Source organism: Acrocarpospora catenulata (assembly GCF_018476525.1).
GTDB lineage: Bacteria > Actinomycetota > Actinomycetes > Streptosporangiales > Streptosporangiaceae > Acrocarpospora > Acrocarpospora catenulata.
In genome coordinates, this window is the sequence record NZ_JAHCST010000015.1 from 1 (window position 1) to 107,619 (window position 107,619).

The following is a 107,619-nucleotide window of genomic DNA, read 5'->3' on the forward strand; positions in this document are numbered from 1 at the left end:
AAACAATGCTTGAAGAAATGCTCCTGGCCAACATTCACATGAATGTCAACCAAAGGAATCCGTCAAAAATGACGGGGTTGTGCATCATGCACTGGCTTTTAGCACACTGTTGAGTTCTCAAGAAACGCACACGTACTTCCAGCAGTCGAATCGGAGGATTCTCAACCGGAGGTGTCGGTTACGCTCTGTCACCATCCTGGCAGCTTTCTGATCTTTGTCAAATCACTCCGAAGCGGAGTCCTTGACACCAACCCGATTGCCTTGCCCGGATTCGGACTAGCCCCATCTGGGGCAACCCCTCTAACTTACCCGACTTCCGACCGCTATGCAACACAGCGTCCGAAAGGCCTTGTTTGTAGGGAGTTGTCGGCTCTGACCACTGGCCGCACCGACTGGACAAGACTAACAGCCGCACCGAGCTCTCACGCCCACAACCGCGCACCTCCTGATCAAAAACGGGTAGAACCGGGATCGTGAACGGGTTAGGAGTGCCACGCGCGTTGACCGTCCTGCTGGCCGCGGCAGGGGCGGTGGTCACGCTCGCCGGCATCCAGGCGGTGAACTCGATCCTCGGGCCCGCCATGCTGGCGCTGGTGCTGGTGATCGCGGTGTCGCCGCTGCGCTCCTGGCTGACCCGGCGGAACGCGCCACACTGGACCACCGTCGCGGCGCCGCTGGCCGTGGTGCTGCTGGTGCTGCTGGGCATGATGGCGATCCTGTCCCTGGCGGCGGCCCAGCTGGCGCTGCTGGCGCCCAACTACTCCGGCCAGTTCCAGCGCCTGCTGACCGAGGTGGAGCAGTGGCTGGCCAGCCTCGGGGTGACCGGGGAGCAGATCAACAAGTCGATCCAGTCCTTCGACCCGACCCAGTTCATCGGCGTGGCGCAGGGCCTGCTGGCCGGGGTGCTGGGCGCGCTGTCCAGCCTCTTCCTCATCGTGGTGCTGGTGCTGGCGATGAGCCTGGACGCGCCGGTCTACGCCAAGATCATCGACGCCGCCCGGACCCACCGCCCGGCGATGTACAAGGCGCTCACCACGTTCACCTCCCGGACCCGCCGCTACCTCATCGTCTCGACGGTCTTCGGACTGATCTGCTCGGTGCTGGACGTCATCGCGCTCTACATCCTGGACGTGCCGCTCCCCCTGCTCTGGGGCATCCTCGCGCTGATCACGAACTACATCCCCAACGTGGGATTCGTGCTGGGGCTGCTCCCGCCCGCCCTGCTCGGCCTGCTCAGCGGGGGATTCCGGACGATGCTCCTGGTCATCCTGGCGTACGTCGTGATCAACGTGGTGATCCAGTCGTTCATCCAGCCGAAGTTCCTGGGGGACGCGGTCGGGCTGTCCACCACGGCCACGTTCCTGTCACTGATCATCTGGGCGTTCGTGCTCGGGCCGCTGGGCGCGCTGCTGGCCATCCCGCTCAGCCTGCTGGCCCGGGCGCTGCTGATCGACAGCGACCCTAACGCTTCGATGGCGGCGGCCCTGATTTCCGGCGAGCCGCCTGCCCCGGAGCCGACGGAGACGTAGGGTCGTGGCCATGACCACGCGGCGCTGGGACATCGACGAGCGGCAGACCGGGATCTGCGACGGCTCCGCCATGGACCCGCAGGTCCACAGCCTGTTGGAGGCGATGAAGCGGGACGGCTGGGTGACCGAGGAGCCACACGTCCACCTGCTCCCGCACCTGCGCACCGCCTGCGGCGAGGACTGGACACTGACCGGCGAGCGCCTCCTGGAGGACGGCGTCTACGAGGTCACCCTCACCGCGCACCCCGGCGACCAGAGCGGCACCCAGGGCATCGAGCTGCACCGCGCTGCGATCCGCCTGCTCTCCGCCATCGCCGAGCCCGCCTTCTTCGTACGGCAGAGCGAGCCCGGCGTGTTCGACTGCGTGACCGGCGTGCTGGACGGCGACCCGCCCGGCTTCCGCAGCCACGGTCACCTGGTCAGGCTGATTTTGAACTGACCGGGCTGGCCTCAGCGGGTGCCGGCAGCGCCGGGGCCGCCTCCCTGCGGCTCCACGGGATGGCCGCGATCAGCAGCGGGAAGAGGATCACCGAGCTCATCGCCCACGGCGAGTGCAGTTCGCCCCAGGCCTGCCCGCGGAACTGGGTGAGGATGAGGTAGCCGGTGGCCGCCCAGGCCGAGCAGCCGATGATCACCGGCCAGGCCCACCGGGTCGGCCGGGCCACCAGGAACGGCATGAACCAGAGCAGGTACTGCGCGCCCAGCCGGGGGGTCACGATCATGAAGCCGAGCAGGATGGCGATGGTGACGTCGATCGGGTCGGCCTTGCGCCACCAGTAGAGGCAGAACGCGGCCACGGCGTAGATCAGGTACTGGCCGAGCTTCAGCTTCCAGGTGCTCAGGTCCCAGTTGCCGCCGCTGCTGATCGCGGTCCAGCCCCAGTCGCCGGTGATCGGCCGTACGTCGCTGGGCCGGAGGCTGATCGTCTTGAGCACCTCGGTGAGCTGGTCCCAGCGCACCCAGCCGCCCAGCGGCATGGTGAGCAGGAAGGCCACCGGCGGTACGGCCACCGCGACCATGGCCACGATCCGGGAACGCAGGCCGGGCAGGAACATCAGCATCCCGGGGATGAGGATGGCCGGCCAGCTCTTGGCACAGAGCGCAAGCCCCATGAGCAGGCCCGCGTAGACGGCCCGCCGGGTCGCCGTGACGTCCTCGGGACCGGGCGAGACGAAGCTGCGCCACATGCGGGCGGGCCGGTCCAGCAGGGGTTCGCCTCTGCTCCACTCCCCCGGGCCTCTGGCCACCACGTACGCCGCGACCGCGAAGACCAGCGAGACCGGTTCGACCTGCCCGTGCAGCGAGGCGACCAGGAGGGCCAGCGGGTTGCAGGCGTACTGGAAGGCGCGCAGCCCGGCGTCCCTCCCGCCGGCCAGGCGGCCCACCAGGGGGATGAGGATCAGGTCCGCGACCACGGTGACCAGCCGCCCGGCGATCTCCCAGGGGATGCCGGCCCAGAGCAGCAGGCCGTACACGTACGGGATGGTGGGCAGGAAGTGCCAGCCGCTGTTGACCGGGTTGCCGCCGTTGAGGATGGCCTCGCCGGCCGGGCGGAAGCTGTTGACGTAGTCGATCGGCTGCCAGTGGCTGGCCGCGGCGAAGGCCATGATCAGCACGCGGACGGCCAGGCCGACGCCGAGCGAGACGGCGAGCGAGGGTTGCCACCCCCGGCGCTGGGCGAGGACGGCCAGTACGACACCGGTGACGAGAACGAGGCCCGTGGGGATTGCGTAGTCCATGACGCCGACCAGCCTGCCCGAAGGAGAGGCCGATCAGCCACTCGGCCGACAAAATCAAGGAATGTACGGCTCGCGCCCGTCGTCCCGGCGCGGACGCGAGCCGTACAGCTCAGGACCGGCTAGAAGCCGGCGGTGATGCGGGTGAAGTCCCAGTTGTTCTGGGAGATGCCGGAGCAGTTGGAGACCACGCCGCCACCCGGGCAGGGCCGGTCACGGTTGACCGACCAGTACGCGAAGCGGGTCAGGCCCTTGGACTTGGCCCAGTCCCTGATCGCGGTCCAGGCCGCGGTGGTGGTCAGCTCCTGCTGGTCGGACAGGCCGTTCATGCCGGAGATGCCCATGTGCGCGTACGCCTGGGCGTCGGTCCAGCCCCAGGCGGCCTTGAGCGCGTTCTTCAGGCCCTCGGAGGCGTTGATGGTGTCCTGCTGGATGTTGCCGCTGCCGAAGTCGAACGGCATGATCGTGTAGTTGTCGATCGGCACGTTGAGCGCCTTGGACTGGTTGATCAGGCGGATACCGTGCGAGTTCGGGCCTGTGGTGGTGGTGCCGAAGGTGACCACGACCTTGACGTTCGGGTTGTTCTGCTTGACGATCTTGAGGCCGTTCAGGATGCGGTCCTGCACGGTGTAGTTCTCGAACTCGTCGAAGTTCTCGATGTCAAAGTCCACCACGGCGGGCCCGACGGCGTTGATGACCTGCTGCACCGCGCCCGCGAAGGCGGCCGGGGTCGAGCAGTTCGGGCCGAGCTTGTTGCCCTGCCAGCCGCCGAAGGAGATCTGTACGCTGCCGCCCGCGTTCTTGATGGCCGTGATGGCCGCCGCGTCCGCGCCGCCGGTGAGCGGCCGGTTGCCGTCCCAGGCCGGGTTGCAGCCACCGCTGGACAGGATGAACGCCATGGTGAAGGACTTGACGCCGGTGGCGGCCATCACGGTGGCGGGCGCGGGCGGGTCGCCCCAGCCCATGTACAGGTACGGCGCGCCGGGCATCTTGCCGCCGGTGGGCGGGCAGCCGGTGGTGGAGCCGGTCACCGAGCCGCTGGACGCCGACTCACCGTTGTTGTTGTACGCCCGGACGGTGTAGGTGTGCGTGGTGCACGTGCCGAGGCTGCCCACGGTGGCCGAGGTGCCGGTCACGGTGGCCCGTACGGTGCTGCCCTCGTAGACGCGGTAGCCGGTCACGGTGCCGGTGGAGGCGCCCCAGGAGAGCGAGATCGAGGTGTTGGTGGTCCCGGTCACCGAGGGGGTGCCCGGTGTGCCGGGGGTCCCGGGCGGGGTGCCGCCGGCGCAGGAGGCGCCGTTGAGCGTGCAGTTGCTGACGACCGCGCCGGCCCCGCCGGGGCTGCCGTTGAAGCCGAAGCTCGCGGTGGCGCCCGGGTTGATGGTGCCGTTCCAGCCGACGTTGGTGAAGGTGAAGCGCTGACCGCTACGGGTCATCGCGGCGTCCCAGAAGGAGCCGATGTTGGAGCCCGCGGGCAGGTCGAAGGCGACCGACCAGCCGTTGATGGCGGTGGTGCCGCCGTTGGTGATGACGAACTTGCCCTCCCAGCCGGTGCCCCAGTCCTGGACCTTGGTGAAGACGGCCGTGTTGGGGGCCGCGAGAGCGGGGGTGGCGACGGCGATGCCGCCGGTGAGAGCGAGTGCGAGGGTGGCGAGGGTGGCCCACGCCCGCCGTCCGGTGCCTAACCGTAATTTCATGATTTGTCCCATCAGAGCGCGTTGAGATACGGGCGGTGACTGCGGGAGAACTCGAAAGCGTGGTACTTGTCCCAGTTGATCGACCAGGTCATCAGGCCACGGAGGCCCGAGTAGACCCCGCGCGGCCGGTAGGTTCCGCAGCCGGTCCCCTTGGCCAGGCAGGTGAAGGCCTTCTGGACCTCGGCCACGGTGGTGAAGCCGTTGCCCGCGTACGGCGCGGCGGGCAGCCCGATGGCCACCTGGTCCGGCCGGAGCGCGGGGAAGACGTCGGCCGTGTTTCCCCGGACCGGGAAGCCGGCCAGCAACATGTCGGTCATCGCGACGTGGAAGTCGTGACCGCCCATGGTGTGGTACTGGTTGTCCAGGCCCATGATCGGCCCGGAGTTGTAGTCCTGGACGTGCAGCAGGGTCAGGTCGTTGCGCAGGGCGTGGATGACCGGCAGGTAGGACCCGGAGCGGGGATCGGCCCCTCCGGTGCCCGGGCCGTAGAACTGGTAGCCCAGCTGGACGAAGAACGTCTCCGGCGCCATGGTGAGCACGAAGCGGGAGCCGTACCTGGCCTTGAGGGAGCGGATGGCGGCGATCAGGTTGACCACCACGGGGGTGGTCGGGCTGCGGAAGTTCGTGTCGCCCTGGTTGAGGTAGAGCGAGTGGCCCTCGAAGTCGATGTCGAGGCCGTCCAGGCCGTACTTGTCGATGATCGCGCCGACGGACTGCACGAACTTGTCGCGGGCGGCGGTGGTGGTCAGCTGGACCTGGCCGTTCTGGCCGCCGATGGAGATGAGCACCTTCTTGCCGGCCGCCTGTTTCGCTCGGATGCCGGCGATGAACTGGGCCTCGGTCTCCACGTTGGGGCACTCGGCCACCGGGCACTGGCTGAACCGGATGTCGCCGGAGGTGACCGAGGTGGGCTCGCCGAAGGCGAGGTTGATGAAGTCCCACTCGTTCGGCACGTCCGCCATCCGGATGTATCCGGACCCGTTGGCGAACGAGGCGTGCAGGTAGCCGACCATCAGCCGGTTGCCCGCCGGCGGGGGCGGCGACGGGCTGGGCGAAGGTGACGGCGAGGGTGAAGGTGAGGGGGACGGCGACGGGGAGGGGGAGGGCGGGGGTGTGCCGGGGCCGTCGAAGACGATGTCGTCGGCGTAGTAGGTGCCCTGGCCGTACCAGCCGTTGACGTAGACGGTCACGCTGGTCTGCCCGGCGGCGGTGGTGAAGGACCGGGTCAGCTGGGTCCAGGCAGCCCCGGGCGCGGCCCAGGTCTCGCTGAACCCGACGGCGCCGAGGAACACGTAGTTGCCCCGGACCCAGGCCGACAATGTGTACGCGGTGTTCGGTTGCACGGTGATGGTCTGCTGGCAGCGGGCGAAGTCGTTGCCCGCCGGGGTGGCCGACAGGGCGCGGGTGCCGCCGTGCACGGGACTGGTGACGGTGGTCGCGCCGGCCGCGCAGGTCCAGCCGGTCAGCCCGGACTCGAAGCCCGGGTTGGCCGCGATGTTGGCGGCCTGGGCGGGCTGGGCGACCAGCACCGCCCCGGCCAGGACCAGCGCCGCCGCGACCGCCAGGCGGATACGGATGCGTTTCATCGGGAATTCCTTACGGCAGCGTGTTCAGGTGCGGCTTGACGGTCCGGGAGAAGTTCCAGTTGTTGCTGGCGTCCCAGTTGATCGACCAGGTCATGGCGCCCCGGATGGCCGGGTACGCCCGCGGCGGCACGAAGCTGCCGCAGTTGGTGCGGGTGGCCAGGCAGGTGAGGGCCTGGTTGACCAGCGAGGGGGAGACCACGCCGCCGCCGGCCGCGCCGGGCCCCGCGGGCAGGCCGAGCGCCACCTGGTCGGGCCGCAGGCCGTTCTCCAGCTGGATGCAGGCCAGCGCGGTCATGAAGTTGACGGTGCCCTGCGAGTACGCGAAGGACTGGTCGCAGCCGAGCATGGAGCCGGAGTTGTAGAACTGGGTGTGGACGACGGTGAGGATGTCCTTGATGGCCAGGGCGAGCTTGAAGTACTCCATCCCGGTGGACTGCATGTCGATGGTCTGCGGCGCCATGGTGATGATCAGGTTGGCGCCGGCCTTGGTCCGCAGCTGGCGCAGGGCCTCGCCCATCCACTGCGCGTTGAGGCCGTTCTCCAGGTCGATGTCCACGCCGTCGAAGCCGTAGCTCTGCATGATCGCGTAGACCGAGTTGGCGAACTGGGTGGCCGCGGCGGCGCTGGCCACCTGGACCCGTCCCGCCTCGCCGCCGACCGAGAGGATGACCTTCTTGCCGCGCGAGTGCAGGGTCTGCACGTCGGCCCGGAACTGGGCGTCGGTGTAGCCGCCGAGCGCGCTGGACAGGCCGGGGTCGAGGGCGAAGGTGACCTGGCCGGGGGTGCTGGTGGCCTCGCCGAAGGCGATGGCGATCAGGTCGTACTCGTTGGGCACCGCCGACAGCCGCAGTTCGACGGCCGGGTTGACGAAGTTGTGCCAGTAGCCGGTGAGGAAGTGCTTGGGCAGCGGGCCGATCGGGCAGCCGCTGGTGGAGCCGCTCACCGGGTCGCTGGCGGGCGATTCGCCGACCGAGTTGTAGGCCCGCACGGTGTAGGTGTGCGCGGTGCAGACGCCCAGGCCGCTGTGGGTGGCCGAGGTGCCGGTGACGGTGGCGCGCAGGGTGGTGCCCTCGTAGACGCGGTAACCGGTCACGGTGCCGCTGGAGGCGCCCCAGGAGAGCGAGATCGAGGTGTTGGTGACGCCGGTCACCGTGGGGGTGCCGGGTTTGCCGGGCACGCTGGGGCCGCTCGGGCTGGGTGACGGGGACGGGGACGGGCTTCCGCCGCCGCCGCAGGAGGCGCCGTTGAGGCGGCAGTTGCTGATCACCGCGCCGGCGCCACCGGGGCTGCCGTTGAAGCCGAAGCCGACGGTGCCGCCCGGGTTGATGGTGCCGTTCCAGCCGACGTTGGTGAAGGTGAAGTGCTGGCCGCTGCGGGTCATCGTGGCGTCCCAGAAGGAGCCGATGTTGGACCCGGCGGGCAGGTCGAACTCGACGCGCCAGCCGTTGATGGGGGTGCTGCCGTCGTTCAGGACGACGAACTTGCCCTCCCAGCCGGTGCCCCAGTCCTGGACCTTGGTGAAGGTGGCCGTGGCGGCGCGGGCGGGGGCGGCGGTGAGAAGGACGGCGGCGACGGCGACCATGAGCGCGACGAGCGCTGATGGCAACCGCCAGGCAAACCTGCTCTGCATGTCACAACCTCTGCGGAGATCGGATGGGGAAGGCCATGCGGATCCGTACGGCCGTTGGACGGGGGCCGTACTTGGGGGGCGCGTCTGGTGACGGGACGCAGAGGGAGGGGATGAAGTTGGCTGTTCTTTTAGGAAAGTTTCCTAAAAGTTAGGCCGATGCTAGCTCCGGGTCAAGGGCGCGAGCAAGACCTAATTCAGCTGGTGTTTCAGGCGGATGAACCCCTGTGACCAGGCATGGCGAAAGCTGACGAGGACCGCCCGGCCAGACTCGGCGGTCCTTGTCAAGATCAGTCGATGCCGTTGGCGATCTTGTATTCGCGCCAGCGTTCCAGAAGCTTGGGCATCTCGGCGTCGACGAACATGTAGTAGTCCCGCATGGCGGCCATCCGCCGCCCGCTGACGCTCTCCGCGCCGAGCGCCTTGGCCGAGTCGTCGGCCAGGTCCGCGAGCATCTTGAACAGGGTGGTCTTCAGCACGGTGACCTCGTACCAGGCGTCGGAGGGCAGCCGGTAGGCGTCGCGGCGGGTGCCTGGCACGTGCTCCCTGGCGAGCATGTGGAGCTGGATGAGGTAGCGCACGGCGCCGGAGACGGCGGCAGGGCTGACACCCAGCCGCTCCCCGATGTCGGCTGAGGTCAGGACGTCCTCGTCGGCGGTCATGACGGTCATCAGCACCCGGGCCGCCATCCGCGGGAATCCCCAGTCGGAGAGCATCATGGCTATACGCTCCGCCGACTGGCGGCTCGCCTCGTGATCTCGCATACCCCTCCCACTTCTTGACGGAAACCATACGGGATCCATACGTCCGTACAGCTTTCACAAAATTGTGAAACCAGTGTAGCTTCTGAAACTATGGAAAACGCCATCATGGTGTCCGGCCTCCACAAGAGTTTCGGCAGGACACACGCGCTGAACGGACTGGACCTGACGGTCGGGACCGGGGAGGTGCACGGTTTTCTGGGCCCTAACGGGGCAGGCAAGTCCACCACCATCCGGGTGCTGCTCGGGCTCCTGAAGGCCGACGCCGGGACCGCCCGGCTGCTGGGCGGCGACCCGTGGGCCGACGCCACCACGCTGCACCGCCGCCTGGCGTACGTGCCGGGGGATGTCACGCTCTGGCCGAGCCTGTCCGGCGGCGAGGTCATCGACCTGCTCGGGCGGTTGCGCGGCGGGCTGAACAAGGCGCGCCGCGCCGACCTGCTGGAGCGCTTCGACCTGGACCCGCGGAAGAAGGGCCGCACCTACTCCAAGGGCAACCGGCAGAAGGTCGGCCTGATCGCCGCGCTCGCCTCCGACGTGGAACTGCTCATCCTGGACGAGCCCACCTCGGGCCTGGATCCGCTGATGGAAGAGGTCTTCCGGGACTGCATCCGCGAGGAGAAGCGCAACGGGCGCACCGTGCTGCTGAGCAGCCACATCCTGGCCGAGGTGGAGCAGCTCTGCGACCGGGTGAGCATCATCAGGAACGGGCAGACCGTGGAGACCGGGACGCTGGAGAGCATGCGCCACCTCACCCGGACCTCGATCACGGCCGACCTGGCCACCCCGATCCAGGACCTGCCCGGCGCGCACGGCCTGCGGGTGGAGGGCACCCGGGTGCACTTCGAGGTGGAGCCCGACCTCCTGGACGAGGTGCTCAAGCACCTCACACACGCCGGAGTGCGGGGGCTGGTCAGCCAGCCGCCCACCCTGGAGGAGCTCTTCCGGCGCCACTACCAGGCGGCGTCATGACCGGCACCTGGCCGCTCATCCGGCTCATCCTCCGCCGCGACCGGGTGCTGCTCCCCCTCTGGGTGCTCATCCTCTGCTCCCTGCCGGCCACCTACGCCGCCAGCTTCGAGGGCCTGCTGCCGGACGCGGCCTCCCGGCACCAGTACCTGGTCACCACCGCCGACACGCCCTCCATGGTCTCGCTGCTCGGCCCGGTCTTCGGCGACTCGATCGGCGCCCTCACCGCCCAGCGGGTGGGCATCCTGTACGCCATCGTCGCGCTGATCAGCCTGCTCACCGTGATCCGGCACACCAGGACCGAGGAGGACGCCGGGCGGCGGGAGCTCATCGCCGCCACCGTGGTCGGCCGGTACGCGGCGCTGTCGGCCGCACTGATCGTGACGGTGGCCGCCAACCTGCTGCTGGCGCTGCTGATCGCGGCCACCCTGGCGGGCCGGGGGGCCGGCGGCGCGCTGCTGATCGGGCTGTCCTTCGGGACGGCGGGCATCACGTTCGCCGGGGTCGGCGCGCTGGCCGCGCAGCTCACCGAGGGCGCGGGCGCGGCCAGAGGGCTGGCCATCACCGTGCTGGGCGCCGCCTACCTGGTCCGGGCCGCCGCAGACACCTCCGGGTCCTGGTTCGCCTGGGTGTCGCCGCTGGCCTGGGGACCGCAGACCCGGCCGTTCGCCGAGGAGCGGTGGTGGCCGCTGCTGCTGCCGCTGGCGCTGCTGGCGGTGACCGCCGCCGTGGCGTACCGGATCTCGGTCGGCCGGGACGTCGGCGCCGGGGTGATTCCCGCGCGGCTCGGCCCGGCGGAGGGCAACGGGCTGGCCAGCCCGCTGGCCCTGGCCTGGCGGCTGCAGCGGGGGCTGCTGATCGGCTGGACCGTCGGGCTCGGGGTGGCGGGGCTGGCCCTGGGCGGCACGGTCTCGGCCGTGGACGAGGCGCTCAAGGACAACCCTCAGATGGCCGAGCTCATGGCCCGGCTGGGCGGCACCGCCTCGCTCTCCGACGCGTTCGCCGCCGGGTTGTTCGCCATCATGGCGATCTTCGTCGCCGCGTACGGCATCCAGGCCGCGCTGCGCATGCGCGCTGAGGAGACCGGGCTGCGGGCCGAACCGGTGCTGGCCACCGCCGTCGGACGGCTGCGCTGGGCGGCCGGGCACGTGCTGTTCGCGGTGGCCGGGCCCGCGCTCGCGCTGGTGGTCCTCGGGGTCGCCCTGGGCATCAGCTACGGCGGCGCGCTGAACGACGTCGGCGGCCAGATGCCCCGGATGATGGGGGCCGCCCTGGTCCAGCTCCCCGCGGCGGCGGTCCTGACCGGCCTGGCGGTGGCCCTGTTCGGGCTGCTCCCCCGCCTGTCCGCGGCGGCCTGGGGCGCCCTGGCGGTCTGCCTCCTGCTCGGTCAGGTCGGCGCGATCCTCCAGCTCAACCAGGCCATCCTGGACATCTCCCCGTTCACCCACACGCCGCACCTGCCGGGCGGCGACCTGTCCCCCACCCCCGTCCTGGCCCTGACGGCCGTCGCCGCCGCCCTGATCGCCGCCGGTCTGTACGGCTTCCGCCGCCGCGACATCGGCTAGACCGGCGACCCCGCCTCGGAGGCGACATGCGCCACCGAACGCGGCTGCTCCTGCACGTTGGCGAAGTCGAGATACCGGAGCGCGGCACTCTCCCAGCCCACGCGCAGGAGCTCCCGGTCGGCGGGCACGAAGGCGGTCAGCAGGAACCGCCGCCCGGCGGCCTCGCCGAGCGCGTCCAGCTGGGCGCGGAACTCGGCCAGCAGCGCGGTCAGGTTCTTCGGGTCGTCCTTGCTGACGTGGTTGCCGGCGTGTCCCGGGCCGCCCGGCCACTCCCAGTCCACGTCGATGCCGTCGAACACCCCGCCGCCGACCCCGATGCCGCCGCGCGTGCCGAACAGGGGCAGGTCGCCGCGGAGGTACATGTCCACGCAGGACTTCACGAACCGCTCCCGGCCGGCCTCGGTGCGGGCCACGTCGGAGAAGTACTTGGAGTACGTCCAGCCGCCGATCGAGATCAGCACCTTCAGGCCCGGGTACTTGGCCTTCAGCTTCCGCAGCTGGTTGAAGTTCCCGGCCAGCGGCGCGTCCGCCAGGTCGGCGACCCCGTCCACCGACTCCGCGGCCGAGAAGGCGCGCTGGTAGTCCGCCCAGGCGTCACCCGCGCCGTCGCCCTGCCGGGGGTCGGCCGGATCGGCGCCGGGCGGCATGGTCACCCCGTTCAGGCAGGTCAGCTCCTCGGGGTGGATGTTGGCGTAGCCGTAGTTGAGGTAGGTCAGCCGGGCGGCGGTGCCGTCCAGGTCCAGACCCTTGATCGTGTAGGTGCCCCCGAAGAGGCCCCGCTGCCGCACGTGCGCGATGAGCGGCCCGCGCGGCCGCGGGGTGGCGGTCACGGTGACCGTCACCGCCGGGGTGGGCGTACGCCCGAGGGTGACCCGTTTGCTCGTGGTGGCGCGTTCGACCGCCTGGGCGTACGGAGGGGTGTACCAGGTGAGAAAGAGGGCGGCGACGACCATCGCCAGGACCAGGACGGCGAAAGCGCCTCGCGTGGTGGCTCCCATGAGGGGCTCCGGAAAGGCTGAGGCGTCGAAACAAGATGACGCAGGTGGGACGGGAGTGGTTGAAGTGAGTTGGCGGGAGCGTAGTGGCCGCGTCACACCGCGAACAAGTGCCTGCACGTTAAAGGCGGGTTATCGCTGACTAATGCGGCAGCGGGGCACGTTCCACACCAAAATGTGATCTGCGTCACGATTGATTGTTTCAGGCCGAAGGGCCCGCAGGGCGTGAGCGGCGGCACACGGCGCGAACCGTGTGCCGCCGGGGCGTTACTCGACGGTGAATCCGCTGAACAGCAGGAGTGCCAGGCCCAGGGCCAGGGCGAGGTTGACCACTGTCGCCGCGCCGAAGACGGCGATGGGGCGCCAGCCGGCGGCGCGGATTCCGGCGGGGCGGAACTCCAGGCCGATGCTGACGAAGGCCAGGATGAGGAACCAGACGCGCAGGTCGTTGGCGACGCCGATGGTGGCCTTGCCATCGGCGGCGGCGACCGTGGTGAGGTACCAGGTGGCCGCGATCGAGGCGATGATGAAGCCGAGCACGAACTTGGGGAAACGACGCCACAGCTCGGACAGGCCCGGAGCGGCGGCGTCAGGACGCCGCTCGATGCGGAAGGCGAACCACGCGGTCAGGGCGATGACCACGATGCCGATCAGGGCGTTCTGGGTGACCTTGACGATGGTGGCCACGGCGAGCGCGTCGTCGCCGACGATGGCGCCCGCCGCCGTGACGGCGGCGGTGGTGTCGATGTTGCCGCCGATCCAGGCCCCGGCGACCTCCGGTGAGAGGCCGAACAGGGAGGCCAGCCAGGGCAGGATGAAGATGGACGGCAGGGCGAACACGATCACCAGGCTGGCCGCGTAGGCGAGTTGCTCCCGCTTGGCCTGTACGGCTCCCGCCGCCGCGATGGCCGCGCTGACCCCGCAGATCGACACGGCGGCCGACAGCAGCGCCCGCAGCTTGTCGTCCAGGCCGAGCCTGCCGCTCAGCCACCAGGTGAACAGGAACACCGACAGGATCAGCACGGTGCCCTGGATGATGGCAGGGCCCGCGGCGGTCACGATGACCTTGAGGTTGATGGACGCGCCCAGCAGAACCAGGCCGGTCTTGATGAAGAACTCGGTGCGGAAGCCGCCGGCAAGCCGGTCGCGTACGCCGATCGCGGTGAGGATGGCGTTGCCGACCAGGCCGAGGATGATCGCGTAGACCGGGTACTCGATGGCCGAGGCGAGGTCCCCTTCAAACCATTCGGGGACGTTCTTCTCCAGGAACCGGGTGGCGGCGCCGAGCACCAGCACGACCAGGACGCCACCGGCGGTCCAGGCCCAGCCGTCACGGGGAGCGGTGGTCTCCGCGGGCCGGCTCGCGAGGTTGTCCGTGCTCATCACGGCACCAGCCCGGTCGGGATGACGCCGGTCAGCACGAGGACGAGCAGCAGCAGCCCGACGGCGGTGGCCGCCCAGTCCTCGTTGAACGCGGTCCGGGACTCCTGGCTGGTGGGGGGTTCGGGATCACTCATGGGGAGGTCTCCTTGACTGGGGGAGATTTCATAGTAATCCCATAGGGATTATCGGTAAATAACCCAGCAGCGGAGGCGGCAGATGACGGGATATCGTGACCCTCGCAGCGAATCAGGAGAGTGCACCATGTTCTACGGCATCACCGACATCTGGACCTACGTCATCGGTGCGTTCCTGATCGTGCTGCTCCCCGGGCCCAACTCGCTCTATGTGCTCTCCACCGCCGCCCAGCGGGGCGTGCGCCAGGGTTACCGCGCGGCGGCCGGGGTCTTCGTGGGCGACAGCGTGCTGATGGTGGCCACCGCCGCCGGGGTGGCCTCGCTGCTCAAGTCCAACCCGCTGCTCTTCGCCATCGTCAAGTACGCGGGGGCCGGATACCTGGCCTGGATCGGCATCGCCATGGTCCGGGGCGCCTGGCGGGCCTGGCGCACCCGCAGGGAGAACGCGGCGGAGGCCGGGGAAGCCGCGCTGGAGACCGCCGGCAGGCCGTTCCAGAAGGCGCTGACCATCAGCCTGCTCAACCCCAAGGCGATCCTCTTCTTCGTCTCCTTCTTCATCCAGTTCGTGAACCCGGCGTACGGCGCGCCGGCCATCTCCTTCCTCATCCTGGGCGCGATCCTGCAGGTCTTCAGCGTGCTCTACCTGTCGGCGCTCATCTTCAGCGGCACCTTCCTGGCCGGCCAGTTCCAGCGCCGCCGCGCGCTGTCCGCGGGCCTGACCACCGGAGTCGGTGCGCTTTTTGTCGGATTTGGTGCGAAACTCGCCACGGCGAGCCTGGGCTGACGTTTCACGGGGTAAGAACCCTGTAACTCCAGGCTTGTCCCCTAGGGGAAAGGCTCGGATCCCCCTAAGGGTCGGGTACGGTTACTCGTCAGCCACGCACTGCCCACGCGTTTCGGCATACCTCCTCGGGCAGGCGACTGAAGCCTTAGCGTCGGTTCGCCGCCGCGCCGAAGGAGCTCCATGACGCACTCTCCTATTGCCCTGCCACGGCTTACTGCCATGATCAGGCAAGCAGTGCCCAAGCTGCTCGAAGGTGTTGTCGCCCCACTCGCCGTCTTCTACACGGCACTCACCCTGCTCGGTTTCACCGGCGCCCTGATCGCCACCCTGACCTGGGCCTACGTCGGAGTGGGCTGGCGGCTGTTCCGGCGCCAGCGGGTGCCGGGCACCATGCTGCTGGCCGCCATCGCCATCACCCTGCGGACCGTCATCGGGTTCTGGACCGGCAGTCCGGTGGCGTACTTCATCCAGCCCGAGCTCGGCACCATCCTGCTGAGCATGGTCTTCCTGGCCTCGGTGGGGTTGCGCGCCCCGCTGGTGCAACGGCTGACCCTGGATTACATCCACCTGCCCGCCGTGGTGCTCCGGCACCGGCGGATGCGTCAGTTCTTCGCCCGGATCACGCTGCTCTGGGCGTTCGTGCTGCTGGCTAACTCAACGGTCAGCATCTGGTTGCTGTTGCATCAGTCGATCAATTCGTACCTGCTGGTTCGCACCGCGGTGGTGGCGGTCATCACCGGCGTGGCCTTCGGCGCCTCGATTTGGGCGTTCCGCCGGGTGCTGAACCGCCTGCACGCCGAGGCCCCAGCGAAGTAAAGGTCGCATTTGGCGTAATTCATGTCAGTTTGTCCGCTTTGTTTAGCGGCAATGTTCACGGCATGAGTCCTAAGTCGAAGAAGAACCCGCGCCAGACCGGCACGCCGGAGAACCAGCCTCAGCCGCAGCGCCGGCAGGAGGAAATGCCCGGCCACCCGAACAGCAAACCCGCCTCCCGCGAGCCCGGCTCGCGCGACTCGATGCCACACCGGCGGCAGGGGAGCTGATCGGCCCTACTTTGGGTAACGCGGGCACGGCGCCGGGGTAACCGGCGCCACGGATCCACTCCGGATCCGCCCAGGCAGGGAGCCCGCCGGCCTCGGGTTGCCCGTCATCGCGCGAGACGTGGCAACCCGGCGCTAACCATCCGGGCCTGGGCATATGTCGTACGATCTGGCCATGGACTCCCCCGGCACCGCACTCGTCACCGGCGCCTCCCGCGGCCTCGGCGCGCACATCGCCGAGCGGCTGGCCGCGGACGGCTGGCACGTGGCGCTCAACTACGCGCACGACACGGCCGGGGCCACCGCGGTGGCCGAACGCATCCGGGCCCGCGGGGGCGCGGTCACCGTCCACCGGTTCGACGTCACCGACGAGACGGCGGTGCGCGCGGCGCTGGCCGAGATCGGGCCGGTCGCAGTGGTGGTGAACAACGCCACCGGGCCGCAGCCGCTGATCGAGGTGGACCAGCTGACCTGGGAGGACCACCTCCACCATCTGCGCTTCTTCGTCAAGGCGCCGTTGCTGATCCTTCAGGCCGTGCTGCCCGCCATGAAGGCGGCCGGACGCGGGCGCGTCATCAACGTGGGCAGCGAGGTGACCGACCTCGGCAATCCCGATATGTCGCATTACGTTGCGGCGAAGGCGGCGATGCATGGGCTGACCCGGAGCTGGGCCCGAGCCCTCGGCCCGTACGGGATCACCGTCAACACCGTGGAACCGGGCTGGATCCCGGTCGAGCGCCACGCCGCCAACACCGAGGCGGACTACGCCGCCTACCTGGGGGGCGTCGCGCTCGACCACATGGGCACCCCGGCCGACATCGCCGACGTGATCGCCTTCCTCGCCTCCGACGGCAGCCGGTACGTCACCGGCCAGCGTCTTGCCGTCAACGGCGGCAAGACGATGACCTGATGACGTCGAGTCTCCTCAGAGACAGGTGATGGCGGACGGCCCCGGCGTGGACGACCCGCCGGCCTGGAACCCGAAGGTCGCCGTCGCCCCGGCGGCCAGGTTGGTCTGCCAGGACGGACCCCTGATCGTCCAGGTGCTCCCGCTCGTCGTGATCACCGCGTTCCAGGCGCTGGTGAGCGTGACCCCGGCCGGCGCCGTCCACCGCACGCCCCAGTTGTTCCACGCCGTGGTGCCCGTGTTCCGCACGGTCACATTCGCGTTGAACGCCCCCTGCCAGGAACTGGCGACCTCATAGGTCACCGAACACCGCGCCACCGCACTGGGCGACGGGCTGGGCGAAGGAGACGGAGACGGTGAAGGCGAGGGAGACGGAGACGGCGAGGGAGACGGAGACGGCGAGGGAGACGGAGACGGCGAGGGAGACGGCGACGGGGAAGGCCCGTTCGTCGTGTAGGTGACCGGCGTGTAGGCCGGCCCGCAGTTGGACCCGCAGGACGTGGGCAGGCTGAAGCTGTAGACCCGCCCGTTGTTGATCAGTTGGTCGGACGCGTCCCGCACCCGGATCTGGAACTGCGATCCCCCGGTCGTCGTCCCGCCGATGACGTACGACTGCCCCATGTCGCCGTTCATCTGCGCGGTCTGCCAGCTCCCGTTGGCGAAGTACTCCACCCCGTGGATCCCGTTGGCCAGGTGCGACACCGCGATGGCCGGCCACCAGACCTGCGCCCCCTGCAGGAACCCGATCCTGATGTCCCCGCTGTAGCTGGGCGCGGGCACGAACTTCCAGGTCAGCCGCCGGTTGTTCCAGTGGGCGGGCTCCATGTCCCCCACCGGCGCCCCGTTCTTGACGAACTGGTTCAGCGACGCCTTGGCCAGATCCAGATGGTACGGATCATCCCGGCACCACCCGTTGGGGTCCCCGCAGCTGTCGGCCACGATCATGGTGAGCGTGGCCCCGTTGTAGGCGTCGGTCACCCACGACCCGTTCCGGCAGAACGCCTGCCCGGGTGCCCCGTCGTTGATCCCGGTGCAGTAGTCGGACACGGTCACCTGCACGTACCGCCCGCAGTTGAGCCCGTTGTTCCACATGCCGGCCTTGGCGAGGTTGGCCCCGGTCAGCGGTCGCGGGTAGAAGTTGTAGTCGCCGGGCGTGTTGTACACGTTCAACGCCACGAAGTGCGGCGAGTCCAGCTGCCCCTGCGGCAGCCCGCACCCACCGTACGGCGAGCCGAGCGCGTCGAACCAGGTCCCGTTGCCGGTGACGGGATTGACGGGATCCGGCAGCGCGTGCACCGGTTGTTGCCAGAGCAGAACCGCCAGGCAGAACACCACCAGGGCACCCAGCCGATTCCATTTACGACGGAGCATGTCCCCTCCCGGGAAGCCGTAACCGGCCCCACCGTTCTCCCGGCCGCCCCACCGGTCAAGGCCGCACCCCCCGCACCCGGCCCTGACCTGCCAGGATTCCCCGTTCGACCTGCACGTTTCAGAGCGGCCCCGAGAGGCCTACTCGGGGAATCCAGCTCGATCTCAGGGTGATCCCCGATGGCTCACGGGGTTGCGGAACGGAAGGCTTCGAGTAGCCGCCAAGCCGGGGCGAGGCAGCGGAAATCTCCCGTTTCCTGGCCGGATGCCCGAATGAGGGCTTCCGGCCATCACGCCATGGCTTCATGCGGATGAGAGGGGAGTCGCATGACTGTGCTGGCGGCGGCCGTGGCGCTGGTGGGATCGATGTTCTTCGCGCTCGGCGCGGCGTTTCAGCAGTTCGAGGCGGCCACCGGTAACGAGTCCAGCCTGCGGGTGCTGCTACGCCGCCCGCGCTGGCTGCTCGGCGGGGCCGCCATCACCGTCGGCGCCGGTCTGCACATCTTCGCGCTGAGCCTGGGCCCGCTCACCGTGGTGCAACCGATGGGCGTGGCCAGCCTGCTCTTCGCGCTGCCGATCGCCGCCGCGCTGCACGGCCGCCGCCCGGCCAGGGGCGAGCTGGCCGCCGCCTGCGCGGTGAGCGCCGGATTGATCGCCCTGGTGCTGATGGTCCCCAAGGCCACCGAGCCGCCCCACCTGAGCGGCCCCGCCGGAGCCTTCCTCCTGGCCTCGGCCGCGCTGGCCGCGCTGCTCTGCTGGGGTCTGGCCGCCCGCGCCGCCCCCGCGGCCAGGACCGCGCTGCTGGCGGTCGGCGCCGGGGTGATGTACGGCGCCACCGCCACCCTGGTCCGGGTCCTGGTGGAGGGCGCCCGCTGGGACCTCTGGCTGATCGCCGCGATCCCGCTGCCCGCCCTGGTGGCGCTGATGCTGCTCCAGCGGGCGTACGCGGTGGGGCACTTCGGGGTGGCGTTCGCGGCCCTCCAGGTGAGCGACCCGCTGACCGCGGTCACCTTCGGCGCCCTGCTCCTCGACGAACCCCTGCCGTCCAACGGCCTGGCCGCGCTCGCCGCCGCCACGCTGGCCGGGGCCGGCACGGTCGCCCTGGCCCGCACCACTCCCCTGAAATCCCCCTGATCGGAGCCCGATATGACCATGCCCGCCCCGCAGGCCGAAGCGCTCGCCGTACGGCCGAGGCGGATCCTCATCGCCACCGACACCTACCCGCCCGACGTGAACGGCGCCGCGTACTTCACCTACCGGCTGGCCACGGGACTGGCGGCGCGCGGTGCTGAGGTACACGTGGTCTGCGCCTCCGACGACGGCCCGCCGCGCACCGAGACGGTGGACGGGGTGCGGCTGCACCGGCTGCGCTCGGCCCGGCTGATGGTGCACCCGACCATGCGGGTGACCGTCCCGGCCGGGCTGACCCGCACGGTCTCCCGGCTGATCGAGCGCATCGGGCCGGACGTGGTGCACACCCAGGGCCACTTCGTGGTGGGCCGGGCGGCGGTGGCGGCGGCCAGGGACCGGGTGCCGGTGGTGGCCACCAACCACTTCATGCCGGACAACCTCTTCCAGTTCGCGCACATCCCCGGACGGCTGCGCACCGGGGTGGGGAACCTGGCCTGGCGGGACTTCAGCCGGGTGTTCGCCCGCGCCGACCACATCACCACCCCCACCCCGATCGCCGCCGGGCTGCTCACCGAGAAGGGGTTCCGCCGCAAGGTGGAGGCGGTCTCCTGCGGCATCGACCTGCGCCGCTTCCAGCCGCAGCCCCGGCAGTGGGCCCGGCGGCGGTTCGGCGTGCCGGACCGCCCGACCATCCTGTTCGTCGGCCGGCTGGACGAGGAGAAGCGCCTGGAGGAGCTGGTCCGCGCACTGCCGCTGGTGGTCAACGAGGTGGACGCGCAGGTGGTGCTGGTCGGCGCGGGCAACCGCCGGGAGGCGCTGGAGCGGCTGGCCGCGCGCATCGGGGTGGGCGAGCGGGTGCGCTTCCTCGGCTTCGTGCCGGACGCGGACCTGCCGCAGGTCTACTCGACCGCCGACGTGTTCGCCATGCCCGGGGTGGCCGAGTTGCAGAGCATCGCCACGCTGGAGGCGATGGCCAGCGGGCTCCCGGTGGTCGCGGCGGACGCGATGGCGCTGCCGCACCTGATCGACGGCAACGGCTTCCTGTACCAGCCGGGGGACGTGCACGAGCTGGCCCGGCATCTGGTGACCGTGCTGGCCTCGGAGGAACTGCGGGCCCGGCTGGGGCGGGCCAGCCTGGCGCTGGCCGCACAGCACGACCACGAACGTTCGCTGGCCCGGTTCGAGGAGATCTACACGGAGGTGGCACGCGTATGAGGCGACTGGCGATGGTGGGGCCCGGCCTGGCGCTGGCCGTGATGGGAGTGCTCCACCTGGCCTTCCCCGGGGTGGTGGACCCGCTGAGCGGGCTGCTCAGCGACTACGCGCTGGGGGACCGCACGGGGGCGCTGTTCCTGCTGGGCATGCTGGCGCTGGCCGCCGGGTCCTGCGCCGCCGCGTACACGCTGGCCCAGTGGGACCCGATCAGGTCGGCGGCGGCCCGGGTGCTGCTGCTGGTGGCCTCGGCGGGTCTGGTGCTGTCGGCCCTGTTCCCGACCGACCCCGCCCCGGACGTGAGCTCGCTGTCCGGCGAGATCCACCGCTGGTCCACCGCGCTGGTCTTCACCGCCATCCCCGGCGCCGGCTGGATCCTGGCCAGGCAGTCCCGCCGCCCGCTCCCCCTGGTCCGGGCGCTCAGCCTGGCCAGCGTCATGATCCTGGCGTCGTTCCTGCTCAGCCACCCCGGCTCGCCGGTGGCCGAGCTGCTCGGCGGACCGGCGTTCTACGGGCTGCTGGAACGGGCGCTGGTGGTGGCGGAGATCGCGCTGCTGATTGTGATGGGCGGGACGAACGCCCTGGAACGCCCGACAACAAGTAAAGAACTACCGGATCAGGCCCATTTCGCGAGAAGTGTTGGTTAATGTCCTATCCATGTCCGCTGGACTCAACGACCCCCGCATCCAGACCGTAACGGGCGCCCTGCCCGCCGCTGTGATCGACGGGCAGATCCTGCCACACGAGCACCTGCGCACCGACACCCGCTGGGGGATCGGCGTGGACTCCGACCCCGGGCGCTGGCTGGACGAGGAGAGCTACGTCACCGCCGAGCTGAAGAGGCAGGGCCGGGAGCACGAGCTCACCCTGGTGGTGGACCACACCGGCCTGGGCGCGGCCAGGGACGCCGCGGCGCTGGCCCGCGTGTCGGCCGGCAGCCGGGTGGCCGTGGTGGCCGCCACCGGCTACGCCGCCGAGCCCTTCGCCGGGGACCTGATCCGCCGGTTCGGGGTGGACGACCTCACCGGCGACCTGCTCCACGAGATCGGCGCCGGTCTGGACGGGACCAGCTCCCGCCCCGGCCTGATCGTGGCCGCCGCCTGGCAGGAGACCCCCACCACCGCCGAGGAGCGGGCCACCGTGGCGGCGGCCCGCGCCGCGATCCGCACCGGGCTGCCGCTGGCCGCCCACGGCCCCGGCGGGCTGAGCCTGCTGGAGACGCTGCTGACCAGCGGGGTGCCCGCGGCCAGGGTGAGCGTGCGGACCGGCGACCAGCTGGTACAGCGCAAGATCGCCGAATCCGGCTGCTACGTGAGCGTCACCGCCGCCGACGACGTGCTCGCCCTGCTGGAGGCCGGGCACGCCGCCCGCACGCTGCTGAGCAGCGGGGTCGGCCGCCAGCGCGAGCTGGCCGGGTACGGCGGCGACGGCTACGCCCGGCTGTTCCACCGGGTGCTGCCCGCGCTCACCCGGGCGGGCGTGGATCCGGCCACGCTCCGGCTGATCACCCGGGAGAACCCGCTGCGCTGGCTCGCGGTGCCAGGTACGCGCTGAGGAAGTCCACGGTCGCGTCCACCGCCTGGGTGAGGTACGGCTCGGTGTCGTACAGGTCGATGTGCAGCTTGGCGTCCAGCCAGACCAGGCGTTTCGGCTCGTCCAGACGGGCGTGCACGGCGTGCGCGCCCTCGGGGGAACAGTAGGCGTCCACCACCCCGTGCACCAGCAGCGCCGGTTTCGGGGAGAGGAAGTCGGCGCCCATCAGGTTGTCCATGGTGATGAGCTCGCGCACCGACGCGGTGGTCACCTCGTTGACCCAGGTCGGGGTGGCGCCGCGTTCGGTGCCGTAGTAGGCGAAGGGCTCGTCGCCGGACATCGCGCCGCCCTCGCCCACGGCGGGCTGGTAGTCGACCGTGCCGGTCAGGTCCTGGCGGGCCAGCACCTCGCCGAAGTCGGCCAGCGCGCCCGCGTAGCCGTCCGCGCCGAAGCCCTCGCGCATCGTGTACGGGGAGTTGTAGGCGCCCGCGATGCCCACGAAGACCTTCACCCGGGGGTCGAAGGCGGCGAACTTCAGCGCGTACCCGCCGCCCAGGCAGATGCCCACCGCGCCGATGCGCTCGGCGTCCACCTCGGGGCGGGTGCGCAGGAAGCCCACGGCGGCCCGCAGGTCGTCCAGTTTGCCCTGCGGGTCCTCGTGCCGGCGCGGCTCCCCGCCCGACTCGCCGAAGTTGCGGTGGTCGAAGGCCAGGGTGAGGTAGCCGTGGGCGGTCAGGCGTTCCGCGTACAGGCCGGTGACCTGCTCTTTCACGCCGGTGAATGGGCCGGTGAAGACCAGGGCGGGGTGCGGGCCCGGACCGTCCGGGACCCGCAGCTCGCCGACCAAGGGGATCGTGCCCGCGTTGAACTCGACTCTCATGCCCCCCAGTGTCTCTGCATTAGAAATCCACGTCTGCGCCCTAGGAGTCGAATCCGAGCCCGACGCGGTCCAGGGTGCGCAACCACAGGTTCCGCCGCCCGCCGTTGGCGTCGGCCCGGGCCAGCGACCAGCGGGTGAGCTGGATGACCCCGGACCTGACGGGTTCCGGCGGGAACGGCACCGGCTTCTCCCGGACCATGCGGAGCCGGGTGCGCTCGGTGACCCGGCCGTCCAGCAGGTCCAGCATCACGTTGGCGCCGAACCTGGTGGCGGCCACCCCGAGCCCGGTGTAGCCCACCGCGTACGCCAGGCGGGAGCCGTACCCGGTGCCGAAGAAGGCGGAGAAGCGGCTGCAGGTGTCGATGACGCCGCCCCACTTGTGGGAGAAGCGCACCTCCTCCAGCTGGGGGAAGGTCTCGTAGAAGTGCTCGGCCAGGGTGTGGAAGGTGGTGTCGCGCTGGTCGTAGTGCACGCGCACCCGCCCGCCGTTGTAGTAGACGGCGTCGTAGCCGCCCCACAGGATGCTGTTGTCGTCGGTCAGCCGGTAGTAGTGGAACTGGTTGGCCGAGTCGCCGATGCCCTGCCGGTTCCGCCAGCCGATGGAGTCCAGCTGGGCGGGGGTGAGCGGCTCGGTCATCAGGGCGTAGTCGTAGACGGGGGCCAGGTAGTGGCGCAGCCGCCGCAGCAGCGGGGAGAACGCGCCGGTGCCCAGGGCCACCCTGGCGGCGCGGACCGTGCCGTAGCGGGCGGTCAGCCGCAAAGCCGGGCCGTCCCTGGTGATCTGGCGGATCGGGGAGTGCTCGTAGATGCGCACCCCGAGGGACAGGCAGGCCTGGCGCAGCCCCCAGGCCAGCCGGGCCGGGTCGATCATGGCGCAGTCGCCGCGCTCCCAGACTCCGGCGATGTAGGTGGGCGAGTGGACCTCGGCCTGGACCTGGTCGCGGTCCAGGTACTGGATGTCGGCGCCCAGCTCGCGGCCGATGGTGTGCGCCTCGCGCATGCCGTCCAGCTGCCACTCCTCGGTGGCCACGTTCAGCTCGCCGGTGCGCTCGAAGGAGCAGTCGATGCCGTAGCGCTCGATGGTCTGCTCGATCTCGTTGAAGTTCTCCACGCCCAGCCGGTGCAGCTCGGCGATCTCGTACGGCCAGCGTTCCAGGCCGTTGCCGAGCCCGTGGGTCAGGCTGGCGTGGCAGAACCCGCCGTTGCGCCCGCTGGCCGCCCAGCCCACGCGCTGCCCTTCCAGCAGCACCACGTCCCGGCCGGGGTCGCGCTCCTTGGCCAGCAGGGCCGTCCAGAGTCCGGAGAAGCCGCCGCCCACGATGGCGAGATCGGCCTGGGTATGGCCGAAGATCCGCGGCAGCGGCTCCGGCTCGAAAGGATCCTCATGCAGCCAGTACGGCTTACGCTCCGCATCCGCGAGCGCCTTCAGCGGATCCATACATTTTCACTTCCCTTACGAAGATATCGAGATTTGTACGGGGTCCCCCCGGGTTTGTGCCGATCTCACCTCTCTCAAGAATCCGGAAAACCCCCCTCCCGAACCCGGGAGGGGGGCTGACAGCGAGCTATCTGGCCCGTCGCCTGGCTGACACCGAATTGGCGATCGCGACCAGCGCGCCCAGCGCGAAGATCAGCGTCCCCATCACGTTCACCTGCGCGGGAATGCCCACCTTGACCGACCCGATGATCCAGAGCGGGAAGGTCTGGGTGGAGCCGTTGACGAAACTGGTCACCACGTAGTCGTCGATGGACAGCGCGAAGGCCAGCATCGCGCCCGCCGCCACGCCCGGCATGATCGACGGCAGGGTGACCAGCCGGAAGGTGTCCCAGGTGCTCGCCCCGAGGTCGCGGGCGGCCTCCTCCAGCGACGGATCCAGCACCACCACCCGGGCCCGCACCGTCACCACCACGAAGGCCAGCGAGAAGAGCGTGTGCGCCACGATGATCGTCAGATGCCCGCGCGGCGCGTTGGCCGACACGAACAGGGACAGCAGCGAGGCGCCCATCACCAGCTCGGGGGTGGAGATGGCGGCGAAGATCAGGAAGTTGGTGAACCCCTTGCCCCGGAACCGGTAGCGGCCCACGGCCAGGCCGAGCAGCGTGCCCAGCACGGTGGCCAGAATCGTGCTGGCCACCGCGATCACGATCGAGTTGATCAGGGCCTCGGTGAGCCCGTCGATCTCGAACAGCTGCTGGTACCACTTGAGGGTGAACCCCTGCCAGGACGTGTTCGACTTGCTCTTCTTGTCGTTGAAGCCGAACATGATCATCACGGCGATGGGCGAGGCCAGCCAGAGGATGATCAGCCAGGTGTAGAGGTAGAGCAGGCGGTCGCCGAACCGGGTCCTCATCGCGCCGCCGCCTCCATGACGTTCTCCGTGCCCAGCGCCCGCGCGTAGATGAAGATGCCCACCAGCAGCACCGCCATCAGCGTGAACGACAGCGCCGAGGCGGTCGGGTAGTTGCTGTTCACCAGGTACTCGGTCTGGATGATGTTGCCGATCATCGTGTTCCCCGTGCCGCCGAGCACCGCCGCGTTCACCGGGTCGGCGGAAGCCGGTACGAAGGTCATCAGCACCCCGGCGAACACCCCCGGCAGCGACAGCGGCAGCACCACCCGGCGGAACGCGTCGAACCGGGAGGCGTACAGGTCGTAGGCGGCCTCGATGACCCGCGGGTCCACCCGCTCCAGCGCCACGTAGATGGGCAGGATCATGAACGGCAGGAAGTTGTAGACCAGTCCGCCGATCACCGCCACCGTGGTGGCCAGCACGTGGAAGTCCTCGGGCAGCAGCCCCCAGCCCTTCAGCGTGCCGAACAGGATGCCGTCGTCGGCCAGCAGGAACCCCCAGGAGATGGTCCGCAGCACGAACGACACGAAGAACGGCAGCAACAGCAGGAACAGGAACATCGACTTGCGGTGCCCGCCCTTGAAGGCGATCCAGTACGCCACCGGATAGCCCAGGATCAGCATCAGCAGCGTGGCCACCCCGCCGTACACCAGCGAGCGGACCAGCTGGGTGCTGTACTTGGCGATCGCGTCGGAGTAGTTGGACACGCTGAGCGTCTGCGCGAAGCCGTCGATGAGGTTGCCGGTGGTCAGCGAGACCGAGGCCATCGCCGCGATCGGCACCACCAGGAAGATGGCCAGCCAGAGCCAGCCGGGCAGCGCCAGCCAGTACGGCGCCCTGCTGCGCTTCATGCTCAGCCCTGCGTGATCGACTGGAAGATGCCGTTGAAGACCGTCTCCTCGGCTGCGGTCAGCGTCTTGTAGCTGCGCAGCTTGGCGTAGTCCTCGGCGGACGGGAAGATCAGCGGGCTCTCGGCCAGCGCCTTGGAGTCCTTGTCACCCTTGGCGGCCAGGATCTGCTGCACGGCGGGCACCGGGGTGACGAACTGGACGTACTCCGTCAGCTCGGCGGCGACCTCCGGCTTGTACAGGAAGTCCATCAGCATCAGCGCGTCCACCGGGTTGGCCGCGCCCTTGGGGATGGCCATGTTGTCGATCCAGATGGTGCCGCCCTCGGCGGGCACCACGAAGTCGACCGGCTCGCCGGCCAGCTGCCGCTGGAACACGTCGCCCGACCAGGCCTGGGAGAGCCAGATGTCGCCCTTGGCCACCGCATCGATGTAGGACTGGTCGTAGTACTTGCGGACCACGCCGCTCTCGCGCTGCTCCTTGAGCTTGGCGGCGGCCTTCTCCCACTCGGCCTGGGTGGAGGTGTCGGGGTCCACGCCGACCGCGAACATCGCGAAGTTGGCGATCTCCTGGGCGTCGGCCATCATGCCGACCTTGCCCTCGTACTTCTTGTCGAACAGCGACTGGATGCTGGTGATCTTCTCGTCGACGTACTTGGTGTTGTACGCGATGCCCGTCACGCCCGCCTGGTACGGGATGGTGAACTGGTTGTTCGGGTCGTAGGACGGGTTCTTGTACTTGGCCCCCGCGTTGGCGGCGAAGTTGGGCAGCTGCTTGTGGTCCAGCGCGACGAGGTAGCCCAGCTGGATCATCTTGGCCAGCTGGAGGCCGTTGGTCATCACGATGATGTCGTAACCGAGCGGCTGGCCGGCCCGCAGCTGCGGCTCGGACTTGCCGAAGAAGTCGGCGTTCTCCTGGATGACTTCCTTGTACTCGTAGGAGATGCCGGTGGCCTGCTGGAACTGCTTCAGCGGGCCCTGCTCGGGCGGCATGTACTCGGGCCAGTTGGCGAAGACGACCTTGCCGTGCTTCTGCTGGGTGGACCAGAAGTCGGCGACCTCGCTGGCCTTGGGCGCCTCGGCCTTCTGGCCCTGCACGCCACAGGCCGCCAGGGCCAGCCCGGCGGCGGAGAAGCCGGCCACCCGCAGGGCGTCCCGGCGGGAGTATCGGGACTGCGTCAGACCACGCAGAAGAGGGTTGTTCATGGGGGACTCCGGGGGAGGGGACTAGAGCGCGTAGGAGTGCTGTGGCTGCCAGGACAGCCAGACCGTGTCGCCGCGCTCGGCGGTGACGCTACTGTCGTTGGCGTTCTGCTGGAAAACCATGATCTCCGCGCCGTCGGCCAGGCCGACCGCGTAGCTGTTGTAGGTACCCAGGTATACGACCTCGTTGACGGTGCCCCGTACCACGCTGAGGTCGCCCTCCGGCTGCTCGGTGGAGATCGTGATCTTCTCCGGGCGCACGGTCAGGTCGACGGTCTCCCCCGCCGTCGACGGACCGGACACCAGGATGCGGTCCTCGGCGCCGAGCCGCACCACCGCGCCGGCGCCCTCGACCGAGGCCACGGTTCCGGTGAGCAGGTTGGAGGTGCCGATGAAGCCGGCCACGAACTTGGACGCCGGTTTCTCGTAGATCTCGCGCGGCGTGGCCAGCTGCTCCACCAGGCCGTCGTTCATCACCGCGATGCGGTCGCTCATGGTGAGCGCCTCGCTCTGGTCGTGGGTCACGTAGACGAAGGTGATCCCGACCTCGCGCTGGATGCGCTTCAGCTCGATCTGCATGGCCTGCCGGAGCTTGAGGTCCAGCGCGCCGAGCGGCTCGTCGAGCAGCAGCGCGCGGGGCCGGTTGACCAGAGCCCGGGCCAGCGCGACCCGCTGCTGCTGGCCGCCGGACATCTCGCGCGGGCGGCGCTTCTCCCGGCCGGTCAGGTCGACGATCTCCAGGATCTCGCCCACCCGCTGCTTGACCTCCGCGTCCGGCACCCTGCGGCGGCGGAGTCCGAACGCGACGTTCTCCCAGACGCTCATGTGCGGGAAGAGCGCGTAGGACTGGAACACCATGTTCACGTCGCGCTTGTTCGGCGGCACGTCGGTGACGTCCTGGCCGTGCAGGCGGACGACCCCCTTGGTGGGCTCCTCGAAGCCCGCGACCATGCGCATGGTGGTGGTCTTGCCGCACCCGGACGGGCCGAGGAGGGAGAAGAACTCTCCCTCCCCGATCGCCAGGCTGACACCCTTCACGGCCTGTACGGTCTCGCCATGCGAGAGGTACTCCTTGACGACGCCGTCAAGCTCGATAGCGGGTATTGCCTCGGACATATCACCTCTCGCTATTCACCGATGTAATGCATGACATGCTTGACCCTCGTGTAGTCGTGGAGGCCGAAGACCGACAGGTCCTTGCCGTACCCGGAGTGCTTGAAGCCGCCGTGCGGCATCTCGGACACGAACGGGATGTGCGTGTTGACCCAGACGACGCCGAAGTCGAGCCGCTTGGACATGCGCATCGCCCGGCCGTGGTCGGAGGTCCACACCGAGCCCGACAGGCCGTACTTGACGCCGTTGGCCTTGGCCAGGGCGTCGGCCTCGTCGGTGAAGGTCTGGATGGTGATGACCGGGCCGAAGACCTCGTTCTGCACCATCTCGTCGTCCTGCTGGAGGCCGTCCACCACGGTGGGGGCGAAGAAGTAGCCCTGGTCACCGAGCCGGTGGCCACCGGTGAGCACCTTGGCGTGGTCGGGCCTGCGGTCCAGGAAACCGGCCACCCTGGCCAGCTGGTTCGCGTTGTTGAGCGGCCCGTAGAAGGCGTCGTCGCCGGTGCCGGTGACGGTGGCCTTGGCGGCCTCGGTCAGCGCGGCGGCGAACTCGCCGTGGATGCTCTCGTGCACCAGCACCCGGCAGGCGGCGGTGCAGTCCTGCCCGGCGTTGTAGAGCCCGGCGGCGGCGATCGCCTCGGCGGCGGCCTTGATGTCCTTGATGTCCTCGAACACCACGACCGGGGCCTTGCCGCCCAGCTCCAGGTGCACCCGCTTGAGGTCGTCGGCGGCGGTCTTGGCCACCGACATGCCGGCCCCCACCGAACCGGTGATCGCCACCATCGAGGCGGACGGGTGGCCCACCACCAGGGCGCCGGTCTCCCGGTCGCCGGTGACCACGTTGAACACCCCGGCGGGCAGCACGTCGCCGATGATCTCGGCCAGCTTGATGGTGGAGGCCGGGGTGGTGTCGGACGGCTTGAGCACCACGGTGTTGCCCGCGGCCAGCGCCGGGGCGATCTTCCAGACCGCCATCATCATCGGGTAGTTCCACGGGGTGACCTGGCCGATGACGCCGATCGGCTCGTGCCGGATGACCGAGGTGTGCTCGCCCAGGAACTCACCCGCCGTCGGCCCCGCCAGCGTGCGGGCGGCCCCCGCGAAGAACCGGAAGTGGTCGGCCGCGATCGGCGTCTCGTCCTCCGCCATGCGCGGGCCCGGCTTGCCGGTGTTCCGGCACTCCGCTTCGTTGATCTCGGCTGCCCGGGCGTCGATGGCATCGGCTATCTTCAGGAGCAGGTTGGCCCGCTCACCCGGCGTGGTCTGACCCCAGGTCTCGAAGGCCGCGGTAGCGGCGGCGTAGGCGGCGTCGACGTCCTCCTGGCCGGAGATCGGTGCCTGGGCGTAGACCTCACCGGTGCTGGGATCGATCACGTCGGAGAAGCGTCCGCTCCGGGCGTCGACGAACTTCCCGTCAATGAAGTTCTGCAGTCGGGTGGTCACCGTTGACCTCCTAATGAGGTGGCTGGAGCTTGTCGCGACCTGAGTTGTCGTGACACTGACAGACATATCAGACAGCGACAAGGGATTTCGTGGTGAAGATATCAAATTGCTACGGAATCGCTTGACATGAGCGGCGGAACTGACAGCATGTCGCACCAAGGACGCAACATGTCGGAAACACGAGTCGGGTACGGGTTCGCGAAGGGGACGTCACGGGGATGACCACACCTCCAAAGGTACGTACGACCAGGAATGGGCCGGTAATCCTGGACGACATCTCCAAGCAGATCGTCGAACAGCTCCAGACGGATGGGCGCAAGCCGTACGCGGCGATCGGCAAGGCGGTGGGCCTGTCCGAGGCCGCCGTACGCCAGCGCGTCCAGCGCCTGCTCGACTCCGGCGTCATGCAGATCGTCGCCGTCACCGACCCCCTCACCCTCGGCTTCCCCCGCCAGGCGATGATCGGCATCAAGTGCGAGGGCGACCTGGAGGCCGTGGCCGACGAACTCTCCGCCATCGAGGAGATCGACTACGTCGTCCTCACCGCCGGGTCAGTGGACATCATGGTCGAGGTCGTCTGCGAAGGCGACAGCCATCTCCTGGAAATCCTTGGCAAAATCCGCGCGATCCCCGCAGTCCGCGCCACAGAAACCTTCGTCTACCTCAAACTCCACAAGCAAACCTACTCCTGGGGCACCCACTAACCCCTACGGCGCCAGCCGGTACCGGCGATGCGGCGACCGAGGCGACGCGGTGGCCGCCACCAGTCCTGCCTCTATCAGCCGGTTCAACTGCCTCACCACCGTGACTTGCGAGAGGCCGCTGGCGTCCTGGATCTCCTGTCTGCTCACCGACCGGCCCGGTGGGATGGCAGCCAGCACGATGTCGCCCGCGGTATAGCCCCGCCGCTCGCCCGTGGCGGGCATGTCAGGGGCCTTGCGCAAGGTCACTGTGAACCGGGAGATACGGCTGCGGAACTCCGGCGGCAGTGCGTGGATCTGCCGTAGTTCGCGGACCATCGCGGGGATGCCACTCCCCCGGTTCTCACAGACCGTACGATCGGAGTCTGGCAGCCGGGCATCCTGGAGGATCTTGATAAGCGCCGGGTTCCGCGACGAGGTGACCCCTTCCCGCCCCAGATCGTCCTCGGTCACCGCGCCGTAGAGTCCGCCCGGGTTGGCGATCGTCACCCGGTCTGCGTACATGGTGATCTGTACCGGCGAGCCGTGCGAATAGGGCGAGTAGTCCCGGTGCACGAGGGCATTGACCAACGCCTCCCGTAGCGCCTCCACGGGGTAGTCGTAAACGTCCCTCCGGCCCACGCCCTCGACATAACCTCGGATGGCCATGTTGCGGACCACGCCGGCGAGGGCGTCCTCGACGATGTAGGGGATTGGCCCATCGAAGGCGCGGTTGTCCAGGAATCGCGGCGCGCCCGGCGGTATGTCGCCGGAATTCACCCCGGGGTACACCACCAGCGTGACGTTGAGCTGGGGGAACCAGTGCTGCGGGTAGCGGCCAAAGATGAGCATGCCCGCCAGTGTCGGCACCACCGGCTCCGCTCCGTCGAGGATGTTCAGCCGCCGCAACGCAGTCAGATCATCCAGGCCGGCGAATGAACGAGGCTGACGCTGGCGTACCCGCCTGAGCAGGAAGGCCAGTTCAGAAGAGTCGAGGTCGTCCACCGTCGCCCCGGGGACCGGAGCCAGATCATCCCGTGGCTGTCCGCGGTTGGTGTGCAACAGATGGATCTCGAAATCCGTGAGCCGACGATCACCGTCCCCGCCGCGGATGAAGGAACCTCCATACTCGCCTCGTGCTCTGACATAACAGGGCTTGAAGCGCGGATCCAGTTCCGGAACGTCTGTGACGACCAGCGTGCCACCCTCGAAACCCATAATCTGGACGACGGCACGCACGGGCGGTTCCATCTCATCCGCGCAAACCGCGGCGAGGCTCTCCTGAATACGCTTGGGATCAAAGCCCGGTGCGGGGCGGAACCCAGCGGTCTCGTCAAGGCCCAGGATGAGAGTTCCGCCGTGGCCGTTGCTGAACGCCGAGATCGTCTCCCGGACGCTCTTGGGAAGACCACCGGCTGCCGCCTTGATCTCTACGTCGGACATATCGGAATTACAGGCTCGCGCCAGCTCGACGACCTCGGCCAGCTCGTTCTGGTCCATGTCCATGCCCCCTGACAAAGCTATGATTAAGACTTTATCACTATGAGCAAGATGCCATGTCGATCACTTCGCCACGGCGAGGAGGGTGACCAGGTCGTAGGCGATATGGGAGGCCGCGATGGAGGTTATCTCGGCGTGGTCGTAGGCGGGGGCGACCTCGACGACGTCGGCGCCGATGAGGTGGGACGGGGGGAGGGCGCGGAGGAGTTCGAGGAGTTCGCGGGTGGTCAGGCCGCCGGCTTCCGGGGTGCCGGTGCCGGGGGCGTGGGCGGGGTCCAGGACGTCGATGTCGACGCTGACGTAGAGGGGGCGGTCGCCGACACGGTCGCGGAGGGCGTCGGCGATCTCGTCGACGCCGCGGCGCATGACGTCGGCGCTGGTGATGACGCCGAAGCCGAGGCGGTGGTCCTCGTCGAGGTCGCGGCTGCTGTAGAGGGGGCCGCGGGTGCCGATGTGGGTGAGGGCCGAGGTGTCGAGCAGGCCCTCCTCGACCGCGCGGCGGAACGGGGTGCCGTGGGTGTACTCGGCGCCGAAGTAGGTGTCCCAGGTGTCCAGGTGCGCGTCGAAGTGCAGGAGCGCGACCGGGCCGTGCTCGCGGGCGGCGGCGCGCAGCAGCGGGAGCGCGATGGTGTGGTCGCCGCCGATGGTCACCAGCCGGGTTCCGCCCGCCATCAGCGCGGACGCCGCGTGCTGCACGGTCTCCACGGCCTCCCCGATGTCGAAGGGATTGCAGGCGATGTCGCCCGCGTCGGCCACCTGGGCCAGTTCGAACGGCGCCACCCCGAGCGCCGGATGGTACGGCCGGAGCAACCGGCTGGCCTCCCGCACCGCCGCCGGCCCGAACCGCGCCCCCGGCCGGTAGGACACACCGCTGTCGAAGGGCACCCCCACCACGGCCACGTCCGCCCGCCCGACCTCATCCAGCCTCGGTAGCCGCGCGAAAGTGGCCGGCCCGGCGTAGCGCGGCACCCGGGAGGAGTCGACGGGTCCCCGCGGCTCGCTCATGGCGTCTCCCTTCGTCGGTTTCCCGTCAGGATGGCAGGTGCCACCCATCGCTTGCCAATATTGTGTGCCACACAATATCGTGTCACTATGCATGAGGACGATGAGCTGCTCGCCACGCACCTGCAGGAACTCCGGCGGGGAACCGTGGTGCTCGCCTGCCTGCTCGTCCTGCAAGAGGCGAACTACGGATACGCGCTGCTCGACCTGCTCGAGCGCCGCGGCTTCGCCGTGGACGCCAACACCCTCTACCCCCTGCTCCGCCGCCTGGAGAAGCAGGGCCTGCTGACCAGCGACTGGAACACCGACGAGTCCCGGCCGCGGAAGTTCTACCGGACCAGCGAGCGCGGCGCCGCCTTCGCCGAGTTCCTGGGTCGCGACTGGGCCGAGCTGGACGCCGCATTCCGCACCCTGAAGGGCGAGTCATGACCCTCACCGACCGCTATGTCGCGGCGGCCCTGCGCCGCCTGCCCGAGCGGCAGCGCCCCGACATCGAACGGGAGCTGCGCGCCTCGATCGCGGACGCCGTCGACGACCGGCTGGCCGCCGGGGACGACCCGGCCGAGGCCGAGGTCGCGGTGCTCACCGAGCTGGGCGACCCGGCCCGGCTGGCCGCCGGCTACGCCGACCGGCCGCTCCAACTGATCGGCCCTGCCCTCTACCTGGACTACGTCCGCCTGCTGACCGCACTGCTGGCGACGGTCGTCCCGGCGGTGGCCGCGATCATCGCCCTGGTGCGGACCCTCCAGGGCGACCCCGTGCCCGAGGTCGTCGGCGACGCGCTGAAATCCGCCTTCACCGCGGGGGTGCACCTCGTCTGCTGGACGACGCTGCTCTTCGCGGCCATCGAGCGGGCGCCCGCGCTCCGCCGTACCCGGAAATGGACTCCGGACGCGCTCCCGGAACCCCCGAGCCGCAAGGCCAGGTACGGCGAGCTGATCAGCGGGACCGTGCTCACCGTGCTCTTCTCCACCCTCATCCTGATCTCCCCTGTGGTCAGCCCCGAGCGGGACACGGCCGGAAACCCCATCGGCCCCCTCTCCCCCTGGCTGTGGGAGTCGGGCGTGCTCTACCTGTTCCTCGCCCTGGTGCTGGCCACCCTCGGCGTCACCTTCGCCCGGTACTACACCCGGTGGAGCCTCCCCCTGGCCATCACGGGCGCGCTGGTCGAGATCGCCACCGCGATCACCCTGATCTGGCTGGCCGCCAACGACCGCGTGCTCAACCCGGCCTTCGTGGCGGCGGCCGGCTGGCCAGCGCAGACCCCCGAGTGGATCACCACCGGCCTCATCGCCCTCTCCGTCGTCACCCTCCTGCACACCGTCACCACATCACTGAAAGGAAGCCACGGTGAAAGCCATCGTCTATGACCGGTACGGCCCGCCCGAGGTCCTGCGCTACGCCGACGTCGACCAGCCCCCGGTCGGCCCGGACGAGGTCCGGGTCCGGGTGCACGCCACGTCCATCAACTTCGGCGACCGCGCGGCGATCCGCGGCATCCCCGGCCTCATCCGCCTGGCGTTCGGCCTGCGCCGCCCGAAGCACCCCATCCCGGGCCGCGACATCGCCGGAACCGTGGACGCGGTGGGCGCGAACGTGACCACCCTGCGGCCAGGAGACGAGGTGTTCGGCGAGGTGAACCAGCGCGGCTTCGCCGAGTACGCCGTCGCCCCCGCCGCCCACCTGGCCAGGAAACCCGCCGAAGTGAGCTTCGCGCAGGCCGCCACCCTGCCAGTGGCGGCCACCACCGCCCTGCAGGCGTTGCGACTGGGCAAGGCGGCTCCTGGCCGGACGGTACTGATCAACGGCGCCGCCGGCGGGGTCGGCACCTTCGCCGTGCAGCTGGCCAAGTCGATGGGCGCGACGGTGACGGGCGCCTGCGGACCCGCCACCGTGGACCTGGTCCGCTCCCTCGGGGCCGACCACGTCGTCGACCACACCCGCGAGAGCGTCACCGGACCTTTCGACGTCATCGTGGATCTGGCCGGCAACCACTCGCTGTCCGCGTTCCGGCGCATGCTCACCCCGAAGGGCGTCCTGGTCTGCTCCAACGGCACCGGCGGACGACTGCTCGGCCCCATCCCCCGCCTGCTCGCCGTCGCGCTCATCTCTCCGTTCGTGAGCCAGAAACTCACCTCGCTGGTCAGCAAGCGCGACCTCGACGTCCTCGCCCAGCTGGGCGACCTGGTCGCGACCGGCGCCCTCACCCCGGTGATCGAAGCCACCTATCCGCTCGCCGACACCGCCCAGGCCGTCGGCCGCCACGCACGCGGCAAGATCGTGCTGACCGTGCCCTAGACACCCCAGTGCGCGGGGTACGCCACCGCGGACGGAATCCTGGTCGTCGCGTCGCCCTTGGCCGCCTCCAGCTGTGACTGGACCAGGAAAAGAGCGCCCGTGAGATCGGCGCCCCGCAGGTCGGCGCCCCGGAAATCGGCCCCGATGACATCGGCGGTGCGGAGATCGGCCGAGCGGAGATCCGCGCCGATGAGCAGCGCACCACGCAGATTGGCGCCCCGCAGGTCGGCCCGCCTGAGCGAGGCGCCCACCAGATCGGCCCGGCGGTGGTCCGGCCCGTCCTTCCTGACCAGCTCACTGGTCTGGAGCAACAGGTCGCCCACCCGGTCGCGCAGGGTCAGCAGATCCAGTTTCCGCAACTCGCCCGGCTTGGCGCGGGTGTGCCGTTCCAGTTCCGCCTGCGCCTCCGCGAGGCGGGGGTGGAGCTCCCCGGCGGCCTCCGCCGTCCGGGCCTCGGCCAGGTACCAGAGGAGTTGGTGCAGGACGTACATGATCCCGAACACCTCGAACATCTCCGGCCCGGTCTTCGGCGCCTGCCGCCAGTCCCTGCCCTGGTAGGTGACCTGGGCGACCTGCTGCCCCGCGCCGAAGCAGTCGAAGACCGTACAGCCGGGGAAGCCACGCGGACGCAGCTCGGTGTGGATGCCGCAGCGGAAGCCGGCGCCCAGGTTGGGGCAGGGCTGCCCGGCCGGCTTGTTGATGGCGAAATCCGCCGAGCGGGCGAAGGCCGGGGCCACGCAGCAGAGCGCGAAGCAGCGGGCGCAGTCGGCGCGCAGGTCGTCGGGCACGCGGGAGTTCTCCTATCGATCTCCCTCAAACCCTAGGGCACCTGCGGGACTGCGCCCGCGTGGGTTTTAGAGCTTGGGCTTCTTGGCCGTGTAGAGCCACGCCTTGAAGAACGCGTCCAGGTCCTGGCCCGACATCTCCTCGGCCAGGTCGATGAAGTTGCCCGTGGTGGCGGTGGCGTGGCGGTACTTCTCGGCCCAGGCCGGGAGCAGCTCGAAGAAGGTCTCGTCGCCGATCTTCTTCCGCAACGCGTGCAGGGTCATCGCACCGCGCTCGTAGACGGCCTCCCAGTCGAACATGCCGTTCCGGCCGGGGTTACCGGTCTTCAGCTGCCAGAAGTCGCCCTTGCTCTTGTACAGCCTGGCGAAGGTCTGCTGGGCGGTCGGGCCGTTGTGGGTCTCCTCGTAGAGCCACTCCGCGTAGGTGGCGAAGCCCTCGTTCAGCCAGATGTCCCGCCAGCTGCGCAGGCCGACGCTGTTGCCGAACCACTGGTGCGCGATCTCGTGCACGACCAGCAGGTCGTCGCTGGTGTCGCCGTCGTAGACCGGGCGGCCCTGGGTCTCCAGCGCGTACCCGACGCCCAGCTTGTCGGCGATGCCGCCGGTGGAGGAGAACGGGTAGGGGCCGAAGTGCTTGATGCCCCACTCGGTGGCCTTGGCCGTGGTCTTGTGCAGATGCTGGGACTGCTTGGCCAGGGCCGGGTCGTACGCGGTGATGTTGGTGACGCCGCTTGCCACGCTCTCGCTGACCTTGAACTTGCCGATGGCGATCATGGCCAGGTAGGGGGCCATCGGCTCGCGCATCTCCCACTTGGACGAGGTCCAGCCGTTGCGCACCGGCACGATGCCGACGTTCTTCGGCTCGCCGTTGGCCAGCACGGTCAGCCCCACCGGTACGGAGACCGTGAAGCTGAAGGTGGCCTTGTCCTTCGGGGTGTCGTTGGCGGGGAACCAGGTGCGGGCGCCGTCCGGCTCGGAGACCACGGTGGCGCCGTCCTTGGTGTGGATCCAGCCGGTGACGCCCAGCTCGGGGTCGTTGACCGGTTCCGGCTTTCCGTCGTACGCCACCCGTACGGTGAACTTCTCGCCCTGGGGCAGGCCCTTGGCGGGGATGACGGTGAGCTCCTGGCCCTTCCGGTGGAACTTGGCCGGCTTCCCGTTGACGGCGATCTTCCGTACGGTCAGGCCGGATAAGTCGAGGTTGAAGCGGGACAGGTTCTTGGTGGCGGTCGCGGAGATCGTCGCGGTCGCCTTGAGCAGGTCGGTCTTCGGGTTGAAGCGCAGGCTGAGGTCGTAGTGGGCGACGTCGTAGCCGCCGTTGCCCGCGTGCGGGAAGTACGGGTCGCCGAGGCCCGCGGAGCCTGGCGTGAAGCTGTCGGCGTACGCGGGGGGAGCGAGGAGGGTGAGGCCTGCGGCGATGGCCAGCGCCGCGAGGGGGGTTCGAGACATGGGCCCCATTATTTGGGATCAAGGTTGCCTCGACCGGAAAAATTATCCAACGGATATTCTTTCCGGCACCATGCGCGTATCCGAGCTCTACTTCCGATACCGACGGAATGATCCCTGGGTGCTCACCGAGGTCGCCCTGGATCTCGCCCCGGGCAGCGTGATCGAGGTGGCCGGGCCGAACGGAACCGGCAAATCCACCCTGCTCAGGCTGCTCGCGGGCCTGCTCCAGCCGACCAAGGGGACGATTTCCGGACGGCCCGCCCTGGTCGGGTACGCCCCCGAGCGCTTCCCCGCCGCCCAGCCGTTCACCGTGGCGGGCTACCTGCGGCACATGGCCGCCGTGCGCGGGCTCGCCCCCGAGGTCATCGAGGAGTGGACCGCCCGGCTGCGCATGGACCACCTGCTCGGCCAGCGACTGCCCGACCTGTCCAAGGGCAGCGCGCACAAGGTCGGCTTGGCGCAGGCCCTGTTCTGCTCCCCCGGCCTGCTCATCCTGGACGAACCCTTCGCCGGGCTGGACCAGGCGACCCGGGCCGAGGTGGCCCTCGCCGTGGAACGCCTGGCCGCGGACGGCGGCATCGTGGTCGCCAGCGACCACCAGGGCGATCTGCGCGGGCTGCCCGGCGTCATCCGCTACGAGGTGCGCGAGTCCCGCGTCTGGCGCCGCGAGGTCGAGGAGGCCGCCGAGCCCCTGGTCACCGTGTCGGTACGGCTGCCACTCTCCCGGGCCGGACTACTCACCGCCCGCCTCCGCGCCGAGGGACACGAACCCCTGCTCGACCAAGACCCCGCGCTCAACCAGGACCCCTCGTTCAACCCCTCGTCCGCCCAGGACCACTCGCTCAGCCCGGACCACTCGCTCAGCCGGGAGCCTCTGCTCGGCCAGGAGGCGGAATGATCGCGCTCATCCGGTTCCGGTTCGCCGCCTTCGTGCGTTCGCACCGGGTGTTCCAGCCCGTGCTGGGCGTGTTCGTGGTGCTCGGCCTGCTGTACGCGTCGGGCGTTCCTCTCGGGAACGAGCTGAGCTCCTACGCCGACTCGGCCGCCATCCTGGTCCCGGTCTTCGCCTGGGCCGCACGGGGACTGCTGGACAACGAGCCGGACGAGCAGCGCATGATCGCACGGGCCGCCGTGGGACGGGGCGAGCAGGCCGGTGGCCTGGTGGCGGCCTTCGCCTGCAACCTGCTGCTGGCGGCGTTCGCCCTGGTCTGGCCGCTGCTCACGGGATTCGCCGCCCTGCCGGGAGCGGACGTGCTGCTCATCGGCGCGTTGCTGCACCTGCTCTCCGTCATCGGCGGAACCGTACTCGGCGCGCTCACCAGCCGCCCACTGCTCCCCTCCCCCGCGATCTCCCTGATCGCCCTCTTAGGCGGCTATATCGGGATATTGGTGGTGGGATCGGGGTCGGTCTGGGTGTTCCCGGCGATGTCCTGGATGCGTGCCGCCAACCACGGTGAGCTGACGGCACACCTCCCGGCCATCATCGCCTCAGCCACGCTGTGGAGCCTCGCGGGCCTGGCAGCTTACGGCTGGCTACGCCGGACCCGGCCGTGACATTGACCGCGCCTCCGGCACAGCGGCGCCGTCCGGGCTAGACGTACTCGTCGTGGTACCGCCACCAGGTGTACGGCGGGGTCTGCGGCCAGCCCTCCGGCGAGTCCTCCCAGGTCTCCTGTCGCCCGTACGGCGTGAGATCGAGCAGCTCGAAGTCGGGCCGGACCCGGTCCACCCCCCGGGAGGTGGTGAAGTACGTCCGGAACACCCGATCCCCGTCACGCAGGAAGACGCTCAGCCCGAAGCCCTGGTCCACGGCGGCGCCGCAGTCGGCGTTGAAGTCGGGCCCGCCGTGGGTGGAGTACCACGGAACCCGCCACCCCATCCGATCGCGGAACGCGTTGATCTCGTCGATCGGCGCCCGGCAGACCAGGACGTAGGTGGTGTCCCTGGCGTGCAGGTGGCTGAGGTCGCCGATGTTGTCGGTCATGCTGGAGCAGCCGCGGCACGGCTCGCCGCCCGGCTCCAGCATGAAGTGGTAGACGATCAGCTGACGGCGGCCGTCGAAGAGGCCGAGCAGGTCGGCCTTGCCGTCCTGCCCGTCAAAGGCGTAGTCGGTCCGGAATTCCACCATGGGCAGCCGGCGGCGTTTGGCGGCCAGCCCGTCCAGCAACCGGGTGGCCGCCTTCTCCTCGACCAGGAGCTCGTCCCGGGCGGCTTGCCACTCCTCGGCGGAGACGATCCTAGGAAGACTCATGCGTCCAACGTTAGGGGTCGCCACCGACAGTTTTAAAGCTCCGGCGAGGCCGCCGCGAGCTGCCCGCAGGCGCCGTCGATCTCCCGGCCCCGGGTGTCCCGGACGGTGACCGCCACGCCGTGCCACTCCAGCCGCCGGACGAAGGCGCGCTCGTCCTCCGGGCGGGAGGCCGTCCACTTCGAACCCGGGGTGGGGTTGAGCGGGATCAGGTTGACATGCACCAGCTTGCCCTTGAGCAGCCGCCCGAGCAGGTCCGCCCGCCACTCCTGGTCGTTGATGTCCTTGATCAGCGCGTACTCGATGGAGACCCGCCGTTTGGTCCTGGCCGCGTAAGCCCAGGCGGCGTCGAGCACCTCGGCCACCTTCCACCGGGTGTTGATCGGCACCAGGGTGTCCCGCAGCTCGTCGTCCGGCGCGTGCAGGGAGACCGCCAGCGTCACCGGCAGCCCCTCGGCGCTGAGCTTCTCGATGGCGGGCACCAGGCCCACGGTCGAGACGGTCACCCCGCGCGCCGAGATGCCCAGGCCCTCCGGCGCCGGGTCCACCATCCGCCGGACCGCGCCGATCACGGCCTTGTAGTTGGCCATCGGCTCGCCCATGCCCATGAACACGACGTTGCTGATCCGGCCGGGCCCGCCGGGCACCTCGCCCCTGGCCAGCGACCTGGCCCCCGCCACCACCTGGCCGACGATCTCGGCCGTGGACATGTTCCGGGTCAGCCCCGCCTGCCCGGTCGCGCAGAACGGGCAGTTCATGCCGCACCCGGCCTGCGAGGAGACGCAGATGGTGGCCCGGTCGGGGTAGCGCATCAGCACCGACTCCACCAGCGAGCCGTCGAAGAGCCGCCAGAGCGTCTTGCGGGTGGTGCCGTTGTCGCAGGTGATCTCCCGGACCGAGGTGAGCAGGTCGGGCAGCAACTGCCCCAGCCGCTCCCGTGACGCGGCCGGCAGGTCCGTCATCTCCTCGGCCGACTCGGTTAGCTTGGAGAAGTAGTGCCGGGACAGCTGGTCGGCCCGGAACGGCTTCTCGCCCAGTTCGGCCACGGCCGCCCGGCGCTCGGCCATGCTCAGGTCGGCCAGGTGCCGCTGCGGCTTGGCCCGGCGCGGCGCGACGAAGGTCAGCTCCCCCGCGCGGGGCGCACTGGCGTCGGTCATCTACGGCTCCTGTTATGTGCACTTAACGCCGGGCGGAAGCGGCTCTAGAGTCCTGATCGGGAGGTGACATGTGGCCACCGCCGTGGTGCTCACCAGCACCAGTCCATACGGCAGCAGGAGGCTGACCGTCGAGCGCGACCAGGTGTCCTCCGTAGCTTACCTGCGCGACCAGGCAGGCGCTGTCCACGGAGCCGTCTGGCTGGCCAACCACGTGCCCGCGCCGGTCAGCGTGGACCGGGGCCGGCTGGCCGCCGGGCTGCCCCCGATCATGCCGGGGACGCACACCCGGCACCCTCAGGGCAGCGACCCGTCCGACCCCGCCCGCCTGCGGGTGCTCTGGTTCGAGGAGGGCGACGGCGCCGCCCTGTACGAGGACGGGGAACTGCTGGCCGTCATCCCCGGCTGGGCCGAGGTGGAACGCGGCATGCCCGGCTACGCACGCGACGCGGTCGGCGAATCCCCCTTCGCCTGGTCGCTCACCGACGCCCTGGACGGCCTGGAGCCCCGAATACGGAAGGCCGAGGCGTACTGGCAGTGGCGGGAGTCGGACGGCAACTGGGCTTCCTACCAGCAGTTCGTGATGGGCCACCTGGACAGCAGGATCGGGCCGCCGGGGCGGTACTGGGACGCCAGCGGGGGCGGGCTGCCGCGGATCGAGATCACCGAACGGCCGCCGCTGTTCGGGCGGAACTACACCATCCTGTCCACCGTCGGCATGAGCTGCCAGCGCCTGCCCGGCGCCGAACAGTACGACACCCCCACCCGGATCGAGCTGGCCATCGCCACCAGGGGCGATCCACGGGCGGCGGCGCGGCTGTTTCTCTGGCTCGGGCAGTACCCGTGGCGGTCGGTGACCTGGCTGGGGCACGGGCACACGGCCCGGTGGCGGCATCAGCCTGGCACGTTCCCATTGAACGGGGGACATGAGGGGGTGATCCTGCTGGCGCAGCCTGGCGGGTTGCCGGATCTGTCGGGGTTCGCGTTCGGGGGTGACGAGGTGCGGTGGCTCTGGCTGGTGCCGATCACCGACACCGAGTTGCGGGTGGCGGCGGACCGGGGGCACGAGGTGGTGTCGAGCCGGCTTGCCGTACAGGACCGGATCTAGACTTGCCTAGATGAAGAGGCTCAGCAGGAGCCAGCACGGGACCAGGGTGAACAGCAGCGAGTCCAGGCGGTCCATCATGCCGCCGTGGCCGGGCAGCAGGGTGCCCATGTCCTTGATGCCCAGGTCGCGCTTGATGATCGACTCGATCAGGTCGCCGACGGTGGCGCAGACCACCATCACCGCGCCGAGCACGGCGCCCTGCCAGAGCGCGCCCCCGAGCAGCCAGCAGACCAGCCAGGCGCCGACCGCCACACAGGCCAGCGCCGACCCGGCGAAGCCCTCCCAGGTCTTCTTCGGGCTGATGATCGGCGACATCTTGTGCCGCCCGAACAGGATTCCGGCGACATATCCGCCGATGTCGCTCGCCACGGTGATGGCGACGAATATCACGACCCGGTGGGCGCCGTCGTCCGGCTGGAGCAGCAGGGCGGCGAAGCCCGCCAGTAAGCTCGGGTAGACCGCCACGAACACGCTCGCGGTGGCGTCCCGGACGAAGCCGTCCGCTCCCTGGAAGGTGCGCCAGCCCAGGAGCACCATGACCGTCAGCGCGAACGAGCCGACCAGCGAGACCGGGCCCCCGTAGTACGCCCCCGCCAGCATGGCCACCAGACCGACCAGCTGCACGGGCAGCGGCACCCGGATGTCCCGGGAGGCGAACGCCTTGACCAGCTCGTGCACACCCAGCCCGACCGCGGCCGCGACCACGATCAGGAAGATCGCCTTGAAGGTGTAGAGCGAGCCGATGACCAGCGCGGCAAGCGCGACTCCGACACCGATCGCCGCGGGCAGATTCCGCCCGGTACGTTGGTTGCCCGTAGCGTTCAACCCGTCACAACTCCTAATACGCGTGATCCCCGCCCTTCCGCAAGGGCAGGGATCACGATGGCGCCCGCCGCTAGACCTCCAGCAGCTCGGCTTCCTTGTGCTTCAGCAGATCGTCGATCTTGGCGACGTGCTTCTGGGTGAGATCGTCCAGCTCCTTCACCGCGCGGTGCACCTCGTCCTCACCCGACTCGCCGTCCTTGACCAGCTTGTCGAGCACTTCCTTGGCGTGCCGCCGGATGTTCCTGATCGACACCCTGCTGCTCTCCGCCTTGTTACGGGCGATCTTGATGTACTCCTTGCGGCGCTCCCCCGACAGCTCGGGGAAGACCACCCGGATGATCGCGCCGTCGTTGCCCGGGTTGACCCCGAGGTCGCTGTCCCTGATCGCCTTCTCGATGGCGCCCAGCGACCCCTTGTCGTACGGCTGGATGAGCACCATCCGCGCCTCGGGAACGTGGAACGACGCCAGCTGCTGGATCGGGGTGAGCGATCCGTAGTAGTCCACGTTGATCTTGTTGAACATCGCGGGGGTGACCCTGCCGGTCCGGATGGCCGCGAAGTCCTCCTTGGCGACCGACACCGCCTTGTCCATCTTCTCTTCGGCCTCGAAGAGGGTTTCCTCGATCACTGCGGCTCCCTATTTCCCTGCCGGACTCACCAGCGTGCCGATCTTCTCACCGCGGACCGCCCGCAGGATGTTGCCGTCGCCCAACAACTCGAACACCACGATGGGCAGGCCGTTGTCCTTGCACAGGCTGATCGCGGTAGCGTCCATCACCGCGAGGTCGCGCGCCAGGACCTCGCTGTACTCCAGCCGGTCGAAGCGCACCGCGTCGGGGTTCTTGCGCGGGTCGGCATCGTAGACGCCGTCCACCTGGGTGCCCTTGAGCAGGGCCTCCGCGCCGATCTCCAGAGCGCGCTGGGCGGCGCAGGTGTCGGTGGAGAAGAACGGCGACCCCAGACCCGCGCCGAAGATGACCACCCGGCCCTTCTCCAGGTGCCGGATGGCCCGGCGGGGCAGGAACGGCTCAGCCACCTGCTGCATGGTGATCGCGGTCTGCACCCGGGTGTCGACGCCGCGCTTCTCCAGGAAGTCCTGGAGTGCCAGGCAGTTGATGACGGTGCCGAGCATGCCCATGTAGTCGGCCCTGGCCCGGTCGATGCCGCGCTCGGAGAGCGCCGCGCCCCGGAACATGTTGCCGCCGCCGACCACGACGGCGACCTGCACGCCCTCCCGGACCGCCTCGGCGATCGAGTCGGCCAGCTTGCCGACCGTGACCGGGTCGATGCCCAGCGAGTCACCGCCGGCGAACGCCTCCCCGGACAGCTTCAGCATCACCCGCTTCCAGCGCACCGGCCCGTCGGACGGACGGGACGACGGGGCCGTCGGCGCGGCGGTGTCGGTGTTCTCCTGCACGTCGGCGGCCTCCTCGATGTAGCGGTCTGGCGGTTCGGCTGGCGGTATGGGGTGGCCCGGCGGTTCTGCCGGAATTGTGGGAGAAACCTGGGTTTCTCCCACAAGTGACAGCCCCAGACTATGCCTGGCCGACCTTGAAGCGCGTGAAGGCCAGCACCTTGACGCCCGCCTCGTCGGCGTACTTCTTGATGGTCTTCTTGTTGTCCTTGACGAACGCCTGCTCCAGCAGGGTGAAGTCCTTGTACCAGCCGTTGATCCGGCCCTCGACGATCTTGCTGATCGCGGCCTCCGGCTTGCCCTCCTCGCGGGTCATCTCCTCGAAGAGCGCGCGCTCCTTCTCGATGACCTCGCCGGGCACCGAGGTCGGGTCCAGGTACTTCGGCGCCATCGCGGCGGTGTGCTGCGCGATGTCCTTGGCGACCTCGGCGTTGACCTGGTCCAGCTGGACGAGCACGCCCACGGCCGGGGGCAGCTGCGGGTCGGTCTTGTGCATGTAGACGCCGACGTAGCCGCCGTCCAGGACCGAGAAGCGGCGGATCTCGATCTTCTCGCCCAGGGCCGCGTTGGCCTCGTCCAGGTACTCCTTGACCGCCTTGCCGTCAAGCTGGGACTCCAGCAGGCTCGGCACGTCGGCCGGACGGGTGGCCAGCACGTGCTCCACCACCTGGGCCGCCAGCTCCTGGAAACGCTCGCCCTTGGCGACGAAGTCGGTCTCGCAGTTGAGCTCGAGCAGCGCCGCCGCCGAGTCGCCCTCCTGCTTGACGGCGACCAGGCCGTTGGAGGCCGTGCGGGCCTCGCGCTTGCCCACGTCCTTGGCGCCCTTGAGGCGCAGCAGCTCGACCGCGCGGTCGAAGTCGCCCTCGGACTCCTCCAGCGCCTTCTTGCAGTCCATCATGCCGGCGGCGGTCAACTCACGGAGCCGCTTGACGTCGGCCATGTTCACGGAAGCCATTGTCATTTCCTCATGGGATTGATCACGGGTGTCGTCGGGGAGCGGGTTACCCTCGGGGCTCTGCCGGAGACCGGCCGGCGTGTCGCCACGCCGGCCCGGTCTCACGTGTGTCAGCCGCCGGTCAGGCGTTCTCGTCGCTCTCGGGGGCCTCGGCGGCGGCGGGGGCCTCCGGCGCCTCGGCAGCCGGGGCCTCGGCGGCGGGGGCCTCTGCGGCCGGAGCCTCGGTGGCCGGAGCCTCGGTGGCGGCGGGGGTGCCCTCCAGGAGCTCACGCTCCCACTCGGCCAGCGGCTCGGCGGCGGCCACCCCGGTCGGCTTGTCGTCGCCGCGGGTCGCCCCGGCGCGGGTCATCAGACCGTCCGCCACCGCGTCGGCGATCACGCGGGTGAGCAGGCTGACCGCGCGGATCGCGTCGTCGTTGCCCGGGATCGGGTAGTCCACCTCGTCCGGGTCGCAGTTGGTGTCCAGGATCGCGACCACCGGGATGCCGAGCTTCTTGGCCTCGCTGATCCCGATGTGCTCCTTCTTGGTGTCCACCACCCAGACCGCGCTCGGCACCCGGGCCATGTCCCGGATACCGCCCAGGGTGCGCTCCAGCTTCTCCTTCTCGCGGCGGCGCATCAGGAGCTCCTTCTTGGTGAGCCCGGAGCCTGCCACGTTGTCGAAGTCGAGCTCCTCCAGCTCCTTGAGGCGCTGGAGCCGCTTGTGCACGGTGGAGAAGTTGGTGAGCATGCCACCCAGCCAGCGCTGGTTCACGTACGGCATGCCGACCCGGGCCGCCTGCTCGGCGATGGACTCCTGGGCCTGCTTCTTGGTGCCGATGAACATGATCGTGCCGCCGTGCGCGACGGTCTCCTTGACGAAGTCGTACGCCCGGTCGATGAAGGCGAGGGACTTCTGGAGGTCGATGATGTAGATGCCGTTGCGCTCGGTGAAGATGAAGCGCTTCATCTTCGGGTTCCACCGGCGAGTCTGGTGGCCGAAGTGCACGCCGCTCTCAAGCAGCTGTCGCATGGTGACGACGGGGGTGGCCATGAAATGGTCCTCCATGGTTCTCGGTTGTCCGCGAGCGCCGTACGGCTCTCGCCCTGACGCCCCCGAGCCGTTCCAGCCCTGATGGGACCGAGGGAACGTATCGTGTGTGGGGCGTGCGAATTCGGCCCACATGCCGCAGGCCAGGGAACAGTCTACCCGGATCCGTGCCCCCGGTTGTGCCACGTCCTGACCCTCGCGGCCGACTCGGATCTGACTGCTTTACCGGACTTTCCGGGTCTTTGCGGCACGCGGGAACAGGCGCAGATGGATCTCCACAAGCCTCGCCCCGGTGGGGGCTTCGTCCTTGTCCCGGAAAGCCACCTTGTACGGTTCGATGACCTCTGCGATCTTCGCACCGATCTCACGGAGCTCGTCGGCGTCGGCCAGCAACACCGAATGGTTGAGCATCGCGGCCGCCCGCCACTCCGAGGACTCCCGGCCCGACTGGGCCAGGTAGTCCGACAGGCGCCGCTGCGCCTCCCCGAGCACCGTCTCGATCACGGCCTCCTGCGCCGCCAGCAGATCCTGGGTCAGCTCGCCGTCTTCCGGGTCCTGGAACCCCCACCCCCGCTGCAACGCCCGCCAGACCCGCTCCCGTCCGTCCCCGCGCGGCGGAGCGTCCTCCACGAAGCCGTGCTTGGCCAGGACCCGCAGGTGGTAGCTGCACGCACTCGGCGACAACCCCACCACCTCGGCACACTCCGTCGCCGTAGCCGGGCCCTCCGTCTGCAACCGGGTGAGAATCCCCAGCCGCGCAGGGTGCGCCACGGCCCGCAGGACCCCGGCATCATCGGTGACCAGTCGATACGCCGCGGTCTCCGGCCTCTCTTCGCGATCCCGCGCCGGCCGGCTTCCCTCTCCAGGACCGCTCATCATGCTCGCCACCGTACCGCCCCCCTCCTTCGGAGATATGAAGGGTTGCTTTCACAGTTATGAAGGATTAGCTTCACAATATGCTTGAGACGGTTCCTCTTCGGAGGCAGCGGGACTACCGGTTGTTGTGGGGTGCGCGGGTGGTCAGCGAGGTGGGGGGTGCGGTCACGCGGCTTGCCGTGCCGCTGACCGCGGTGACGATGCTCGGGGCCACCCCGTGGGAGATGGGAGTGCTGACGGCGGCGGCCTCGTTACCCTTCCTGCTGGTCGGGTTACCGGTGGGGGCGCTGGCCGATCGCGTGGCGCGGCGGCGGCCGGTGCTGGTCGGGTGTGAGGTCGTGGCCGGGGTGGCGATCCTGACCGTGCCGCTGGGGTGGGCGGTCGGCCTGCTCTCGATTCCGTGGCTGATCACGGTGGCGTTGGTGGTCGGCACCTGTGCGGTCGTCTTCCGTAACTTCAGCACGCCGTATCTCACCAGCGTGGTGGCCGAGCCCCAGCGCACCGCCGCCATCGCCGGGTTCCAGTCGGTGATCGCGATCGGGCAGCTGGGCGGCCCGGGGGTGGCGGGACTGCTGGTCAGCGTGGTCACGGCACCGGTCGCCCTGGTCGTGGACGCGGTCTCCTACCTCGTCTCCGCGATCTTCCTGCGGTCGATTCGCACGCCGGAACCGGCCCGCTCCGCCTCCCCCGATGAACGGCCGTTACGGGGTTCCATGGCGCGGGAGATCGGTGCCGGGCTGCGCACCCTGGGCGGGCATCGGGTACTGCGGGCGTTGGTGCTGGCCGGGGTGACCGTCAACCTCTGCGGGGCCGCCGAGATGGCGATCTACGTGCTGTTCGCGGTTCACGTGCTCGGGCTGCCGGTGGGGCTGGTCGGGATCTCGGCGGCCGGGTTCGGAGCGGGTGGTGTGCTGGGGGCGATCGTCGCGGCCCGCCTGGAGCGACGTTTCGGCGGGGCTCGGGTGCTGCTCGGCTCGGTGCTGTGCTTCCCTGTGGGATTCGTCGCGCTGGCTGCGGCTTCGGGGCCGATTTGGGTGATCGTCCCGTTGATCGGGTTGTCGGAGGTGATCGTCGGGGTGGCGGTGGTGTGCTTCAGCGTGTGTTCCAACGCGATGATGCTTCGCGAGACCCCTCCGGAATATGTGGGGCGGGTCAACGCCTCGATCAACTTCGCGACTCAGGGCGTACTGGCGGTGGGTGGGGTGGTTGGTGGGCTTCTGGGGGAGTTCGTTGGACTTCGCGGGGGGATGTGGGTGTGTGCGGCGGGAGCCGTACTGACGATTCCGTGTCTGTGGGCGTCTCCGCTCACCAGACGGGCGCGTGCTCACCCGGCCGGGGCGGCGGAGTCGCCCAGTACGGCTCAGCACCCTCGATCGACCCCGGCGGCCGGACGAAGGTGAGCTCTCCGAACGCGCTGTCCATACGGTCCAGCAGATCCTCCGTCTGAGGCTCCTGCCGGTCTTCGGCGGGAGCCGTCTGGCCCAGTTCGTCCAGCCACCAGGCCGTCCGGGCGAGGGACAGGTCCGCGTGCCAGGAACCGCCCTGCTCCGCGCGGTGGGTCAACCCCGCGACCGCCGCGAACGCCGCGAGGTACCCCGTCGCGTGATCGAGCGCCTGGCACGGCAACGGGTGGGGCCTGCCCTCGTGATTCGCGATCCCGCTGACCATCTGCACCAGGCTGTCGAATCCCCGCCTGCCTGCCCACTGCCCGGTCACCCCGTACGCGGAAATATCCACCACGACGATCCCCGGCCGCATCCGGACCAGATCCTCCACCCCGAACCCGAGCGTCTCCAGAGCCCCCGGCCGGTACGCCCTGAGCACGACGTCAGCCGCCCCCACCAGCTCCCGCAACCGCTCCGGCTCCGTCCGCAGATCCACATCGCAGGACCGCTTCCCGAACCCGGTCTCCACCACCAATCCCGGCACTTCTGGCAAATTGGCGCTCCCTACCCGCAGCACCTCCGCCCCGTGCGCTGCCAGCGTCCTGCCTGCCACCGGCCCAGCGATCACCCGGCTCAGGTCAAGAACCCGCACGCCTTTCAGCGGACGCGGCCCCTGTCCGCTCCGTCCCCGGGCCTCGGCCTTCTGCCCATCAGATCGGACTACCGGCCCATGCGGACGCAGCCCCTGTCCACTCCGTCCCTGGGCCTCGGATCGAATCTTCTGCCCATCAGGTCGGACTACCGGCCCGTCTGGCCGGTCCAGCTGAACCTCCTGCCCGCCGGGCTCCCTCCTGGCCGCCTCCCCAACCCGCCTCAGCCCGATCAACGGCAGGCGGCTGACCGCCCTCCCCTGCGGATGCCTGGCCCACTCCTCCCGGGAGCGCATAGCCCCGGCACAACCTCCCGCCGCGATCACCGCCGCCTCGATTTCCTCCTTCGTCCGGCCACGGCACGCGCGGGCAATCTCCTCCCGTACCGCCTGGGCAACCCCCAAAGCCCGCAATGCCGCATCCCGATGGTGATCGAAGTTGCAGTGCAGCCGTACCCATCCGTCCGACGCCTCGTAGTCCCCGGACAGCGGCGCCCACGGATCGATCCCCACCCCATCGATCCGGAAATATCGCTCGCTCCGGAAAGCAACCGCCGCATGCCGCAGATCAACTGAAACCCGCCGCCGCGGCCCGGAGCCCAGTCCCCAGTACGCCGCGACCCCAGCAGTCACCGCCCCGACACTGGCCCCGGCAATCGCCCCAACCCGAAACCTCGACCCAAAATCCTCTTCCGCCCCTTCGACCACCACCTCGGGCAACCTCAGCCCCACACCAGCGCCGATCTTCCCAATGATCTCCGCCACCTCCACCCGGTTCGTCCCTCCCAGCTCCGACTTATCCACAGCTTCATCCACATCCTCTGGTCTTTATCCACAGAACCCCGTTCGGCTCTATGTCCGCCTCCCTGCCACCCCACTCTCTTTCCATGCGCCTGTTCCTCCTGACCTTCCTGGCCCTGCTCCTCCCGGCAACCACCCGTGCCGGTTCACCATGGGCGTGGCCAATCACCAACCCACACGTCCTGCGTGGCTTCGATCCCCCACCCCAACGCTGGCTTCCCGGCCACCGAGGCATAGACCTCGCCGCCCACCCCGCCCAAGCCGTCTACGCCGCTGGCGCCGGAACGGTGACCTTCGCAGCCCCCGTAGGCGGAGTAAGCGCGATAGCCATCACCCACACCAACAACCTGAAGACCACCTACCTCCCGGTCACCCCGTCAGTCCACAACGGTGATCAGGTTTCCAAAGGGGACCTGATCGGCACAATCGCCCCCAGCCCCCTCCCCCACTGCCCCACAACCTGTCTCCACTGGGGCCTCCGTCGAGGCCCCCTCTACCTGAACCCCCTCCTCCTGCTCGGTCTGGCCGAAGTCCGTCTCCTCCCGCACTGGCCGAACCCTTCGCCATAGGGTCTTGGTATGGATTGGGCGGCGTGGCATGGCGCATACGATCAGCCGGGCTCAACGTTGGCTGCGCGGTTGCGTGCCGTACAAGAACAGATCCGGCTGGCGTTGGAGACGACCCCGCCCGGTCCGGTGAAGGTGATCAGTGTCTGCGCCGGCCAGGGACGCGATCTGCTTCCCGTCCTGAAGGACCATCCACAGCGTGATGACGTCGAAGCACATCTCGTGGAACTGGACCCGCGCAACGCTTCCGCGGCTCGCGACGCGGCCGCCGCCCTGGGCTTGCGGCAGGTGGACGTGCTCACGGCGGACGCCTCGCTCACCGACCACTACCAGGGCCTGGCCCCGGCGGACATCGTGCTGCTCTGCGGCATCTTCGGGAACATCACCGAGGACCACATCAAGCGCACCGTGAGCTTCTGCCCGCAGTTGTGCGCCACCGGCGGCACGGTGATCTGGACACGCAATCGCCGCCAACCCGATCTGGTCCCCTCGATCTGCGCCTGGTTCGAAGACCTCGGCTTCGAACGGCAGTGGGTGTCAGCCCCGGACCTGGGCTACGGCGTCGGCGTCCACCGCTTCACCGGCGAGCCCCAACCCCTGGCACCTCGCGAGCAGATGTTCGACTTCGTCGGCTCCGACAAGCTCAGGAACCCGCCGCCCCAGAACGCGTAGCCGAAGCCTTGCCCGACCTGGCCGGTCGGGGTTCCTGGCTAGGCGCGGGGGTGGGCCTGCCGGTAGGAGCTGTGCAGGCGGTCGATGGAGATGTGGGTGTAGAGCTGGGTGGTGGCCAGGGAGGCGTGGCCGAGGATCTCCTGGACGGCGCGGAGATCGGCCCCGCCTTCCAGGAGGTGGGTGGCGGCGGTGTGCCGCAGGCCGTGCGGGCTGAGGTCGGTGACGCCTGCCGCGCCCAGGAGGGTGTGCACGACTCGGCGTACGGTCCCCTGGTCCAGACGGCCGCCTCTCACTCCGAGGAACAGTGCCGGGCCGGTACCTTCGCGAATCCACAGGGGGCGGCCCCTGATGCACCACGCGTCCAGAGCACGAAGGGCCGGAAGACCGAAAGGAACGGTTCGCTCCTTACGGCCCTTACCGAGGACCCGAATGGTGTGGCGTTCGCGGTCAACGTCGTCCACGTCCAGACCGCAGAGCTCGCTCACCCGAATCCCCGTGGCATAGAGCAGTTCGACAACTGCCCGATCGCGTAGCCCTCTGACATCCTCCGGCGGCGGACCACCGTCCAGAACCGCCCGCGCTTCCTCCTGGTCCAGCACCACCGGCAGTTCCCTGACCGCCTTGGCCGACCCCAGCAGCAGCCCCGGATCCTCCGTCAGCCACCCCTTCTTGTAACAGAAAGCCGTGAAGGTCCGAGCACAAGCCGCCCGCCTGGCCAACGTGGCCCGCGCCTTCCCCGCCCCGTGAAGCTCCCCCAGCCAGTCCCGCAGCACCCCGATATCCAACGCCCCCAGCCTCGCCGGCTCAGCACTCTCCACATATGCGACCAGAGACGCCAGATCCCCCAGATAAGCCCGAACAGTATGCGGCGACAAATCCCTCTCTACCTGCAAATACCGCCCAAACTCCGCAACCACCACCTCAACTTCAGGAAACGCCATCTCATCCCCAGCATTCGATTCCGCCGCCGAACCCAGGATCCCACTCCCCCGGCAGGCGATACCCCGGCACCAAGCCCCGATTACCCGACAGAGCGTGCCCTCTCGCGGGCCCTTCCACTACTGTGACGATCGGGCCGTGACTGGCGCTGAGGTGGAGCACCACCGGGAAGCGGCCCGCCGATTTACCGGCTGTCCTGCCGGTTTGCCGTGCGCCTGGGCGAGACCACAGTGAACGTCAAGCCCAGGAGAACCCATGACCTCGACGCATTCCGCCCGTTTGATGGACGGCACCCGCCTCGCCGCCCGCATCGTCGAAGAATGCGCGGCCAGAGTCGCCGCGATCACCGAGCAGACCGGCCAAGCCCCCTGCCTCGCCACCGTCCTGGTCGGCGACGACCCGGCCTCGGTCACCTACATCCGCATGAAGCGCTCCCGAAGCGAGAAGATCGGCATCACTTCCCGGCACATCGCGCTTCCCGCCACGACCACCACCCAGGAACTCGTCGACACCCTCACCGCCCTCTCGGCGGACCCCGGCGTGCACGGCATCCTCCTGCAGCACCCCGTCGGCAAGCACATCGACGAGCGGGCCGCCTTCGAGGCCATCGCCCCAGAAAAGGACATCGACGGAGTTACCACGCACTCCTTCGCCGCGATGAGCTTCGGCCTGCCCGGCTTCCACTCCTGCACTCCGGCCGGCATCCTGCGCCTGCTCGACGAGTACCAGGTCGACCTCACCGGAAAACACGCCGTCGTGGTGGGCCGCAGCGCCATCCTCGGCAAGCCCGCCGGCATGCTCCTGCTCAGCCGCGACGCCACCGTCACCTACTGCCACTCCCGAACCGCCAACCTGACCGCAATCACCAGAGAGGCCGACATCCTGGTAGCCGCCGTAGGCACGCCCCCGATTCATCCACGGCACCGCCATCAAACCCGGCGCCGTGGTCATCGACGCCGGCTACAACCCCGGCAACATCGGCGACATCGACTTCGAGTCCGCAAAAACTCACGCAAGCCTCATCACCCCCGTCCCCGGCGGCGTCGGCCCCATGACCATCGCCACCCTCCTCACCCAAACCACCGACGCCGCCACCCGCCAACTGGGCCTGACCACGCATTGACGACGCCCGGCGCCACGGCTGGGCTTCGGCCGCGCCCGATCAGGGTGAAGGGGGGCTCAGCCGCCAGCCATCGGCAGTGCGGCGGATAAAGCCTGCTGATTCGAGACCGCCCAGGCAGGCGAGGGTGGTGGGAAGAGGGAGGCCGGCGGCGTTGGCTATGGTGGCGAGGCCTTGGGGGATGCGGGCGGGGACGGCGTCCAGGACGCGCTTGGTCTCTTCGTTGAGGCTGTCACGCGGATGGACGGGGCCTCGGGCAGTGGGGGCCAAGTCCTCGCCAATGGAGCCCACCAGTTCGATTACCTCGGCTACCGAGGTGACGCAGGTGGCGCGGTTCTGGCGGATCAAGGCGTGACAGCCGGTGGAGACGTCACAGGTGATGGGGCCGGGGACGGCCATCAGCTGGCGGTTGAGGGCGGCGGCGTGGGCGGCGGTGTTGAGGGCGCCACTGCGGATGGCGGCCTGGACGACCACCGTTCCACGAGAGAGCGCGGCGATCACACGGTTGCGGACCAGGAAGCGCATCCGCGTGGGGTGGACTCCCGGGGGTGATTCGCTGATGAGCAGGCCGCGTTCGCGTACGGCCTGGAACAGGTCCTGGTGGGCGGAGGGGTAGCTGACGTCGGTTCCGCAGGCCAGGACGACAACGGTGGGGGCGACGCCGGCCAGGGCCCCGCGGTGGGCCGCGGCGTCGATGCCGTAGGCGCCACCGCTGATCACCGTCCAGGAGCGGTCGCTCAGGCCCGCGGAGAGTTCGGCCGCCACATGCGTTCCGTACGCCGTGGCGGCGCGTGCGCCCACGAGCGACACCGACCGGAGGCAGGCGAAGCGGAGGTCTTCCTGCCCGTCCAGCCAGAGGCCGTAGGGGCGCAGCCGCCCGAGATCGTTCAGCTGGGACGGCCAGCCGGGATCGCCCGGGATGAGCAACCTGCCCCCGGCCAGATCATCGGGAGCCCGGCTGGCGGCCGAGACCGCTCGGTTCGCCCATCCCGTGACGACCTGACCGAGGTTGAGCCGCCGCCCTTCCCCATAGGCACGCTCCCGCTCCGCCTGCGCGAACTCCGGTTCCAGCACACCCTGGCGGACCTGTTCCAGCGCACCTTGCGGGCCATAGTGCTCGATCAGACTCCCCATGATCGGATCGCCCGGCTCGGCGATCCGGGTGATCTCCGCCCGGGCCAGGCGATCAGCATCACCTGTGGCCTCAACCTTGATGTGCTGAATATGGGAGCGGCGAAGGGATGGCGGGGTCGCGGGGATGGTCATGATTCTTGTCCTGTCCACATGGTTAGGGCGGCGCTGATCTCGTCCGCGCCGGGATGGTCGCGGTTGGCCAGGTCGGCGATGGTCCAGGCGACGCGGAGGACGCGGTCGAGGCCGCGGGCGCTGAGGGTGCCGATGTCGAGGGCACGGGTGAGGGGCGCCAGGACGCTCGCGGGGAGGCGGAGTTCGCGGTGGAGGAGGGCGGAGGCCACCTCGGCGTTGTTCCGCCACGGCGTGCCCGACAGGCGTTTGGCGGAGCGCTCGCGTGCCAACTGGACACGCTCGGCGACGGTACGGCTGGGCTCGACGTGGGCGCGGTCGGCAAGGAGTTCGGCGCGGCTGGGGCGGGACAGGCGGACCTTGATGTCCACACGGTCGAGCAGGGGGCCGGAGAGGCGGCCCAGGTAGCGACGGCGGGCGTCCGGGGTGCAGGCGCAGAATCGGCCGGCCTCGCCGCTGAGGCCGCAGGGGCAGGGGTTCGCCGCCAGGACCAGGGTGAAGCGGGCGGGAAACGTCATCGTTCCGGCAGCCCGGGCCACGGTCACCTTGCCGGATTCCAGTGGCTGGCGGAGCGCCTCCAGAACACCCCTGGAGAACTCGGGGGCCTCGTCGAGGAAGAGAACGCCCTGATGGGCGAGGCTGACCGCGCCCGGGCGGACCAGACCGGTGCCGCCGCCGATGACCGCGGCGACGGTCGCCGTGTGGTGGGGCGCCATGAACGGCGGGCGCAGCAGCAGAGGGTGGGTGGCCGGTAGCGCGCCCGCGATCGAATGGATGGCGGTCACCTCAAGGGCCTGGTCGCGGTCGAGGGCGGGAAGGATGGTGGGCAGGCGTTCCGCGAGCATGGTCTTTCCCGTCCCGGGCGAGCCGAGCAGCCACAGGTTGTGCCCGCCCGCCGCGCAGATCTCCAGCGCCCAGCGGCCGATCGGCTGGCCGACGACCTCGACCAGATCGAGCGGGTGCGGGACGGGTGGCGGGGTCGCGTCGAAGGCGGCGACCTCGTCCACGCAGGGCAGCCGGTCGAGGTCGCCCTCGCGGAGCCAGTCGACGAGTTCGCGCAGGGTTGACGCGGGCACGACGGTCAGGCCGGGGACCAGGGCGGCCTCGCTGGCGTTGAGCGAGGGAACCACGATGATCCTGGCCCCGGCTTCGGCTGCCGCGAGGGCGGCGGGCAGGATGCCGCGGACGGGCCGGATCCGGCCGTCCAGACCCAGTTCCCCGAGGAAGAACGGCTCCGCGATCCGCGCGACGGGTATCAACCCGGCCGCGCCCAGGATGGCGACGGCTATCGCGACATCGAAGATCGACCCGCGTTTGGGCAGGCTGGCCGGGAACAAGCTGACGGTGATCCGCGCGTCGGGCCAGTCGAAACGGCTGTTGAGCAGTGCCGACCTGACCCGGTCGCGGGCCTCGCTGATGGCGGTGTCCAGCAGGCCGATGAAGTGCGTGCCCACCACACCCCGGCCGACGTCGGCCTCGATCTCCACGGTGCGCCCGGTGACCCCCACCAGCGCCACACACCGCGTCCGCGCGACGGGCATCAGACCAGCCCCCGCTCGTGCCGGATCGAGAAGTCCCCCGCGAACCGCTCCAGGGCCACCACGTCCACCCGAATGGCGTCGAACCACTCCTGCTGCGTCGCCAGCCACCGGCCCGCCAGCGACCGCAGCCGGAGCAGCTTCTCCTGGGTCACCGACTCAAGGGCCGTGCCGTGACTGCGCCCGGATCTGGTCCTGACCTCGACAACGACCAGCACCCGCCCGTCCCGGGCGACAATGTCGATCTCACCCGCGCCGCAGCGCCAGTTACGGTCGAGAACGCGCATCCCCGCGGCCTGGAGAAATTCCACGGCGATCCGCTCGCCGGTCTTGCCAAGCTCGTCCTTCGCAGCCATGGGCCACCTCCGCCCACGACCTTCGCCCAACCCGCTCCCCGCCAGGGCCGCCGAACCCCGTTCTGTGGAAAACCCACCTTCTGTGGATAACCCCGATCGCGATCGCCGACGGGCGACTCCCGCGTTATTCCGGTGCCCTGTCCAGCTGCGACGCGTCAATGTCCTTAAGCAGTCACGCTGGTTGCCGTATGGCTCCCACCTGCTGACCCTTCAGATCCGGTTCCGGCTTCCGCCGGGGTAGATGGTTACCGTGGAACTCCCACCCACGCTCTTGACTCCAACAACGCGTGTGAGCCCCACGGCAATCATGCGGTCATGCGCCGGTTCATTCTGTGGGTGCGCTGAAGCACAACGGCATACGGGCCTCGGCCGGAGACGCGATGCGATCGGCAGGAAGCCGTGGGCGTCTCGGCGCAGAGGGCACGGTGGGTAGGCAAGTGGGAGATGGGGTGATTTGTGGGGGAATTTCACTGTTTGGGTGAAAGGGTTAGCTGGAGAAGCCTTCCTTGGGCATTTCGAGGTCGGGCTTGGCTAGTTCTTCGACGTTGACGTCCTTGAAGGTGACTACTCGGACGTTCTTGACGAAGCGGGCTGGGCGGTACATGTCCCAGACCCAGGCGTCGGTCATCTTGACGTCGAAGAAGACGTCGCCGTTCTCGGCGGTGCGGACGTCGAGGTCGACCGAATTGGTGAGGTAGAAGCGCCGTTCGGTCTCGACGACATAGGTGAACAGACCGACGACATCGCGATACTCGCGGTAGAGCTGCAGCTCCATCTCGGTCTCGTACTTCTCGAGATCCTCCGCGCTCATGCGGGTCCTCCTGTTCCACACCCCGTCTGGGCCCCTGACCCATTCTCCCGCATCCCCATACCCAGCCTGGTCCGCGCCACTGTCACGAAGGAGAACCGATGGTGCGGGCTGGGCCCGTGGGTCGTGAGCGCACTGCGGTGCGTAGCGGTCACGTAACCTTTGTGCAGGGCGAAGCCATACTCGGGGTGCACGTCGTCGAGTTCGGTCATCATCCTGTCCCGGGTCACTTTGGCCACGATGGAGGCCGCGGCCACGCAGGCCGCCACCTGGTCGCCCTTCCAGACGGCCAGCGAGGGCGCGGGCAGGCCGGGCACCGGGAAACCGTCGGTCAGGATGTAGCCGGGGACCAGGCCGAGGCCGGCCACCGCGCGGCGCATCCCGGCCACGTTGCACTTGTGCAGGCCACGGGCGTCGATCTCGGTGGGCGCGATGACCACCACACTGACCGCCCGCGCGGCCTTCATGATCTTACTATGCAGTTCCTCGCGCCGGGCGGGGGTGAGCAGCTTGGAGTCGGCCAGGCCGTCGATGTCCCGGCCGAGCACCACCGCCGCCACGACGAGCGGCCCCGCGCACGCGCCGCGGCCCGCCTCGTCGACGCCGGCCACCGGGGAGAGCCCGCGCCGGGCGAGCGCACGTTCGTATCCGTAGAGCCCAGAATCGCGACGTACGACGCTGGGACGGGGGCGATAGGCAACTGTCATGACAGAAGCAGCGTACGCCCCATCACGGGATCTTGGAGAACGTCTCCGGACGTGAGAAAAAAGCCAGCCTGGAAAACGGCCAATACCGGGCAAAAGCCGTGCCGATCACGTCGGATTCGGCGATCGTCCCGTTGTGCTCGTCCTCCATGAAGGAGCGGGAGTCCATCGAGTTGGTCCGGTGGTCGCCCATCAGCCAGAGCCGCCCGGCGGGCACCTTCACCTCGAAGTTCTTGCCCGGGTAGTCACCGGGATAGAGGTAGTTGTCCTCTTCCTGGATGGGGACGCCGTTCACCGTGATCCGGCGCTGGGCGTCACAACATTTGACCGTGTCACCGCCCTTGCCGATCACCCGCTTGATGGTGTCCTCACCGTCCCAGCCCTTGAAGACGACGATGTCGCCGCGGTCGACGCCGCCCAGCTTGAACACCACCACCCGGTCGTTGACCAGGAGGGTGTTCTCCATGGACTCCGACGGGATGTAGAACGACTGCATCACGAACAGGTGCACCAGCACAGCCACCAGAACGCCCCCCGCCGTGAAGAGCAGGGTCTCACGGAACGAGGAGCGCTTCTTCTTGGCGGGGGGATCGGTCTCTTCAGCCACGGTCACCTGCGGTACGTTACCGCTTCACCCGTATGCGGCGGCTAAGCCTTACCAGGGGAACCGCCATACCGAAACCGAGCAGGAGCGGGGCCGCCTCACCCGCGAGCGCCACCGCGTGCAGCGCCGGCTGGTTGAAGGTGTCCGGGATGGGCAGCACGGCAGCCCGGTCGAACGGCCAGACGATCACGAAGGCCCGCCCGATGACCTGGCCGATCGGGATGGTGCCGCCGCCGGGGTCGCCGCCGTGCGCGCGGGAGTCGAGGGAGACCGAGCGGTGGTCACCCATCACCCAGAGCCGGTCGGCGGGCACGGTGATCTCGAAGTTGCTCAGCGACGGCACGTCACCCGGGTAGAGGTAGGCCTCCTCGTCCAGCGGGGTGCCGTTCACGCTGATCCGGCCCTTGGCGTCGCAGCACTTGACGGTGTCGCCGGGCACCCCGATGACCCGCTTGATGTAGTCCTTCTCGCCGGGCACCACGCCGAAGGCCGTGCCGACCCAGCGGAAGAAGCCGGCGATCGGGTTGGACGGCTCCTCGTAGGGCACCTCGCCGTCCCAGGAGTCGACGCCGGAGAAGACCACCACGTCGCCGCGCTCGATGTCGCGAACCCGGTAGACCAACTTGTTGACCAGCACCCGGTCGTTCTTCAGGAGGGTGTTCTCCATCGACTCCGACGGAATGTAGAACGCCTGCACCACGAAGGACTTGATCAGGAGCGCGAGCACCAGAGCGACCACGACTAGGACCGGCAGCTCTCGCCAGAACGAGCCCTTCTTCTCTTTCCCGCTCTTGGCGTTCTGCTGGGTGTCTTCCGCGACCACGTCCACCCCGTCCTGCTTCGAAAGTCACAGCTCACAGATCACGAACACGCGAGCCCGCGATATGCCGCGAACTCGCCCGTGCTGTCGAGCCTAGATGATGCCGGTGTAACTGAGGGTCGCCGACGCGGTGTCGGCGTGCCAAATGCCGGTGCGGCCAGGTGCCGTCCAGCGGCAGAAACGCCCGCCAACCGTCGGCTGAACGACGAAAAGCCCGTGCCAGGCGGGCACGGGCTCGTCATCTCTTCCGCCTTACTTCGCCGCGGGAAGGGCGTCGCGCTTCTCGCGGATCCGGGCCGCCTTACCGCGCAGATCCCGCATGTAGTACAGCTTGGCCCGGCGCACGTCACCACGGGTGACCAGGGTGATCTTCTCGATCACGGGGCTGTGCACCGGGAAGGTGCGCTCCACGCCCACGCCATAGCTGATCTTGCGGACCGTGAAAGTCTCACGGGCGCCACCGCCCTGGCGGCGCAGGACGAAACCCTTGAACACCTGGATACGCGAGCGGTTGCCTTCGACGACCCGCACGTGCACCTCCAGGGTGTCACCCGGGCGGAACGCCGGGACGTCGGTGCGGAGCGCGGCCTTCTCAAGCTCCTGGATCTTCGTGTGCATGACTGCGGTTCCTCATCGAAGCGAGCACCCGGAGGTCCATCCGGCCCGCCGCACGGGCAGGCAGCGCGAGGGACACGCGTGCTGAGCTGATACGTCTCGGTGATCGGGCGAATCGCCCAAACCATGAAGCGCCCAAACCATGCTGGGGCAACAGGCACCAGCGTCTAAGTGTGCCACACCGCGAGCCATGGAAGAGACATCACCGGTGGATCGCCGCCCCACTCAGCCGGGGTCCTGCTCCAGCTCCGCCAGCACGCGCAGGTCGCCCTTGTCCGGGTCCTTCAGCCCGGCCAGCAGCTCCGGCCTGCGCTGGAAGGTACGGCGCAACGCCTCGTCCCGCCGCCACCGCGCGATCTTCCCATGGTGGCCGGAGAGCAGGATCTCCGGCACCTCGTGCTCCCGCCACACCGGCGGCTTGGTGAACACCGGCCCTTCCAGCAGGTTCGCCATGGCCCCTGGCGCGAAGGAGTCGTCGGCCACCGAGTTGGCGTTGCCGAGCACCCCCGGCAGCAGCCGCCCGACCGCCTCCACCATCACCAGCACGGCCGCCTCGCCCCCGGCCAGCACGTAGTCGCCGATGCTGACCTCGTCCACCCGCAGGCGAGAGCCGTACTCGATCATGACCCGGGAGTCGATGCCCTCGTACCGGGCGGGTGCGAAGAGCAGCCAGGGTTCGGCCGCGTACTCCAAGGCGACCGCCTGGGTGAACGGGCGGCCGCTGGGGGTGGGGACGATCAGGCGGGGCGCCCCCCCATCGATGATCGCGTCGATGGCCTCACCCCAGACCTCGGGCTTCATGACCATGCCGGGGCCGCCCCCGTACGGGGTGTCGTCCACGGTGTGGTGCACGTCGTGGGCCCAGTCCCGGAGTTGGTGCAGCCGGATGTCCAGGATGCCGCGCTCGCGTGCCTTGCCGAGCAGCGAGACGTCCAGCGGCCCGAAGTACTCGGGGAAGATCGAGATGATGTCGATGCGCATTACACGTCCAGGTCGAACAGCCCCGGCGGCGCGGCGACCACCAGCACCCCGGCGTCCAGGTCGATCTCCGGCACCAGCGCCTTCACGAACGGCACGTACGCCTCCTCGCGCCCCGGCCGCCGTACCACCAGCAGATCCTGGCCGTGGTGGAGCACGTCGGAGACCTCGCCCACGGGCTGCCCCTCCACGGTCCGCACGGCCAGCCCGATCAGCTGGTGGTCGTGGAACTCGTCGGGGTCCTCGGAGGGCGGCAGTTCGGCCGAGTCCACCACCAGCAGGATGTCCCGGAATTCCTCGGCGACGTCCCGGGAGGCCACCCCTTCCAGCCGGAGGAGCAGGATGCCCTTGTGCCAGCGGGCCGACTCGACCACCACCGGGCCCCGGGCGGCGGGCTGGGTGCGCAGGGTGCTGCCGGGGGCGAAACGCTGCTCCGGGGCGTCGGTGCGCACCTCGACGGTGACCTCACCGCGCACCCCGTGCGGACGCCCGATCCGGCCGACGACCAGCTCCATGATCTCTCCAAGTGAAAACAGGCCGGGGGACCCAAGGGGGTCCCCCGGCCTGGTTACGCCTGTGCTCAGTTACACCTGTGCTCAGCGGGCCTCGTTCAGGTCGACCAGGTCGACCCGGACGTACTTGCCGTCGGCGAGGGCGTTGACGACGGTGCGCAACGCCTTGGCCGTGCGGCCCCCGCGACCGATGACCTTGCCGAGGTCCTCAGGATGAACCCGGACCTCAAGGACGCGCCCGGTACGGATCTTCCGTGCGCGAACCCGGACCTCGTCTGGATGTTCGACGATGCCCTTAACCAGGTGTTCGAGGGCCTCTTCCAGCACGTCTAGGCCTGGGCTTCCGGCTGGTTCTCGGCGGCGGGCTCGGCCGCGGCCTCGGTGGCCTCAGCCTTGGTCTCCGCCTTCGGCTCGGCCTTGCGGGCCTTGCGCGGAGTGGTGGCGGCGCCGCCGGTGTCACCGGTCAGCGTCTCCTTGGCGGCGGCCTCGTAGCGCGCGTGCCGGTCCGCCTTCGGCTCGGCGACCAGGAGCGGAGCCGGCGCGGCCTCGCCCTTGAACTTCTGCCAGTCACCGGTCAGCTTGAAGATCTTGAGGACCGGGTCGGTCGGCTGGGCGCCGACGCCCAGCCAGTACTGCGCCCGCTCGGAGTCCACCCGGATCAGCGACGGGTTCTCCTTCGGGTGGTACAGCCCGATCTCCTCGATCGCCCGGCCGTCACGCTTGGTGCGGCTGTCGGCGACGACGATGCGGTACTGCGGGTTGCGGATCATGCCGAGCCGCTTGAGCTTGATCTTGACTGCCACGGGTGTGGTCTCTCCTGCTTCAGCACGTGGATGAGCGGTGTCTCATCGAGTGGGGCACGACGTGTCGACCGCTCGAGGGACAGGCGCGACCGGCGGGGGTGAGAGGGCACCCGCCTGATCACGATGTTCCAACATGACATTCTGCCAGATGATCCGGGGTACTCCGGCCCATCGCGCCCGGTTACTGAGAAACCCGTCCCTTGGACAGCCACCTAGGTGGCGGCTGTCCAGATCACGCGTTTCTCAGTGGTTACTGCCCGGGCAGTTTGAACTTCGACGGATCGAACCCCGGCGGCAGCTGCGGCGCCCGCTGGCCGAGGTTGCCGAGCGCCCCCAGCCCCTTCTGCTTCTCGGGCTGCGGCTCGGCCGGGCTCTTGGGCAGCCCGGCCTTGCGCGGGTCGCCGCTGACCCGGCGGCCCTTCTTCGGCTTGGCCGCCTTCTGCGGCCGCCGCCCGCCGGGCATGCCGGGGATGCCGATCCCCTGGGACATGCGCTTCATCATCTTCTGCGCCTCGAAGAAGCGCACCACCAGATTGTTCACCTCGGTCACGGTGACCCCGGACCCGCGCGCGATGCGCTCCCGGCGGGAACCCTTGATGATCTTCGGGTCCTCCCGCTCGCCGGGCGTCATGGACCGGATGATGGCGGCGATCCGGTCCAGATCCCGCTCGTCCACCTGGTTGAGCTGGTCACGCATCTGGCCCATGCCGGGCATCATGCCGAGCAGGTTCTTGATCGGCCCCATCTTGCGGACCATCATCATCTGCTCGAGGAAGTCGTCCAGCGTGAAGCCGTCGCCGGAGGCCAGCTTGCTGGCCATCTTGGCGGCCTCGGCCTCGTCGAAGGTCTTCTGGGCCTGCTCGATCAGGGTGAGGATGTCACCCATGTCGAGGATGCGGCCCGCCATCCGGTCGGGGTGGAAGGCGTCGAAGTCCTCCAGCTTCTCCCCGGTGGAGGCGAACATGATCGGGCGGCCGGTGATGTGCCGGACCGAGAGCGCGGCGCCACCGCGGGCGTCGCCGTCCAGCTTGGTCAGCACCACGCCGTCGAAGCCGACACCGTCCATGAACGCCTGCGCGGTGTTCACCGCGTCCTGGCCGATCATGGCGTCCACCACGAACAGGACCTCGTCCGGGCGGACCGCGTCGCGGATGTCGGCGGCCTGCCGCATCAGCTCCTGGTCGATGCCCAGCCGGCCGGCGGTGTCGATGATGACGATGTCGTGCTGCTGGCGGGTGGCGTGCTCCAGCGAGTGGCGGGCCACCTCGATCGGGTCGCCGACGCCGTTGCCGGGCTCGGGGGCGAAGACCGCCACCCCGGCCCGCTCGGCCATCACCGACAGCTGCTGCACCGCGTTGGGCCGCTGCAGGTCGCAGGCCACCAGGAGCGGCACGTGGCCCTGGTCGCGGAGCCAGCGGGCCAGCTTGCCGGCCAGCGTCGTCTTACCGGAACCCTGGAGACCGGCCAGCATGATTACGGTCGGCGGGTTCTTGGCGTAACGGAGGCGCCGGGTCTCCCCGCCCAGGATGGCGATCAGCTCGTCGTTGACGATCTTCACGACCTGCTGTGCGGGGTTGAGCGCCTGGGACACCTCGGTGCCTCGGGCCCGTTCCTTGACGTGGGCCACGAAGTCCTTGACCACCGGCAGCGCGACATCGGCCTCCAGCAGCGCGATGCGGATCTCGCGGCAGGTCGCGTCGATGTCCGCGTCGGACAGCCTGCCCTTGGCGCGAAGCGAGGAGAAGACCGAAGTCAGCCGGTCGGAAAGCGTCTCGAACACGTGATTGGCCAGCCTAGAAGGGAATGGTTCGCGGGCACGGGGACTACCCCAGGATCACCAGCCTATCCGCTCACCAGCCAGCGCTGCCCACGCGCGTGGTGAGCGCGTGTTCCACCAGGGTGATCAGCGTGCTCTTGACCGACTCGCGGGCCCGCGCGTCCGTGCGCACCACCGGGATGTGCGGGGAGAGGGTGAGGGCCTCCCGGATCTCGTCCTCGGCGTGCGCGTACACGCCGTTGAAGCCGTTCACGCCGACCACGAACGGCAGCCGGGCTTCCTCGAAGTAGTCGACCGCGGGGAAGCTGTCGGCCAGCCGCCGGGTGTCCACCAGCACCACCGCGCCGATGGCGCCGCGCACCAGGTCATCCCACATGAACCAGAAACGGTGCTGGCCGGGCGTGCCGAACAGGTAGAGGATCAGGTCCTCGTCCAGCGACACCCGGCCGAAGTCCATGGCCACCGTGGTGGTGGTCTTGTGCGGGGTCAGGCCGACATCGTCAATACCGGCGGAGGCGTCGGTCATAACCGCCTCGGTGGTGAGCGGCACGATCTCCGACACCGCCCCCACGAAGGTCGTCTTGCCGACCCCGAACCCGCCGGCAACGACGATCTTCGTCGAGGTCAGGCCACGGCTAGCGCTGCCGTGGCTATAGGCGTCGAAGTCCACTGAGCACCCTTTCCAACAATCCCAAGTCCGGCTTGTTGCCCGCGTCCAGCTGTGGCTGGTGCACGTGCACGAGTCCTTCCGCCGCCATGTCGGCGATCACCACGCGCGCCACGCCCAACGGCATGCGCAGCAGCGCCGACACCTCGGCCACCGAGCGCACCTGGCGGCAGAGCGAGCTGATCGCCCGCTGCTCCGGCGGCCGGTTGGACAGGTCCTGGTGCATCGACGTGGCCGAGGACACCAGCGCCTCCAGCGCCAGCTGCATGCGCGGCGCCGTCCGCCCACCGGTCACGGCGTACGGCCGGACGGGCGAGGCGGGATCCCGAGAGGGGATCGGGGCACCGTACGGCGGCCCCCACGAGTCCATGATCTTTATCTCCTCGGGTGGGTGGCCTGAAGCTCGGCCCGCACCGCCGGGGTCAGCACCTGACCCGCACGTTCGACCAGGAGCGTCATCTGGTAGGCCACGAGTCCCATGTCACAGTCGACCGCGGCCAGCACGGCGAGGCAGGAGCCGTCGCTGATCGACATGATCAGCAACAGCCCACGCTGCATCTCCACGACGGTCTGGCTGACCGCGCCGCCCTCGAACACTCGGGACGCGCCCTGGGTGAGGCTGATCAGACCGGCGGCCACCGCCGCCAGCTGGTCGGCCCGGTCCTTCGGAAAGCCGTCAGAGTACGCCAGCGGCAGCCCGTCGGACGACACCACCACGGTGTGCGCCACGCCGGGCACCGAACTGACGAAGTCGCTGATCAGCCAGTTGATGCCGCGGGCGGCATGACTCATCTCACGCACAGCTTCCCCTTACTCATCACGGCTGGTCCCCTCTCGCGGCACCGCCGGGAAATCCGCCGGAATACCCCTCTTCCTCGCTGATCTCGCCCCGGGCCACCGCGCGGCCCTGCCGGAGCCCCTGCTGGAGGCTGGACAGGCGGCTGCGCGCGCGTTCCGGGGAGAGGGCGGGCATCTGCGGGGGGGCGGCCGCCTGCTGCTTGCCGGGGTCGGCCGACCCGGGCACCAGATTCGCCTTGGGCACCCGCTTGGGGAGCCCGGAGGAGGTGTTGGCCTCCCAGGAGGGCTGCTGGGCGGCCACCTCCCAGCCGTTGTCGGCGGGCGTCTGGTTCCAGCTCTTCTCCTCGGGGCTGCGCTGGAACCAGGCGGACTCGACCGCGGCGAAGATGGGCAAGAAGTCCTCCGGTCGTTCTTCTCGTACGGCCGGCAGCGGGCCGGTGGAATCGGAGTCCATCCCCGAGAACCCGGACAGACCCGACAACCCGTTGTCCGACCGGCGGCGCGGCAGCGAGCCGCCGCCCATGCCCATCCCAGGTCCCATGCCAGAGCCCATGCCGGGACCCATCCCCGGGCCGGCGCCAGGTGCCGTACGCGGATCGAACGGGTTGCGCATGACCTGGCCGGTGGCGGGCGGGTCGAACGGCGACCGCGTGGGCGGCTGCGGGGTCGGCTGGTCGAACATGGACCCGGAGACCGTGCCCGTCAGCAGTCCCGGCGGCGCCCCGGGCGGGCCCCCGGGCAGCGCCGGGGGCGGCCCCGACGGCGGGCCGGGCAACGGGCCTGACAGCGGGCGCGGGTCGAACGCCGAGCGCGGTCCCGAGCCGGTGTCGGCGCCGAACATCGGCTGGCCGGGCGGTGGGAACGACGGGTGCTGCCCGCCGGGTCCCGGGCTGCTGAACGGCCCGCCGGGCGCGTTCGGCGGCGGCGCGGACAGGGCCAGCGAGGGCGCGCCCCAGGCGAGCGGTTCCGACTGGTTCGGCCCGTTCGGCGCCCAGCTGGGCGCGTAGTTGCCCGCGTACTGCTGCTGCGAGTACGCCGGGGAGCCCATCAGGGACTCCGGCAGCAGCACCATGGCGGTCAGGCCGCCGCTGTCGTGCGCCCGGATCTGCACCCGGATGCCGTTGCGCAGAGCCAGCCGGCCGACCACGAACAGGCCCATGCGGCGGGACACCGACACGTCCACCACCGGCGGGTTGGCCAGCCGCCAGTTGGTCGCGCCGATCTCCTCGGCGGTCATGCCGATGCCGCCGTCGGTGACCGAGACCATCACGCCGCCGCCGTCGATGCGGTTGCCGGAGACCACCACCCGGGTGTCCCTGGCCGAGAAGGACAGCGCGTTCTCCACCAGCTCGGCGAGCAGGTGGATGACGTCGTTGACGGCCTGGCCGGCCAGCGCCACGTCGGAGGGGATGTTGATGACCACCCGCTCGTAGCCCTCCACCTCGGAGAGCGCGGCCCGGATGACGTCGGTCAGCTCCACCGGCTGGCTCCACCGGCGGGCGGGTTCCTGGCCGGCCAGAACCAGCAGGTTCTCGGAGTTGCGGCGCATGCGGGTGGCCAGGTGGTCCAGCTTGAACAGGTTGCCGAGCCGCTGCTCGTCCTGCTCGCCCTGCTCCAGGCTGTCGATCAGGGCGATCTGCCGTTCCACCAGGGTCTGGGTACGGCGGGACAGGTTGACGAACATGGCGTTGATGTTGCTGCGCAGCTTGGCCTCGTCACCCGCGAGCCGGATCGCCTCGGCGTGCACCTCGTCGAAGGCCCGGGCGACTTCCCCGATCTCGTCGGCGGAGTCGACGCCGACCGGCTGGGGTTTGGCGTCGGTTGTGTTGCCGTCGGAGTCGCGCAGCCGCTGGACCAGTTCGGGCAGCCGGTGCCCGGCGATCTCCAGGGCCTCCGAGCGCAGCTTGCGGAGCGGCTTGACCAGCGAGCGGGCCATCGCGGTGGTGATGACCAGCACCAGGCCGAGGATGACCACCACGACGATGATGTTGGCGATGGCGCCGCGCTGGTCGGCCGCGGCCAGGGTGTCGGCCCGCTGGCTGATCCAGGCGATCTGCGCCTTCTCCACCTCGTGCATGCGGTCGATGCCGAAGGTGCTGACCTCGAACCACTTGTCGCCGTCCGGCCCGGGGCGGCCGTCGAGATTGGTGAGTGAACGGTTCACCCTAATAAGTTCCAGCGCGGAGAGCCGCAGGAACTCCGACTGGTCGATGGGGGCGCCGGCCACGAGGTCGGAGTAGCGCTGCCGTTCCTCGGGACTGGCCACCGTCCTGAACGAGTTCAGCTCGCTCTCGAAGCGCTTGCGGGCGGCGGTGAAGGCGTCCAGTTCGATGGGATCGAACCGGCCGCCCGCCGTGCCGACGGCGAGCAGGGCGCGGACGATGGACGCCTCGTTCTTGGCGCGGGCCAGCGAGCCAAGCGCGGTGGAGCTGGTGTCCAGTGCCTCGTCGGTGCCGCCCTGGCCGTTCTCGTCGTACAGCCGGATCAGGTCGGCGATGAACAGGGAGTACTTGTCGACTGCGGGCAGCGCGGGCAGTTGGCTGTCCAGCGTGATGATGCGCAGGTTCGACAGTTCGTTCAGGCGCCGCTGGAGTCGCTGCAGGTTCTCCCGGCCGACGTCGCCGAAGGAGCCGGCGGCCTCCTGGGCGCGGTTGCGGACCGCCTCCGCGAGCAGGTCGACCGAGTTCCGCTGGTTGCGGATGACCCCGAGCGCGGGTTCGCCGGGGCGGCCGGTCTCGATGTACCGGGCCGTCAGGTCACGTTCTAGTTGGAGCTCGTGAATCAGGTCGCTCAGTGTGCCGGTGAACGCGGCCACGTCGCTGACCCGTTGATATTCCGCGGCGCTCTGGATGGAGGTCGCCACGCGGAGGCCGCCCAGAAGTACGGCCCCGATGGTGGGGACCAGGATGAGAGCGACCAGGCGATTGCGGACCCGCCAGTTCTTCAGCGCCATCGGGCTTCGCGTGTCCTGTTCACCTTCGGGACCGGGGAGGGCCGTCTGGGGTGCGTCGGACACGGTGCGGTGATCATTGTCGATCGTTGCCGTCCTCACAGGCCGCACCTTCCGCTAAAGAAAAATCAATTTATCCCGGGAAACCTCCCATAAGCCACGGGCAATTGGAGCATAGGACCACGAGCTACACCAATAGTCGTGACCGGATTGCCGCGATCCAACGCGTACTGACCGGTAATGTCCTTAGCACAGGGGCCACATCCTGCCTAGACGTCATTCCTAATCGGTCTGATCTGATCACATGTTCGATAGACCGATCCAACCGGCCAAAATCCGACATATGACGCAAATCTCACCACCAGCTGATTTGTTTACAAGTTTGGTGACATAGTGCTCTCATTCCTGTTGACGACCTTTTTCCTCCGCTACGCTCGTCGCTCGTCGCCCGCAATGTTCGCGATCACCTGACGATCCGCGCGGGCCATTCCCCCAGCTAAGGAGACTCCATGAGACGCCTATTCCTGGGCCGGCCGCTCGTGGTGAGCGTCGTAGCCGCATTGGCACTCACGGCATGCGGCGGCGCCGAAACCAATACGACGACGCCCGATACCGCCAATAACGGACTGGAAAAATCCACACTTACGGTCGGCATTGTCGCCGTTCCCGACTCGGCCCCGATTCAGATCGCGATCGACAAGGGTTTCTTCAAAGCCGAGGGCCTGACCGTATCTGCCTCGGTGGAGACGGGCGGCGCCACCGCCACGCCGAAGCTGGTCGCGGGCCAGCTTGACGCGATGCTCGGCAACTATGTCTCGCTCTTCTCCGCGCAGGAAAAGGGTGTGGGCAAGTTCAAGGTGGTGGCCGACAGTTACCAGGCCGCGCCGGACAACTTCGTGCTGATGGCCAACGGCGACAACGCCGAGATCTCCTCCCCCGCCGACCTGGCCGGCAAGAAGATCGCGGTCAACACGCTGAACGGCATCGGCACCCTGGCCGTGACCGCCACCGCCAAGGTGGCCGGGGTGACCATCGACCCCAAGCAGTTCGTCCCGATGCCGCTGCCGGACATGGGCGCCGCGCTGAAGAACGGCACGGTGGACGTGATTTGGGTGGCCGAACCGTTCATTTCGGCCAACGCCCGGGACGGCGCCAAGAAGATCGCCGACAGCATGAGCGGCCCGATGGCCGACTTCCCGATCGCCGGTTGGGTGATGAGCGACGACTTCGTCGCCAAGAACCCCAACACGGTGGCCGCCTTCCAGCGCGCGCTGGCCAAGGCCCAGCAGCTGGCCGCCTCCGACCGTAAGGCGATCGAGGAGGTGCTGCCGAAGTACACCAAGATCGACGCGGCCACCGCCGCCGTCATCGCCCTCGGCGTGTACTCCACCACGCTCAGCGAGGCCCGCCTCCAGCGGGTCGCCGACACCATGAAGGAGTACGGCTACCTGCAGGCCGGCTTCGACGTGAAGTCCCTGCTGCACGCCCCCGCCGCGGGGTGACGTGTCCAGACTGACCGGCTCGACAGTGCTCCGTGGCGTCGCCGGCGTCACGGGGCTACTTGTCGTTCTGGAGGCCGCGGGCAGGACCGGTCTCCTCGACACCACATACCTTCCCCTTGCCTCCACCGTGCTGGCCAGGGCCGGCGAGCTCGCCGTGGACCCCGAGTTCCTCGCCGACGCGGGGGCCAGTGTGGAGGCCTGGTTCTGGGCGCTGGCCCTGACCGTGGCCCTGGCCGTCCCCGCGGGCCTGCTGCTCGGCGTGGCCCGCCCCGCCGAGGTGGCGGTCCGGCCGCTCGTCGAGTTCCTCAGGCCGATCCCCTCGGTGGCGCTGATCCCGCTGGCCATCCTGCTCTTCCAGGACCAGATGCACATGCGCATGTCGGTCGCGGTGTACGCGGCCACCTGGCCGGTCCTGATCAACACCATCTACGGCGTGCGGGACGTGGACCCGCTGGCCAAGGAGACCCTGCGCAGTTTCGGTTTCGGCCCGGCCGCCGTGGTGCTCCGGGTGGTGCTGCCCAGCGCGGCGCCGTTCATCGCCCTCGGGGTACGGCTGGCCGCCTCGGTCGCCATCATCCTGGTGGTCACCGCCGAGGTGGTGGCCGGCGGCACGGGCGGTGTCGGGGTCTTCATCAACCGGGCGGGCAGCGGCAACCGGGTGGACCAGATGATGGCCGCCACCGCCTGGGTGGGCCTGTTCGGCATCGCCGTCAACGCCCTCCTGGTCGGCGCCGAGAAGCGCCTCTTCCGCTGGCACCACACCCGTACGGCAGGCGTCTCATGAGCCGCAGGATCGGCCGGGCCGTCACCGGCCTCTGGATCATTCCGGTCGTCCTGATCGCCTGGGAGGCGGCCACCAGAACCGCCGCGCAGCCGTACTTCCCGGCGCCGAGCGCGATCGCGGTGCGCGTCCAGGAGCTCTGGTTCTCCGGGCCGCTCAGCCGGGCGCTGCTGACCGACGACGCGATCGACGCGTTCGCGCCCAGCCTCGGGCGGCTGTTCGCCGGCTGGCTGCTGGCCAGCGCGGCCGGCATCCTGCTCGGCATGGCGATCGGGCGGTCGGCGCGGCTGGCCGACTACCTGGACCCGATGCTGCAGTTCGGCCGGGCCATCCCGCCCCCGCTGCTGGTGCCCATCTTCTTCGCGCTCTTCCAGATCGGCACCGCCACCCAGCTGGCCATCATCGTGTTCGGCGTGATCTGGCCGGTGCTGCTGAACACGGCCGACGGCTGCCGCACCGTGGACCGGCAGTACCTGGAGACCGCGCGGGTCTTCGGGTTCTCCCGGGCCGACCTGCTCTGGCGGGTGGTGCTCCCGGCCGCGCTCCCGAAAATCTTCGCGGGCCTGCGGCTCAGCCTCTCGCTGGCGCTGATCCTGATGGTCGTCTCCGAGCTGGTCGGCAGCACCAGCGGCATCGGGTACGGCCTGCTCACCGCCCAGCAGAACTTCCTGTTCGTCGACGTGTGGGCGTACATCGTCCTGCTCGGCGTGCTGGGGTTCCTGCTGAACGCCTCGTTCCTCGCGCTGGAGAGCCGGATCCTGTCCTGGCATCAGCGTGCCAAGCGGACAATCTAGGGACCTCCCGTGCTTGAGTTAGTCGATCTGTCCCACAGTTACGGCTCCTACCGGGCCATCGACAAGGTCAACCTGACCGTCGCGCAGGGCGAGGTGGTCTGCGTCGTCGGTCCCTCCGGCTGCGGCAAGTCCACCCTGCTGCGGTCCATCGCCGGCCTGATCAAACCCACCGGCGGCAGGGTGCTGCTGGACGGCCGCCCGGTGCGGAGCACGCCGGACAACCTGGCCGTGGTCTTCCAGGACTACAGCCGCTCGCTCTACCCGTGGCTGTCCGCGCTGGCCAACGTGAGCCTGCCGCTGCGCCGCAAGGGGCTGGACCGGCGGGCCAGGGAGGACGCGGCGATGGCGGCGCTCACCGAGGTGGGGCTCGCCGCGGCGGCCGGCAAGTACCCGTGGGAGATGTCCGGCGGCATGCAGCAGCGGGTGTCCATCGCCCGGGCGCTGGCCTACCGGCCCTCGCTGCTGCTCATGGACGAGCCGTTCGGCTCGGTGGACGCGCAGACCAGGGAGGAGCTGGAAGACCTGGTGCTCCGGGTTTGCGCGCACCACGGCATGACCATCCTGCTGATCACCCACGACGTGGACGAGAGCGTCTACGTCGGGGACCGGGTGGTCGTGCTGAGCAAGGCGCCCGGCCACGTGGTGGGCGACCTGCCGGTCGACCTGCCCGGCCCGCGCGACCAGATCCGCACCCGGGAACTCGACGCCTTCGTCCGGCTCCGCGCGGAGGTGGGGCGCATGGTCCGGGGGCGTCACAACAACCATGAACTGGAGACCATGTGACCCACGTCGAGAACCCCGCCGACCCGGTCTGGGACGCCATCTACGGCATCTCGCGGTTCGCCGCACTGGCCACCATGGCCGAGCTCGGCTTCGCCGACCAGCTGCGGGACGGGCCGCTCAGCGCCGACCAGCTGGCGCAGCGCTGCGGCGCCCACCCGCTCTCGGTCCGCCGGGTCCTGCGCGAGCTGGCCTCCATGGGGTTCGTGCGGAGCGTGCCGGAGGGGTACGCGGTGACCGAATCCGGGCTGACCCTCGCCGACGACTCCCCCGGCTCGGTGCGCTCGGCGATCCGGCTGGTCCGCGAGGAGGCGTACTGGTACGGCATGGGCACCCTGCCGGAGACGGTGCGCACCGGGCGGTCGTCCTTCACCGAGCGGTACGGCCCCGTCTACCGGTACCTGGCCGACCGGCCGGACACCGCCGCGCTCTTCGACGACTACATGGCGGTACGCGCGGTCCCGTTCGCCGACGGCCTGGCCGCCGGGTACGACTTCACCGGCGTGCGCAAGGTGGTGGACGTGGGCGGCGGCCGGGGGCAGATCCTGGGCGCGCTGCTCAACGCGTACCCGGAGATGACCGGGGTGCTCTTCGACCTGGACCGGGTGATCCCGTCCGGGCGGGCCGCGATGACCGCGGCGGGGCTGGCCGGCCGGTGCGAGTTCGTGGTGGGCGACTTCTTCGCCGGGCTGCCCGCCGGGGCGGATGTGTACGTGCTGGCCAACGTCATCCACAACTGGAACGACGACGACTCGGTCCGCATCCTGCGCAACGTCAGGACGGCCATGACGGCCGACGGCCGGGTGCTGATCCTGGAGATCGTGCTGTCCGACGACGACTCGCCGCACCTGGGCAAGGACGGCGACATGCGGATGCTCGCCCTGACCGGGGAGGGCATGGAGCGCACCCGGGCGGAGTACCAGACGCTGCTGGAGAAGAGCGGCCTGACCACGGCCCGGATCGTGGAGCTCCCCGGCTGGGCGAGCGTCATCGAAGCGGTTCCTATTTAAAGGAAAAATCCCGATAAATCGGGATCGGGGACGGGCCGTCCCGGCTAGCGTTGCCAGCCGGGGACGGCCACCCGCATGGTGAGCGCGTGCTCCACCAGCGTGATGAGCGTGTTCTTCACCGACTCCCTGGATCGGGCGTCGGTCCGCACCACCGGGATGTGCGGGGAGAGCGTCAGCGCCTCCCGGAGCTCCTGCTCCCCGTGCGGGTACTCCCCGTCGAAGCCGTTCACCCCGATCACGAAGGGCAGCTGCGCCTCCTCGAAGTAGTCGACCGCGGGGAAGCTGTCGGCCAGCCGCCGGGTGTCCACCAGCACCACCGCGCCGATGGCACCCCGCACCAGGTCATCCCACATGAACCAGAAACGGTGCTGGCCGGGCGTGCCGAACAGGTACAGGATCAGGTCCTGGTCCAGCGACACCCGGCCGAAGTCCATCGCCACCGTGGTGGTGGTCTTGTGCGGGGTCAGGCCGACATCGTCAATACCGGCGGAGGCGTCGGTCATCACCGCCTCGGTGGTGAGCGGCACGATCTCCGACACCGCCCCCACGAAGGTCGTCTTGCCGACCCCGAACCCGCCGGCAACGACGATCTTCGTCGAGGTCAGGCCACGGCCGGCGCCAATCGCGCCCGCGCCGGGGTTAAAGCCGTCGAAGTCCACTTAGAACCCTTTCCAACAAGCCCAAGTCCGGCTTACCCGCGTCCAGCTGCGGCTGGTGCACGTGCACCAGCCCCTCCGCCGCCATGTCGGCGATCACCACCCGCGCCACCCCGAGCGGCATGCGCAGCATGGCGGAGATCTCCGCGACCGAGCGCACCTGCCGGCAGAGCGAACTGATCGCCTGTCGCTCCGGGGGCATCGTGGAGATGTCGACGTGCGTCGTGGTCGCTGAGGAGACCAGCGCCTCCATGGCAAGCTGCATCCGCGGAGCCGTCCGGCCCCCGGTTACCGCGTACGGCCGTACCAGCGAGCTGGGTTCCGCCGGGGGCTCGCCTGTCCAGCCGCCTGCCACCGCGTCCTCCTAATGTCGATCAACGGGGATGCGAGGATTGGAGCTCCGCCCGCACCGCGGGCGTGAGCACCTGACCCGCGCGCTCGACCAGCAGCGTCATCTGGTACGCCACCAGCCCCATGTCACAGTCGGCCGCGGCCAGCACGGCAAGGCAGGAGCCGTCGCTGATCGACATGATCAGCAACAGCCCACGCTGCATCTCGACCACCGTCTGGGTGACCGGGCCGCCCTCGAACACCCGGGACGCCCCCTGGGTCAGACTGATCAGACCGGCGGCCACCGCCGCCAGCTGGTCAGCCCGGTCCTTCGGAAAGCCCTCGGAGAAGGCCAGCGGAAGGCCGTCCGCCGACACCACCACCGTGTGGGCCACACCTGGAACGTTGTTCACAAAATCCGTGATCAGCCAATTGACGCCGCGTGCGGCCTGGCTCATTTCCCTCATGCCTCATCCTTATCGCTCTCAGGGCCGCCCTTGACGGCCCCGGGCCATCCTTGCTCCTCGCTGATGTCCCCGCGGGCCACCGCGCGGCCCTGCCGGATGCCCTGCTGGAAGCTGGCCAACCGGCTGCGCACCCGATCGGGCGAGAGCGGCGGCATCGGGGGAACCGACGGCGGCAGAGCCCCTGTCGGAGCCCCGGGGGCCATGCCCATGGGGGCGCTCGCGGCGGTCTGCGCCGCGGGAGTGGGCGAGGAATCCGCCGAGCCGGGCACCAAGTTGGCCTTGGGTACCCGCTTCGGCAGACCCGAGGAGGTCATCCCGCCGAGCGAGGGCTCGGCCGCTGCCTGTGCGGCCTGCCAGCCCGCGTCCGCCGGGGACGACCAGACCTTGGTCTTGGCATCCGGTGCGGCGCCCTCGGTGTTGGCGTCGGCACCGGACTCCTCGGTGCCCGGCGTGGCCCGGCGGAACCAGTCGGACTCCACCGCCGCGAAGATCGGGAGGAACTCGTCGATCTCCTCCAGCGGTGAGCTGCGGACCACCGGCAGCGGGCCGGTGTTGTCCGCGTCCGGCTCGAACGGGCCGCGCAGCGGCCGTCCGGGCCAGCTGCCGCCGTCGGGCGGAGCCGGGGTGGGGGTGCCGGGCCAGGTCGAGCTGCCGGGCGGGGGCAGCTGCCCCGGCCACGGCGTGTCAACGGGAGAACCGTTGTTGAAGGGGGTGGGAGCGAAAGAACCGGTGTTGAAGGCACCGGAGTCGAACGGCGTCGGTCCGGTCGTGGTCCCGAAAGTCGTGTTCCCCGGGTTGGTGAAGGCGCCGGAGTCGAACGGACTCCGGCCCGCCGGGTCGAACGGGTCGCGCGCCGGTGGGGCGGGGTCGAACGGATTCCGGTCGGGGACGGGGTCGAAGGGGTTGCGCCCGCCCTGCGGCGGGTCGAACGGGTTCCGTGCGGACCCGAACGGGTTGGTGTGGGGCCCGGTGTCGAACGGCCCGCGGGCACCGCTGTCGAACGGGCCACGCTCCGCCGCGCTCTGCGGGCCGGTCCGCTCCAGCGGCTCGAACCTGCCGGTCCGCTGCCACGGCTCCGGCGCCCCCACGCCGGGCGCGTCCGCGCCGAAGACCGGAGACCGCCCGGCGGTGTCGAACGGGTTCGCCTGCGGATTCTCGTACGCCGTCGGGCTGGCCAGCGCGGGCTGCCCGAAGGCGGGCGCCGGGGGCAGGCCGAACGGCTGCGGGCCGGTGGGCAGCGCCTGCTGTGGCGGCATCCCGGCGAAGGCCGCGGGGGCCTGCGAGAGCAGCGCCTCCGGCAGCAGCACCATCGCGGTGAGGCCGCCCACGTCCTGCTGGCGCAGCTGCACCCGGATGCCGTGGCGCAGGGCCAGCCGGCCGACCACGAACAGACCCATGCGGCGGGACACCGACACGTCCACCACCGGCGGGTTGGCCAGCCGCCAGTTGGCCTGGCCCAACTCCTCGGCGGTCATGCCGATGCCGACGTCGCTGACGGAGATCATCAGACCGCCGCCGTCGATGCGGTTGCTGGAGACGGTGACCTTGGTCTCCCTGGGCGAGAACGAGATGGCGTTCTCCACCAGCTCGGCGACCAGGTGCACGACGTCGTTGACGGACTGGCCGACCACCGACACCCCGGACTGGACCTGGATGTTGACCCGCTCGTAGTTCTCCACCTCGGAGAGCGAGGCGCGGACCACGTCCACCACCGGGACCGGCTGACCCCACCGGCGGGCGGGTTCCTGGCCGGCCAGCACCAGCAGGTTCTCGGAGTTGCGACGCATGCGGGTGGCCAGGTGGTCCAGCTTGAACAGGTTGCCGAGCCGCTGCTCGTCCTGCTCGCCCTGCTCCAGACCCTCGATGAGGGACAGCTGCCGCTCCACCAGCGTCTGGGTACGGCGGGACAGGTTGACGAACATCGAGTTGACGTTGCTACGCAGCTTGGCCTCGTCGCCCGCCAGCCGGATCGCCTCGCGGTGGACCTCGTCGAAGGCCCGGGCCACTTCCCCGATCTCGTCGCTGGTGGTGACACCGATCGGAAGCACCTCGGGGGCATCGGCGTTCTCGCCGGACTCGCGGAGCTTCTGCACCTGGTCGGGCAGCCGGGATCCGGCGATCTCCAGGGCCTCCCGGCGCAGCCGGCGCAGCGGCCGGGTGAGCGAACTCGCCACCAGGGCGGTGATGGCCAGGACCACGGCCAGCAGGACCAGGATCAGCACGCCGGAGACGATGGCGCTGCGCTGCTCGGCGTCCTGGAGGGCCTGGCTCTCGGCGACCACCTGGGCGCCGAGCTTCTTCTCCACCTCGCGCATCAGGTCGATGCTGGCGCTGGTGGAGTCGAACCAGCGGCGCACGTCGTTGGTGGTGGTGCGGTCGAGGTCCTGGATGGCCTTGAACTCGCGGAACTGGGCCAGCGCGGAGGAGCGGAGCTGGTGGGCGCGCTCCACCATGAGGCCGCGCACCGTGCGCTTGTACAGCAGGGCGGCCTCCGGCGAGGCCTCCCGCTGGAAGGTGGCCAGGTCGGTGTCCTGGCCCTTCACGGCGTTGAGGAAGTCGGACAGGTCGTCGTAGTCGAGCTTGCGCTCGGTCAGCGCGACGGTGAGGATGCCCCGGCTTCTGGCCAGGTTCTCCTTGGACCGGTTGAGCGCGGACAGCGCGATGCTGTCGCCGAACAGCCGCTCGTCGGAGGTGTTGCGGCCCAGGTCCTCGTGGAGGGTGCTCAGGTCGCTGATCATCCGGGTGTACATGCCGAGCGCGGCTCGGGCGGGCACCTGGCTTTCGATCGACTCGATGATGCCCTCGCGCAGACCGGTCAGGCCCTGGAGCCAGCCGGTGATGCGCCTGGCCTGGGCCAGCACACGTGCGGGCTGCGCCTCGTCCAGGGACTGGAGGGCGGTCAGCACCCGGCCGCGCGGCTGGTCGACCTTGTCCTGCTGCTCCTGAACCTTGGAGAAGCGGGCCGGTCGCTGCCGGTCGGCGATGAACCAGGCGGTGAGGTCGCGTTCCATGGCGAGCTCATGGGTGAGCTCGTCCAGGTCGGCGACGAGCTGGGCGACCTGGGTGAGCCGGCGGTACTCGGTGGACGTGCTGATCGACTCGGTGAGCTGAACACCGGCGAACAGCACGCCGACCACCGTCGGCAGGAGGATCAGGGCCACCAGGCGGGATCGCACCCGCCAGTTTCCCAGCCGCATAAACGCAGCGCGGGAGCCGGAGGAAGGTTCGGGAGCGGTGAGCTCCGGCATGCTTCCCTGCGCTCGGCCACCTCGCGGGTCGTGCGTTGTCACTGGCTCGTAAACCTCTCGCCTGTCACGCGTGTGCCTTCTGTGGCATCAGAAATTGGAACACACCATTACCAGATCGGCGAATCACACATGATGCACTAATCCGGACTTCTGGCGTGTTATTACTTGGCTGCGACCTTCTCGATCACGTCGGCGGCGACCCGCAGGCCGTCCCGGCGCCGGATTTCCGCGCCCGCCGCGGCCAGCCGCTCGCGCAGCTCGGTGTCGCCCAGCAGACGGTCCAGGGCCGCGTACAGCTCCTCGTCGGTGAACTTGTAGGTGTCCAGGCGCACGCCGTAGCCGGTCTCCTGCACGCGCTGGGCGTTGTCGTACTGGTCCCAGAACAGGGGCAGGACGATCATCGGCTTGCCGAAGTGCAGCGCCTCGGTGGTGGTGTTGTTGCCACCGTGCGTGATGACCAGGTCCACCAGCGGGATGATCTTGGTCTGCGGTACGAACTCGGCGCCCCACATGTTGGGGGCCAGCTCGATCTCCTCGTGCAGCGGGCCCTTGGAGACGATGTACTGGTGCGGGGTCTTGGCCAAGGCGCCGATCACCCGGCGCATCAGCTCCACGTCGGCCGAGCCCAGCGAGCCCAGCGAGAAGTAGATCAGCGCCTCGCCGTTGCGCTCGAACGGCAGGGTGAAGTCCTCGTCGGTCTCCCGCACCGAGGAGTCCAGGCGGGTCCAGGTGGAGTTGAGCGGGCGCTCGGCCGTGTAGTCGACGATCTCGGGGAAGACGTACAGGTTGGCGTCGCCCTCGTGGATGAAGTCCAGGTCGGGCAGCGGCGGGGCGCCCTGCTCGATCACCCACTCGTTGAAGGCGGTCCAGATCTCGCGGTGGGTGCGGTCGTACTCGTCCCGGAACTCCGCCCAGCCGGTGCCGTCGGCGGGCAGGCCGGAGAAGACCGGGGCCACGCCCTCGCCGCGCATCTCCAGCGGGTTGCAGGACATGATGCGCACGAACGGCACCCCGGCGGTCACCAGCGCCGGGAAGGCGATCACGTTGTCCTCGACGATGACGTCCGGCTTGACCCGCTCGATGATCTGCTTGAGCTGCGGCTCGCAGTACTTGGCGCCGTCGATCAGGGCATCCCAGATGGGCTTGGTCACCGTCTCCAGCTGTACCTGGGTGGACTTGCGGTACTCGGGCGCGGTGTCCCGGATGAAGTCCTTCCAGAACTGGCCGGCGTCCTGCTCCTCCGCGTCCTGCGCGGGCTCGGCCAGGTCGACCAGGTCCTCCTCGAACCCGAGGGCGGTCAGCTTGCCCTTCCAGGACGCCTCCGCCGCGAACACCACCCGGTGCCCACGGCGGCGCAGCACGTCCCCGATGCCGATGCAGTTGTTGGTGGGCCCGTAGGCGCTCTCCGGCATGAATAGCACGGTGAGCGGCTGCTCAACCATCGTCCTTCTCCCGATTAAAAGATCTTCTACGGCTGGTGTGGCGAGCGGCGGGCGCCGAGGCGCCCGCCGGGGGATGGGGGGTGCGGGCGGCGCGTCACTCCGCGGGCGCGGCCTGGAGTTCGAGGGAGAGCTTGGTGTACTTGGCGTTGTCCGCCGTCCCGAGGTCGATGATGGACTCGCCCTGGAGCAGGTCGGCCGGGGTCATCTGCATCGGGGCGTTGGCATCGATCAGCGCCTTGTCCACCTGGTCCATGGCCGCCTTGTTCGGGACCTTGTAGAGGATGTTGGCGGCCACCCAGCCGTGCGTGGCCGGGTCCAGGATGTAGTTGATGAAGGCGTGCGCCGCCTCCTTGTTCTTGGAGGACTTCAGGATCACCATGGTGTCCGCCCAGAGGTCGCTGCCCTCGGTCGGGATGGAGAACTTGATGTTCTTCTCGGTGGTCGGGCACCAGCCGTCCCAGGCCTCCACCATGACCGCCTCGCCGGACTTCAGACGGTCACCGAAGGTGGTGTCGTCGAAGGCCAGCATGGTCTTCTTGGCCTGCAGCAGCAGTTCCTTGGCCTCGGCCAGGTCGGCGTCGCTGGTGGTGTTGATGGACTTGCCGAGCAGCTTCAGGGCGGGCAGCGCCAGCCAGCGCTCGGTGGTCATCAGGGTGATCTTGCCGCGGTAGGCGGCCTCCGGCTGCAGGATGGCCTTCCAGCTCTTCGGCTCCTCCTTCACCAGGTCCGACCGGTAGCAGATCCCGGTGGTGCCCCAGGTGTACGGAATCGAGTAGGCGTTGCCCTTGTCGTAGGACAGGTTGGCGGCCTCGGGGTAGAGGTTGGCCATGTTCGGGATCAGCTCGGGGTGGATCGGCTCGAGCAGCCCGGCCTCGTTGAGGGCCTGGGCGTACTGGCCGGACACGAAGGCGACGTCAAGGCCGGAGTCCACGCCCGTGGTGAGCTTGGCCATGGCCTCTTCGTTGGTGGCGTGCAGCGCTCGCGTGAGCGTGAAACCGAGCTTGCTCTTGACCTTCTCGGGCAGGTCCTCCGGGCTGTAGCCGTCCCAGATGGTGATGTTCAGGCTCTGCTTGGTCAGATCAGCATTCGGGTCGAGCTGGGCCGTCGAGGCGCTGGGCGCCGCCTCGCCAGGGGCGTCGGTGCTGCCCGCACCGCATGCCGCGAGGGCGAGGACAAGGCCGGCCGCGGTGACGGCAGCCGGCAGATGACGGGTGTACCGGATACGGGACACGACCGCTACTCCTTCTTATTGCCTTGATGCCTGCGAGCAGCAGACCAAAGAGGGAGTGTTGCAGCCCATATCAAGATAGATCAAGACTTTTCAGGACATTGTTAGCTGGACGTTTGCGCCTTGATTTGAATCCGGATTCAGTTCACATCTCGGTCCACTTTGCGAACTAGGACATATCAGGACAAATCACCATTTAATGATCTTTTGTAGGGCAAAGCGAAGGGCCACATGCCGCTGCGGCACATGGCCCCGCGACCCTCGGCCGCCCGGCGCCGTCGCCGTCAGAAGGGCCGCCCGTACGCCGACCGGACGGTCAGCACGTACTCCACCAACGTGATCAAAGCCGCCTTGACCGCCTCCCGGGACCGGGCGTCGGTACGGATCACCGGGATGGTCACCGACAGCGACAGCGCCTCCCGCACATCGTCCTCGGAGTGCGGGAAGTGGCCGTCCCAGCCGTTCATCGCCACCACGAACGGAAGCTGGGCCTCCTCGAAGTAGTCGATGGCCGGGAAGCTGTCGGCCAGGCGGCGGCTGTCCACCAGCACCACCGCGCCGATGGCGCCGCGCACCAGGTCATCCCACATGAACCAGAAGCGGTGCTGGCCGGGCGTGCCGAACAGGTAGAGGATCAGATCCTGGTCCAGCGAGAGCCGGCCGAAGTCCATGGCCACCGTGGTGGTGGTCTTGTTCGGCGTCAGGCCGAGGTCGTCGATGCCGGTGCTGGCATCGGTCATCACCGCTTCGGTCGTCAGCGGAAGGATCTCCGAGACGGCACCGACGAAGGTCGTCTTGCCCACGCCGAATCCGCCCGCCACGACGATCTTCGTCGAGGTCAGGCCGCGACTAGAGCCTGCGAAGTCCACTGAGCACCCTTTCGAGCAAGTTGTGGTCTGGTTGTCCATGGTCGAGCTGAGGGGTGTGCAGGCGTACCAGACCCTCGTCGGCCATGTCGGCGATCAACACCCGCGCCACCCCGAGGGGGACCCGGAGCAGCGCGGAGATCTCCGCGACCGAACGCACGGAACGGCAGAGCGTCATGATCGCTTCCTGCTCGGGCTCGAGCATCGAGTAGTCATCGCTCATGAACGTCACCGTGGAGACCAACGTCTCCATCGCCAGATGGTAACGCGGTTCCGCACGTCCTCCGGTGACGGCGTAGGGACGGAACAACGGCTCTTCCATCTCGCCGCCCATCCCGCCGTCCGGCGTCCAGTCACGCCCGCGCATGCCACACCCGGTCCACGGTCATCACCTGCGGGTGGTCTGCAGCTCGGCCCGGAGCGCCGGGGTGAGGGTCTGACCTGCCCGATCGACCAGCAGGGTCATCTGGTAGGCCACCAGCCCCATGTCACAGTCGGCGGCGGCCAGCACGGTGAGGCAGGAGCCGTCGCTGATGGCCATCACCATCAGCAGACCGCGTTCCATCTCCACGACGGTCTGGGTCACCTCGCCGGCCTCGAAGATCCGGGCCGCCCCGAAGGTCAGGCTGAGCAGCCCCGCGGCCACCGCCGCCAGCTGGTCGGCCCGGTCCGGCGGGAAGCCGTCGGAGCTGGCCAGGCGCAGGCCGTCCGCGGAGACCACCACCGCGTGCGCGACACCCGGGGTGCCGCGGACGAACTCGGTGATCAGCCAGTCGAACCGGCGCGCCTCGGCGCTCAGGTCGGTCACGAGCTCTCCTCCTCGGTGACGGGACCGCCGGTCACCGGCCCGGTCCCCGGGTTCGCCAGGTCGGCCCGGCCCCGCCGTACGCCTTTCTGGAAGCTGGACATGCGGTCGCGCACCGCGTCGGCGGAGACCGGCGGCTGGGTGCGCGGGGCTCCCGCCGTGCTCCCCTGGCTCCCCGTGCTCACCGAGCCGGGCACCAGGTTCGCCTTCGGCGTGCGGCGCGGCAGGCCCGACGCGGTGACCCCGCCGGCCGCCGGCTCACTGGCCGCCGCCGCGGCCTGGAAGCCGCTGTCCGCCGTGGACCACCAGGAGCTCTCCTGCTTCGGTACGGCCTGCGGCCCTGTCTGCGAGGTTTGCGCCGGCTGAGACGGTTGCGCGGGAACCGCCGGAGGCTGCTGATCCGGCCGCTTGAACCACGCCGACTCCACCGAGGCGAAGATCGGCAGGTACTCGTCGCCGCGTTCCAACGGCGGTGCGGGAACGTTCGATGCGGGCGGCGCGCCCAGCACCGGGAACGCTCCGGAGTGCTCAGTGAAAGCCGGGAACGAGCCGGTGGAGTTCCCTCCCGAGGGCTCGGTGAAGGCCGGGAACGAACCGGTGGAATTCCCCCCCGGGGATTCGGTGAAGGCCGGGAACGAACCGGTGGAATTCCCCCCCGTGGGCTCGGTGAAGGCCGGGAACGAACCGGTGGAATTCCCCCCCGAGCGTTCGGTGAAGGCCGGGAACACGTCCGTGGAGTCGTGCCCCCCGGAACGCGGCGGTGGCGCGAAGGCGCTGGTCCCGGGCTTGCGCTGGGGCAGCGCGCCGGTCGTGGGCGCGTTCCAGGCGGGCGCCTCGACAGCCGCGGTCTCCGGGTACCCGGGCGCCGCGGGCTTGGCGTCCGGGTTGGAGATCAGTTCCGCCGGCATGAGCACCATGGCGATCACCCCGCTCACGTCGCCCCGGCGCAGCTGCACCCGGATGCCGTGGCGCAGCGACAGCCGGCCGACCACGAACAGGCCCATGCGGCGGGACACCGACACGTCCACGGTGGGCGGCTCGGCCAGCCGCCGGTTGATCTCGACCAGCTCGTCGGGCGTCAGGCCGATGCCGCTGTCGCTCACCGCCAGCAGCACCGCGCCGCCCTCGATCGGGCTGCTGGAGACGATCACCTTGGTGTTGTTCGGGGAGAACGCGATCGCGTTCTCCACCAGTTCGGCCACCAGGTGCACCACGTCGTTGGCGGCGTGCCCGGCCACCGCGGCCGAACGGTGCACCCGCACGGTGACCCGCTCGTACCCCTCCACCTCGGAGAGCGAGGCGCGCACGACGTCCACCAGGCGGGCCGGCCGGCTGCGCTTGCGCGCCGCCTCGTGCCCGGCCAGCACCAGCAGGTTCTCGGAGTTGCGGCGCATGCGGGTGGCCAGGTGGTCCAGCTTGAACAGGTCGGCCAGCCGGGTGCCGTCCTGCTCGCCGCGCTCCAGGCCGTCGATCAGCGAGATCTGCCGCTCCACCAGGGTCTGGGTGCGCCGCGACAGGTTCACGAACATGGCGTTGACGTTGGCGCGCAGCTGCGACTCCTCGGACGCCAGCCGGACCGCCTGCCGGTGCACCGCGTCGAAGGCCTGCGCCACCTCACCGATCTCGTCCCGGCCGCCGACGGCGATGGCCTCGGGTTCCGGCGCCTGGCGGGACTCGTTGGACTCACGCATCTGCCGGACCATGTCGGGCAACCGGCTCCCGGCGATCTCCAGGGCCTCGGCCCGCAGGCGGCGCAGCGGGCGCACCATGGACCGGGCGATCAGCACCGTGGTGGCCAGCACCAGCATCAGCAGGGCCAGGATCAGCGCGCCCGCGATGATCGCGCTGCGCTGCTCGGCGGACTCCAGGACGCGGGCCCGGTCCAGCACCCGGGCGGCCACCCCCTGTTCGACCGTGGTGATCCCGTCGAGTACGGCGGTGTTGTCGCGGAACCACTGCTGGGCGGTGACCACCCGGCCGGGCACCGGGCGCAGCGGGTGGTTGCGGGAGCCGAGCGCCACCGCCCACGCCTTGGTCATCTCCACGTCCCTGGCGGCGCTGGTGGTCCGAGTGGCGTAGTAGGCGGTGAACGCCTGGGTGTCGGCCTCGGCGTTGAACGCCGTCACGTAGCCGTTCTGCCGGGACCAGGAGCCGAGGAAGCGCTGCAGGTCGTCAGGGGTGAACGACTGGCGGGGTTCGAGCAGCTCGGCGGTGAGGAAGGCGCGCTGCTGGGAGGCCTCCTCCTTGGCGTGGGCCAGCGCGCTGAGCGCCCGGGAGGCCGAGACCACCTGGGCGTCGTCGCTGATCTCCCCCAGGTCGTCGTGGAGCCGGAGCAGGGCGGCGATGGTGGCGGTGTAGTCGTACTGCACGGAGGCGGACGGGTCAGGGTCCCGCTCGGCGGCGTGCCCGTCGATCACCCGCTCCAGCCGGGCGGCGACCTGCGTGGCCTCCTCCTTGGCCCGGACGCCAAAGGAGTCGTCGATATGGCCCAGGTCCCGGAGGACTTCCGCGATCGAACGATCCACCACGGATTTCTGCTCGTCCAGCTCCTTCTGCTGCTGCTGGACCGTCCGGGTGCCGTCGCGGAGCGCGTTCCGCACGCCGTCGAGGCCCTCCACCCAGGCCTTGCGGTCCCGCTCGGTGCCCAGTTCGCGGCCGAGCGCGCGGAGCCTGGCGGCGTACTCGGCGGCGGTGATCGCGCGCTGGTTGGCGGCGATGCTGTCGACCGAGTCGGCCACCCGGATCCCGGCCAGGATTACCGCGATCAGTGTGGGGGCGAGGATCAGCGCGGTCAGCCGGATTGGCACCCGCCAGTTCCGTAGCGCGAAAGGGTTCGTTTTTTCGTTGTCTTCCGCAACGGCCGTTTCGGTGCCCACCGCTCCCCGCTATCCGTCTGACCTCATGTCTTCAACGCTCCTGACAGCGTGAAGTGACATAGCCACACAAGCGGGGATAATTCGACCACAACCCGGGCATAGCACGAGGCCTTACCGCTACTAGGGACCCAATCGTTACCAACTGGTGAGACAAACGACAAATACGGGCGATCATGACAGGTTGCCCATGATCGGCATAACTATCGCAGAGCAGCCAGAACCTGCTCACGGACCTGTACGCGCTGCTGTTCCTCCAGAATCGGGCGCCCCGCGCGATCCACCACATAGAAGACGTCCACCGCCTCCGCGCCGAGCGTCTCCACCCGGGCGGCCCGCACGTCGAGGCCGCAGTCCCCGAACGCCCTGCCGATCTTCCAGAGCAGCCCCGGCCGGTCGTGCGCCCGCACCTCGACCACGGTGGCCGTGTTGGAGGCGTCGTCCACCAGCGTCACCCGGGGCGGCGCCACCGGCACCCGTGGCGGGCGGAGCGAGCGGGTCCTGCGGGCCAGCCGCTGCTCGATGTCCAGCCGCCCGGCCAGCACCAGCCGCAGGTCGGCCTCCAGGGTGGCGGGGTCGGGGGGCGTGCCGTACTCGGGCACCACCGCGAATTCGATCACCGCCGTGGAGCCCGCCGAGGCCGCCGACGCCGAACGCACCACCATGCGGTGCGCGGCCAGCACCCCGGCCGCCCGCCAGAGCAGCCCAGGCCGGTCCGGCGCGACCACGGTCACCGCGCCCCCGTGCACCCGTACGGCGCCGCCGCCGTGCCGGGCCAGCGACGCCTGTTCCTGGCTGAGGCTGGGCGCGGGCGCCGGCGGCGTGCCGGACAGCGCCGACCTGACCCGGCGCACCAGGTCCGAGACCAGCGAGGCCTTCCAGCTGTTCCAGGCGGCCGGACCGGTGGCCAGGCCGTCCGCCACCGCCAGGGCGGCCAGCAGTTCGAGCACCTCGCGGGAGCCCACCGCCTCGGCCACCCGGGAGATCGTCACCGGATCGTCCAGGTCCCTGCGGGTGGCGGTCTCCGGCAGCAGCAGGTGGTGGCGGACCATGAGGGCCAGCACGTCCACGTCGGCGGGCGGCAGGCCCATCCGGGACGCGATGTCGCGCACCACGATCTCGCCGGTGGTGGAGTGGTCGCCCGGCCAGCCCTTGCCGATGTCGTGCAGCAGGGCGCCGATCAGCAGCAGGTCGGGCCGGGACACCTCGCGGGTGAAGGCGGCGGCTCCGGCGGCGGTCTCGATCAGGTGCCGGTCCACGGTGTAGGTGTGGATCGGGTTGCGCTGCGGGCGGTGCCGTACCCGCTCCCAGTCGGGGATCAGCCGGACCAGCACGCCCGCCTGGTCCAGCTCCTCCCAGACCGGGACGGCCGCGCGGCCCGCGCCGAGCAGCCCGACCAGGGCGTCCCTGGCCTCGTCCGGCCAGGGCACGGGGAGCGGCGGGGACTGGGCGGCCAGCATGCTCACGGTGGCGGGGGCCAGCGGCAGCCCCGCCTCGGCGGCGGCCGCGGCGGCGCGCAGCACCAGGACCGGATCGTTGCGCGGGCTGACCCCGCGGGCCAGCACCACCTCGCCGCCGTGCTCCACCACGCCGTCGGCGAGCGGTCTGCGGCCACGTGGCGCGGGACCGGACAACAACCGGTCCACGGTCCGCCAGGTGGCGTCGAAGGAATGGGCGATGGTCCGCCCGGCCTCGGCCAGACGGCGCATCAGCGCCTCGGCGTCCAGCAGGCCCAGCGTGCCGGCCACCGCGTCCTGCTCCTGGAGCACCAGCCGGTCGGTCCCGCGCGCGGTGACCAGGTGCAGCCCGTGCCGGATGTCCAGCAGCAGCTCGTACGCCTCCCGGACCCGCGGCCCCGGCGCGGAGGCCACCCAGGCGGCGGCCACCGCCTGCATCGCCTGCACGTCCCTGATGCCGCCCCGGGCGTCCTTGAGATCGGGTTCCAGCAGGAAGGCCAGCTCCCCGCTGCCGTCGGCGCGCTTGTCCGCGGCCTCGCGCAGCTCGGCGAGCCGGCGCCGGGAGTCCGCCCGCCACTCCACCAGCACGGCTTCCCGCGCCGCCCGGGTGAGCTCGGGGTCCCCGCTGACATGCCGGGCCTGGATCAGGCCGAGCACGGCCTTGAGATCCTCCCGCGCCACCTTGGTGGCCTCGTCCACGGTGCGGACCGAATGGTCCAGGCCCATGCCGGAGTCCCAGATGGGATACCAGATACGGTCGGCGATCTGGGCCACATCGTCCCGGCCGTTGTGCAGCAGGACCAGGTCGAGGTCACTGCCGGGCGCCAGCTCGCCCCGGCCGAGGCTGCCGACCGCGACGAGCGCGACGCCGCTGACCCCGTGGTGGGGTCCGGCGGCGCCGCGCTCCGCGGCATGCTCAGGCCGCGCCCTGAGCTCGCTGTCGAGGAGGCCGCTCTTCCCGTTCCGCTGGCTGATCGCCGTACGGAACAGATCGGTGAGCCAGCGGTCGATGTCCGCGGCCCGCTCCTTGCGGGCCGCGGCGAACGAGCGAGCTTCCCCTCTCATCATTCGGTTACAGCGCCTCCGGCCCGCGTTCACCGGTGCGGACACGGATCACCGTGTCCACCGGCACGGACCAGACCTTGCCGTCGCCGATCTTGCCGGTCTGCGCGGCCTTGACGATGACGTCGATGACGTCCTCGGCGTCGTCCTCCTCGGCCAGCACCTCCACCCGGACCTTGGGCACCAGGTCAACCTGGTACTCGGCGCCGCGGTAGACCTCGGTGTGGCCCTTCTGACGGCCGTAGCCGCTGGCCTCGCTGACGGTCAGGCCCTTGATGCCGAACTGCTCCAGCGCCGCCTTGACGTCGTCGAGCTTGAACGGCTTGATCACTGCGGTGATGAGTTTCATGCGTCCACCTTCTTGGCCTCAGCCGGAACCGCCGGCCCGTTCGGCGAGGTTACGCCCGAGGAGTGGATGGTGCCGAGGTCGTACCCAGTCTCGGCGTGGGTGGTGATGTCGATGCCGGTGACCTCGTCCTCCCGCGTGATGCGGAAGCCCATGGTCTTGTCGATGATCTTGCCGAGGATGAAGGTGACCACGAAGGAGTACAGGCCGACCGCGACCGGACCGAGCACCTGCACACCCAGCTGGGAGATCGGACCGCCGAGCAGGATGCCCTTGTTCTGGCCGTCCGCGAACGGGTAGGCGGCGACGAAGCCCAGCGCGACCGCGCCGATCACACCGCCGACCAGGTGCACGCCGACCACGTCGAGCGAGTCGTCGTAGCCGAGCTTGTACTTCAGGCCGACCGCCACCGCACAGATGGCACCGGCCAGGATGCCGATCACGGCCGCCGCCCAGGGGTCGACGAAACCACAGGCCGGGGTGATGGCGACCAGACCGGCTACCGCGCCGGAGGCGATGCCCAGCGTGGTGGAGCGGCCGTCGCGCAGCTTCTCCACGACGATCCAGGAGCCCGCCGCGATGGCGGTGGCGATCTGGGTGTTCATGAAGGCCAGGCCGGTGGTGCCGTCCACCGCCAGCTCGGAGCCGGCGTTGAAGCCGAACCAGCCGAACCACAGCAGACCGGCGCCGAGCAGGACCAGCGTCAGGTTGTGCGGGCGCATCGGGTCCTTGCCCCAGCCGGAGCGCTTACCAAGCACCAGAGCCAGGGCCAGCGCCGCGGCACCGGCATTGATGTGGACGACCGTACCACCGGCGAAGTCCTCAATGCCGAGACCGGCCAGCCAGCCACCGCCCCAGACCCAGTGGGCGACGGGGAAGTACACGACAGTGGCCCACAGGGCGGCGAAGACGACCCAGGCGCCGAACTTGGCGCGGTCCGCGATGGCGCCGCTGATCAGCGCGACCGTGATGATCGCGAAGGTCAGCTGGAAGACCGAGAAGACCAGGCTGGGCATTCCGGTGCCATCGTCCTTGGTGGCGGTGTCGACCAGGCCCGACAGTCCGACGTTGTCCAGACCGCCGACGATCTTGTTGATGAAGCCGCTGCCGTCGCCAGCCGCGTCGAAGGCGAGCGAGTGTCCGTAAAGTACCCAGGCGACCGTCACCACGACGATACTCACCCAGGACATCATCATCATGTTCAGGACGCTCTTGGCCCTGGTCATGCCCCCGTAGAAGAACGCGAGACCCGGCGTCATGAGCAGCACGAAAGCCGCGCTGGTCAACATCCAGGCTGTGGAGCCGCTATCGATTTCCATGCCGATGCGACCCTCCTTCCAATTGGCGTATGGCCGGTTATCACTGGCGCAGTGGGCTTCACACAGGCTTCATTGACCGGCTGGCGCACTGACGTTTGCGGTTGAACCTCGCCCGTCGCCACCGCCTGCCGCCTGCGTGCCCTGGCGTCCGCCCGGCTGCCCATCGGCCGTTGGTCCCGGGTTGGCTCTCCCGTGGCCGCCAGCGTGTTCTTCCGCCGTTTCAGGTCCCGACCTTGCGTGTTTCACATCTGTGAAACTCGTTATCGCGATGTTTCGGTCTGGTTTCGGCGGGGCCGTACACACGAAAACGCGCACCCCATAACGGGGTGCGCGTTACTCTCCGTGTTCTTCCGCAGGTCAGGCGGCGGCGTGCGCCATCTTCCTGAGGCGGGCCAGCGCGTCGCGTTCCACCCGGCGGGCCCGGTCCCGGCCGATGCCGTACCGCTCGCCGACCTCGGTCAGGGTGTGCTCGCGGCCGTCGACCAGGCCGTACCGCCAGCGGAGCATCTCCCTGGCCTGGCCCTCCAGGCCGGTCAGCCACTGCTCCAGGCGCTCCTTCTCCAGGGTGGCCATGGCCTGCTGCTCGGGGTCGGCCCAGGTGTCGTCGGCGATCATGTCGCCCAGCTCGGTCTCGTCCTCGTCACCCACGCCGAGCTGGAGGGAGACCGGGTCGGAGGCCCACCGGCGCAGCTCGCGGACCCGCTCGATGGGCAGGTCCAGCACCTCGGCCAGGTCGATGTCGGTGGGTTCCACGTCGAATTCGGCCAGCATGTCACGGCGCACCCGCATCAGCCGGGTCATCTGCTCCCCGGCGTGGGTGGGCAGCCGCACCGGGCGGGCCTGCTCGTGAATGGCCCGGCCCACCGACTGGCGGATCCACCAGGTCGCGTACGTCGAGAACTTGTAACCCCGTCGATAGTCGAATTTCTCCACCGCACGCACCAGGCCCAGGTTCCCCTCCTGCACCAGGTCGATCAACGGCATCCCACGCCCCGAGTATTTGCGCGCCACCGCCACCACCAGCCGGAGGTTGGCCTGGATGAACTCGTCCTTGGCCCGCTGACCGGAGATCGCGATGCGTTCCAGCTCCTCGTCCAACGCGTCCGTCACCTTGGGTTCGGGGTCGCCGCCGTCCAGCAGCTGCTCGGCGAAGAGGCCGGCCTCGATGCGCTTGGCGAGTTCCACCTCCTCCTCGGCCGTCAACAGCGGCACCCGCCCGATCTCGGCAAGGTAGGTCCCCAGTAGATCGCGCTCCACGACCTCAGGTGTGCGATTCCCCGTCGCCATTTCGATGGCCACCTCGTTCCGCCGCGGCAATGAACAGAACATCTTCGTCCTGGTACGACCAACGGCTCGGACAGGGCAAAGATTCCCTTAACAATTACGACCGGAGAACGGTTTTGGATTCCTCCTTTAGGAGGATGCGCACCCCGGAAATTCCCCGGACTGCCCGCGGAAAGCGGAATCAAACGATCCGGCGCCCCGACCGCCACACCTGTGCCACCAGCGGAACCCCTGGCCGGTAGGCCAGATGCGTGTACGACGGCGCGTCCAGGATCACCAGATCGGCGCGGCGCCCGGGGGCGAGCATGCCGATGTCGGTACGGCGCAGCGCCTCGGCCCCGCCCAGCGTCGCCGCCCGCACCGCCTCGGCCGGCGTCAGCCCCATCTCCCGTACGGCCAGCGCCACACAGAACGGCATCGAGGAGGTGAACGAGGAGCCGGGGTTGCAGTCGGTGGCCAGCGCCACCCGCACCCCGGCGTCCAGCAGCCGCCGCCCGTCCGGGTACGGCGAGCGCGTCGAGAACTCCACCCCCGGCAGCAACGTGGCCACCACCCCGCTCGCGGCCAGCGCGTCCACGTCCTCATCGGTGAGATAGGTGCAGTGGTCGGCCGCGGCGGCCCCCAGCTCACAGGCGATCCGCACCCCTGGACCGGGCCCCAGCTGGTTGGCGTGCACCCGAGGCTGGAGCCCCGCCTTGATCCCGGCGGTGAGCACCTCCCTGGCCTGGTCCTCGTCGAAAGCCCCCCGCTCGCAGAACACGTCCACCCATTTGGCGAACGGCGCGCAGGCGTCCAGCATCGGCCCGGTGACCAGGCGCACGTAGGCGTCCGGGTCGCCGTCGGGCACCACGTGCGCGCCCAGGAAGGTGGTCTCCGGGGTGAACGCGGCGGCGATCTCCAGGGAGCGGCGCTCGTCCGCCACGGTCAGGCCGTAGCCGCTCTTGATCTCCACGGTGGTGGTGCCCTGGGCGGCCATCTCGGCCACCAGCACGGCGGTGCCCGCGGCCAGCTCGGGGGTGGTGGCGGCCCGGGTGGCGGCCACCGTGGTGCGGATGCCGCCCGCCGCGTACGGCCGCCCGGCCATCCTGGCCTCGAACTCGGCGGTGCGGTCCCCGGCGAAGACCAGGTGGGCGTGGCTGTCCACGAAGCCGGGCAGCATGGCCCTGCCGTCCACGTCCACGTTCTGGTCGGCCAGCGGGGCCCGGCGCTCGGGGCCCGCCCAGACCACCGACTCGTCCTCGATCACCAACGCGGCGTCCGTGATCTCCGGGCACTCCGGGTCGGCCGTGTAGAGCTGCCCGATCCCGTGGAACAGCGTCGCCGTCATGTCGCCCCTTACTCCCGCACTGCGATGATCGCGTCCTGGAGCAGCGTGCCCGCGTCGCCCAGGAGATGCCTGCCGTTTTCAACGATCAGGCGGCCCCCCGAGACCACCGAGCGCACGTCCGCCGCGGTCGCCGCGAACACCACCGATTCCACCGCCGAAGAGGCGGTCGCGCCGGCCGTGCGGACCGAGTCGAGCCGGACCGTGACCAGATCGGCGTGCGCGCCCGGCAGCAGGAACCCGGCGTCGGGGAAGCCGAGGGAGGCGTGCCCGGCGGCGGTGGCGGCGTGCAGCAGCTCGGCCGCCTGCCAGTGGCCGCGCTCCTCGGTGGCCAGCCGCTCGTCCAGCTCGACCGCGCGGGCCTCCTCGAACAGGTCGATCACCGCGTGGCTGTCGGAGCCCAGGGTGATCGGGCTGCCGGCCTCCAGCAGGCGGCGGGCGGGGCCGATGCCGTCGGCGAGGTCGCGTTCGGTGGTCGGGCACATGCAGACGTGGGTGGCCGAGCCGGACAGCAGCGCCACGTCCACGTCCGACACGTGGGTGGCGTGCACGGCGGTGGAGCGCGGGCCGAGCGCGCCGTGCTCGTGCAGCACCTGCACGGGGGTGGCGGCGTAGGCGGCCACACAGGCGTCGTTCTCGGCGCGCTGCTCGGAGACGTGCGCGTGCAGCGGCCCGGCGATCCGGTGCGCGAGCTCCACCACCACCGGCATCTGCTCGGGCGGCACCGCGCGCACCGAATGGATGGCGGCGCCGATCTCCACGTCGTCGGCGTCGTGGTAGATGGCGGCCAGCGCCTCGGCGCGCTCGGCCCAGCTCTTGGCGTGGCCGTCGCAGAAGCGCTGCTGCGGGATGGTCGGGGCGGCGCCGAAACCGGCGCTGAGGTAGCAGGTGTCCAGCAGCGCGATGCGCAGCCCCGCCTCCCTGGCCGCCTGGACCAGCGCGTGCGCCATGGCGTTGCGGTCCAGGTACGGCACGCCTCCTGGCCCGTGGTGGACGTAGTGGAACTCGCCCACCGAGGTGATCCCGGCCAGCGCCATCTCCGCGTACACGGCCCTGGCCAGGGCGAGGTAGCTGTCGGGGTCGAGGCGGGCGGCCACCGCGTACATCTGCTCGCGCCAGGTCCAGAACGAGCCGCGCTCGGTCTGGGTGTGGCCGCGCAGCGCGCGGTGGAAGGCGTGCGAGTGCGCGTTGGCCAGGCCGGGGATGGTCAGCCCGGCGAGCCGGACCGCACTCGGCGGCGGGTCCACGCCGGCCACGACGTCGGTGATCCAGCGGCCCTCGACGGTGACCAGCACCCGGGAGTGCACCTCCCCGGGCGGCAGCCAGGCCAGCTCGCACCAGTACGCGGTCATGTCCGCCCCCCGCACAGGTCGGCCAGCACGGCGGTCAGCGCGGTCACGCCCGCCAGGCAGTCGGCCGGTTCGGCGAACTCGGCCGGGGAGTGCGAGACGCCGGTCGGGTTACGCACGAACAGCATGGCGCTCGGCACGCCCGCCGAGGCCAGGATCCCGGCGTCGTGCCCGGCCCCGGTGGGCAGGATCTGCGCGGCCCCGCCGTCCAGCGCGGCGCCGGCCACCGTGGCCAGGTGGTCGCGCAGCTCGGGGGCGAAGGTCACCTCGGGGGTCCAGGACTCGCAGACCACCTCGGGGCCTTCGGAGAGTTCGGCCACCAGGCGGCGGACCTCCTCCTCGCGGGCGCCCCGCGCGTCCAGCCAGGCCGAGACCAGGGAGGGCACGGCGTTGGCGTTGTTGGGGACGACCTGCACCTTGCCGAAGGTGGCGACCACGCCGAGCCGTTCGGCGGCGGCGCGGGCGGCCAGCACGGCCTGGGCGTAGCGGAGCATCGGGTCGTCCCTGTCGGCCAGCGCGGTGGTGCCGGCGTGGTCGGCGGTGCCGTGGAAGTCGAAGCGCCACCGGCCGTGCGGCCAGATCGCGCTGGCCACGCCCACCGGACCGCGCAGCGCCCGGCCCTGCTCGACGTGGAGTTCCACGAAGACGGCCACCTGGCGCAGGGTCGGCTTGTCCAGGCCCAGGCTCAGCGGATCCCGGCCCTGCGCGCGCATCGCCTCGGCCAGCGTGACGCCCGCCTCGTCGGTGAGACCGCGGGCGCGTTCCGGGGTGAGCGCGCCGGTGAGCAGCCGGGAGCCGACGCAGGGCACGCCGAACCTGGCCCCCTCCTCGTCGGTGAAGCAGACCACGCCCAGCGGCCGGGCGGGCTGGAAGCCGTCGCGGCGGAGCCGGTCCACCGCGTGGAAGGCGGAGACCACGCCCAGCGGACCGTCGAAGGCGCCGCCCTCGCGGACCGAGTCCAGGTGGCTGCCGGTGACCACACCGGGACGCTCGGCCGGGTCGCCCCACCAGGCCCACAGGTTGCCGTTGCGATCCTCGTACCGGGTCAGGGCGCGGGCGTCGGCCTCCTGGCAGAACCACTCCCGCAGCTCCAGTTCGGCGGGCGACCAGGCGTCCCGCCGGTAGCCCCCGGTCCTGGTCCGGCCGATTCCTGCAAGTACGTCGAGCATGTCCCCCACCCTACTGAATGGACCTATTCAGGTCACCGGCCCGGGCGCCGGGCGGAGAGTGATCTCGGTGACATGCGCGTCGGGGGTGGCGGTCACGGCGGCCAGCACCGCCGCCGCGACGGACTCGGGGGCCAGGTACCGCTCCGGCTGGTACTCCCCGTTCTCCTGGGCGCGCACCCGGCGCTGCATGTCGGTGTCCACGCGGCCGGGGAAGATCGAGGTCACCCGGATCGCGGGCTCCTCCAGGCGGAGGCCGTCGGCCAGGGCGCGCAGCGCGTGCTTGCTGGCGCCGTAGGACGCCCAGCCGGGGTGGACGCGCAGGCCGGAGCCGGAGTTGATGAAGACCACCTGGCCCCGGGTGGCGCGCAGCGCGGGCAGCAGCAGCCGGGTCAGCTCGGCCACCGCCACCACGTTCACCTCGTAGGTGGCCCGCCAGACCTCGGCGGGGGTGGTCGCGATGGCGCCCAGGGTGATCACTCCGGCGCTGTGCACCAGCAGGTCCACCCGGCCCAGATGGGCGACGTCGGCCTCGGTCAGCTCGGTGAGGTCCACCGGGAGCGGGTGGGCGCCCAGTTCCTGGCAGATCTTCTCCAGGGCCGCCCCGCCCCGGCCGCCGAGGACCAGCGCGTACCGGTCGGCGAGCGCCCTCGCGACCGCGGCCCCCACTCCACGCGACGCCCCTGTGATCAGGGCGACCGGACGTTCGCTCATGCCTCCCACCCTAACCCGGTGAATCGATCATGGCTTTCTGCGGACGGTCGCGAAACTGTCGGTGACGACCGGCAGCATGGTGGGAAAACCGCTTGACCCTGACGCCGGGTGAGCCTTCATGCTGGCGTTTCCCCTGAACCCCATATATCGGAGACCACTATGATCATCGAGGCTCACGACCTCCGGAAGACTTTCACCGCCAAGCGTGGTCGCGGCAAGACCGAGCAGGTCGAGGCGGTCCGGGGCATCGACCTCGCCGTGGAGAAAGGCGAGATCTTCGCCGCGCTCGGCCCCAACGGGGCGGGGAAGACCACCACCGTGCGCATGCTGGCCACCTTCATCGCCCCCACCTCGGGCACCGCCCGGGTGGCCGGTTACGACGTGGTGAAGGAGGCCGCCAAGGTACGGGAGAACATCGGGTACGTGAGCCAGGCCGGTGGGGTGGACGAGAACTCCCCCGGTCTGGAGAGCCTGATGCTGGCGGCCAGGATCAGCGGCATGTCCAAGAAACAGGCCAGAGCCAGGGCCGACGAGCTCCTTGAGGCGTTCAGCCTGACCGAGATCGCCAATCGCCCGGCCAAGACCCTCTCCGGCGGGCAGAAGCGCCGCTTCGCGCTGGCCATCGGGCTGGTCACCGCCCCGCCACTGGTCTTCCTGGACGAGCCCACCACCGGTCTGGACCCGCAGAACCGCGCCAACCTCTGGGACGAGGTGCGCGCCCTGCGCGACCAGGGCACCAGCGTGCTGCTCACCACCCACTACCTGGACGAGGCGGACGCGCTCTGCGACCGGCTGATCATCGTCGACCACGGCCAGATCGTCGCCCAGGGCACGCCCAACGAGCTTAAGAAGGAGGTGGCCGGGGACGTGGTCACCCTCCGGCTCAAGGGTGTGGACGAGGCCAGGGAACTGCTCGCCGCCCAGCCGTACATCAAGGAGGTCCGGGCCGAGGACGACCTGCTCCGCGCCTACCTGGACGACGGCGAGCACGGGCTGCCGCGCCTGCTCCGCGCGCTGGAGGAGCGGAGCCTGACGCTGGACTCCATCTCGCTGGACCGGGCCACGCTCGACGACGTCTTCCTCCGCCACACCGGCCGCTCGCTGCGCGACGCCGCCTGACCACCCCCTGCTTCCCTTACCTGAAGGAATCCCCGATGCTTCGCCATACGTCCCTGTTCCTCGGCTACGAGCTGCGTTTCCTGCTCAGGAACCCGGTCTGGCCGCTGTTCGGCATCATCCAGCCCGTGATGTACCTGCTCTTCTTCGCGCCGCTGCTGGGCAGCACCACCCAGAGTGGTTCGATGCCCGAGGTGCTGGCCATGTTCACCCCCGGCTCGATGATGATGATCGCGTTGTTCGGGTCGCTGTTCGGCGGGTTCGGGCTGATCAACGAGACCCGCAACGGCGTGCTGGAGCGGCTGGCGGTCAGCCCGGCCTGGCCCCCGGCCATCATCCTGGGCCGGGCGGCCAAGGACATGCTGGTCCTGGTCGTCCAGGCCATCCTGGTGATGGGCATCGCCATGATCATGGGGCTGCGCATCACGCTGCCCGCCTTCCTGCTCATGCTCGGCCTGATGGCGTTGACCGGCCTGTTCGCGGCCACCCTCTCCTACGGGCTGGCGCTGGCCCTCCGCGACGAGAACGGCATGTCGCAGCTCGTGCAGTTCTTCGCCATGCCGCTGACCCTGATCGCCGGGCTCTTCCTGCCGGTCTCGCTCGGGCCGGACTGGCTCCAGACGCTGGCCAGGTTCAACCCGCTCTACTACGGGGTGGAGGCCGGGCGCGCGCTGTTCCGCGACGACCTCGGCGACAGCACCATCCCGGTCGCCTTCGGGCTGCTGGCCGTGCTGTCCCTGATCACCATCACCTGGTCGATGCGGTCGCTCCGCAAGATGGCCGGTTAGGAAGATGGCCGGGTAGGTCTCACCAGAAGACCTGGTGCTGTTCGGCCACCCGCTCGTACTCCTCCAGGCGGGCCTGGGTGCGCAGCGGCGCCGCGTCGGCCATCGCCTCCACCAGGAGCATGGCCAGGGCCAGCGGCGCCGCGTGCGAGTCGAACACCAGCCGCTCCCCGACCGGCGCGTCCAGCACGACGTCGGCGGGGAACGGCACGCCGGGCCGATCCGTGATCGCCGCCACCTTCAGCCCCAGCTTCCTGGCCAGTTCCAGGCCCCGTACGGCCTCGGCCGGATAGCGGGGCAGCACGACGGCCAGCAGCCAGTCCGCCCCCGCGCGGCGGGCCGCGTGCAGCGTGTCCGAGAGCTCAGAGCCGCCGTGGGTGAGCAGCCGCACGTCGGGGTGGATGCGCCGCGCGTAGTACGCGAACGTGGTGGCCAGACCGCTCGACACGCGCAGGCCCAGCACCGGCAGCGGCTCGCAGGCCGCCAGCGCGCCGCCCAGCGCCACCAGCCCGGAGTCCGGCGCGAGCACCCGTTCCCTGAGCGCGACCAGGTTCCTGATCTCCGCGTCCACCGCCTCGCCGAGCCGCGCCCGCTCACCGGTGGCGTCCACCGGGACGGGCACGCCGCGGTCCAGGACCAGCGGCCGGAGCGCGTGCCGGAGCTCCGGATATCCGGCGAAGCCCAGCGCCGCCGCGAACCGGGTGACCGAGGGCTGGCTCACCCCGGCCCGGCCCGCCAGCTCCACACTGGACAGGAAGATCGCCTCATGCAGGTGTTCGGCCAGGTAGTGGGCGATGCGCCGCTGCACCGGCGAGAGCCGCCTGCCGGCCAGCAACCGGTCGAGTCCCTCGGCCACACACACCTCCAGAGCTGTTCCAGCGGCTGGCACACCGTACCCGGCCGGAAGCGGTGCTCAGACCCTTGGGATTTCTGCACCGTTTCCCGACAAATGTTCATCATCAGCACCATCAGGGTCTGCGATGATGACCATCCCTGAATGATCGGTTCTCATCCGCAGAAGGGCAAAATCTCCATGAGGCGCTGGGTTGCCCTGGCCGCAGCCGCCCTGCTCGCCGTGTCCGTCACACCGGGCACGGCCACCGCGCAGGCCGCTCCGCCGCACCCGCTGCAGGCGATCAAGAAACAACTCCACTCCGGCCACGGCGTACGCCTCGCCGAGCTGAGCTGGGTCACCATCAAGAAGGAGCGGGTGACCGTCCTGCGCTCCTTCAGCGACCTGCAGCTCAGCCCCCGAGGGGTGGTCGGCTACGACCTCTCGGTCAAGCTGGAGCCGCTGGAAGACGAGGGCCCCGCGTACGACGCGCTGGTCTCGGCGAACATGCTGGACCAGGTGCAGATCACGCACGCGGGCGGCGCGACGTACATGATCGGCGACTTCGACTCCCGGCCGCTGCCGACCGGCAAGAGCTGGATCCGGCTGACCACGCCCCTCCCGGACATGTACACCAACCAGTCGGTCGACCTGTTCAACCCCCGGATCCGGACCGCGCTGCTGCGCGGGAAAACCGGTAAGGCCGTCTCCGGCGGCGGACGCCTCTACCAGGGGGTGGTGACCTCCGCGCGGCTGGAGAAACTGCGCACCGGGAAGACCATCAAGGACAAGTCCAAGGTCCTCTGGCGGCTCTGGACGGACGCCAAGGGCCTGCCCCTGCGGCTGCGCTCCACCTATTTCCTGGACCTGGAGTTCCTGAAGGCGGAGGTGAGCACCGAGACCCGCTTCCGCGACTGGGGTGTGCCCATGGTCATCACTCCCCCGCCGGCCAGCCAGGTGGTCAACGAGAGCGAACTCCCGCCCTTCACCTTCGAGCTCCCCGCGGACCTGCTGAAGGCCACCTCGTGAGGCGGTGGATCGCGGTGGCCGCGGCCGTCCTGGCGGCGGTCACCGTCCCGGGTATCGCCGACGCGCAGACCGCGCCGCCGGACCCGGCGCAGGCGGTGCGGAGCCGGCTCCAGCACCAGACCGGCGTGACCGTGGCCGAGGTGGCGCGGTTCTCCCTGGCCAAGGGGGGCTTCCGGCGCATCCGCGTGCAGAGCGAGGTGCAGCTCGGGCCGGACGGGCCGGTCGGGTCGTACATGAAGATCTACGACGTCCCTGACCCGAACACGCCGTGGACGCTGGAGGCCGACCGGCGGGCCTCGCTGAACGCGGTCGACCGCTACAACGCGATCTACGCCGACGGTCGCATGCACCTGCTGGACGAGGGTCTCTACGCCTCCCTGCCGGACGGCAAGACCTGGTACCGGACACCTGCCGACTCGGGCGACAAGCCGGCCTTCACCGTCCAGCGGATCGACGTGTACAACCCGCTCGTGCTGGCCTCCCTGGTCGCCGGCAAGAAGGCCACGGCGGTCCAGGGCGGCTGGCTCTACCAGGGCACCACCAGCTACAAGGCGCTGTCCAAGGCCGCCGGTGACCGTGTCCTGGACACCGACCCCAAGCCGATCCGGTGGTGGCTGTGGACCGACGCGACGGGCCTGCCCGCCCGCCTGCGTACCGCGGAGTCCGCGGGTGACTTCCGCCATTCGGGCTCGGCCAATGTCGACACCCGGTTCAGCGACTGGGGAAGGGCTCTGGTGGTCACCGCCCCGCCCGCCGACCAGGTGGCCGACGAGCGGTTGCCGGTCAAATAACCAGTGAGATAACCGGGGCTCAGCCCTCCCGCATGGGGATCCGCACGTCGCGGGCCGCCGCCACCTCGGCGGCCTCCGGGTAACCGGCGTCGACGTGCCGGATCACCCCCATGCCGGGATCGTTGGTGAGCACCCGGTTGATCTTCTCGGCGGCCAGCGGCGTGCCGTCCGCGACGGTGACCTGCCCGGCGTGGATGGACCGCCCGATGCCCACCCCGCCGCCGTGGTGGAGGGACACCCAGGACGCGCCCGAGGCCACGTTCACCATGGCGTTGAGCAGCGGCCAGTCGGCGATCGCGTCGGAACCGTCCGCCATGCCCTCGGTCTCCCGGTACGGCGAGGCCACGCTGCCGCAGTCCAGATGGTCCCGCCCGATGACCACGGGGGCCCGCAGGGTGCCGTCGGCCACCATCTCGTTGAAGCGCTCCCCGGCCCGGTCCCGCTCGCCGTACCCGAGCCAGCAGATCCGGGCGGGCAGGCCCTGGAAATGCACCCGCTCCCCGGCCAGCCTGATCCACCGGGCCAGCGACTCGTTCTCGGGGAACAGGTCAAGCACCGCCTGGTCGGTGGCGTGGATGTCGGCCGGGTCGCCGCTCAGCGCCGCCCACCGGAACGGGCCCTTGCCCTCGCAGAACAGCGGCCGGATGTAGGCGGGCACGAATCCGGGGAACGCGAACGCCCGCTCGTACCCGGCCAGTTTGGCCTCGCCCCTGATGGAGTTGCCGTAGTCGAACACCTCGGCTCCGGCGTCCTGGAAGCCGACCATGGCCTCGACATGCCGGGCCATCGACTCCCTGGCCCGGGCGGTGAACCCCGCCGGGTCCTTCTCGCGGGCCTCGGCCATGTCCTCGAAGGCGATGCCGAGCGGCAGGTACATGAGCGGGTCGTGGGCCGAGGTCTGGTCGGTGACGATGTCGATCTCCGCCCCCCGCCGGAGCAGTTCGGGCACCATCTCGGCCGCGTTGCCCGCCACCCCGATGCTGAGCGGGCGGCGCTCGGCCTTGGCCCGGTAGGCGAGGGCGAGGGCCTCGTCCAGGTCGGCGGCGCGCACGTCCAGGTAGCGGTGCTCGATCCGGCGCTCGATGCTGCGCGGGTCGCAGTCCACGCAGATGGCCACGCCGCCGTTCATGGTGACCGCGAGCGGCTGCGCGCCGCCCATGCCGCCGAGCCCGGCGGTGAGGGTGATCGTCCCGGCCAGCGAGCCGCCGAACCGCTTGGCGGCCACGGCCGCGAAGGTCTCGTACGTGCCCTGCAGGATGCCCTGGGTGCCGATGTAGATCCAGGACCCGGCGGTCATCTGGCCGTACATGGTGAGCCCGGCCGCCTCCAGCCGCCGGAACTCCTCCCAGCTGGCCCAGTCGGGCACCAGGTTGGAGTTGGCGATGAGCACCCTGGGCGCCCACTCGTGGGTGCGGAACACGCCCACCGGGCGGCCGGACTGCACCAGCAGCGTCTCGTCGGCCGCCAGCGTGGTCAGCGTGCGCACGATGGCCTGGAAGGAGGGCCAGTCCCTGGCGGCCTTGCCGGAGCCGCCGTACACGACCAGTTGCTCGGGGTGTTCGGCCACCTCGGGGTCCAGGTTGTTCTGGATCATGCGCAGGGCGGCCTCCTGCGGCCATCCTTTCGCGGTGAGCGCGGTTCCGCGCGGCGCCCTGACGGTGGGCATGGCCGTCCTCCTGAATGAACGTATTCACTACTGTCACTCGAAGGATAAGCCGGGGATCGGGGATAAAGCGGGGCACCCCGGTGTCCAGTGGTCCGAGGTACCCCTCCCGCGGCCCTGGACGCGAGCCGCACGCACGCGTTGATCCAGGAGCCCGGTAGTGGCGGAGGAGAGGCTCCGCATCCTCTGAGGTGCCCGTGATCAGGGCCACCCATCGCACGGTCCGGCAAATCTCCGGCAAGGATCACGAGGGCGAATACGGGGCGTTTCAGGAAGTGGCCCCGGCCAGGAACTGGGTGGTGGCCAGATCCCGGTAGAGCTCGTCCACGGCGATCAGTTCCTCGTGGGTGCCGGTGGCCCGGACCCGCCCCGCCTCCATCACGATGATCCGGTCGGCCCCGGTCACCGTGGAGAGCCGGTGCGCGATCACCAGCACCGTGGTCTCCCTGGCCACCTCGGCGATGACCTCGCGGAGCCTGAGCTCGTTGACCGCGTCCAGCTGCGAGGTGGCCTCGTCGAGCAGGAGCAGCCGGGGGCGGCGGAGCAGCGCGCGGGCGATGGCCACCCGCTGCCGCTCCCCGCCGGACAGCAGCACGCCCCGGTGGCCGACCTGGGTGTCCAGCCCCTCGGGCAGCCGGGCCACCAGGTCGTCCAGGCGGGTGCGGGCGAGCGCCTGGACGACCTCCTCCTCGGTGACGTGCGGCGCGGCGAAGGTGAGGTTCTCCCGGAGGGTGCCGTCCAGCACGGGGGCGTCCTGCTCGACGTAGCCGACGGCGGCGCGCAGTTCGGCCAGGTCCCACTCCCTGATCGGGCGGCCGCCCACCGCGATCTCGCCGGAGACCGGCTCGTAGAAGCGTTCCAGCAGCCCGAACACGGTGGACTTGCCCGCTCCCGAGGGCCCCACCAGGGCGGACAGACCGCCCGCGAGCACCTCGAAGCTGACCCCGTCGTGCACGATCGGGCGGTCGGGGCCGTACTGGAAGGTGACGTCGGTGAAGACCAGGCCGACCGGCGGGCCCTCGGCGCGGGTGGGGGTGACGGCGGGTTCGGCGGGCAGTTCCTCGATCTCCCTGATGCGGGTGATGGCCACCAGGCCGTTCTGCAGCTGGGTGATGCTCTGGATCAGCTGGCCGATCGGTGCCACCAGGTAGAACAGGTAGAGCAGGAAGGCGATGAGCGTGGCGACGGGCATCGAGCCGTCGGCCACCCGCGCGCCGCCCACCCCGAGCACGGCCAGGAAGGCCAGCTGGACCGACATCCAGCCGCTGATCCCGGCCACCGACTGCCAGGCCGCCGAGGTGACCCCGCGGTCCCGGGCCCGGGTGGCCGCCGCCGCGACCACCGCGCTCTCCCTGCTCTCCGCGCCGCTGGCCTTGACCGTACGGAATGCCTGTAAGGCCCGGTCCAGCGCGGAACCCATGTCGCCGAGCGCCATCTGGGCCAGCTTGGTGGCGCGCCGGATCCTGGGGATGATCAGCAGGTTGATCAGCCCGACCGCGACGATGACGCCGAGCGTGGTCAGCAGCAGCACGCCGTCCATGATCGCCATCATCACGGCGGCGCCGAGGAACAGGAAGACCGAGCTGACCGCGTTGACCAGGGAGTCGGTGCAGACCGCGCGGAGCAGGGTGGTGTCGGCGGTGACCCTGGACAGCAGGTCGCCGGGTTTGAGCCGGTCCACCTCGGCCACCCGGAGGCGGAGGATGCGGTCCACCAGCCGGGTCCGGGCGCCGAGCACGATGCCCTCGCCCATGCGCTCCAGCAGGAACGACCCGGCGGCCGAGATCACCGATCCGGCGAGCACGGCGCCGAAGAGGGTGAGCACCGGACCGGCCAGGGAGCGGCCGGTGCCGAACGTCTCGATCACGCTCTTGGCCAGCAGCGGCATGGCCAGACCCGTGGCGCTGCCGACGAAGCCGAGCAGGGCGCCGATGATCAGTGTGCGGCGGTGCGGGCGGACGTGTTCCAGGAGTAATCGCCAGGCGGCCCGCTCGGCCAGGCCCTTGCCCGGCGCCTTGCCGGCCGGGCCCTCGCCGTTCAGTCCTGGCTCCCGAAGAGCCTCTTCCCGCCGAACTTCTTGTGCACCGCCTGCTTGCTGACCCCGAGGGCCATCGCTATGCGTTCCCATGAAATCCCCCGCACACGTGCTCGCCGTACCTGCACAGCCGCCAAACGATCCGCCTGGCGGCGTAGTTCCGCCGCGGCGGCGAGCGCGCGCAGCGGATCGTCGTCGGCCGCCTGGGTCACCAGAGCCACGAGTTCTCCGTTCATAGTGGTCAACCTACGTTTACCTACCCAAGTAGGTCAATTTCAGTTTACTCAATCAAGTGAGTCAACTGCAGTTGACCCTCGTACGCTCCTGGCGAAGTGGTGAATCTTTCATCGGATTCCGCCCGACACGGAGGGCGACATTTCCCATCTCCCGCCGCGAATCCCTGACGCGCACCCCCGTACCGGGCCGACAACTGGCCGCAACACTCTGTACACACCTGCGAAATCCCCCGAGTCTGGGAGCGCGCCGGGCCGTCCCAAGAAGACCGGTTCACCTCACGTGGTCGTTGCCGCATGAGGACCCTTCTCCGGCCATTTGCTTAACCGGTTAACGACGAAAGGTAGACCATGAGAAAACGGCTCGCACTCGCGGGTGCGACGGTCCTCGCCTTAGTGGCGTCCCTGCTCACGACCGCACTGCCCGCCGAGGCGGCGGTGGGTCTGCGGATCAGCGGCCGGAACATCGTCGAGGCCAACGGCAACAACTTCATCATCCGTGGCACCAGCCACGCGCACACCTGGTACCCGACCCAGACCAGCTCCATCGCCAACATCAAGGCCAAGGGCGCCAACGCGGTCCGGGTGGTGCTCAGCGGCGGCCGGTGGGCCGCCAACAGCGCCTCCGACGTGGCCAACGTCATCTCCCTCTGCAAGGCCAACAAGCTGGTCTGCATCCTGGAGAACCACGACACCACCGGGTTCGGCGAGCAGGGCGGCGCGGTCAGCCTGGACGCGGCGGTCAACTACTGGATCAGCATCCAGAGCGTGCTGACCGGCCAGGAGAACTCGGTCATCATCAACATCGGCAACGAGCCGTTCGGCAACAACGCGGTCACCCCGAACTGGACCCAGGCCACCAGCGCTGCCATCACCCGGATGCGCAACGCCGGCTTCCAGCACCTGCTCATGGTGGACGCGCCCAACTGGGGTCAGGACTGGCAGTTCATGATGCGCGACACGGCCTCCCAGGTGGCCGCCGCCGACCCGCAGCGCAACACGGTCTTCTCCATCCACATGTACGGCGTCTTCGACACCGCGGCGGAGATCAACGCGTACCTGAACGCCTTCCAGACCGCCGGGTTGCCGCTGGTCATCGGCGAGTTCGGGTTCGACCACTCCGACGGCAACCCCGACGAGGACACCATCATGGCCCAGGCGCAGTCCCGGGGCATCGGCTACCTCGGCTGGTCGTGGAGCGGCAACGGCGGCGGCGTGGAGTACCTGGACCAGGTCACCAACTTCAACCCCAACCAGATGACCTCCTGGGGCACCCGCCTCTTCAACGGCGCCAACGGCATCGCCTCGACCGCGGTGGAGTGCACGCTCTGCGGCGGCACCACGTCCACCGACACCACCCCGCCGACCACGCCGGGCACCCCGGCCGCGTCCAACATCACCTCCACCGGGGCCACCCTGACCTGGACCGCCTCCACCGACAGCGGCGGCTCGGGCCTGGCGGGCTACAACGTCTACCGGCGGGTGGGCACCACCGACACCCAGATCGCCACCTCCACCACCAACTCGGTCGCCCTGACCGGGCTGACGGCCAGCACCCAGTACCAGGTCTTCGTCCGGGCGCGTGACGGCGCGGGCAACCTGTCGGGCAACTCGACGCTGACCACCTTCACCACCAGCGCGCCACCGGTGGACACCACCCCGCCGACCATTCCGGGCACCCCGACCGTGTCCGGCGTGACCTCCACCGGCGCGACCCTGAACTGGACCGCCTCCACCGACAGCGGCGGCTCCGGCCTGGCCGGCTACAACGTCTACCGGCGGGTGGGCACCACCGACACCCTGCTCACCCAGTCCACCACCAACTCGGTCACCCTCACCGGGCTGACGGCCAGCACCCAGTACCAGGTCTTCGTCCGGGCCCGTGACGGCGCCGGGAACCTGTCCGGCAACTCCTCGCTGGCGACCTTCACCACCACCGGTGGCGGCACCGGCGGCGCCTGCACCGCGACCGGCACCGTGCAGACCCAGTGGGGCGACGGGTACGTCGTGCAGCCCGTCACCGTGACCGCCGGGTCCTCCGCCATCACGGCTTGGACGGTGACCTTCACCCTGCCGGCCGGCCACACCATCACCGGTTCCTGGAACGCCACCTTCACGACCAGCGGCCAGACCGTGACGGCCAAGAACATGAGCTACAACGGCAGTCTGGGCGCGGGCCAGAACACCAGCTTCGGCTTCCAGGTCAGCCGCCCCAACGGCAACACCGCCACCCCGTCGACCTACACCTGCACCTCCCCGTGAGGTGTTCGCTGACGGTCTGACCTGCTAGAACGGCACCAGAAATGGCCCCGGGACCCCCGGGGCCATTTTTCTTGGAAACTCGCGGAATCCGCGGGGCTCCATGCGGCGAATAGGCGGTCGAGGGCTCCGGCCGGACCACTCACCCAGCTAAACGACTGCCTACCGTCCTGAGAGGACAAGACCGACATGGAGCTCCGGATCAACCGGCGATCCCTGATCGCCGCGGGTGTCGCGGGGGCGCTGGCCGCCTCCTCGTTCGCCTTCCTCCGCCCGGCCGCCCCCAGCGCCTCCTCGCACCGCGAGGCCCCGCTGATCTCGGGCGACCCCCGCAACGACAACACCGACGTGTACGCCTTCGTCAGCCCCGACAAGCAGGACACGGTCACGTTGATCGCCAACTGGATCCCGTTCGAGGAGCCCAACGGCGGCCCCAACTTCTACTTCTTCGACACCAACTCGCGCTACAACATCAAGATTGACAACGACGGCGACGCCAAGCCGGACGTCACCTACCAGTGGACCTTCACCAACGTCGACAAGCGCGGCAACAGCACCTTCCTGTACAACAACGGGCCCGTCACCTCGCTGAACGACAAGAACCTGCTGTTCAAGCAGAAGTACACGCTCAAGCGCATCACCGCGAAGGGCGCCACCACCATCGGCACCGGCATCGTGGCGCCGAGCAACACCGGCCCGGCCTCCATGCCGGACTACGCCAAGCTCCGCGCCGAGGCGGTGGACGGCATCAAGGGCGGCGGCAAGCAGTTCGCCGGACAGTCCGACGAGGCGTTCTTCCTGGACCTGCGGGTCTTCGACCTGCTCTACGGCGGCAACCTGTCCGAGGTCGGGCAGGACACCACCCGCGGCTACAACGTGCACACGCTGGCCGTACAGGTGCCGAAGAAGGAGATCGCCCTGAAGGGCGACGTGTCCCGCAACCCGGTGGTCGGCATCTGGTCCACCACCGACAAGTGGAGCCCGAAGGGCTACGTGCAGGTCTCCCGGCTGGGCCAGCCACTGGTCAACGAGGTCGTCGTGCCGGCCGGTCTGAAGGACGCGTTCAACTCCCTCAGCCCCGACAAGGACGCCGGCATCCCGGCCGTGGTGAAGAAGGTCACCCACCCCGAGGTGCCCATGCTGCTGGAGGGCATCTACGGCCTGAAGGCCCCCAAGACCCCGCGTAACGACCTGGTCGAGATCTTCCTGACCGGCATCGCGAAGAAGAACGGCCCGATCAAGGCCGACCTGAACTCGCAGATCCTCAACAAGGACGCGGGCAAGCTGCGCCCCTCCGAGATGCTCCGGCTGAACATGTCCGTCCCGGTCACCGCCAACCCGAACCGGCTCGGCGTGCTCGCCGGCGACCTCCAGGGCTTCCCGAACGGCCGCCGTCTCGGCGACGACGTGGTGGACATCGCCCTCCAGGCCATGGCGGGGGCCGCCCAGACCGGCCAGCTCGTCCAGGCCCTGGCGGCCGGTGACAAGGTCGACCGGAACGACGTCCCGTTCCTGACGACCTTCCCGTACATCCCGGACCCCAGCAACACCGCCGTCAACCAGCCGTGACATTGGCCGCGCCTCCGGCGCGGCGGGCGTCGAGCATCATGTTGAACATGGCCAGCATGCCG

General features: G+C 69.7%; 103 protein-coding genes, 1 pseudogene and 1 riboswitch. Of the genes and pseudogenes, 35 read left to right on the forward strand and 69 right to left on the reverse strand.

Annotated elements, in window-relative coordinates; translation table 11 throughout:
* Positions 1–473: 473 nt before the first annotated feature.
* Both KIP79_RS17670 and KIP79_RS17675 read left to right on the forward strand, forming a co-directional pair.
* Complete coding sequence (locus tag KIP79_RS17670) at positions 474–1,529, forward strand: AI-2E family transporter (RefSeq protein ID WP_308169761.1); 1,056 nt, start codon at positions 474–476, stop codon at positions 1,527–1,529.
* A 10-nt stretch (positions 1,530–1,539) separates the two neighbouring features.
* The gene (locus KIP79_RS17675) at positions 1,540–1,968 is read left to right on the forward strand and encodes a hypothetical protein (RefSeq protein ID WP_214105932.1); all 429 of its coding nucleotides are present in this window, start codon (positions 1,540–1,542) and stop codon (positions 1,966–1,968) included.
* Here the strand turns inward: KIP79_RS17675 and KIP79_RS17680 are convergent.
* The 5 genes from KIP79_RS17680 to KIP79_RS17700 all read right to left on the reverse strand — a co-directional run bounded on the left by KIP79_RS17680 (position 1,949) and on the right by KIP79_RS17700 (position 8,939).
* Positions 1,949–3,268, reverse strand: coding sequence for a hypothetical protein (locus KIP79_RS17680; protein ID WP_214105933.1), 1,320 nt, complete (start codon positions 3,266–3,268; stop codon positions 1,949–1,951). The genes KIP79_RS17675 and KIP79_RS17680 overlap by 20 nt on opposite strands.
* 119 nt (positions 3,269–3,387) lie before the next feature.
* A complete protein-coding gene (locus KIP79_RS17685) occupies positions 3,388–4,962 on the reverse strand; it encodes a cellulose binding domain-containing protein (RefSeq protein ID WP_214105934.1) in 1,575 nt (524 codons plus the stop codon).
* Between the two features lie 11 nt (positions 4,963–4,973).
* Positions 4,974–6,548, reverse strand: a complete 1,575-nt coding sequence (locus KIP79_RS17690) for a chitinase (RefSeq protein WP_214105935.1) — start codon at positions 6,546–6,548, stop codon at positions 4,974–4,976.
* Positions 6,549–6,558: 10 nt separating this feature from the next.
* Positions 6,559–8,178: a chitinase gene (locus KIP79_RS17695; protein ID WP_214105936.1), complete on the reverse strand. Its 1,620-nt coding sequence runs from the start codon at positions 8,176–8,178 to the stop codon at positions 6,559–6,561.
* Between the two features lie 287 nt (positions 8,179–8,465).
* Entirely contained in the window at positions 8,466–8,939 is a 474-nt protein-coding gene (locus KIP79_RS17700; protein ID WP_214105937.1) for a GbsR/MarR family transcriptional regulator, read from the reverse strand.
* A gap of 90 nt (positions 8,940–9,029) precedes the next feature.
* Here KIP79_RS17700 and KIP79_RS17705 point away from each other — a divergent pair, with 90 nt between their 5' ends.
* Together KIP79_RS17705 and KIP79_RS17710 are read left to right on the forward strand one after the other, a co-directional pair.
* The gene (locus tag KIP79_RS17705) at positions 9,030–9,908 is read left to right on the forward strand and encodes an ABC transporter ATP-binding protein (RefSeq protein ID WP_214105938.1); all 879 of its coding nucleotides are present in this window, start codon (positions 9,030–9,032) and stop codon (positions 9,906–9,908) included.
* Positions 9,905–11,470: an ABC transporter permease gene (locus KIP79_RS17710; RefSeq protein ID WP_214105939.1), complete on the forward strand. Its 1,566-nt coding sequence runs from the start codon at positions 9,905–9,907 to the stop codon at positions 11,468–11,470. Before KIP79_RS17705 ends, KIP79_RS17710 begins: the two co-directional genes overlap by 4 nt.
* On the opposite strand, the gene KIP79_RS17715 is transcribed toward KIP79_RS17710, so the two are convergent.
* The 3 genes from KIP79_RS17715 to KIP79_RS48410 all read right to left on the reverse strand — a co-directional run bounded on the left by KIP79_RS17715 (position 11,467) and on the right by KIP79_RS48410 (position 13,982).
* Positions 11,467–12,468, reverse strand: a complete 1,002-nt coding sequence (locus KIP79_RS17715; protein ID WP_308169762.1) for a glycoside hydrolase family 18 protein — start codon at positions 12,466–12,468, stop codon at positions 11,467–11,469. The two genes, KIP79_RS17710 and KIP79_RS17715, sit on opposite strands and share 4 nt — an antisense overlap.
* Positions 12,469–12,732: 264 nt before the next feature.
* Positions 12,733–13,848, reverse strand: a complete 1,116-nt coding sequence (locus KIP79_RS17720; RefSeq protein WP_214105940.1) for a YeiH family protein — start codon at positions 13,846–13,848, stop codon at positions 12,733–12,735.
* Positions 13,848–13,982, reverse strand: a complete 135-nt coding sequence (locus KIP79_RS48410; protein ID WP_256447313.1) for a hypothetical protein — start codon at positions 13,980–13,982, stop codon at positions 13,848–13,850. The genes KIP79_RS17720 and KIP79_RS48410 overlap by 1 nt, the downstream gene beginning before the upstream one ends.
* Positions 13,983–14,109: 127 nt before the next feature.
* On the opposite strand from KIP79_RS48410, the gene leuE reads away from it, so the two are divergent.
* The 4 genes from leuE to KIP79_RS17740 all read left to right on the forward strand — a co-directional run bounded on the left by leuE (position 14,110) and on the right by KIP79_RS17740 (position 16,716).
* A complete protein-coding gene (leuE, locus tag KIP79_RS17725) occupies positions 14,110–14,766 on the forward strand; it encodes a leucine efflux protein LeuE (protein WP_214105941.1) in 657 nt (218 codons plus the stop codon).
* A gap of 219 nt (positions 14,767–14,985) precedes the next feature.
* Positions 14,986–15,582 (forward strand): VC0807 family protein, encoded by a 597-nt coding sequence (locus KIP79_RS17730; protein WP_250213399.1) that lies wholly within the window; start codon positions 14,986–14,988, stop codon positions 15,580–15,582.
* A 62-nt stretch (positions 15,583–15,644) separates the two neighbouring features.
* On the forward strand, positions 15,645–15,809 hold the full coding sequence (locus KIP79_RS17735) for a hypothetical protein (RefSeq protein ID WP_214105943.1): 165 nt from the start codon (positions 15,645–15,647) through the stop codon (positions 15,807–15,809).
* A gap of 172 nt (positions 15,810–15,981) precedes the next feature.
* Positions 15,982–16,716, forward strand: a complete 735-nt coding sequence (locus KIP79_RS17740; RefSeq protein ID WP_214105944.1) for an SDR family oxidoreductase — start codon at positions 15,982–15,984, stop codon at positions 16,714–16,716.
* A gap of 15 nt (positions 16,717–16,731) precedes the next feature.
* On the opposite strand, the gene KIP79_RS17745 is transcribed toward KIP79_RS17740, so the two are convergent.
* Positions 16,732–18,084 (reverse strand): cellulose binding domain-containing protein, encoded by a 1,353-nt coding sequence (locus KIP79_RS17745; protein WP_214105945.1) that lies wholly within the window; start codon positions 18,082–18,084, stop codon positions 16,732–16,734.
* A gap of 324 nt (positions 18,085–18,408) precedes the next feature.
* Between KIP79_RS17745 and KIP79_RS17750 the strand changes: the two genes are divergently transcribed.
* Genes KIP79_RS17750 through KIP79_RS17765 form a run of 4 tightly spaced genes read left to right on the forward strand, consistent with a single transcriptional unit; the run spans position 18,409 to position 21,978 of the window.
* Entirely contained in the window at positions 18,409–19,215 is an 807-nt protein-coding gene (locus KIP79_RS17750) for a DMT family transporter (RefSeq protein ID WP_214105946.1), read from the forward strand.
* Between the two features lie 18 nt (positions 19,216–19,233).
* Positions 19,234–20,427, forward strand: a complete 1,194-nt coding sequence (locus KIP79_RS17755) for a glycosyltransferase (RefSeq protein ID WP_214106097.1) — start codon at positions 19,234–19,236, stop codon at positions 20,425–20,427.
* Entirely contained in the window at positions 20,424–21,071 is a 648-nt protein-coding gene (locus tag KIP79_RS17760; protein ID WP_214105947.1) for a DUF998 domain-containing protein, read from the forward strand. The genes KIP79_RS17755 and KIP79_RS17760 overlap by 4 nt, the downstream gene beginning before the upstream one ends.
* Positions 21,072–21,081: 10 nt before the next feature.
* Positions 21,082–21,978: a phosphotriesterase family protein gene (locus KIP79_RS17765; protein ID WP_214105948.1), complete on the forward strand. Its 897-nt coding sequence runs from the start codon at positions 21,082–21,084 to the stop codon at positions 21,976–21,978.
* On the opposite strand, the gene KIP79_RS17770 is transcribed toward KIP79_RS17765, so the two are convergent.
* The 7 genes from KIP79_RS17770 to KIP79_RS17800 form a co-directional block, all read right to left on the reverse strand.
* Entirely contained in the window at positions 21,929–22,837 is a 909-nt protein-coding gene (locus KIP79_RS17770) for an alpha/beta hydrolase (RefSeq protein WP_214105949.1), read from the reverse strand. The two genes, KIP79_RS17765 and KIP79_RS17770, sit on opposite strands and share 50 nt — an antisense overlap.
* Before the next feature lie 40 nt (positions 22,838–22,877).
* Positions 22,878–24,275: an NAD(P)/FAD-dependent oxidoreductase gene (locus tag KIP79_RS17775; protein ID WP_214105950.1), complete on the reverse strand. Its 1,398-nt coding sequence runs from the start codon at positions 24,273–24,275 to the stop codon at positions 22,878–22,880.
* 127 nt (positions 24,276–24,402) lie between these two features.
* Complete coding sequence (locus KIP79_RS17780) at positions 24,403–25,188, reverse strand: ABC transporter permease (RefSeq protein ID WP_214105951.1); 786 nt, start codon at positions 25,186–25,188, stop codon at positions 24,403–24,405.
* Positions 25,185–26,039: an ABC transporter permease gene (locus tag KIP79_RS17785; protein ID WP_214105952.1), complete on the reverse strand. Its 855-nt coding sequence runs from the start codon at positions 26,037–26,039 to the stop codon at positions 25,185–25,187. The genes KIP79_RS17780 and KIP79_RS17785 overlap by 4 nt, the downstream gene beginning before the upstream one ends.
* A gap of 2 nt (positions 26,040–26,041) precedes the next feature.
* A complete protein-coding gene (locus KIP79_RS17790) occupies positions 26,042–27,241 on the reverse strand; it encodes a polyamine ABC transporter substrate-binding protein (protein ID WP_214105953.1) in 1,200 nt (399 codons plus the stop codon).
* Between the two features lie 21 nt (positions 27,242–27,262).
* Complete coding sequence (locus tag KIP79_RS17795) at positions 27,263–28,354, reverse strand: ABC transporter ATP-binding protein (RefSeq protein ID WP_214105954.1); 1,092 nt, start codon at positions 28,352–28,354, stop codon at positions 27,263–27,265.
* Between the two features lie 11 nt (positions 28,355–28,365).
* On the reverse strand, positions 28,366–29,793 hold the full coding sequence (locus KIP79_RS17800; protein WP_308169763.1) for a gamma-aminobutyraldehyde dehydrogenase: 1,428 nt from the start codon (positions 29,791–29,793) through the stop codon (positions 28,366–28,368).
* Between the two features lie 218 nt (positions 29,794–30,011).
* Here KIP79_RS17800 and KIP79_RS17805 point away from each other — a divergent pair, with 218 nt between their 5' ends.
* Positions 30,012–30,497: an Lrp/AsnC family transcriptional regulator gene (locus KIP79_RS17805; protein ID WP_214105956.1), complete on the forward strand. Its 486-nt coding sequence runs from the start codon at positions 30,012–30,014 to the stop codon at positions 30,495–30,497.
* A 3-nt stretch (positions 30,498–30,500) separates the two neighbouring features.
* Here KIP79_RS17805 and KIP79_RS17810 read toward each other — a convergent pair whose 3' ends face one another.
* Complete coding sequence (locus tag KIP79_RS17810; RefSeq protein ID WP_214105957.1) at positions 30,501–31,973, reverse strand: ATP-binding protein; 1,473 nt, start codon at positions 31,971–31,973, stop codon at positions 30,501–30,503.
* A 63-nt stretch (positions 31,974–32,036) separates the two neighbouring features.
* The gene (speB, locus tag KIP79_RS17815) at positions 32,037–32,978 is read right to left on the reverse strand and encodes an agmatinase (RefSeq protein ID WP_214105958.1); all 942 of its coding nucleotides are present in this window, start codon (positions 32,976–32,978) and stop codon (positions 32,037–32,039) included.
* An 87-nt stretch (positions 32,979–33,065) separates the two neighbouring features.
* Here speB and KIP79_RS17820 point away from each other — a divergent pair, with 87 nt between their 5' ends.
* The 3 genes from KIP79_RS17820 to KIP79_RS17830 are packed head-to-tail and all read left to right on the forward strand — an operon-like array spanning position 33,066 to position 35,273.
* Positions 33,066–33,404: a PadR family transcriptional regulator gene (locus KIP79_RS17820; protein WP_214105959.1), complete on the forward strand. Its 339-nt coding sequence runs from the start codon at positions 33,066–33,068 to the stop codon at positions 33,402–33,404.
* On the forward strand, positions 33,401–34,345 hold the full coding sequence (locus KIP79_RS17825; protein WP_214105960.1) for a permease prefix domain 1-containing protein: 945 nt from the start codon (positions 33,401–33,403) through the stop codon (positions 34,343–34,345). Before KIP79_RS17820 ends, KIP79_RS17825 begins: the two co-directional genes overlap by 4 nt.
* Entirely contained in the window at positions 34,326–35,273 is a 948-nt protein-coding gene (locus KIP79_RS17830; protein WP_214105961.1) for an NAD(P)-dependent alcohol dehydrogenase, read from the forward strand. Before KIP79_RS17825 ends, KIP79_RS17830 begins: the two co-directional genes overlap by 20 nt.
* On the opposite strand, the gene KIP79_RS17835 is transcribed toward KIP79_RS17830, so the two are convergent.
* Positions 35,270–36,061, reverse strand: a complete 792-nt coding sequence (locus KIP79_RS17835; RefSeq protein ID WP_214105962.1) for a pentapeptide repeat-containing protein — start codon at positions 36,059–36,061, stop codon at positions 35,270–35,272. The two genes, KIP79_RS17830 and KIP79_RS17835, sit on opposite strands and share 4 nt — an antisense overlap.
* Before the next feature lie 66 nt (positions 36,062–36,127).
* Entirely contained in the window at positions 36,128–37,507 is a 1,380-nt protein-coding gene (locus KIP79_RS17840) for a M1 family metallopeptidase (RefSeq protein ID WP_250213400.1), read from the reverse strand.
* A 70-nt stretch (positions 37,508–37,577) separates the two neighbouring features.
* Between KIP79_RS17840 and KIP79_RS17845 the strand changes: the two genes are divergently transcribed.
* A complete protein-coding gene (locus KIP79_RS17845; RefSeq protein ID WP_214105964.1) occupies positions 37,578–38,405 on the forward strand; it encodes an ABC transporter ATP-binding protein in 828 nt (275 codons plus the stop codon).
* Entirely contained in the window at positions 38,402–39,061 is a 660-nt protein-coding gene (locus KIP79_RS17850; protein ID WP_214105965.1) for a hypothetical protein, read from the forward strand. The genes KIP79_RS17845 and KIP79_RS17850 overlap by 4 nt, the downstream gene beginning before the upstream one ends.
* 37 nt (positions 39,062–39,098) lie before the next feature.
* On the opposite strand, the gene KIP79_RS17855 is transcribed toward KIP79_RS17850, so the two are convergent.
* Both KIP79_RS17855 and rlmN read right to left on the reverse strand, forming a co-directional pair.
* On the reverse strand, positions 39,099–39,758 hold the full coding sequence (locus KIP79_RS17855) for a DUF899 domain-containing protein (protein WP_214105966.1): 660 nt from the start codon (positions 39,756–39,758) through the stop codon (positions 39,099–39,101).
* 32 nt (positions 39,759–39,790) lie between these two features.
* Positions 39,791–40,912 carry a dual-specificity RNA methyltransferase RlmN gene (gene rlmN, locus KIP79_RS17860; RefSeq protein ID WP_214105967.1) on the reverse strand — a complete coding sequence of 374 codons (1,122 nt, stop codon included), beginning with the start codon at positions 40,910–40,912 and terminating at the stop codon, positions 39,791–39,793.
* A 70-nt stretch (positions 40,913–40,982) separates the two neighbouring features.
* On the opposite strand from rlmN, the gene KIP79_RS17865 reads away from it, so the two are divergent.
* Positions 40,983–42,017, forward strand: coding sequence for a suppressor of fused domain protein (locus tag KIP79_RS17865; RefSeq protein ID WP_308169764.1), 1,035 nt, complete (start codon positions 40,983–40,985; stop codon positions 42,015–42,017).
* 6 nt (positions 42,018–42,023) lie between these two features.
* Here KIP79_RS17865 and KIP79_RS17870 read toward each other — a convergent pair whose 3' ends face one another.
* The 6 genes from KIP79_RS17870 to KIP79_RS17895 all read right to left on the reverse strand — a co-directional run bounded on the left by KIP79_RS17870 (position 42,024) and on the right by KIP79_RS17895 (position 47,012).
* Positions 42,024–42,842, reverse strand: a complete 819-nt coding sequence (locus KIP79_RS17870) for a phosphatidate cytidylyltransferase (protein WP_214105968.1) — start codon at positions 42,840–42,842, stop codon at positions 42,024–42,026.
* A 70-nt stretch (positions 42,843–42,912) separates the two neighbouring features.
* Positions 42,913–43,470, reverse strand: coding sequence for a ribosome recycling factor (frr, locus tag KIP79_RS17875; RefSeq protein ID WP_214105969.1), 558 nt, complete (start codon positions 43,468–43,470; stop codon positions 42,913–42,915).
* Between the two features lie 9 nt (positions 43,471–43,479).
* Entirely contained in the window at positions 43,480–44,178 is a 699-nt protein-coding gene (gene pyrH, locus KIP79_RS17880; RefSeq protein WP_214106099.1) for a UMP kinase, read from the reverse strand.
* Positions 44,179–44,377: 199 nt separating this feature from the next.
* The gene (tsf, locus tag KIP79_RS17885) at positions 44,378–45,211 is read right to left on the reverse strand and encodes a translation elongation factor Ts (RefSeq protein ID WP_214106100.1); all 834 of its coding nucleotides are present in this window, start codon (positions 45,209–45,211) and stop codon (positions 44,378–44,380) included.
* Between the two features lie 121 nt (positions 45,212–45,332).
* A complete protein-coding gene (gene rpsB, locus KIP79_RS17890; RefSeq protein WP_214105970.1) occupies positions 45,333–46,244 on the reverse strand; it encodes a 30S ribosomal protein S2 in 912 nt (303 codons plus the stop codon).
* Between the two features lie 219 nt (positions 46,245–46,463).
* Positions 46,464–47,012 carry a winged helix-turn-helix domain-containing protein gene (locus KIP79_RS17895; RefSeq protein WP_214105971.1) on the reverse strand — a complete coding sequence of 183 codons (549 nt, stop codon included), beginning with the start codon at positions 47,010–47,012 and terminating at the stop codon, positions 46,464–46,466.
* 185 nt (positions 47,013–47,197) lie between these two features.
* Here KIP79_RS17895 and KIP79_RS17900 point away from each other — a divergent pair, with 185 nt between their 5' ends.
* Positions 47,198–48,517, forward strand: coding sequence for an MFS transporter (locus tag KIP79_RS17900; RefSeq protein WP_214105972.1), 1,320 nt, complete (start codon positions 47,198–47,200; stop codon positions 48,515–48,517).
* Here the strand turns inward: KIP79_RS17900 and KIP79_RS17905 are convergent.
* Complete coding sequence (locus tag KIP79_RS17905; RefSeq protein ID WP_308169765.1) at positions 48,423–49,154, reverse strand: CoA transferase; 732 nt, start codon at positions 49,152–49,154, stop codon at positions 48,423–48,425. The two genes, KIP79_RS17900 and KIP79_RS17905, sit on opposite strands and share 95 nt — an antisense overlap.
* A gap of 884 nt (positions 49,155–50,038) precedes the next feature.
* Here KIP79_RS17905 and KIP79_RS17910 point away from each other — a divergent pair.
* The gene (locus KIP79_RS17910) at positions 50,039–50,521 is read left to right on the forward strand and encodes a M23 family metallopeptidase (RefSeq protein WP_250213401.1); all 483 of its coding nucleotides are present in this window, start codon (positions 50,039–50,041) and stop codon (positions 50,519–50,521) included.
* A 69-nt stretch (positions 50,522–50,590) separates the two neighbouring features.
* Positions 50,591–51,190: a class I SAM-dependent methyltransferase family protein gene (locus KIP79_RS17915; protein ID WP_250213402.1), complete on the forward strand. Its 600-nt coding sequence runs from the start codon at positions 50,591–50,593 to the stop codon at positions 51,188–51,190.
* A gap of 38 nt (positions 51,191–51,228) precedes the next feature.
* Here the strand turns inward: KIP79_RS17915 and KIP79_RS17920 are convergent, their stop codons facing one another.
* Positions 51,229–52,131, reverse strand: a complete 903-nt coding sequence (locus tag KIP79_RS17920; protein WP_214105974.1) for a tyrosine recombinase XerC — start codon at positions 52,129–52,131, stop codon at positions 51,229–51,231.
* Positions 52,132–52,257: 126 nt separating this feature from the next.
* A riboswitch (ZMP/ZTP riboswitch) is annotated at positions 52,258–52,357 on the forward strand.
* Positions 52,358–52,411: 54 nt separating this feature from the next.
* Between KIP79_RS17920 and KIP79_RS50085 the strand changes: the two are divergent.
* Positions 52,412–52,969: pseudogene (locus KIP79_RS50085) on the forward strand (bifunctional 5,10-methylenetetrahydrofolate dehydrogenase/5,10-methenyltetrahydrofolate cyclohydrolase); the annotation flags it as partial.
* 103 nt (positions 52,970–53,072) lie between these two features.
* Positions 53,073–53,252: a hypothetical protein gene (locus tag KIP79_RS49490; protein WP_308169767.1), complete on the forward strand. Its 180-nt coding sequence runs from the start codon at positions 53,073–53,075 to the stop codon at positions 53,250–53,252.
* A 39-nt stretch (positions 53,253–53,291) separates the two neighbouring features.
* Here KIP79_RS49490 and dprA read toward each other — a convergent pair whose 3' ends face one another.
* The 17 genes from dprA to KIP79_RS18010 all read right to left on the reverse strand — a co-directional run bounded on the left by dprA (position 53,292) and on the right by KIP79_RS18010 (position 68,544).
* On the reverse strand, positions 53,292–54,515 hold the full coding sequence (dprA, locus tag KIP79_RS17930; RefSeq protein ID WP_214105975.1) for a DNA-processing protein DprA: 1,224 nt from the start codon (positions 54,513–54,515) through the stop codon (positions 53,292–53,294).
* On the reverse strand, positions 54,512–56,053 hold the full coding sequence (locus tag KIP79_RS17935) for a YifB family Mg chelatase-like AAA ATPase (RefSeq protein WP_214105976.1): 1,542 nt from the start codon (positions 56,051–56,053) through the stop codon (positions 54,512–54,514). Before KIP79_RS17935 ends, dprA begins: the two co-directional genes overlap by 4 nt.
* Positions 56,053–56,406, reverse strand: coding sequence for a YraN family protein (locus KIP79_RS17940; RefSeq protein ID WP_214105977.1), 354 nt, complete (start codon positions 56,404–56,406; stop codon positions 56,053–56,055). The genes KIP79_RS17935 and KIP79_RS17940 overlap by 1 nt, the downstream gene beginning before the upstream one ends.
* 487 nt (positions 56,407–56,893) lie before the next feature.
* Complete coding sequence (locus KIP79_RS17945) at positions 56,894–57,217, reverse strand: DUF2469 domain-containing protein (RefSeq protein ID WP_214105978.1); 324 nt, start codon at positions 57,215–57,217, stop codon at positions 56,894–56,896.
* Positions 57,214–57,921, reverse strand: a complete 708-nt coding sequence (locus KIP79_RS17950; RefSeq protein ID WP_214105979.1) for a ribonuclease HII — start codon at positions 57,919–57,921, stop codon at positions 57,214–57,216. The genes KIP79_RS17945 and KIP79_RS17950 overlap by 4 nt, the downstream gene beginning before the upstream one ends.
* Positions 57,922–57,943: 22 nt before the next feature.
* Entirely contained in the window at positions 57,944–58,531 is a 588-nt protein-coding gene (gene lepB, locus KIP79_RS17955) for a signal peptidase I (RefSeq protein WP_214105980.1), read from the reverse strand.
* Between the two features lie 10 nt (positions 58,532–58,541).
* Complete coding sequence (gene lepB / locus KIP79_RS17960) at positions 58,542–59,351, reverse strand: signal peptidase I (protein ID WP_214105981.1); 810 nt, start codon at positions 59,349–59,351, stop codon at positions 58,542–58,544.
* A 243-nt stretch (positions 59,352–59,594) separates the two neighbouring features.
* Entirely contained in the window at positions 59,595–59,960 is a 366-nt protein-coding gene (rplS, locus tag KIP79_RS17965; protein WP_214105982.1) for a 50S ribosomal protein L19, read from the reverse strand.
* A gap of 222 nt (positions 59,961–60,182) precedes the next feature.
* Positions 60,183–60,938 (reverse strand): tRNA (guanosine(37)-N1)-methyltransferase TrmD, encoded by a 756-nt coding sequence (gene trmD / locus KIP79_RS17970; RefSeq protein ID WP_214105983.1) that lies wholly within the window; start codon positions 60,936–60,938, stop codon positions 60,183–60,185.
* Positions 60,938–61,450 carry a ribosome maturation factor RimM gene (gene rimM, locus KIP79_RS17975; protein WP_214105984.1) on the reverse strand — a complete coding sequence of 171 codons (513 nt, stop codon included), beginning with the start codon at positions 61,448–61,450 and terminating at the stop codon, positions 60,938–60,940. The genes trmD and rimM overlap by 1 nt, the downstream gene beginning before the upstream one ends.
* An 81-nt stretch (positions 61,451–61,531) precedes the next feature.
* Positions 61,532–61,774 (reverse strand): RNA-binding protein, encoded by a 243-nt coding sequence (locus tag KIP79_RS17980; protein ID WP_155338163.1) that lies wholly within the window; start codon positions 61,772–61,774, stop codon positions 61,532–61,534.
* 2 nt (positions 61,775–61,776) lie between these two features.
* Entirely contained in the window at positions 61,777–62,250 is a 474-nt protein-coding gene (rpsP, locus tag KIP79_RS17985) for a 30S ribosomal protein S16 (RefSeq protein ID WP_214105985.1), read from the reverse strand.
* Between the two features lie 250 nt (positions 62,251–62,500).
* Entirely contained in the window at positions 62,501–64,030 is a 1,530-nt protein-coding gene (gene ffh, locus KIP79_RS17990) for a signal recognition particle protein (protein WP_214105986.1), read from the reverse strand.
* 70 nt (positions 64,031–64,100) lie between these two features.
* Positions 64,101–64,655 (reverse strand): GTP-binding protein, encoded by a 555-nt coding sequence (locus tag KIP79_RS17995; RefSeq protein WP_214106103.1) that lies wholly within the window; start codon positions 64,653–64,655, stop codon positions 64,101–64,103.
* Between the two features lie 22 nt (positions 64,656–64,677).
* Complete coding sequence (locus tag KIP79_RS18000) at positions 64,678–65,064, reverse strand: DUF742 domain-containing protein (protein ID WP_214105987.1); 387 nt, start codon at positions 65,062–65,064, stop codon at positions 64,678–64,680.
* Positions 65,065–65,069: 5 nt separating this feature from the next.
* The gene (locus KIP79_RS18005) at positions 65,070–65,495 is read right to left on the reverse strand and encodes a roadblock/LC7 domain-containing protein (RefSeq protein ID WP_214105988.1); all 426 of its coding nucleotides are present in this window, start codon (positions 65,493–65,495) and stop codon (positions 65,070–65,072) included.
* Between the two features lie 16 nt (positions 65,496–65,511).
* Positions 65,512–68,544, reverse strand: a complete 3,033-nt coding sequence (locus KIP79_RS18010) for a sensor histidine kinase (protein WP_214105989.1) — start codon at positions 68,542–68,544, stop codon at positions 65,512–65,514.
* A gap of 407 nt (positions 68,545–68,951) precedes the next feature.
* Here KIP79_RS18010 and KIP79_RS18015 point away from each other — a divergent pair, with 407 nt between their 5' ends.
* From KIP79_RS18015 to KIP79_RS18035, 5 genes are read left to right on the forward strand one after another with little or no spacing between them, the layout of a single operon-like run.
* A complete protein-coding gene (locus KIP79_RS18015; protein ID WP_214105990.1) occupies positions 68,952–69,944 on the forward strand; it encodes an ABC transporter substrate-binding protein in 993 nt (330 codons plus the stop codon).
* Between the two features lies 1 nt (position 69,945).
* Complete coding sequence (locus KIP79_RS18020; protein WP_308169769.1) at positions 69,946–70,728, forward strand: ABC transporter permease; 783 nt, start codon at positions 69,946–69,948, stop codon at positions 70,726–70,728.
* Positions 70,725–71,519, forward strand: coding sequence for an ABC transporter permease (locus KIP79_RS18025; protein ID WP_214105991.1), 795 nt, complete (start codon positions 70,725–70,727; stop codon positions 71,517–71,519). The genes KIP79_RS18020 and KIP79_RS18025 overlap by 4 nt, the downstream gene beginning before the upstream one ends.
* Before the next feature lie 9 nt (positions 71,520–71,528).
* Entirely contained in the window at positions 71,529–72,302 is a 774-nt protein-coding gene (locus KIP79_RS18030; protein ID WP_214105992.1) for an ABC transporter ATP-binding protein, read from the forward strand.
* The gene (locus tag KIP79_RS18035; protein ID WP_308169770.1) at positions 72,299–73,309 is read left to right on the forward strand and encodes a methyltransferase; all 1,011 of its coding nucleotides are present in this window, start codon (positions 72,299–72,301) and stop codon (positions 73,307–73,309) included. Before KIP79_RS18030 ends, KIP79_RS18035 begins: the two co-directional genes overlap by 4 nt.
* Positions 73,310–73,353: 44 nt before the next feature.
* On the opposite strand, the gene KIP79_RS18040 is transcribed toward KIP79_RS18035, so the two are convergent.
* From KIP79_RS18040 to KIP79_RS18125, 18 genes are all read right to left on the reverse strand, one after another.
* Positions 73,354–73,914 carry a GTP-binding protein gene (locus tag KIP79_RS18040; RefSeq protein ID WP_214106106.1) on the reverse strand — a complete coding sequence of 187 codons (561 nt, stop codon included), beginning with the start codon at positions 73,912–73,914 and terminating at the stop codon, positions 73,354–73,356.
* Positions 73,915–73,948: 34 nt separating this feature from the next.
* Positions 73,949–74,320 carry a DUF742 domain-containing protein gene (locus KIP79_RS18045; protein WP_214105993.1) on the reverse strand — a complete coding sequence of 124 codons (372 nt, stop codon included), beginning with the start codon at positions 74,318–74,320 and terminating at the stop codon, positions 73,949–73,951.
* A gap of 19 nt (positions 74,321–74,339) precedes the next feature.
* A complete protein-coding gene (locus KIP79_RS18050; RefSeq protein WP_250213403.1) occupies positions 74,340–74,762 on the reverse strand; it encodes a roadblock/LC7 domain-containing protein in 423 nt (140 codons plus the stop codon).
* Positions 74,759–77,959 (reverse strand): nitrate- and nitrite sensing domain-containing protein, encoded by a 3,201-nt coding sequence (locus KIP79_RS18055; protein WP_214105994.1) that lies wholly within the window; start codon positions 77,957–77,959, stop codon positions 74,759–74,761. Before KIP79_RS18055 ends, KIP79_RS18050 begins: the two co-directional genes overlap by 4 nt.
* Positions 77,960–78,171: 212 nt before the next feature.
* Positions 78,172–79,452 carry a glycosyltransferase gene (locus KIP79_RS18060; RefSeq protein ID WP_214105995.1) on the reverse strand — a complete coding sequence of 427 codons (1,281 nt, stop codon included), beginning with the start codon at positions 79,450–79,452 and terminating at the stop codon, positions 78,172–78,174.
* A gap of 94 nt (positions 79,453–79,546) precedes the next feature.
* Entirely contained in the window at positions 79,547–80,683 is a 1,137-nt protein-coding gene (locus KIP79_RS18065; RefSeq protein ID WP_214105996.1) for a polyamine ABC transporter substrate-binding protein, read from the reverse strand.
* A 281-nt stretch (positions 80,684–80,964) separates the two neighbouring features.
* The gene (locus KIP79_RS18070) at positions 80,965–81,522 is read right to left on the reverse strand and encodes a GTP-binding protein (RefSeq protein WP_250213432.1); all 558 of its coding nucleotides are present in this window, start codon (positions 81,520–81,522) and stop codon (positions 80,965–80,967) included.
* 7 nt (positions 81,523–81,529) lie between these two features.
* Positions 81,530–81,913, reverse strand: coding sequence for a DUF742 domain-containing protein (locus tag KIP79_RS18075; protein WP_214105998.1), 384 nt, complete (start codon positions 81,911–81,913; stop codon positions 81,530–81,532).
* A 21-nt stretch (positions 81,914–81,934) separates the two neighbouring features.
* Complete coding sequence (locus KIP79_RS18080; protein WP_372453605.1) at positions 81,935–82,354, reverse strand: roadblock/LC7 domain-containing protein; 420 nt, start codon at positions 82,352–82,354, stop codon at positions 81,935–81,937.
* Positions 82,351–85,158, reverse strand: a complete 2,808-nt coding sequence (locus KIP79_RS18085) for a sensor histidine kinase (RefSeq protein ID WP_214105999.1) — start codon at positions 85,156–85,158, stop codon at positions 82,351–82,353. Before KIP79_RS18085 ends, KIP79_RS18080 begins: the two co-directional genes overlap by 4 nt.
* 269 nt (positions 85,159–85,427) lie before the next feature.
* The gene (locus KIP79_RS18090; protein ID WP_250213404.1) at positions 85,428–87,749 is read right to left on the reverse strand and encodes a [protein-PII] uridylyltransferase; all 2,322 of its coding nucleotides are present in this window, start codon (positions 87,747–87,749) and stop codon (positions 85,428–85,430) included.
* 4 nt (positions 87,750–87,753) lie between these two features.
* Complete coding sequence (locus KIP79_RS18095; RefSeq protein WP_214106000.1) at positions 87,754–88,092, reverse strand: P-II family nitrogen regulator; 339 nt, start codon at positions 88,090–88,092, stop codon at positions 87,754–87,756.
* Positions 88,089–89,408 (reverse strand): ammonium transporter, encoded by a 1,320-nt coding sequence (locus tag KIP79_RS18100; RefSeq protein WP_214106001.1) that lies wholly within the window; start codon positions 89,406–89,408, stop codon positions 88,089–88,091. Before KIP79_RS18100 ends, KIP79_RS18095 begins: the two co-directional genes overlap by 4 nt.
* Before the next feature lie 357 nt (positions 89,409–89,765).
* On the reverse strand, positions 89,766–90,695 hold the full coding sequence (locus KIP79_RS18105) for a sigma-70 family RNA polymerase sigma factor (RefSeq protein WP_250213405.1): 930 nt from the start codon (positions 90,693–90,695) through the stop codon (positions 89,766–89,768).
* 178 nt (positions 90,696–90,873) lie between these two features.
* A complete protein-coding gene (gene hutI, locus KIP79_RS18110; RefSeq protein WP_214106002.1) occupies positions 90,874–92,019 on the reverse strand; it encodes an imidazolonepropionase in 1,146 nt (381 codons plus the stop codon).
* An 8-nt stretch (positions 92,020–92,027) separates the two neighbouring features.
* Complete coding sequence (locus tag KIP79_RS18115; RefSeq protein WP_214106003.1) at positions 92,028–93,368, reverse strand: formimidoylglutamate deiminase; 1,341 nt, start codon at positions 93,366–93,368, stop codon at positions 92,028–92,030.
* Positions 93,365–94,534 (reverse strand): allantoate amidohydrolase, encoded by a 1,170-nt coding sequence (locus tag KIP79_RS18120; protein ID WP_214106004.1) that lies wholly within the window; start codon positions 94,532–94,534, stop codon positions 93,365–93,367. Before KIP79_RS18120 ends, KIP79_RS18115 begins: the two co-directional genes overlap by 4 nt.
* Positions 94,535–94,561: 27 nt before the next feature.
* Entirely contained in the window at positions 94,562–95,245 is a 684-nt protein-coding gene (locus tag KIP79_RS18125) for an SDR family oxidoreductase (RefSeq protein ID WP_214106005.1), read from the reverse strand.
* Between the two features lie 159 nt (positions 95,246–95,404).
* Here KIP79_RS18125 and KIP79_RS18130 point away from each other — a divergent pair, with 159 nt between their 5' ends.
* On the forward strand, positions 95,405–96,364 hold the full coding sequence (locus tag KIP79_RS18130) for an ATP-binding cassette domain-containing protein (protein ID WP_214106006.1): 960 nt from the start codon (positions 95,405–95,407) through the stop codon (positions 96,362–96,364).
* A gap of 35 nt (positions 96,365–96,399) precedes the next feature.
* Positions 96,400–97,149 (forward strand): ABC transporter permease, encoded by a 750-nt coding sequence (locus KIP79_RS18135; protein WP_214106007.1) that lies wholly within the window; start codon positions 96,400–96,402, stop codon positions 97,147–97,149.
* 19 nt (positions 97,150–97,168) lie between these two features.
* Here KIP79_RS18135 and KIP79_RS18140 read toward each other — a convergent pair whose 3' ends face one another.
* On the reverse strand, positions 97,169–98,002 hold the full coding sequence (locus KIP79_RS18140) for a MurR/RpiR family transcriptional regulator (RefSeq protein ID WP_308169771.1): 834 nt from the start codon (positions 98,000–98,002) through the stop codon (positions 97,169–97,171).
* 177 nt (positions 98,003–98,179) lie between these two features.
* Between KIP79_RS18140 and KIP79_RS18145 the strand changes: the two genes are divergently transcribed.
* Complete coding sequence (locus KIP79_RS18145; protein ID WP_214106008.1) at positions 98,180–99,007, forward strand: hypothetical protein; 828 nt, start codon at positions 98,180–98,182, stop codon at positions 99,005–99,007.
* Positions 99,004–99,798, forward strand: a complete 795-nt coding sequence (locus KIP79_RS18150) for a hypothetical protein (protein WP_214106009.1) — start codon at positions 99,004–99,006, stop codon at positions 99,796–99,798. Before KIP79_RS18145 ends, KIP79_RS18150 begins: the two co-directional genes overlap by 4 nt.
* A gap of 19 nt (positions 99,799–99,817) precedes the next feature.
* Here KIP79_RS18150 and hutU read toward each other — a convergent pair whose 3' ends face one another.
* From hutU to KIP79_RS18165, 3 genes are all read right to left on the reverse strand, one after another.
* On the reverse strand, positions 99,818–101,464 hold the full coding sequence (gene hutU / locus KIP79_RS18155) for a urocanate hydratase (RefSeq protein WP_214106010.1): 1,647 nt from the start codon (positions 101,462–101,464) through the stop codon (positions 99,818–99,820).
* Positions 101,465–101,729: 265 nt separating this feature from the next.
* On the reverse strand, positions 101,730–103,589 hold the full coding sequence (locus tag KIP79_RS18160; protein WP_214106011.1) for an ABC transporter ATP-binding protein: 1,860 nt from the start codon (positions 103,587–103,589) through the stop codon (positions 101,730–101,732).
* Positions 103,499–103,732 carry a hypothetical protein gene (locus KIP79_RS18165; RefSeq protein ID WP_214106012.1) on the reverse strand — a complete coding sequence of 78 codons (234 nt, stop codon included), beginning with the start codon at positions 103,730–103,732 and terminating at the stop codon, positions 103,499–103,501. Before KIP79_RS18165 ends, KIP79_RS18160 begins: the two co-directional genes overlap by 91 nt.
* A 348-nt stretch (positions 103,733–104,080) precedes the next feature.
* Between KIP79_RS18165 and KIP79_RS18170 the strand changes: the two genes are divergently transcribed.
* Both KIP79_RS18170 and KIP79_RS18175 read left to right on the forward strand, forming a co-directional pair.
* Complete coding sequence (locus KIP79_RS18170) at positions 104,081–105,991, forward strand: cellulase family glycosylhydrolase (RefSeq protein ID WP_214106013.1); 1,911 nt, start codon at positions 104,081–104,083, stop codon at positions 105,989–105,991.
* A 186-nt stretch (positions 105,992–106,177) separates the two neighbouring features.
* Positions 106,178–107,557, forward strand: a complete 1,380-nt coding sequence (locus KIP79_RS18175) for a DUF4331 domain-containing protein (RefSeq protein ID WP_214106014.1) — start codon at positions 106,178–106,180, stop codon at positions 107,555–107,557.
* The last annotated feature ends 62 nt before the right edge of the window (positions 107,558–107,619 follow it).

Bases quoted from the DNA above. Each gene is read 5' to 3' on its own strand.
- KIP79_RS17675 (WP_214105932.1), top strand. From the start codon at position 1,540: ATGACCACGCGGCGCTGGGACATCGACGAGCGGCAGACCGGGATCTGC.
- KIP79_RS17680 (WP_214105933.1), bottom strand. From the start codon at position 3,268: ATGGACTACGCAATCCCCACGGGCCTCGTTCTCGTCACCGGTGTCGTA.
- KIP79_RS17685 (WP_214105934.1), bottom strand. From the start codon at position 4,962: ATGAAATTACGGTTAGGCACCGGACGGCGGGCGTGGGCCACCCTCGCC.
- KIP79_RS17690 (WP_214105935.1), bottom strand. From the start codon at position 6,548: ATGAAACGCATCCGTATCCGCCTGGCGGTCGCGGCGGCGCTGGTCCTG.
- KIP79_RS17695 (WP_214105936.1), bottom strand. From the start codon at position 8,178: ATGCAGAGCAGGTTTGCCTGGCGGTTGCCATCAGCGCTCGTCGCGCTC.
- KIP79_RS17700 (WP_214105937.1), bottom strand. From the start codon at position 8,939: ATGCGAGATCACGAGGCGAGCCGCCAGTCGGCGGAGCGTATAGCCATG.
- KIP79_RS17705 (WP_214105938.1), top strand. From the start codon at position 9,030: ATGGAAAACGCCATCATGGTGTCCGGCCTCCACAAGAGTTTCGGCAGG.
- KIP79_RS17710 (WP_214105939.1), top strand. From the start codon at position 9,905: ATGACCGGCACCTGGCCGCTCATCCGGCTCATCCTCCGCCGCGACCGG.
- KIP79_RS17715 (WP_308169762.1), bottom strand. From the start codon at position 12,468: ATGGGAGCCACCACGCGAGGCGCTTTCGCCGTCCTGGTCCTGGCGATG.
- KIP79_RS17720 (WP_214105940.1), bottom strand. From the start codon at position 13,848: ATGAGCACGGACAACCTCGCGAGCCGGCCCGCGGAGACCACCGCTCCC.
- KIP79_RS48410 (WP_256447313.1), bottom strand. From the start codon at position 13,982: ATGAGTGATCCCGAACCCCCCACCAGCCAGGAGTCCCGGACCGCGTTC.
- leuE (WP_214105941.1), top strand. From the start codon at position 14,110: ATGTTCTACGGCATCACCGACATCTGGACCTACGTCATCGGTGCGTTC.
- KIP79_RS17730 (WP_250213399.1), top strand. From the start codon at position 14,986: ATGATCAGGCAAGCAGTGCCCAAGCTGCTCGAAGGTGTTGTCGCCCCA.
- KIP79_RS17735 (WP_214105943.1), top strand. From the start codon at position 15,645: ATGAGTCCTAAGTCGAAGAAGAACCCGCGCCAGACCGGCACGCCGGAG.
- KIP79_RS17740 (WP_214105944.1), top strand. From the start codon at position 15,982: ATGGACTCCCCCGGCACCGCACTCGTCACCGGCGCCTCCCGCGGCCTC.
- KIP79_RS17745 (WP_214105945.1), bottom strand. From the start codon at position 18,084: ATGCTCCGTCGTAAATGGAATCGGCTGGGTGCCCTGGTGGTGTTCTGC.
- KIP79_RS17750 (WP_214105946.1), top strand. From the start codon at position 18,409: ATGACTGTGCTGGCGGCGGCCGTGGCGCTGGTGGGATCGATGTTCTTC.
- KIP79_RS17755 (WP_214106097.1), top strand. From the start codon at position 19,234: ATGCCCGCCCCGCAGGCCGAAGCGCTCGCCGTACGGCCGAGGCGGATC.
- KIP79_RS17760 (WP_214105947.1), top strand. From the start codon at position 20,424: ATGAGGCGACTGGCGATGGTGGGGCCCGGCCTGGCGCTGGCCGTGATG.
- KIP79_RS17765 (WP_214105948.1), top strand. From the start codon at position 21,082: ATGTCCGCTGGACTCAACGACCCCCGCATCCAGACCGTAACGGGCGCC.
- KIP79_RS17770 (WP_214105949.1), bottom strand. From the start codon at position 22,837: ATGAGAGTCGAGTTCAACGCGGGCACGATCCCCTTGGTCGGCGAGCTG.
- KIP79_RS17775 (WP_214105950.1), bottom strand. From the start codon at position 24,275: ATGGATCCGCTGAAGGCGCTCGCGGATGCGGAGCGTAAGCCGTACTGG.
- KIP79_RS17780 (WP_214105951.1), bottom strand. From the start codon at position 25,188: ATGAGGACCCGGTTCGGCGACCGCCTGCTCTACCTCTACACCTGGCTG.
- KIP79_RS17785 (WP_214105952.1), bottom strand. From the start codon at position 26,039: ATGAAGCGCAGCAGGGCGCCGTACTGGCTGGCGCTGCCCGGCTGGCTC.
- KIP79_RS17790 (WP_214105953.1), bottom strand. From the start codon at position 27,241: ATGAACAACCCTCTTCTGCGTGGTCTGACGCAGTCCCGATACTCCCGC.
- KIP79_RS17795 (WP_214105954.1), bottom strand. From the start codon at position 28,354: ATGTCCGAGGCAATACCCGCTATCGAGCTTGACGGCGTCGTCAAGGAG.
- KIP79_RS17805 (WP_214105956.1), top strand. From the start codon at position 30,012: ATGACCACACCTCCAAAGGTACGTACGACCAGGAATGGGCCGGTAATC.
- KIP79_RS17810 (WP_214105957.1), bottom strand. From the start codon at position 31,973: ATGGACCAGAACGAGCTGGCCGAGGTCGTCGAGCTGGCGCGAGCCTGT.
- speB (WP_214105958.1), bottom strand. From the start codon at position 32,978: ATGAGCGAGCCGCGGGGACCCGTCGACTCCTCCCGGGTGCCGCGCTAC.
- KIP79_RS17820 (WP_214105959.1), top strand. From the start codon at position 33,066: ATGCATGAGGACGATGAGCTGCTCGCCACGCACCTGCAGGAACTCCGG.
- KIP79_RS17825 (WP_214105960.1), top strand. From the start codon at position 33,401: ATGACCCTCACCGACCGCTATGTCGCGGCGGCCCTGCGCCGCCTGCCC.
- KIP79_RS17840 (WP_250213400.1), bottom strand. From the start codon at position 37,507: ATGTCTCGAACCCCCCTCGCGGCGCTGGCCATCGCCGCAGGCCTCACC.
- KIP79_RS17845 (WP_214105964.1), top strand. From the start codon at position 37,578: ATGCGCGTATCCGAGCTCTACTTCCGATACCGACGGAATGATCCCTGG.
- KIP79_RS17850 (WP_214105965.1), top strand. From the start codon at position 38,402: ATGATCGCGCTCATCCGGTTCCGGTTCGCCGCCTTCGTGCGTTCGCAC.
- KIP79_RS17855 (WP_214105966.1), bottom strand. From the start codon at position 39,758: ATGAGTCTTCCTAGGATCGTCTCCGCCGAGGAGTGGCAAGCCGCCCGG.
- rlmN (WP_214105967.1), bottom strand. From the start codon at position 40,912: ATGACCGACGCCAGTGCGCCCCGCGCGGGGGAGCTGACCTTCGTCGCG.
- pyrH (WP_214106099.1), bottom strand. From the start codon at position 44,178: ATGCTGAAGCTGTCCGGGGAGGCGTTCGCCGGCGGTGACTCGCTGGGC.
- tsf (WP_214106100.1), bottom strand. From the start codon at position 45,211: ATGGCTTCCGTGAACATGGCCGACGTCAAGCGGCTCCGTGAGTTGACC.
- rpsB (WP_214105970.1), bottom strand. From the start codon at position 46,244: ATGGCCACCCCCGTCGTCACCATGCGACAGCTGCTTGAGAGCGGCGTG.
- KIP79_RS17900 (WP_214105972.1), top strand. From the start codon at position 47,198: ATGCTTGAGACGGTTCCTCTTCGGAGGCAGCGGGACTACCGGTTGTTG.
- KIP79_RS17910 (WP_250213401.1), top strand. From the start codon at position 50,039: ATGCGCCTGTTCCTCCTGACCTTCCTGGCCCTGCTCCTCCCGGCAACC.
- KIP79_RS17920 (WP_214105974.1), bottom strand. From the start codon at position 52,131: ATGGCGTTTCCTGAAGTTGAGGTGGTGGTTGCGGAGTTTGGGCGGTAT.
- dprA (WP_214105975.1), bottom strand. From the start codon at position 54,515: ATGACCATCCCCGCGACCCCGCCATCCCTTCGCCGCTCCCATATTCAG.
- KIP79_RS17935 (WP_214105976.1), bottom strand. From the start codon at position 56,053: ATGCCCGTCGCGCGGACGCGGTGTGTGGCGCTGGTGGGGGTCACCGGG.
- KIP79_RS17940 (WP_214105977.1), bottom strand. From the start codon at position 56,406: ATGGCTGCGAAGGACGAGCTTGGCAAGACCGGCGAGCGGATCGCCGTG.
- KIP79_RS17945 (WP_214105978.1), bottom strand. From the start codon at position 57,217: ATGAGCGCGGAGGATCTCGAGAAGTACGAGACCGAGATGGAGCTGCAG.
- KIP79_RS17950 (WP_214105979.1), bottom strand. From the start codon at position 57,921: ATGACAGTTGCCTATCGCCCCCGTCCCAGCGTCGTACGTCGCGATTCT.
- rplS (WP_214105982.1), bottom strand. From the start codon at position 59,960: ATGCACACGAAGATCCAGGAGCTTGAGAAGGCCGCGCTCCGCACCGAC.
- trmD (WP_214105983.1), bottom strand. From the start codon at position 60,938: ATGCGCATCGACATCATCTCGATCTTCCCCGAGTACTTCGGGCCGCTG.
- rimM (WP_214105984.1), bottom strand. From the start codon at position 61,450: ATGGAGCTGGTCGTCGGCCGGATCGGGCGTCCGCACGGGGTGCGCGGT.
- KIP79_RS18000 (WP_214105987.1), bottom strand. From the start codon at position 65,064: ATGGACTCGTGGGGGCCGCCGTACGGTGCCCCGATCCCCTCTCGGGAT.
- KIP79_RS18015 (WP_214105990.1), top strand. From the start codon at position 68,952: ATGAGACGCCTATTCCTGGGCCGGCCGCTCGTGGTGAGCGTCGTAGCC.
- KIP79_RS18025 (WP_214105991.1), top strand. From the start codon at position 70,725: ATGAGCCGCAGGATCGGCCGGGCCGTCACCGGCCTCTGGATCATTCCG.
- KIP79_RS18050 (WP_250213403.1), bottom strand. From the start codon at position 74,762: ATGAGGGAAATGAGCCAGGCCGCACGCGGCGTCAATTGGCTGATCACG.
- KIP79_RS18055 (WP_214105994.1), bottom strand. From the start codon at position 77,959: ATGCGGCTGGGAAACTGGCGGGTGCGATCCCGCCTGGTGGCCCTGATC.
- KIP79_RS18060 (WP_214105995.1), bottom strand. From the start codon at position 79,452: ATGGTTGAGCAGCCGCTCACCGTGCTATTCATGCCGGAGAGCGCCTAC.
- KIP79_RS18075 (WP_214105998.1), bottom strand. From the start codon at position 81,913: ATGCGCGGGCGTGACTGGACGCCGGACGGCGGGATGGGCGGCGAGATG.
- KIP79_RS18090 (WP_250213404.1), bottom strand. From the start codon at position 87,749: ATGATGAGAGGGGAAGCTCGCTCGTTCGCCGCGGCCCGCAAGGAGCGG.
- KIP79_RS18095 (WP_214106000.1), bottom strand. From the start codon at position 88,092: ATGAAACTCATCACCGCAGTGATCAAGCCGTTCAAGCTCGACGACGTC.
- KIP79_RS18100 (WP_214106001.1), bottom strand. From the start codon at position 89,408: ATGGAAATCGATAGCGGCTCCACAGCCTGGATGTTGACCAGCGCGGCT.
- KIP79_RS18105 (WP_250213405.1), bottom strand. From the start codon at position 90,695: ATGGCGACGGGGAATCGCACACCTGAGGTCGTGGAGCGCGATCTACTG.
- hutI (WP_214106002.1), bottom strand. From the start codon at position 92,019: ATGACGGCGACGCTGTTCCACGGGATCGGGCAGCTCTACACGGCCGAC.
- KIP79_RS18115 (WP_214106003.1), bottom strand. From the start codon at position 93,368: ATGACCGCGTACTGGTGCGAGCTGGCCTGGCTGCCGCCCGGGGAGGTG.
- KIP79_RS18120 (WP_214106004.1), bottom strand. From the start codon at position 94,534: ATGCTCGACGTACTTGCAGGAATCGGCCGGACCAGGACCGGGGGCTAC.
- KIP79_RS18125 (WP_214106005.1), bottom strand. From the start codon at position 95,245: ATGAGCGAACGTCCGGTCGCCCTGATCACAGGGGCGTCGCGTGGAGTG.
- KIP79_RS18130 (WP_214106006.1), top strand. From the start codon at position 95,405: ATGATCATCGAGGCTCACGACCTCCGGAAGACTTTCACCGCCAAGCGT.
- KIP79_RS18135 (WP_214106007.1), top strand. From the start codon at position 96,400: ATGCTTCGCCATACGTCCCTGTTCCTCGGCTACGAGCTGCGTTTCCTG.
- KIP79_RS18145 (WP_214106008.1), top strand. From the start codon at position 98,180: ATGAGGCGCTGGGTTGCCCTGGCCGCAGCCGCCCTGCTCGCCGTGTCC.
- hutU (WP_214106010.1), bottom strand. From the start codon at position 101,464: ATGCCCACCGTCAGGGCGCCGCGCGGAACCGCGCTCACCGCGAAAGGA.
- KIP79_RS18160 (WP_214106011.1), bottom strand. From the start codon at position 103,589: ATGGGAACGCATAGCGATGGCCCTCGGGGTCAGCAAGCAGGCGGTGCA.
- KIP79_RS18165 (WP_214106012.1), bottom strand. From the start codon at position 103,732: ATGAACGGAGAACTCGTGGCTCTGGTGACCCAGGCGGCCGACGACGAT.
- KIP79_RS18170 (WP_214106013.1), top strand. From the start codon at position 104,081: ATGAGAAAACGGCTCGCACTCGCGGGTGCGACGGTCCTCGCCTTAGTG.
- KIP79_RS18175 (WP_214106014.1), top strand. From the start codon at position 106,178: ATGGAGCTCCGGATCAACCGGCGATCCCTGATCGCCGCGGGTGTCGCG.